Origin of the sequence: Phyllobacterium chamaecytisi (assembly GCF_020164455.1) — a bacterium.
Lineage (GTDB): Bacteria > Pseudomonadota > Alphaproteobacteria > Rhizobiales > Rhizobiaceae > Phyllobacterium > Phyllobacterium chamaecytisi.
Window position 1 is genome coordinate 172,340 of record NZ_JAIQWW010000004.1, and the last position, 112,957, is coordinate 285,296.

112 protein-coding genes and 2 tRNA genes (2 of these 114 cut by a window edge) are annotated in these 112,957 nt (G+C 56.9%); 47 read left to right on the forward strand and 67 right to left on the reverse strand.

Translation table 11 applies throughout. From position 1 onward, the window contains the following. A protein-coding gene (locus tag LB462_RS08185; RefSeq protein WP_224506795.1) for a hypothetical protein crosses the window boundary here: on the forward strand, window positions 1–502 show its 3' portion. Its footprint begins 224 nt before the window's first position; the window shows 502 of its 726 coding nt (coding positions 225–726); its start codon lies beyond the left edge, outside the window; its stop codon occupies window positions 500–502. Between the two features lie 30 nt (window positions 503–532). Here the strand turns inward: LB462_RS08185 and LB462_RS08190 are convergent, their stop codons facing one another. From LB462_RS08190 to LB462_RS08220, 7 genes are all read right to left on the reverse strand, one after another. Further along, window positions 533–739: a DUF3126 family protein gene (locus LB462_RS08190; RefSeq protein ID WP_099999261.1), complete on the reverse strand. Its 207-nt coding sequence runs from the start codon at window positions 737–739 to the stop codon at window positions 533–535. 108 nt (window positions 740–847) lie between these two features. Continuing rightward, window positions 848–1,672 carry a serine O-acetyltransferase gene (gene cysE / locus LB462_RS08195; RefSeq protein ID WP_224506797.1) on the reverse strand — a complete coding sequence of 275 codons (825 nt, stop codon included), beginning with the start codon at window positions 1,670–1,672 and terminating at the stop codon, window positions 848–850. A 160-nt stretch (window positions 1,673–1,832) separates the two neighbouring features. Next, window positions 1,833–2,120 (reverse strand): HigA family addiction module antitoxin, encoded by a 288-nt coding sequence (locus tag LB462_RS08200; RefSeq protein ID WP_224506799.1) that lies wholly within the window; start codon window positions 2,118–2,120, stop codon window positions 1,833–1,835. 14 nt (window positions 2,121–2,134) lie between these two features. After that, window positions 2,135–2,413, reverse strand: coding sequence for a type II toxin-antitoxin system RelE/ParE family toxin (locus LB462_RS08205; RefSeq protein WP_224506800.1), 279 nt, complete (start codon window positions 2,411–2,413; stop codon window positions 2,135–2,137). Window positions 2,414–2,447: 34 nt separating this feature from the next. Further along, window positions 2,448–3,203 (reverse strand): alpha/beta fold hydrolase, encoded by a 756-nt coding sequence (locus tag LB462_RS08210; RefSeq protein ID WP_224506802.1) that lies wholly within the window; start codon window positions 3,201–3,203, stop codon window positions 2,448–2,450. Between the two features lie 11 nt (window positions 3,204–3,214). After that, window positions 3,215–3,700, reverse strand: coding sequence for a DUF192 domain-containing protein (locus tag LB462_RS08215; protein ID WP_224506804.1), 486 nt, complete (start codon window positions 3,698–3,700; stop codon window positions 3,215–3,217). A gap of 153 nt (window positions 3,701–3,853) precedes the next feature. Then, a complete protein-coding gene (locus tag LB462_RS08220) occupies window positions 3,854–4,435 on the reverse strand; it encodes a cold-shock protein (protein ID WP_224506806.1) in 582 nt (193 codons plus the stop codon). Between the two features lie 268 nt (window positions 4,436–4,703). Here LB462_RS08220 and LB462_RS08225 point away from each other — a divergent pair, with 268 nt between their 5' ends. After that, on the forward strand, window positions 4,704–5,144 hold the full coding sequence (locus LB462_RS08225; RefSeq protein ID WP_112531313.1) for a VOC family protein: 441 nt from the start codon (window positions 4,704–4,706) through the stop codon (window positions 5,142–5,144). Window positions 5,145–5,271: 127 nt separating this feature from the next. Next, window positions 5,272–6,804 carry an acyl-CoA carboxylase subunit beta gene (locus LB462_RS08230; RefSeq protein WP_224506808.1) on the forward strand — a complete coding sequence of 511 codons (1,533 nt, stop codon included), beginning with the start codon at window positions 5,272–5,274 and terminating at the stop codon, window positions 6,802–6,804. A gap of 539 nt (window positions 6,805–7,343) precedes the next feature. Here the strand turns inward: LB462_RS08230 and LB462_RS08235 are convergent. Together LB462_RS08235 and LB462_RS08240 are read right to left on the reverse strand one after the other, a co-directional pair. Beyond that, window positions 7,344–8,150: an alpha/beta fold hydrolase gene (locus LB462_RS08235; protein WP_224506810.1), complete on the reverse strand. Its 807-nt coding sequence runs from the start codon at window positions 8,148–8,150 to the stop codon at window positions 7,344–7,346. Between the two features lie 16 nt (window positions 8,151–8,166). Further along, window positions 8,167–9,372, reverse strand: coding sequence for an N-acetylmuramoyl-L-alanine amidase (locus LB462_RS08240; protein ID WP_370637098.1), 1,206 nt, complete (start codon window positions 9,370–9,372; stop codon window positions 8,167–8,169). A 706-nt stretch (window positions 9,373–10,078) separates the two neighbouring features. Here LB462_RS08240 and LB462_RS08245 point away from each other — a divergent pair. The 9 genes from LB462_RS08245 to LB462_RS08285 all read left to right on the forward strand — a co-directional run bounded on the left by LB462_RS08245 (window position 10,079) and on the right by LB462_RS08285 (window position 19,325). Further along, window positions 10,079–12,988 carry an Rne/Rng family ribonuclease gene (locus LB462_RS08245; protein ID WP_224506813.1) on the forward strand — a complete coding sequence of 970 codons (2,910 nt, stop codon included), beginning with the start codon at window positions 10,079–10,081 and terminating at the stop codon, window positions 12,986–12,988. 192 nt (window positions 12,989–13,180) lie between these two features. Further along, the gene (locus LB462_RS08250) at window positions 13,181–14,545 is read left to right on the forward strand and encodes a M48 family metalloprotease (protein WP_370637090.1); all 1,365 of its coding nucleotides are present in this window, start codon (window positions 13,181–13,183) and stop codon (window positions 14,543–14,545) included. Window positions 14,546–14,593: 48 nt separating this feature from the next. After that, the gene (locus LB462_RS08255) at window positions 14,594–15,391 is read left to right on the forward strand and encodes a DsbA family protein (protein ID WP_224506817.1); all 798 of its coding nucleotides are present in this window, start codon (window positions 14,594–14,596) and stop codon (window positions 15,389–15,391) included. Window positions 15,392–15,575: 184 nt separating this feature from the next. After that, a complete protein-coding gene (locus LB462_RS08260; RefSeq protein ID WP_224506819.1) occupies window positions 15,576–15,773 on the forward strand; it encodes a hypothetical protein in 198 nt (65 codons plus the stop codon). A 13-nt stretch (window positions 15,774–15,786) separates the two neighbouring features. After that, window positions 15,787–16,230, forward strand: a complete 444-nt coding sequence (aroQ, locus tag LB462_RS08265; RefSeq protein WP_224506821.1) for a type II 3-dehydroquinate dehydratase — start codon at window positions 15,787–15,789, stop codon at window positions 16,228–16,230. 36 nt (window positions 16,231–16,266) lie between these two features. Then, window positions 16,267–16,734: an acetyl-CoA carboxylase biotin carboxyl carrier protein gene (accB, locus tag LB462_RS08270; protein ID WP_224506823.1), complete on the forward strand. Its 468-nt coding sequence runs from the start codon at window positions 16,267–16,269 to the stop codon at window positions 16,732–16,734. Window positions 16,735–16,744: 10 nt separating this feature from the next. Beyond that, window positions 16,745–18,106 (forward strand): acetyl-CoA carboxylase biotin carboxylase subunit, encoded by a 1,362-nt coding sequence (accC, locus tag LB462_RS08275; protein ID WP_224507114.1) that lies wholly within the window; start codon window positions 16,745–16,747, stop codon window positions 18,104–18,106. A gap of 48 nt (window positions 18,107–18,154) precedes the next feature. Continuing rightward, the gene (aat, locus tag LB462_RS08280) at window positions 18,155–18,724 is read left to right on the forward strand and encodes a leucyl/phenylalanyl-tRNA--protein transferase (RefSeq protein WP_224507116.1); all 570 of its coding nucleotides are present in this window, start codon (window positions 18,155–18,157) and stop codon (window positions 18,722–18,724) included. A 187-nt stretch (window positions 18,725–18,911) separates the two neighbouring features. Further along, window positions 18,912–19,325 (forward strand): VOC family protein, encoded by a 414-nt coding sequence (locus tag LB462_RS08285; RefSeq protein ID WP_112531301.1) that lies wholly within the window; start codon window positions 18,912–18,914, stop codon window positions 19,323–19,325. A gap of 22 nt (window positions 19,326–19,347) precedes the next feature. Here LB462_RS08285 and LB462_RS08290 read toward each other — a convergent pair whose 3' ends face one another. From LB462_RS08290 to gatB, 5 genes are all read right to left on the reverse strand, one after another. Further along, on the reverse strand, window positions 19,348–19,794 hold the full coding sequence (locus LB462_RS08290) for a DUF2155 domain-containing protein (protein WP_224506825.1): 447 nt from the start codon (window positions 19,792–19,794) through the stop codon (window positions 19,348–19,350). A gap of 81 nt (window positions 19,795–19,875) precedes the next feature. Then, complete coding sequence (locus LB462_RS08295) at window positions 19,876–20,274, reverse strand: NADH:ubiquinone oxidoreductase subunit NDUFA12 (protein WP_112531299.1); 399 nt, start codon at window positions 20,272–20,274, stop codon at window positions 19,876–19,878. A gap of 72 nt (window positions 20,275–20,346) precedes the next feature. Next, window positions 20,347–20,829 (reverse strand): GNAT family N-acetyltransferase, encoded by a 483-nt coding sequence (locus LB462_RS08300; RefSeq protein ID WP_370637091.1) that lies wholly within the window; start codon window positions 20,827–20,829, stop codon window positions 20,347–20,349. Next, entirely contained in the window at window positions 20,826–21,335 is a 510-nt protein-coding gene (locus LB462_RS08305; protein ID WP_224506826.1) for a GNAT family N-acetyltransferase, read from the reverse strand. Before LB462_RS08305 ends, LB462_RS08300 begins: the two co-directional genes overlap by 4 nt. After that, window positions 21,336–22,838 (reverse strand): Asp-tRNA(Asn)/Glu-tRNA(Gln) amidotransferase subunit GatB, encoded by a 1,503-nt coding sequence (gene gatB, locus LB462_RS08310; RefSeq protein ID WP_224506829.1) that lies wholly within the window; start codon window positions 22,836–22,838, stop codon window positions 21,336–21,338. 308 nt (window positions 22,839–23,146) lie between these two features. Between gatB and LB462_RS08315 the strand changes: the two genes are divergently transcribed. From LB462_RS08315 to LB462_RS08335, 5 genes are all read left to right on the forward strand, one after another. Beyond that, window positions 23,147–23,824 carry a FadR/GntR family transcriptional regulator gene (locus tag LB462_RS08315; RefSeq protein ID WP_224506830.1) on the forward strand — a complete coding sequence of 226 codons (678 nt, stop codon included), beginning with the start codon at window positions 23,147–23,149 and terminating at the stop codon, window positions 23,822–23,824. Next, a complete protein-coding gene (locus tag LB462_RS08320) occupies window positions 23,821–25,107 on the forward strand; it encodes a CynX/NimT family MFS transporter (protein WP_224506832.1) in 1,287 nt (428 codons plus the stop codon). The genes LB462_RS08315 and LB462_RS08320 overlap by 4 nt, the downstream gene beginning before the upstream one ends. A gap of 78 nt (window positions 25,108–25,185) precedes the next feature. Continuing rightward, window positions 25,186–27,129: an elongation factor G gene (locus LB462_RS08325; protein ID WP_224506834.1), complete on the forward strand. Its 1,944-nt coding sequence runs from the start codon at window positions 25,186–25,188 to the stop codon at window positions 27,127–27,129. Between the two features lie 266 nt (window positions 27,130–27,395). Further along, window positions 27,396–27,953: an ankyrin repeat domain-containing protein gene (locus LB462_RS08330; protein WP_224506836.1), complete on the forward strand. Its 558-nt coding sequence runs from the start codon at window positions 27,396–27,398 to the stop codon at window positions 27,951–27,953. Between the two features lie 46 nt (window positions 27,954–27,999). Continuing rightward, window positions 28,000–28,524 (forward strand): YHS domain-containing (seleno)protein, encoded by a 525-nt coding sequence (locus LB462_RS08335; RefSeq protein ID WP_224506838.1) that lies wholly within the window; start codon window positions 28,000–28,002, stop codon window positions 28,522–28,524. 8 nt (window positions 28,525–28,532) lie between these two features. Here the strand turns inward: LB462_RS08335 and LB462_RS08340 are convergent, their stop codons facing one another. From LB462_RS08340 to LB462_RS08350, 4 genes are all read right to left on the reverse strand, one after another. Beyond that, window positions 28,533–30,746 carry an adenylate/guanylate cyclase domain-containing protein gene (locus tag LB462_RS08340; RefSeq protein WP_224506839.1) on the reverse strand — a complete coding sequence of 738 codons (2,214 nt, stop codon included), beginning with the start codon at window positions 30,744–30,746 and terminating at the stop codon, window positions 28,533–28,535. Window positions 30,747–30,912: 166 nt separating this feature from the next. Beyond that, window positions 30,913–33,624 carry a class I SAM-dependent DNA methyltransferase gene (locus LB462_RS08345; RefSeq protein WP_370637099.1) on the reverse strand — a complete coding sequence of 904 codons (2,712 nt, stop codon included), beginning with the start codon at window positions 33,622–33,624 and terminating at the stop codon, window positions 30,913–30,915. 109 nt (window positions 33,625–33,733) lie between these two features. Continuing rightward, window positions 33,734–34,348, reverse strand: coding sequence for a type IIL restriction-modification enzyme MmeI (locus LB462_RS31405; RefSeq protein ID WP_370637092.1), 615 nt, complete (start codon window positions 34,346–34,348; stop codon window positions 33,734–33,736). A 78-nt stretch (window positions 34,349–34,426) separates the two neighbouring features. Further along, a complete protein-coding gene (locus tag LB462_RS08350; protein WP_224506841.1) occupies window positions 34,427–35,047 on the reverse strand; it encodes a TetR/AcrR family transcriptional regulator in 621 nt (206 codons plus the stop codon). A gap of 237 nt (window positions 35,048–35,284) precedes the next feature. Between LB462_RS08350 and LB462_RS08355 the strand changes: the two genes are divergently transcribed. From LB462_RS08355 to LB462_RS08365, 3 genes are all read left to right on the forward strand, one after another. Continuing rightward, the gene (locus tag LB462_RS08355) at window positions 35,285–36,130 is read left to right on the forward strand and encodes an NmrA family NAD(P)-binding protein (protein ID WP_224506842.1); all 846 of its coding nucleotides are present in this window, start codon (window positions 35,285–35,287) and stop codon (window positions 36,128–36,130) included. After that, window positions 36,127–36,615 (forward strand): anthrone oxygenase family protein, encoded by a 489-nt coding sequence (locus LB462_RS08360; RefSeq protein ID WP_224506844.1) that lies wholly within the window; start codon window positions 36,127–36,129, stop codon window positions 36,613–36,615. Before LB462_RS08355 ends, LB462_RS08360 begins: the two co-directional genes overlap by 4 nt. Before the next feature lie 85 nt (window positions 36,616–36,700). After that, on the forward strand, window positions 36,701–37,345 hold the full coding sequence (locus LB462_RS08365) for an FMN-binding negative transcriptional regulator (protein ID WP_224506846.1): 645 nt from the start codon (window positions 36,701–36,703) through the stop codon (window positions 37,343–37,345). Between the two features lie 7 nt (window positions 37,346–37,352). On the opposite strand, the gene LB462_RS08370 is transcribed toward LB462_RS08365, so the two are convergent. The 3 genes from LB462_RS08370 to LB462_RS08380 all read right to left on the reverse strand — a co-directional run bounded on the left by LB462_RS08370 (window position 37,353) and on the right by LB462_RS08380 (window position 42,435). After that, complete coding sequence (locus tag LB462_RS08370) at window positions 37,353–38,651, reverse strand: epoxide hydrolase family protein (RefSeq protein WP_224506848.1); 1,299 nt, start codon at window positions 38,649–38,651, stop codon at window positions 37,353–37,355. Window positions 38,652–38,677: 26 nt separating this feature from the next. Next, window positions 38,678–39,865, reverse strand: a complete 1,188-nt coding sequence (locus LB462_RS08375; protein ID WP_224506850.1) for a M14 family metallopeptidase — start codon at window positions 39,863–39,865, stop codon at window positions 38,678–38,680. 413 nt (window positions 39,866–40,278) lie between these two features. Further along, window positions 40,279–42,435 (reverse strand): KAP family P-loop NTPase fold protein, encoded by a 2,157-nt coding sequence (locus tag LB462_RS08380; protein WP_224506852.1) that lies wholly within the window; start codon window positions 42,433–42,435, stop codon window positions 40,279–40,281. 254 nt (window positions 42,436–42,689) lie between these two features. Here LB462_RS08380 and LB462_RS08385 point away from each other — a divergent pair, with 254 nt between their 5' ends. Next, window positions 42,690–43,466 (forward strand): bestrophin-like domain, encoded by a 777-nt coding sequence (locus LB462_RS08385; RefSeq protein ID WP_224506853.1) that lies wholly within the window; start codon window positions 42,690–42,692, stop codon window positions 43,464–43,466. Window positions 43,467–43,490: 24 nt separating this feature from the next. On the opposite strand, the gene LB462_RS08390 is transcribed toward LB462_RS08385, so the two are convergent. The 8 genes from LB462_RS08390 to LB462_RS08425 all read right to left on the reverse strand — a co-directional run bounded on the left by LB462_RS08390 (window position 43,491) and on the right by LB462_RS08425 (window position 52,474). Beyond that, window positions 43,491–43,691 (reverse strand): hypothetical protein, encoded by a 201-nt coding sequence (locus tag LB462_RS08390; protein WP_224506856.1) that lies wholly within the window; start codon window positions 43,689–43,691, stop codon window positions 43,491–43,493. Between the two features lie 279 nt (window positions 43,692–43,970). Next, window positions 43,971–45,215: a Y-family DNA polymerase gene (locus LB462_RS08395; RefSeq protein WP_224506857.1), complete on the reverse strand. Its 1,245-nt coding sequence runs from the start codon at window positions 45,213–45,215 to the stop codon at window positions 43,971–43,973. Window positions 45,216–45,373: 158 nt separating this feature from the next. After that, window positions 45,374–47,164 carry a single-stranded-DNA-specific exonuclease RecJ gene (gene recJ, locus LB462_RS08400; RefSeq protein WP_224506860.1) on the reverse strand — a complete coding sequence of 597 codons (1,791 nt, stop codon included), beginning with the start codon at window positions 47,162–47,164 and terminating at the stop codon, window positions 45,374–45,376. Between the two features lie 76 nt (window positions 47,165–47,240). Next, on the reverse strand, window positions 47,241–47,849 hold the full coding sequence (locus tag LB462_RS08405; RefSeq protein WP_224506861.1) for a hypothetical protein: 609 nt from the start codon (window positions 47,847–47,849) through the stop codon (window positions 47,241–47,243). 150 nt (window positions 47,850–47,999) lie between these two features. Further along, complete coding sequence (glpX, locus tag LB462_RS08410; RefSeq protein ID WP_224506863.1) at window positions 48,000–48,989, reverse strand: class II fructose-bisphosphatase; 990 nt, start codon at window positions 48,987–48,989, stop codon at window positions 48,000–48,002. 177 nt (window positions 48,990–49,166) lie between these two features. Beyond that, a complete protein-coding gene (locus LB462_RS08415) occupies window positions 49,167–50,483 on the reverse strand; it encodes a homoserine dehydrogenase (RefSeq protein WP_224506865.1) in 1,317 nt (438 codons plus the stop codon). 71 nt (window positions 50,484–50,554) lie between these two features. After that, a complete protein-coding gene (locus LB462_RS08420; RefSeq protein ID WP_224506867.1) occupies window positions 50,555–51,772 on the reverse strand; it encodes an LL-diaminopimelate aminotransferase in 1,218 nt (405 codons plus the stop codon). Between the two features lie 342 nt (window positions 51,773–52,114). Further along, on the reverse strand, window positions 52,115–52,474 hold the full coding sequence (locus LB462_RS08425; protein WP_224506869.1) for a hypothetical protein: 360 nt from the start codon (window positions 52,472–52,474) through the stop codon (window positions 52,115–52,117). A gap of 118 nt (window positions 52,475–52,592) precedes the next feature. Between LB462_RS08425 and phaC the strand changes: the two genes are divergently transcribed. From phaC to LB462_RS08440, 3 genes are all read left to right on the forward strand, one after another. After that, window positions 52,593–54,413, forward strand: a complete 1,821-nt coding sequence (gene phaC, locus LB462_RS08430; protein WP_224506871.1) for a class I poly(R)-hydroxyalkanoic acid synthase — start codon at window positions 52,593–52,595, stop codon at window positions 54,411–54,413. 249 nt (window positions 54,414–54,662) lie between these two features. Continuing rightward, the gene (locus LB462_RS08435; protein WP_224506874.1) at window positions 54,663–55,976 is read left to right on the forward strand and encodes a YcbK family protein; all 1,314 of its coding nucleotides are present in this window, start codon (window positions 54,663–54,665) and stop codon (window positions 55,974–55,976) included. A gap of 147 nt (window positions 55,977–56,123) precedes the next feature. Beyond that, window positions 56,124–56,198, forward strand: a tRNA-Glu gene (locus LB462_RS08440). Window positions 56,199–56,317: 119 nt separating this feature from the next. Here LB462_RS08440 and LB462_RS08445 read toward each other — a convergent pair. Beyond that, a complete protein-coding gene (locus tag LB462_RS08445) occupies window positions 56,318–56,497 on the reverse strand; it encodes a hypothetical protein (protein WP_112530434.1) in 180 nt (59 codons plus the stop codon). A gap of 303 nt (window positions 56,498–56,800) precedes the next feature. Between LB462_RS08445 and sfsA the strand changes: the two genes are divergently transcribed. The 4 genes from sfsA to LB462_RS08465 all read left to right on the forward strand — a co-directional run bounded on the left by sfsA (window position 56,801) and on the right by LB462_RS08465 (window position 59,971). Further along, window positions 56,801–57,502, forward strand: a complete 702-nt coding sequence (sfsA, locus tag LB462_RS08450) for a DNA/RNA nuclease SfsA (protein WP_224506875.1) — start codon at window positions 56,801–56,803, stop codon at window positions 57,500–57,502. A 17-nt stretch (window positions 57,503–57,519) separates the two neighbouring features. After that, entirely contained in the window at window positions 57,520–58,350 is an 831-nt protein-coding gene (map, locus tag LB462_RS08455) for a type I methionyl aminopeptidase (RefSeq protein ID WP_224506877.1), read from the forward strand. Between the two features lie 12 nt (window positions 58,351–58,362). Continuing rightward, a complete protein-coding gene (gene radC / locus LB462_RS08460) occupies window positions 58,363–59,166 on the forward strand; it encodes a RadC family protein (protein WP_224506879.1) in 804 nt (267 codons plus the stop codon). 85 nt (window positions 59,167–59,251) lie between these two features. After that, window positions 59,252–59,971, forward strand: a complete 720-nt coding sequence (locus LB462_RS08465; protein ID WP_224506881.1) for a 3-keto-5-aminohexanoate cleavage protein — start codon at window positions 59,252–59,254, stop codon at window positions 59,969–59,971. Window positions 59,972–59,980: 9 nt separating this feature from the next. Here LB462_RS08465 and LB462_RS08470 read toward each other — a convergent pair whose 3' ends face one another. Together LB462_RS08470 and tig are read right to left on the reverse strand one after the other, a co-directional pair. Further along, entirely contained in the window at window positions 59,981–60,625 is a 645-nt protein-coding gene (locus tag LB462_RS08470) for an HD domain-containing protein (protein WP_224506883.1), read from the reverse strand. 115 nt (window positions 60,626–60,740) lie between these two features. Beyond that, a complete protein-coding gene (gene tig, locus LB462_RS08475) occupies window positions 60,741–62,165 on the reverse strand; it encodes a trigger factor (RefSeq protein ID WP_224506886.1) in 1,425 nt (474 codons plus the stop codon). Here tig and LB462_RS08480 point away from each other — a divergent pair. The 6 genes from LB462_RS08480 (at window position 62,164) to LB462_RS08505 (ending at window position 69,945) form a co-directional block, all read left to right on the forward strand. After that, a complete protein-coding gene (locus LB462_RS08480; RefSeq protein WP_224506887.1) occupies window positions 62,164–62,556 on the forward strand; it encodes a hypothetical protein in 393 nt (130 codons plus the stop codon). The genes tig and LB462_RS08480 overlap by 2 nt on opposite strands. A gap of 152 nt (window positions 62,557–62,708) precedes the next feature. Next, complete coding sequence (locus LB462_RS08485) at window positions 62,709–63,890, forward strand: efflux RND transporter periplasmic adaptor subunit (protein ID WP_224506889.1); 1,182 nt, start codon at window positions 62,709–62,711, stop codon at window positions 63,888–63,890. Further along, window positions 63,887–67,054: an efflux RND transporter permease subunit gene (locus tag LB462_RS08490; protein WP_224506891.1), complete on the forward strand. Its 3,168-nt coding sequence runs from the start codon at window positions 63,887–63,889 to the stop codon at window positions 67,052–67,054. Before LB462_RS08485 ends, LB462_RS08490 begins: the two co-directional genes overlap by 4 nt. A gap of 463 nt (window positions 67,055–67,517) precedes the next feature. Continuing rightward, entirely contained in the window at window positions 67,518–67,940 is a 423-nt protein-coding gene (locus LB462_RS08495) for a hypothetical protein (protein ID WP_224506893.1), read from the forward strand. Between the two features lie 3 nt (window positions 67,941–67,943). Beyond that, complete coding sequence (locus LB462_RS08500; RefSeq protein ID WP_224506895.1) at window positions 67,944–69,173, forward strand: HlyD family secretion protein; 1,230 nt, start codon at window positions 67,944–67,946, stop codon at window positions 69,171–69,173. A gap of 94 nt (window positions 69,174–69,267) precedes the next feature. Then, a complete protein-coding gene (locus tag LB462_RS08505; RefSeq protein ID WP_224506898.1) occupies window positions 69,268–69,945 on the forward strand; it encodes a dihydrofolate reductase family protein in 678 nt (225 codons plus the stop codon). Here the strand turns inward: LB462_RS08505 and LB462_RS08510 are convergent. The 4 genes from LB462_RS08510 to kduI all read right to left on the reverse strand — a co-directional run bounded on the left by LB462_RS08510 (window position 69,908) and on the right by kduI (window position 72,378). After that, window positions 69,908–70,192 (reverse strand): hypothetical protein, encoded by a 285-nt coding sequence (locus LB462_RS08510; protein ID WP_224506900.1) that lies wholly within the window; start codon window positions 70,190–70,192, stop codon window positions 69,908–69,910. The genes LB462_RS08505 and LB462_RS08510 overlap by 38 nt on opposite strands. Window positions 70,193–70,441: 249 nt before the next feature. Then, complete coding sequence (locus tag LB462_RS08515) at window positions 70,442–70,771, reverse strand: cupin domain-containing protein (protein WP_224506902.1); 330 nt, start codon at window positions 70,769–70,771, stop codon at window positions 70,442–70,444. 12 nt (window positions 70,772–70,783) lie between these two features. Then, window positions 70,784–71,539: a 2-dehydro-3-deoxy-D-gluconate 5-dehydrogenase KduD gene (gene kduD, locus LB462_RS08520; RefSeq protein ID WP_224506904.1), complete on the reverse strand. Its 756-nt coding sequence runs from the start codon at window positions 71,537–71,539 to the stop codon at window positions 70,784–70,786. Continuing rightward, on the reverse strand, window positions 71,536–72,378 hold the full coding sequence (kduI, locus tag LB462_RS08525; RefSeq protein WP_224507121.1) for a 5-dehydro-4-deoxy-D-glucuronate isomerase: 843 nt from the start codon (window positions 72,376–72,378) through the stop codon (window positions 71,536–71,538). Before kduI ends, kduD begins: the two co-directional genes overlap by 4 nt. A gap of 158 nt (window positions 72,379–72,536) precedes the next feature. Here kduI and LB462_RS08530 point away from each other — a divergent pair, with 158 nt between their 5' ends. Then, on the forward strand, window positions 72,537–73,238 hold the full coding sequence (locus LB462_RS08530) for a GntR family transcriptional regulator (RefSeq protein ID WP_224506906.1): 702 nt from the start codon (window positions 72,537–72,539) through the stop codon (window positions 73,236–73,238). Between the two features lie 56 nt (window positions 73,239–73,294). Here the strand turns inward: LB462_RS08530 and LB462_RS08535 are convergent, their stop codons facing one another. From LB462_RS08535 to LB462_RS08555, 5 genes are all read right to left on the reverse strand, one after another. Then, complete coding sequence (locus tag LB462_RS08535) at window positions 73,295–74,278, reverse strand: methyltransferase (protein WP_224506908.1); 984 nt, start codon at window positions 74,276–74,278, stop codon at window positions 73,295–73,297. Window positions 74,279–74,390: 112 nt separating this feature from the next. Then, complete coding sequence (locus LB462_RS08540; protein WP_224506910.1) at window positions 74,391–75,902, reverse strand: cyclic nucleotide-binding domain-containing protein; 1,512 nt, start codon at window positions 75,900–75,902, stop codon at window positions 74,391–74,393. Between the two features lie 357 nt (window positions 75,903–76,259). Next, window positions 76,260–76,342 (reverse strand) — tRNA-Leu (locus LB462_RS08545). Window positions 76,343–76,455: 113 nt separating this feature from the next. Further along, window positions 76,456–77,031: a GDYXXLXY domain-containing protein gene (locus LB462_RS08550; protein WP_224506912.1), complete on the reverse strand. Its 576-nt coding sequence runs from the start codon at window positions 77,029–77,031 to the stop codon at window positions 76,456–76,458. After that, on the reverse strand, window positions 77,028–78,155 hold the full coding sequence (locus LB462_RS08555; protein WP_224506914.1) for a DUF2157 domain-containing protein: 1,128 nt from the start codon (window positions 78,153–78,155) through the stop codon (window positions 77,028–77,030). Before LB462_RS08555 ends, LB462_RS08550 begins: the two co-directional genes overlap by 4 nt. A gap of 10 nt (window positions 78,156–78,165) precedes the next feature. On the opposite strand from LB462_RS08555, the gene LB462_RS08560 reads away from it, so the two are divergent. After that, on the forward strand, window positions 78,166–78,309 hold the full coding sequence (locus LB462_RS08560; protein WP_224506917.1) for a hypothetical protein: 144 nt from the start codon (window positions 78,166–78,168) through the stop codon (window positions 78,307–78,309). Window positions 78,310–78,409: 100 nt separating this feature from the next. Continuing rightward, the gene (locus LB462_RS08565; RefSeq protein ID WP_100001090.1) at window positions 78,410–78,556 is read left to right on the forward strand and encodes a DUF1127 domain-containing protein; all 147 of its coding nucleotides are present in this window, start codon (window positions 78,410–78,412) and stop codon (window positions 78,554–78,556) included. Between the two features lie 139 nt (window positions 78,557–78,695). Here the strand turns inward: LB462_RS08565 and LB462_RS08570 are convergent, their stop codons facing one another. Further along, window positions 78,696–79,250 (reverse strand): hypothetical protein, encoded by a 555-nt coding sequence (locus LB462_RS08570; RefSeq protein ID WP_224506919.1) that lies wholly within the window; start codon window positions 79,248–79,250, stop codon window positions 78,696–78,698. Between the two features lie 91 nt (window positions 79,251–79,341). On the opposite strand from LB462_RS08570, the gene LB462_RS08575 reads away from it, so the two are divergent. From LB462_RS08575 to LB462_RS08600, 6 genes are all read left to right on the forward strand, one after another. After that, on the forward strand, window positions 79,342–79,806 hold the full coding sequence (locus LB462_RS08575) for a DUF1801 domain-containing protein (protein WP_224506921.1): 465 nt from the start codon (window positions 79,342–79,344) through the stop codon (window positions 79,804–79,806). Window positions 79,807–79,857: 51 nt separating this feature from the next. Then, complete coding sequence (locus LB462_RS08580) at window positions 79,858–80,268, forward strand: DUF1801 domain-containing protein (protein ID WP_224506924.1); 411 nt, start codon at window positions 79,858–79,860, stop codon at window positions 80,266–80,268. 109 nt (window positions 80,269–80,377) lie between these two features. Further along, entirely contained in the window at window positions 80,378–81,325 is a 948-nt protein-coding gene (locus tag LB462_RS08585; protein ID WP_224506926.1) for an aldo/keto reductase, read from the forward strand. A gap of 87 nt (window positions 81,326–81,412) precedes the next feature. Next, entirely contained in the window at window positions 81,413–82,822 is a 1,410-nt protein-coding gene (trmFO, locus tag LB462_RS08590) for a methylenetetrahydrofolate--tRNA-(uracil(54)-C(5))-methyltransferase (FADH(2)-oxidizing) TrmFO (RefSeq protein ID WP_224506928.1), read from the forward strand. A gap of 77 nt (window positions 82,823–82,899) precedes the next feature. After that, window positions 82,900–83,142, forward strand: a complete 243-nt coding sequence (locus LB462_RS08595) for a type II toxin-antitoxin system Phd/YefM family antitoxin (protein WP_224506930.1) — start codon at window positions 82,900–82,902, stop codon at window positions 83,140–83,142. Beyond that, window positions 83,142–83,564, forward strand: a complete 423-nt coding sequence (locus LB462_RS08600) for a type II toxin-antitoxin system VapC family toxin (protein WP_224506932.1) — start codon at window positions 83,142–83,144, stop codon at window positions 83,562–83,564. The genes LB462_RS08595 and LB462_RS08600 overlap by 1 nt, the downstream gene beginning before the upstream one ends. Before the next feature lie 5 nt (window positions 83,565–83,569). On the opposite strand, the gene LB462_RS08605 is transcribed toward LB462_RS08600, so the two are convergent. From LB462_RS08605 to yajC, 4 genes are all read right to left on the reverse strand, one after another. Next, on the reverse strand, window positions 83,570–84,409 hold the full coding sequence (locus LB462_RS08605) for a phytoene/squalene synthase family protein (protein WP_224506935.1): 840 nt from the start codon (window positions 84,407–84,409) through the stop codon (window positions 83,570–83,572). A gap of 27 nt (window positions 84,410–84,436) precedes the next feature. Continuing rightward, window positions 84,437–84,826, reverse strand: coding sequence for an Mth938-like domain-containing protein (locus LB462_RS08610; protein WP_224506937.1), 390 nt, complete (start codon window positions 84,824–84,826; stop codon window positions 84,437–84,439). Between the two features lie 4 nt (window positions 84,827–84,830). Then, a complete protein-coding gene (secD, locus tag LB462_RS08615; protein ID WP_224506939.1) occupies window positions 84,831–87,098 on the reverse strand; it encodes a protein translocase subunit SecD in 2,268 nt (755 codons plus the stop codon). Window positions 87,099–87,162: 64 nt separating this feature from the next. Next, window positions 87,163–87,504 carry a preprotein translocase subunit YajC gene (gene yajC / locus LB462_RS08620; protein ID WP_106716339.1) on the reverse strand — a complete coding sequence of 114 codons (342 nt, stop codon included), beginning with the start codon at window positions 87,502–87,504 and terminating at the stop codon, window positions 87,163–87,165. A gap of 161 nt (window positions 87,505–87,665) precedes the next feature. On the opposite strand from yajC, the gene LB462_RS08625 reads away from it, so the two are divergent. Next, a complete protein-coding gene (locus LB462_RS08625; protein WP_112530426.1) occupies window positions 87,666–88,529 on the forward strand; it encodes an ATP-binding protein in 864 nt (287 codons plus the stop codon). Window positions 88,530–88,545: 16 nt separating this feature from the next. Here the strand turns inward: LB462_RS08625 and LB462_RS08630 are convergent, their stop codons facing one another. From LB462_RS08630 to LB462_RS08710, 17 genes are all read right to left on the reverse strand, one after another. Continuing rightward, window positions 88,546–88,875 (reverse strand): type II toxin-antitoxin system HicB family antitoxin, encoded by a 330-nt coding sequence (locus tag LB462_RS08630; protein WP_224506941.1) that lies wholly within the window; start codon window positions 88,873–88,875, stop codon window positions 88,546–88,548. Next, window positions 88,872–89,126 carry a type II toxin-antitoxin system HicA family toxin gene (locus LB462_RS08635; RefSeq protein WP_224506943.1) on the reverse strand — a complete coding sequence of 85 codons (255 nt, stop codon included), beginning with the start codon at window positions 89,124–89,126 and terminating at the stop codon, window positions 88,872–88,874. Before LB462_RS08635 ends, LB462_RS08630 begins: the two co-directional genes overlap by 4 nt. A 114-nt stretch (window positions 89,127–89,240) precedes the next feature. Next, window positions 89,241–90,554: a peptidoglycan DD-metalloendopeptidase family protein gene (locus tag LB462_RS08640; RefSeq protein WP_224506945.1), complete on the reverse strand. Its 1,314-nt coding sequence runs from the start codon at window positions 90,552–90,554 to the stop codon at window positions 89,241–89,243. A gap of 116 nt (window positions 90,555–90,670) precedes the next feature. Continuing rightward, the gene (locus LB462_RS08645) at window positions 90,671–91,324 is read right to left on the reverse strand and encodes a protein-L-isoaspartate(D-aspartate) O-methyltransferase (RefSeq protein ID WP_224506947.1); all 654 of its coding nucleotides are present in this window, start codon (window positions 91,322–91,324) and stop codon (window positions 90,671–90,673) included. Then, on the reverse strand, window positions 91,321–92,079 hold the full coding sequence (surE, locus tag LB462_RS08650; RefSeq protein ID WP_224506948.1) for a 5'/3'-nucleotidase SurE: 759 nt from the start codon (window positions 92,077–92,079) through the stop codon (window positions 91,321–91,323). The genes LB462_RS08645 and surE overlap by 4 nt, the downstream gene beginning before the upstream one ends. Before the next feature lie 15 nt (window positions 92,080–92,094). Next, entirely contained in the window at window positions 92,095–93,378 is a 1,284-nt protein-coding gene (gene serS / locus LB462_RS08655) for a serine--tRNA ligase (RefSeq protein WP_224506950.1), read from the reverse strand. Between the two features lie 66 nt (window positions 93,379–93,444). Next, on the reverse strand, window positions 93,445–94,224 hold the full coding sequence (gene tatC, locus LB462_RS08660; RefSeq protein WP_370637100.1) for a twin-arginine translocase subunit TatC: 780 nt from the start codon (window positions 94,222–94,224) through the stop codon (window positions 93,445–93,447). A 41-nt stretch (window positions 94,225–94,265) separates the two neighbouring features. Further along, window positions 94,266–94,907 (reverse strand): Sec-independent protein translocase protein TatB, encoded by a 642-nt coding sequence (tatB, locus tag LB462_RS08665; RefSeq protein WP_224506955.1) that lies wholly within the window; start codon window positions 94,905–94,907, stop codon window positions 94,266–94,268. Window positions 94,908–94,969: 62 nt separating this feature from the next. Beyond that, window positions 94,970–95,197 carry a twin-arginine translocase TatA/TatE family subunit gene (locus tag LB462_RS08670; RefSeq protein ID WP_112530313.1) on the reverse strand — a complete coding sequence of 76 codons (228 nt, stop codon included), beginning with the start codon at window positions 95,195–95,197 and terminating at the stop codon, window positions 94,970–94,972. A 171-nt stretch (window positions 95,198–95,368) separates the two neighbouring features. Continuing rightward, window positions 95,369–96,091, reverse strand: a complete 723-nt coding sequence (scpB, locus tag LB462_RS08675; protein WP_224506956.1) for an SMC-Scp complex subunit ScpB — start codon at window positions 96,089–96,091, stop codon at window positions 95,369–95,371. Continuing rightward, window positions 96,084–96,890, reverse strand: a complete 807-nt coding sequence (locus LB462_RS08680; protein WP_224507122.1) for a segregation and condensation protein A — start codon at window positions 96,888–96,890, stop codon at window positions 96,084–96,086. Before LB462_RS08680 ends, scpB begins: the two co-directional genes overlap by 8 nt. 55 nt (window positions 96,891–96,945) lie before the next feature. Then, complete coding sequence (nagZ, locus tag LB462_RS08685; RefSeq protein ID WP_114428968.1) at window positions 96,946–97,965, reverse strand: beta-N-acetylhexosaminidase; 1,020 nt, start codon at window positions 97,963–97,965, stop codon at window positions 96,946–96,948. Between the two features lie 69 nt (window positions 97,966–98,034). Continuing rightward, on the reverse strand, window positions 98,035–98,454 hold the full coding sequence (locus tag LB462_RS08690; RefSeq protein ID WP_224506958.1) for a DUF2442 domain-containing protein: 420 nt from the start codon (window positions 98,452–98,454) through the stop codon (window positions 98,035–98,037). Beyond that, window positions 98,438–98,686, reverse strand: a complete 249-nt coding sequence (locus tag LB462_RS08695) for a DUF4160 domain-containing protein (protein ID WP_224506960.1) — start codon at window positions 98,684–98,686, stop codon at window positions 98,438–98,440. The genes LB462_RS08690 and LB462_RS08695 overlap by 17 nt, the downstream gene beginning before the upstream one ends. A 164-nt stretch (window positions 98,687–98,850) precedes the next feature. Continuing rightward, window positions 98,851–101,415, reverse strand: coding sequence for an SPOR domain-containing protein (locus tag LB462_RS08700; RefSeq protein WP_224506962.1), 2,565 nt, complete (start codon window positions 101,413–101,415; stop codon window positions 98,851–98,853). Window positions 101,416–101,525: 110 nt separating this feature from the next. Continuing rightward, the gene (gene argS / locus LB462_RS08705) at window positions 101,526–103,283 is read right to left on the reverse strand and encodes an arginine--tRNA ligase (protein WP_224506964.1); all 1,758 of its coding nucleotides are present in this window, start codon (window positions 103,281–103,283) and stop codon (window positions 101,526–101,528) included. A gap of 200 nt (window positions 103,284–103,483) precedes the next feature. Next, window positions 103,484–104,692, reverse strand: a complete 1,209-nt coding sequence (locus tag LB462_RS08710; protein WP_224507124.1) for a deoxyguanosinetriphosphate triphosphohydrolase — start codon at window positions 104,690–104,692, stop codon at window positions 103,484–103,486. A gap of 157 nt (window positions 104,693–104,849) precedes the next feature. Here LB462_RS08710 and erpA point away from each other — a divergent pair, with 157 nt between their 5' ends. Both erpA and xth read left to right on the forward strand, forming a co-directional pair. Beyond that, on the forward strand, window positions 104,850–105,185 hold the full coding sequence (gene erpA, locus LB462_RS08715) for an iron-sulfur cluster insertion protein ErpA (RefSeq protein ID WP_370637093.1): 336 nt from the start codon (window positions 104,850–104,852) through the stop codon (window positions 105,183–105,185). A 37-nt stretch (window positions 105,186–105,222) separates the two neighbouring features. Next, complete coding sequence (xth, locus tag LB462_RS08720; RefSeq protein ID WP_114428962.1) at window positions 105,223–106,002, forward strand: exodeoxyribonuclease III; 780 nt, start codon at window positions 105,223–105,225, stop codon at window positions 106,000–106,002. Between the two features lie 77 nt (window positions 106,003–106,079). Here the strand turns inward: xth and LB462_RS08725 are convergent, their stop codons facing one another. The 3 genes from LB462_RS08725 to LB462_RS08735 all read right to left on the reverse strand — a co-directional run bounded on the left by LB462_RS08725 (window position 106,080) and on the right by LB462_RS08735 (window position 111,864). Further along, a complete protein-coding gene (locus tag LB462_RS08725; RefSeq protein ID WP_370637094.1) occupies window positions 106,080–106,874 on the reverse strand; it encodes a tetratricopeptide repeat protein in 795 nt (264 codons plus the stop codon). Window positions 106,875–107,410: 536 nt separating this feature from the next. Further along, the gene (locus LB462_RS08730) at window positions 107,411–108,691 is read right to left on the reverse strand and encodes an OmpP1/FadL family transporter (RefSeq protein ID WP_224506966.1); all 1,281 of its coding nucleotides are present in this window, start codon (window positions 108,689–108,691) and stop codon (window positions 107,411–107,413) included. A gap of 386 nt (window positions 108,692–109,077) precedes the next feature. Further along, on the reverse strand, window positions 109,078–111,864 hold the full coding sequence (locus LB462_RS08735; RefSeq protein ID WP_224506968.1) for a valine--tRNA ligase: 2,787 nt from the start codon (window positions 111,862–111,864) through the stop codon (window positions 109,078–109,080). 183 nt (window positions 111,865–112,047) lie between these two features. Between LB462_RS08735 and LB462_RS08740 the strand changes: the two genes are divergently transcribed. Next, entirely contained in the window at window positions 112,048–112,389 is a 342-nt protein-coding gene (locus tag LB462_RS08740; protein WP_224506970.1) for a hypothetical protein, read from the forward strand. Window positions 112,390–112,411: 22 nt separating this feature from the next. Here LB462_RS08740 and LB462_RS31755 read toward each other — a convergent pair whose 3' ends face one another. Continuing rightward, window positions 112,412–112,957 carry the 3' portion of a PopZ family protein gene (locus LB462_RS31755; protein WP_224506972.1) on the reverse strand. 222 nt of this gene lie beyond the right edge of the window, so the window shows 546 of its 768 coding nt (coding positions 223–768); its start codon lies off the right edge, out of view — the gene reads right to left on this strand; the stop codon is at window positions 112,412–112,414.

A 112,957-nucleotide genomic window follows, 5' to 3' on the forward strand; every position in this document is an offset into this window, starting at 1 on the left:
CGACAGGCAGCGACGAAACGGAGATGCCGAACGCGTCGATCTATACCTGCATTGGCCGGATATGGTCGGATACCAGCCGGCGTTCCTGTCGGATTTCAACGGTGCGGGGCCGGAAAAGCGGCTGCTATTCCTGACCTTTGAGCCGCGCGCTACCTCGCAGGATATGTCAGGGCGATACGGTCCGATCTATAGCACGCTGACCGAGGGCCCCGGCTCGAGGGGTCCGGCTGGACTGACGATACAGAAGTTTCGAGCCGACAGCGGCTTTGTAAATGAAGAGTTGATGGTTTCGACGGAACAGGCAGGACAGGTGCCATTCGTTGCCCGCTGTCTTGACGAGGAAACCACGGAAAGCAACCTTGCATCGTGCCAGCGGGATATATTCCTTGGTGAGGATTTGCAGCTAACCTACCGCTTTCCAAGGGAAATACTTGGAGACTGGCAAAAGCTGGATCAGCAAATACGAACATTTGCCGAAGCCCATCTAAAAGGGCAGAAGTGACGCTAGCTCAGCGTCACTCGATCATAAGACTCAGAGATCCATCTCGAGGATCGCCATCGAGAAATTGTAGGAGAGTTCACCCTCGTCCTCATCCTTGTAGATCAAACCAAGAAACTCGTCGCCGAGATAGAGTTCGGCGGAATCATCCTTACGTGGACGAGCCTTTACAGTGAGTTCCGTATTTCTGAATGTCCGCTTGAAATAGCTGTCGAGTTTCTTCAGTTCTTCGGGTTTCACGGAGGTCTCCTGTCATATGAAATTCAGGCGCTTTTGGCATGCGAGAGTCGCCCCTGTAAAGGGTTGATTGCGACTGCCTTGGAGCGCGGAGACCTGTAACGCCGCGATTCAGTCGAAATTTGTAACCAACTGGTCCATGGCGCGCGAAGGCTCGGCACAGCCTGTCTCACCCACAATACGAGCGGGAACGCCGGCTACCGTGACATTATGCGGAACAGGTTTTAGCACGACTGAGCCTGAGGCTACTTTCGAGCAGTGGCCAATTTCAATGTTACCGAGAATATTGGCGCCGGCGCCGATGAGAACGCCATGACGGATCTTTGGATGCCGGTCGCCGGTTTCCTTGCCTGTACCGCCAAGCGTGACGCCCTGAAGGATCGAGACATTGTCTTCGATGACCGCCGTCATGCCGACGACAATGCCGGTGGCGTGGTCGAAGAACACTCCCTGTCCCATGGGAACCTGCGGGTGGATATCGGTCTGGAAAACCGAGGAGGAACGGCTTTGCAGGTAGAGCGCAAAATCTCTCCGCCCTTCCTTCCATAGCCAATGGGCAAGCCGATGGGTCTGGATTGCCTGGAAACCCTTGAAATAAAGCACGGGTTCCATGAAACGGTCACAGGCCGGGTCACGATCATAAACGGCCTGGATATCGACGCGCAGTATCTGCGACCAGGACGGGGTTGCCTCAACCATCGCCGTAAAGGTCTGGCGCAGCAATTCCGATTCCACGTCCGGGTGGTCGAGCCGCTGCGAAATCCGATGAATGACCGCTTCTTCAAGCGATTGATGGTTGAGAATTGTCGTATAGAGGAACGTCGCCAAAAGCGGTTCGTTACGGATAGCCTCGTCGGCTTCGGCGCGGATTGCGAGCCAGATCGGGTCCATCTGCTTGACCGATCCGGTCATCTTTATCGGACTGCTTGCGGACATTTCCTACTCCAGGCATTCGGCCAATAATATTTCTCAAACAACGAGCATAAGGCAAAATTAGTTGCTTGACACGTTGATTTCCAGATCGATCGCGCAAGAAATTTTGAACCTGCGATTGATTTGGCTGATGTCAGACCTGTTATTTCAAGATTGCCATAGCTTATGCGGCCTTGTCCTGCAAGGAACGAACGGGCGGCTGCTCGTGTTCCATCGCACGTGCCAGATCGTAATTTGCCTGCAGAGTTATCCAAAATCGTGCTGTACTGACACCCGCTCGTTCCAATCGGATTGCGAGATCTGGACTGATGGCTGCACGGCCGTTGAGTACCCGAGACAGAGCAACACGCGACATACTCAGCCGCTCAGCTGCCTCTGTTACCTGAAGTCCGAGCGGCGAAAGCACGTCTTCGCGCAAAAGTTCGCCCGGATGCGGTGGGGATTTCATCATCGTTATAACTCCCTTCAGTGGTAGTCGAGATAGTCGACCATCTCGACGTCAGCACCTACAAATCGAAACGTCACGCGCCAATTGCCGTTCACCCATATTGACCAATGACCTTTGAGCGCGCCTTTCAATGGATGCAGTTTGAACGACGGCAGATTCAATTCATCGGGTCTGGAGGCAGCGTCAACAGCCGCCAGGATGCGGGCAATCTTGGACGCATGTGCGACCTGAATTCCTCGCACAGAGCCTGAACGATAAAAAATCTCGAGGCCTTTGTGCCGGAATCCAATGATCATCAGACAATGTATCGCGTATCGCTACACGATGCAATTAAATCTTGTGGCGTTTGAGAAAATCCAGAACCGCCTGCTTGAACACCTTGTCGCCAACCGCGAGCATATGGTCCCGGCCAGGAATATCGATCGCCTCACCATAGGGCATTAGCGCCGCAAGATCCTGCGGGTTTCCGCCAATATCGTCTTTGGTGCCGACAGCGACGAGCGTTGGCTGAGTAATCCGGGCCATGTTTTCTGCGCTGATTTCTTCTTTGGAGGTGATAACGCAGGCAGCCAACGCGATTTTGTCGCTCTTGGTCTTATCGGCAAACATCCGGAACATTTTTCCGCGCGGATGCGTAATCGCCTCCGGATCGGCGGACATAAGCGCTTCAGCGATAGGCGACCAGTCTCCGGCACCTTCGACCATGCCGATGCCAAGACCGCCGAAAACAAGATCATGTACGCGCGCGGGATGTTCGAGCGCAAGGAACGCACTGATGCGCGCGCCCATGGAATAACCCATGACATGCGCCGCCGGAATACCGAGATGATCGAGCAGCGCGGCTGCGTCGCCCGCCATAAGCGTCGGCGTATAGACAGTCTTGTCGTGCGGCTTGTCCGATTGGCCGTGACCGCGATTGTCAATTGCGATGGCGCGGTACCCGGCAGACGTCAGTGTTTGCATCCAGCCGGGTTGAACCCAATTGTAGAGGGAGGACGAGGCAAAGCCATGGATGAGCAAGACCGGCTCGCCCTCGCCCTCATCCAGATAAGCAAGCTTCAATCCGTCATTGTCGAAAAACTGCATTGTTGGATCCGTTAGTGCGCAATCGCCTCTATAGCGGGATGCCGCACCTTGTCGCCAATTGTCAAGCCGAGACGCTTCGCGGTGCCGGCTTTGACCTCGACAACGAAACGCACCGGGCCGCCCGACGAAATGATCGAGCGTGAGAATGGCACCGCATTTTCGCGAATGGCGGAAATACGGCCATTATCGTCCAGAAAGAGCATGTCTAGCGCGGAGGGCGTGTTCTCCATCCACATGGTTACAAGACGGGTGTCGTCGAAAACAAACAGCATGGCGCTGTTGTCTTTCAGATCAGTGCGGAACATCAAACCGCGTTCGCGCTCCTCGTCGTTATCGGCAATTTCTACCTGGAACGGAATGTCGCCCTTGGCGCTATTGATCATCAGCGCCGTGTGGTCGATGGGAAGATGCATAGGCGTCTGATCGAGCGCCAGAGCAGGAATCGCTGAAACCAGCAGAAAAACAACGACGGCGAAAACTGATTTCAGGCGATACATCGATTGCTCCAGGGTGCGTTGAGATTCGCGATCATGACGAGGCGAAAACGGTGATTTTCGAGAACCGGAGCGGAGCGTACTTGAAGTACGTGAGCACCGGAAGCACAGAAAAGTGCCGTTTGCAGACGGTCATGGCGTGAATATCAACATACCCTAGTGCGAAGACGGCAGCTGGGTGCCAATGTCGGGATGAATTTCCGAGGCCATCAGGCCCTTCTCGCCGTGGCCGAAGCGGATCAAGACAACCTGACCTGGACGCAATTCGGTCAAACCGAAATGCCGAAGCGTTTCCATGTGAATGAAAATATCCTCGGTCCCCTCGCCGCGGGTAAGGAAGCCGAAGCCCTTCGTGCGGTTGAACCACTTGACCAGGACACGCTCAAGCCCGCTCGAGGGTGTTACCGTCACATGCGTGCGGACGGGTGGCATTTCGGTCGGATGAACGGCGGTCGCGTTGTCCATGGATTTGACGCGGAAGCATTGCATGCCGCGCTCGCCCTGCTTGACTTCGCAAACGACACGGGCTCCTTCCAGAGCCGTCTGGAAGCCGTCCCGGCGCAGGCAGGTAACATGGAGAAGGATGTCAGGTAGATCAGAATTGTCGGGAACGATGAACCCGTATCCCTTGGCCACGTCAAACCATTTTATCGCGCCCGAAACTTCGATAAGGTCCAAACTGTCGCTTACGCCTTCGTCGGCGGGGGACGGCTGGGCTGATACTGTTCGGTCAGACATGAAGCGAAGCCCCTCCTCTCCAGCGAGGTACTGATTCTCTGCTTGAAGAATAACACCTGTCCAACGCCGAAGAGCAAGTATCATCTGCATGTTTTGTTGAAAACCACACGCGAAACGCGTGTTTATCCTCAACGATGTTGCTCTCGGCTACATCACAAGTTTGTGGAGCTAAACAGGAAGTGTTACGAAAACTGGACGGCGTTCAATCCGTGCAACATTGCCGGTTGCCGCCGACTTTCAACCCCATGAAAGAAATCAAAGGCAAAAGATGCGCTATCTTCACACAATGGTCCGTGTCCGGGACATCGATGAGTCCCTGGACTTCTATTGCAATAAATTTGGCTTGGAAGAGGTTCGCCGCACCGAAAATGAGAAGGGACGCTTTACCCTGATCTTTCTCGCGGCGTCGGAAGACAAGGCAAGATCGGCCGCGGAACGGGCTCCTGAGCTCGAATTGACCTATAATTGGGACCCGGAGGAATATACCGGCGGGCGCAATTTCGGACACCTTGCCTATGTCGTCGACAATATCTACGAGACTTGCCAAAACCTGGCGGACAAAGGCGTCGTGATCAACCGGCCGCCACGTGATGGCAACATGGCCTTCATCCGCTCGCCGGACGGCATTTCGATCGAGCTTATCCAGAAAGGCCCCGCGCTACCGCAACAGGAGCCTTGGCTGTCGATGCCGAACACTGGCACCTGGTAAAACCTTAGCCCACGAATACAACTTAAACGCGTACCCGCGCACCGCTTGCGGCGCTCGGGTACGCCAGACAAATTCCTTCCCCGCGCCGCCCTCTCCTGTTATCAAACGACAAAACGAGGAGGACGCCATGAAGGATGTGCTGATCGAGCTTGAGCGCCGCAGGAACATTGCGCGCGAAGGCGGCGGCAAGGTGCGAATTGAGGCGCAGCATAAGCGCGGCAAGCTCACAGCACGCGAGCGCATCGACATTTTTCTCGACGAAGGTTCATTCGAGGAGTTCGACATGTTCGTCGAACACCGCTCGACCGATTTCGGCATGGAAGATACGAAATTTGCAGGCGATGGCGTCGTCACCGGATGGGGCACTATCAATGGCCGCACGGTTTTCGTCTTTGCCAAGGATTTTACGGTTTTCGGCGGATCGCTTTCCGAAGCACATGCGGAGAAGGTTCAAAAAATCCAGGACATGGCGCTGCGCAATCGTGCCCCTGTCGTAGGGCTCTACGACGCCGGCGGCGCCCGTATTCAGGAAGGCGTGGCAGCTCTCGGCGGCTATGCGGAGATTTTCCAGCGCAACGTGCTCGCCTCCGGCGTCATCCCGCAAATCTCCGTCATCATGGGGCCTTGCGCTGGCGGCGACGTCTACTCGCCTGCCATGACCGACTTCATCTTCATGGTGCGCGACACGTCCTATATGTTCGTCACCGGCCCCGACGTCGTGAAGACTGTTACCAATGAAACGGTAACGGCGGAGCAGCTCGGAGGCGCATCGATCCACACGACCAAGTCCTCGATTGCCGACGGCGCTTACGACAATGATGTTGCAGCGCTACTGCAGATGCGCCGCCTGATCGACTTCCTGCCTGCGTCCAATACCGCCGAAATTCCCGCGGTCGAGTGCTATCAGTCGATTGACGAAATGGATTACTCATTGGATCGGCTGGTGCCGGACAATGCCAACAAGCCCTACGATATCAAGGAGCTGATTCGTAAAACCGTCGATGAAGCCGATTTCTTCGAAATCCAGGAGAATTTTGCTAGAAACATCGTTGTCGGGTTTGGCCGCATTGAAGGCAGCACTGTCGGCATCGTCGGCAACCAGCCTATGGTTCTTGCGGGCGTTCTCGACAGTGACGCCTCCCGCAAGGCAGCGCGCTTCGTCCGCTTCTGCGATTGTTTCAATATCCCGATCGTGACCTTTGTCGACGTTCCAGGTTTTCTTCCGGGGACAGCACAGGAATATGGCGGCTTGATCAAGCACGGCGCCAAGCTGCTCTTTGCCTATGCTGAGGCAACCGTGCCAAAGATCACCCTTATCACCCGCAAAGCCTATGGCGGCGCCTATGACGTCATGGCGTCAAAGCATTTGCGCGGCGATATTAACTACGCATGGCCATCGGCCCAAATCGCCGTGATGGGTGCCAAGGGGGCGGTCGAAATCATTTATCGCAAGGATATTGGCGACGCAGAAAAGATCGCAGCGCATACGAAGCGCTACGAGGATCGTTTTCTTTCGCCATTTGTCGCTGCAGAGCGGGGTTATGTTGATGAGGTCATCATGCCCCATTCAACCCGCAAGCGGATTTCAAGGGCGCTTCGCATGTTACGCAACAAGGATCTCGAAAATCCTTGGAAGAAGCACGATAATATTCCGCTCTGACAGTATGTTATGATCTGAATTGGACTATGGTTTCAGCGACGGAAGCTGAAACCACCATTGGATTCCCGCAAAATCTGGGAAATCGTGCGCTTGTCGCAAGGCTCGCTTAACTTCTTGGTCGCCTTGACGATCGTCTTGACAGTGGCCACTTGTGCCATCTTCAATACATTTGTTTCATTTGCTGATGATGTGTCTTTGGTTATTGTTATCATTCTTCGAACACCCTCCATTAAAGCCGCTCTTTACGCGAGCAATCCTTACCGCAATCGGATTTATATTCCGTTGCACTGCACACTATGTACGAGAACTAAACCGATTTAACAAATCACTATTTGTATCGGATTTTGACTTCTATTTGAATGAAACCAATGGATTGGTAAAAGGTTCCTTCACCAGTGCATAAAATAGCTATTCGTTTCAAATCGTCATGCTGCAGCGCAATACTTATGTTCCCGTATGTAAAAAACTTTGCGTAAATTACGCAAACGGCAACTAGCTGCCGCGGTCTGGTTGAGCCATAACGCGAGCACTCTCGTTCTTCAGGCTAGAACCTTGTCGAGGAAAGCCCGCATTACGCTGTTGAATTGCTCTGGTCTTTGCAGCGGTGCGAAATGGCTCACGCCAGGCAAGAGGAACAACTCCGCCCCCGGAATACTCCCGGCGAGATATTTGGCGTGTTCGAGCCTGATAAACTCATCATGCTCGCTTTGTACGATCGCGACAGGTGTATGGATGTCAGCCAAATCGCTCGCAGTATAGTTGGGCTCGGTTTTCATCATCAGGCCAACCGCATCGACAAACGCCATGAATTGGTCCGGCGTGGCCGACAGCTCGGCGTAGTCCTTGGCGTGACGGCTGAAACATCGGTCGATGACCGGGCTGGGTATGATTTCCTTTGTGCCGCTGGGATCCATGTTGCAAGCAAAGAAGAATACACCAGCAATTCGTGCAGGAGCTTGCATGGCCAGGACAAGGGCTATGCACGCGCCGTCGCTCCAGCCCACGACGGCCGCCTTTTCAAGGTGCAGTGCATCCATCACGGCTAGAACATCGGACGCCATCAACTCATAGGTAAACGGCCGCAAATCGCGCGTGCTGCGCCCATGACCCCGGCTGTCAATGAGTATAACGCGACGGCCCGAGCCGACCACCATTGGAACTTGATAACCCCAATTGCCGCTATGGCCGAGGCCACCGTGCAGCAGGATTACGGGCGAACCGGCGCCGTATGTGGCGAACCAGATCCGCGCGCCATCGTGATCCACGTAACCTTGATCGCTAGTGACTGGCAAGGGCGCGGCACCATGCGCTACGAAATCCTCAAGGTCGTCGTCGTTCGGCAGCATTTAAACAAAGCCCGCCCTAGTTCAGCGCTCCGGCCGTCTTCATGTTGGCAAATTCGCCGACAGCCGAGGCAAGCCTCTCCGCAACATGGCTTCGCCACACTGGATCAAGCATGAGCTTTTCGTCTTCAGCGTTAGAAAGATAGCCAATCTCGACCAGAACAGACGGCACATCCGGCGCACGCAGCACCTGAAATCCTGCGAAACGATGCGGGTTGTTGATCATGTTGACGTCTTTTTTGAGTGACTTCACCACAGTCTTGGCAAAGCTCAAGGAGAACGTGTGGGTTTCACGCCGCGTCAGGTCCATGAGAATATCGGCGATCTCCGGTGTCTCGTTATCGTAGGCGATGCCCGCCACCGCATCGGAACGGTTTTCACGATCGGCCATGGCACGCGATTCCGCGTCCGACGCCTTGTCCGAAACGGTATAGACAGTAGCGCCACGTATATTGCCGCGGTTGATCGTATCAGCATGAATGGAAATGAAGAGGTTTGCCTCGTATTGGCGGGCGATACGAACCCGTTCGGTCAGCCGCAGGAAAGTGTCGTCACTGCGGGTCATCTCCACGCGCAGACCTGGCAGCTTGGCAAGCTCGTCGCGTAATTGCTGGGCAAACATCAAGGTGACGTTCTTTTCCATAATGCCGCTTGCACTTTCCGCGCCACTGTCGATACCGCCGTGACCAGGATCGATGACGATAGTAAACGGTTTCGGCCCCTTGCTTGCCTCATCTGGCGCCGCGGCCGCGAGCCGGTCGCCCTTTGGAGCGGCATTCGTTGAAGCAGTGGTCGCATTTTGTGTCTTCAATGCTTCCGCAAATGCACGGTCCGACGAAGCGACGAAATCCGCCACCAGCCGGTAACCAGGACTATTGTCATTCTTGATGACGTTGAGCTGCTCGACCACAAAGGGCCCCTTGAGTGTAAAGATGAGGCGCGAACGCTGATCGTCGATCAATCCGTAGCGTACATCTGTTATCAGCCCGCGCGGCTCCACAGATTTCTTGTCAAAGGCAAAAACCGCTTTGGGAATGTCGATTGCCAGCCGGTGCGGCTGATCGAGCAGCATTGTCGATACATCAGGCTCGCGGTCGAAGTTGATGACGACACGCGTGCGCAGCTCGTCTCCGGCGGCTTGATAAGTCAATGCGGCCAGCTCACCTGCTGCATGAGAAGGCTTGCCTGCCTGCACAAAGACAAGAAGGCCAAATACGGCAGCCATGAATATCCGACAGATCACGCTCATCTCGCTTGGCCCGCCGATGGACGGGCTTCCCCTCTCCATCGTTGTATCAGACATGGCTCACATTGGAACCCTGCCAGGAACACACTATGTATAAACAATAGGTAGGGAAGCATGGTTAATATTATCTTATGGAATGCCATGTGTGTAATGCGCGGATGACACGATTATGAAGAACCCCTTGTCATAATGCGGCGCACCTCCTAAAAGCAAAGGTGGGTTACTTTTCTGCCGTCCAGAATCGAGCTCTTTGATGTCACGGTAAATGACCGGCTGACAATGAAGACAGGGACATGGAGCGGCATCGGCGAATTCGCTGTGGGTGACCAAAAAAGAATTTAGCGCGAGCCGACAGGGATTGTCGGCAACGCTTTTTGTGAACGGCAGATCGCGCAGCCAAGGCGCATCGAGCCAGCCCTTTCGGGGGTATTAACAGTGTCGGCACAGCTGAGAAGCGTGCCATTCGTAGAGGTCGTTTCGTCAGGAACAGGAATGTTTATTACAGACGTGAATATAACCGGCTTGCAAGCCGCGGCTGCCCGAGGGCAACTCCGCGTGTCGCCGTGTCTGTCTGTTTCTGCGAACTTTAATATATCCGGCAAATGTGAAGATGCGGCGCCAGAAACCTTGCAGGTTTCCTGGCTGTCTCGCGTTGGCAGCGTTTCGGCCGGGGAGAAGAAGTATAATGTCGGACAAAATGCTAATAGACGCCTCCCACCAGGAGGAAACACGGGTTGTCGTGGTTCGCGGCAATCGAATTGAAGAATTTGACTTTGAATCTGAACACAAGAAACAAATCAAAGGCAATATCTATCTGGCGCGGGTGACGCGTGTAGAACCCTCCCTTCAAGCTGCATTCGTTGAGTATGGCGGTAATCGCCATGGCTTTCTCGCTTTCAGCGAAATTCATCCTGATTATTACCAGATCCCGGTCGCCGACCGGCAGGCTCTGATCGATGCCGAGGCGGAAGCTGCAAGCCAGGATGAAGATCACGAGGAGAACGCCAGCGAACAGCGTAGCCGTGATCGCAACGATCGCGGTACACGCAATCGCCGTCGCGGGCGCCGCGGTCCACGGCAGGAAGACGACGCACCCAAGCTCGACGCTTCCGACGAAGACGTCGCCACTTCCGATGACGAGGGCGAAACCTCCGCACAGGCCGCTTCGCACGAATCAAGCGACGACGACTCCACACCGGAAGGCGGTAGCCAAACGATGGCCGCCGCCATTGAAGCGGATGTAATTTCGGAAGCCGTCAATACCGGCGCTGCGGACGAAGCTACAGCAAGCGATGATGAAAGGCCGGCATCTGATGACGCCGGCGAAAGTAATTCGAGAAGGTCGCGCAACCGCTCGAACGAGGACAAAGACGAGGTCCACGACGAACTCGATGAAGTCGAATCGGTTGGCGCCGAAGATGCAATGGAAGAAGTTCCGACGCATCAGCGGTTCCAGCGCCGTCAGTACAATATTCAGGACGTCATCAAGCGCCGGCAGATCCTGCTCGTTCAGGTCGTCAAGGAAGAACGCGGCAACAAGGGTGCAGCCCTTACAACCTATCTTTCGCTCGCCGGCCGGTATTCTGTTTTGATGCCGAACACCGCACGTGGTGGCGGTATTTCGCGCAAGATCACCAGCATCCAGGATCGCAAGCGCCTGAAGGACATCGTCAAGGATCTTGAAGTGCCGAAAGGCATGGGCGTGATCCTGCGCACCGCTGGTGCCATGCGCACCAAGCCGGAAGTCAAGCGCGACTACGAATATCTGATGCGGCTGTGGGAGAATGTCCGCAGCCTCACACTTGCATCATCTGCACCGACTCTCGTTTATGAGGAAGGCAGCCTGATCAAGCGTTCGATCCGCGATCTTTACAACAAGGACATCACCGAGATCGCCGTTGCCGGTGAAGAAGGCTATCGCGAGGCCAAGGACTTCATGCGCATGCTCATGCCGAGCCACGCGAAAGTCGTTCAGCCCTACCGCGAACTGACGCCGATCTTCGCGCGCAACGGCATCGAGGCACAGCTCGATCGCATGCTGCAGCCGCAAGTGACGTTGAAATCCGGCGGCTATATCATTATCAACCAGACCGAAGCGCTGGTTGCGATAGACGTCAACTCCGGACGCTCGACACGCGAACATTCCATTGAAGACACTGCGTTGCAGACAAATCTTGAAGCAGCGGATGAAATCGCGCGCCAGCTGCGTCTGCGCGATCTTGCCGGCCTGATTGTCATCGACTTCATCGATATGGAAGAAAACCGCAACAACCGGGCGGTCGAAAAGCGGATGAAGGATTGTCTGAAGGATGATCGCGCCCGCATCCAGGTCGGCCGCATCTCCCATTTCGGCCTGCTTGAAATGTCGCGTCAGCGCATCCGCGCCAGCGTTCTGGAATCAACGACCCAGGTTTGCGCCGTTTGCGGTGGCACTGGACATGTACGCTCCGCCTCCTCCGTAGCCCTGCACGTCATGCGTTCGATCGAGGAATATCTGCTGCGTCATTCGCAGAACAACATCATTGTTCGCACGACTGTCGCTACCGCGCTCTATGTCCTCAACCACAAGCGTCAGAACCTCGCCGATCTCGAAACACGTTTCGGCCTGACCATCAGCATTGAAGCCGATGACAGCGTTGGCGCCCAGCACTTCGCCATCGACAAGGGCTCGATAGCCCTTGGCCCGATCGTTCCGCTGACAGAGACGCCAACTCTAGGCATCGCCGATGATTTCGACGAAAGCGATCCGGTCATCGAAGATACGGATGATGACGGCGCCGAGGTGCAGACCAGCGAGACCGCACGGAGCGCCGACAATGACGATGCATCGCGCAAACGCAAGCGCAAGCGGCGGCGGCGCGGTGGTCGCGATCGTCAGGAATCGGCAGGTGCCGAGCATGGCCAGCAGGTCATCAGCGATGACGATGACGCCGACCAGCCAGCGATCGAAGGCGAAGATGCGGCTGCAACCAAAGCGCGCGAGGAAGAAAACGAACGGCGCAAGAAGCGCCGGCGGGGACGTCGCGGCGGGCGCAAGAACAAGCGCTTCGACGATGGCGACGATGCGGAAAATCGCGTAACCGCCAAGACGGTACCGGATGCCGAGCCTGTGTTCGTGTCGATCCCGTTGCCCGACTTCTCCAAGCCGAAGACGATTGAAGCGATCGCAGAAGCCGCTTCGGTACCAGTGACGGCTGAGGTGCTTGCTGCCCAAGAACCTGTGGCAATCGAAGAAATCCTTGCAAAGAAGCCGGCAAAACGCAGATCACGCTCCAAGGCGGCAATCGAAGCAGCCGAGATCGCCGTTGCTGAAGTTCTAGCCGAAGCGGAACCCGAAGCCGCTGCAAAGCCGAAGCGCGCCCCGCGTAAATCGGCGAAAAAGGCCGATGCGCCCGTTGTAACTGAGACCTCCGAGCCAACGGCCGTTGTTGAACCGGTAGAGGCAAAGGTTGAGCCCGCAGTAGAATCTACACCGGCACCAGCGCCCAAAGTGGTTGAAGTCAGCACGCCTGTCGTCACATCAACAGGCAAAGAGAAGAAGTCCGAAAGCGAACCTGCCAAAAAGGGCTGGTGGCAGAAAAAAGGCTTCTTTTGAAAAGCGTTGAACTTTAGAAAGTGATTTTGAAAAACCGGCCCGCGTGCCGGTTTTTCTTTGTTGAGCTTATGGTTGGCAGCTAACTGACTTTTCACAATTCAAGGAGTTCTAATAAGCTCACTTTCCTTCAAACATCGATTTCGGTACGAATAAGGTATGGTAGCATTTCAAATGACTGGTTTATTTCGACCAATGGCAAATTTTGTACGTGGTGCGATTGCTGCAGGGGCGGCAAGCGCGCTGTGCTTGGCACAAACCGCCATTGCGACTGCCCAATCATCATCCGTACCCATTGTTCGCGATGCCGAAATCGAGGCGCTGGTCACCGACTATGCCACCCCGATCATCAAAACCGCAGGTCTTTCCAGAAACGCGATCAGAATCGTTCTGGTCAACAACAACAGCTTCAATGCCTTTGTCGATGGCAGGCGTATTTTTATCAATACAGGTGCCCTGCTCCAGGCCCAGACGCCCAATGAAATCATCGGCGTTCTCGCGCATGAAACGGGTCACCTTGCTGGCGGTCACGAATTCAAGCTGCGCGAGCAACTCGCCGCTGCCAAGACTATGGCCGTTGTTACAAGCCTGCTCGGCATCGGCGCCATCGTCGGTGGCGCCGCTGGTGGAGCAAGCGGCCTATCGAAAGCCGGTATGGGCGTCGCCATGGGTGGTCCCGAAGCCGCCATGCGCAACCTGCTCAACTATCAACGCTCCGAAGAAATGGCCGCGGACCGTTCAGCCATCACCTATCTCGCAAGCACGGGACAATCAGCCAAGGGAATGCTCACGACGTTCGAACGCTTCTCCAATGCACTCGCATTGACGGGAACCAGCGTCGACCCCTACCGCATCAGCCATCCGATGCCCCGGGAACGTATCGCAAACCTTGAAGTTCTCGCTCACGCCAGTCCCTATTATGACAGGCTCGATAGTCCGGCGTTGCAGCAACGTCATGACATGATGCGAGGAAAGATTGCGGCCTATACTGGCGGTGGTGCAAGTGTATTGCAGACCTTCCGCAAGGATCCGCGCAATATCGGTGCGCGCTACGGCGATGCCATTGCAACCTATCTTAACGGCTCCTCGCAGTCCGCGCTTTCAAAGATCGACGTGTTGATCAAGGAACAACCAAAGAACCCCTATTTCCAGGAGATCAGAGGCGAGATCCTGTTGAAGCAGAACAAGGCGAGCGACGCGGCAAAAGCCTTTCAGAAGGCAAATGCGCTCGATCCGCGCAAATCCAGTTTGATCCGCATGAGCTATGGGCGGGCTCTCATGCTGTCGGGTACGCCAGATAACGTCAAGGCGTCCATAAAGGAAATCAAGGCTGGAATTGCCAGCGATCGCGAATATCCGTCAGGTTATGGCTATTTAGCCCAAGCGTATGCCCAGACGGGCGACATGGTCAGGTCCGATCTCGCCAGTGCAGAACAGAAATATTATTCAGGCAAGATCCAGGACGCACAAATCTTTGCCATTCGTGCACAGCGCGGCTTGAAAAACGGCACGCCCGAGTGGATACAGGCTCAAGATATCATCAATGCAAAGCGCAAGTGAGACGCGGCAACACGCGTTCCGACAGAATTTGAAAAAGGACAGTTCATCATGACAAAAGTCGCCCTGATCGGTGCCGCCGCCGGCATTGTTGGCGTTGCCGCCCTCGCCCTTGGCTATCAGGCCGGCCGGTCTGATGTCGTTGTCGCCAGTGCTGCGCCGGAGATGTCGTCAACCACCGCGTCCACGACTGACAGAGCTGAAATCGAAGGGATTGTGCGGAATTATCTGATCAATAATCCCGAGGTCATGATCGAGGTCCAGACCGCTCTCAATGCCAAGCAGGAAGCCGCGCAGAAGGAAGCTTCGACAGAGGTCATCAGCCAAAACCGGGATAAGATCTTCCAATCGCCGATGGATGCGGTTTTCGGCAATCCGAAAGGCGATGTCACAATCGTTGAATTCTTCGACTATAATTGCGGCTATTGCAAAAAAGCCTTGCCGGACATGGATGCCCTCCTGAAAAGCGATCCGAACCTTCGTTTCGTGATGAAAGAATTCCCGATCCTTGGCGCGGATTCAACGCGCGCACATATCGTCGCCAAGGCGTTCAAAGCGCTCATGCCGGACAAATATCTCGAGTTCCACCGTGATCTCCTCGGTGGCGAAGGACGCGCAACCGAAGCCTCGGCGATGGCCATTGCGGTCAAGTTGGGCGCAAACGAAGCCCAAATGCGGGAGAAAATGCTCTCTCCCGAAGTCACAAAGGCTTTCAACGAAAACTTCGAGCTGGCAAACAGCCTGAGCATTACCGGAACGCCGTCCTATGTCGTGGGCAATGAAGTCGTGCCCGGCGCACTTGGTGCGGATGTCCTTGCTGAAAAGATCAGCCATATTCGCAACAAATAGCCTGAATATTTACTTTTGCTTGGCAAAACCCTTTGTGGACAAGCAATAAGGGTGCTTTGCGGGCTTTTCGCTTGCCGATAAGCCGTCTATATGGGACCACCAATTGCGAGAGCGAGATAAGGTTATATTGATGTGTTCTGCCGGAGGGAATTCGTGGACAAGGTCAAGGGATTTGGCGAGGCCGATGTTTTTGCATCGGACGATGCCGAAGCCCGAAGGATTTGGCCCGAATTCACCCGGCCCTTCGGGTTTCCGGCTGGCGCACACCCACTTTGTCAGGCGGCTTCGTCCGATGAACCACATCGGCCTCGCCACCTTCCGCGTGGATTGTCTCGCCATCCGCAAAACAGAACGCCATCAATATAGCCTTGTCTCGCTCTAACCACGCGGTAATCATGAAACAGCAGATCTTTATCCTCAACGGCCCGAACCTGAATATGCTTGGTAAGCGTGAGCCGGGAATATACGGCGCCGCGACCTTGAGCGATATCGAGGTTCTGTGCCGTGCCGAAGGCGAAAATCTGGGCGTCGACATCGTATTTCGCCAGTCCAATCACGAAGGTGATCTGGTCAGCTGGATTCAGGAGGCAGGCGAGCAAAAGGCATTGGTTTTGATCAATCCTGCCGCCTACACGCATACATCCATCGCATTGCATGATGCCATCCGCGCTGCCGCCGTCACGCTGGTGGAGGTTCATCTTTCCAACATTCACGCGCGCGAGTCATTTCGCCATCACTCCTACGTTTCCCCTTTGGCTAAAGGGGTGATATGTGGCTTCGGGGTCGATGGCTACGTGATGGGCCTGCGCGCACTCGTCAAGCTGGCAGCGTCGCAATAGCGGACCGCCAAACAGGTATAAGGGGCTTGAAAAAGCATGGCTAACAGAACCACCGGGATCGATAAGGTCATGATCCGCGATCTCGCGGAAATCCTGAACGAGACCGACCTCACGGATATTGAGATCGAGCAGGGCGACCTTCGCATTCGCGTATCGCGGCAGATAACGATGCAGGCCGCAGCCCCGGTCTATGCCCAAGCCCCGATGGGCGCGGCTCCCGCTCCGGCGGCAACGGTCATTCCGGTCGCGTCTGCTGTCGCTGATCCCTCGAAGAATGCCGTCCCTTCGCCGATGGTCGGAACCGTGTATCTTTCCCCCGCGCCTGGTGCCCGCGCCTTTATCGAGGTCGGAACACAGGTCAAGGAAGGCCAGACGCTTCTGATCATCGAAGCCATGAAAACGATGAACCAGATACCGTCTCCACGTTCTGGTACGGTTACCGCCATCCTCGTCACAGACAGCCAGCCCGTCGAATATGGTGAGTTTCTGGTTGTGATCGAGTAGCGAGAGCATGATGTTTCAGAAAATACTCATAGCCAATCGCGGCGAGATTGCCCTGCGCGTCCTGCGCGCCTGCAAGGAGCTCGGCATCCAGACCGTTGCGGTCCACTCGACAGCCGACGCCGACGCCATGCACGTGCGGCTTGCCGACGAAAGTGTTTGCATCGGCCCACCTCCTTCCCGCGATAGCTATCTGAATATCCATCAGATTGTTGCTGCGTGCGAAATCACCGGCGCCGATGCGATCCATCCAGGTTACGGTTTTCTGTCGGAGAACGCCAAGTTCGCCGAGATCCTCGAAGCGCACAACATTACCTTCATCGGTCCGACTGCCGCGCATATCCGCATCATGGGCGACAAGATCGAGGCCAAGCGCACCGCGAAACGGCTCGGCATTCCGGTCGTTCCGGGTTCCGAAGGCGGCGTGACCGACGATAAGGAAGCGGCGCGCATCTGTGCGGAAATCGGTTACCCGGTCATCATCAAGGCTTCGGCAGGCGGCGGTGGCCGCGGCATGAAGGTCGCGATGAACGAAGAGGAGCTCTCGGTCGCCCTGTCAACCGCCCGCACCGAGGCGGGTGCAGCCTTTGGCGACGATGCCGTCTACATCGAAAAATACCTCCAGCAGCCGCGCCATATCGAAGTTCAGGTCATGGGCGATGGCTTTGGCAAGGCCGTCCATCTCGGTGAGCGCGACTGCTCGCTGCAGCGCCGGCATCAGAAGGTCTGGGAAGAAGCCAACTCGCCTGCCCTCAATTCCGATGAGCGTGAGCGCATCGGCATGATCTGCGCCAATGCCATGGCCGATATGGGTTATCGCGGCGCCGGCACCATCGAGTTCCTTTACGAGAATGGCGAGTTTTATTTCATCGAAATGAATACCCGCCTCCAGGTCGAACATCCTGTAACTGAGGCGATAACCGGCATCGATCTTGTGCACGAGCAGATCCGCGTTGCCTCCGGCGGTGGACTATCGGTAACGCAGGAGGATATTCGCTTCTCCGGTCATGCCATCGAATGCCGCATCAATGCGGAAGATCCGCGGACGTTTACGCCGTCACCGGGTACGATTACCCACTGGCATACGCCGGGGGGCCTTGGCATTCGCGTCGATTCAGGCGTCTATACGGGCTACAAGATTCCGCCCTATTATGACAGCCTCATCGGTAAGCTCATCGTTCACGGCCGTAACCGCGTCGAATGCATGATGCGCTTGCGCCGGGCGCTCGACGAGTTCGTTGTCGACGGTATCAAGACGACGCTGCCGCTGTTTCAGGATCTGATCAACAATCCTGACATTGCCAATGGCGATTATGATATCCATTGGCTGGAACATTATCTGGCTGGTGACGCAGCAGACGCTGCAGAAGAATAAGGCATGACGGGTAAGAACCCGCAAGAAGCATTCAGAATAGACCCCGAATTGTTGCTGCGCGCCTATGCAACCGGGGTTTTTCCCATGGCCGAAGAGGCGGACAATCCGGAAATTTTCTGGGTACGTCCGGAAAAGCGCGGCGTCCTCCCCTTCGAGAATTTCCACGTTTCGCGCAGCCTGCGCAAGACAGTGCGCCAAGGCCGTTTCGACATTCGCTACGATACCGATTTCGCGGGCGTTATTGCCGGTTGTGCCAGCGGCAGCGGCGAACGCGCCCGCACATGGATCAATCGCCCGATCCGCGAAGCCTATGGCAAGCTGTTCGACCTTGGCTATTGCCACACCGTCGAAGCCTGGCGCGACGGAAACCTTGCTGGCGGCCTCTACGGGATCGCACTGGGATCGGCATTTTTCGGCGAAAGCATGTTCTCACGCGAACGCGATGCGTCGAAAGTCTGCCTCGTCCATCTGGTCAGCCATCTGATCGGAAAAAATTTTACGCTGCTCGACACCCAGTTCACCACCAATCATCTGGAAACCTTCGGCGCAGTCGAGGTCCCCCGGCGCCAATACCAGAAGATGCTGGAAAATGCCTTGGCGCAGCCAGCCGAATTCTAGGGTGTGTTGTTATTCGCACCATGACGGTCTGCAAACGGCACTTTTCTGCGATCCGGTGCTCCGTCGCGTATCCAGTTGTATTGTTGGAACCCGACCAACGTTCAAAACATTCCTGAGAAGAATGTCGGGGAGCTGCAATTCCGTTCGTCCTTGAGACGGAACAACCCAAGCCACAAGGAGAACTATCGTGAGACTCAATGCTTATTTGAACTTCGACGGTCAATGTGAGGAAGCCTTCAAATTTTACGAGAAAGTGCTGGGCGGAAAGATCGAGTTCATGGTCCGCTATGACGAGATGCCCGAAGGCAACACGTCGGCGCCGGAACTGGCCAAAAATATCATGCATGTCAGCATGAAAGTCGGGGATACGATGCTGATGGGATCAGATGCACCGCCGCCTTATTTTCAGAAGGCACAGGGCATGACCGTGAGCATCAACACGGATAAACCTGATGAAGCAGACCGTGTGTTTGCCGAACTCTCTGAAGGCGCTACCAGCATCATGATGCCGATCGGAGAAACATCCTGGGCCACACGGTTTGCCATGTTCGTCGACCGTTATGGCACACCCTGGATGATCAACTGCTCGAAGCCAATGTAGGCTATCAGCTTTGGTGAACTAATTAATTCTGGGTTCCGCCCGTCTGGGCGGCATCCGGGGCTGGAACGTCCGACTTCTGTTTGCAAGCCTTTAGCCACACATCGTACACCGGGTGCTCGACCGCATTGAGGCCGGGGCTATCGGCAAACATCCAGCCAGAAAAAATCTTGCGGATTTTGCGGTCCAGCGTGATCTCATCGACTTCGACGAACGTATCTGTCTTCGGCTTCTCCGTATCGGGACGCGTGTAGCAGACATGCGGCGTCAATTGCAGCGCACCGAATTGCACCGTCTCGTTGATGTAGACGTCGAAGGTGGTGATTCGTCCGGTGATCTTGTCGAGGCCGGAAAAGACGGCAATCGGATTTGAAATCTTCTCGGTCGATTGGGCCGATGCACCGGAGACAGCACTGCATAGACCAGCAGTGATCAGCCCGACGGCAAGAGAGCGAAATTTCCGACTGATCATGTCATTTCCGGTTAAGCGCGCACAAGAGGATTTCGATTCCAGCCTGTCGATAAAGAGCAAATGTGGCAGAAGAAGACCCGACTAGGCGCCCGGTGTCCAGGCATCGTAATCGCCGGTCACGGTCGGCCGGTTATCGCCATGCGCAATCGAACCCTGCGGTCGATAGGCAGCGGCGGAACCGGTGAGATTCGCCTGATGATTCTTTTCCCAAGGATACGGCTTATAGTTTTCCTGCGACGGCGCAGTGTCAACCCTGTGGTGTATCCAGCCGTGCCAGCCGGCAGGAATAGCCGAAGCTTCCGCATAGCCGTTGTAGATTACCCAGCGTCGCTTGCGCCCTTCCGAATCGAAGGTGCCCTCGTAATAGACGTTGCCGAACTGATCTTCGCCAACTTTCGTGCCTTTGCGCCATGTGAAGAAGCGGGTACCGAGTGTCGGTCCATTCCACCACGTGAAAAACTGGGTCATGAAGGTCTTCATAGCAATCCTGCTTGGAATGTTGCCATTAGCAACTCATGGGTTTATGGCCGTATCATTGCCCGATAGCAAGGGTCAAGTTGACGCTGGAGCCAAGCGCATTTTGAATCCCGCGTGGCTCTTCTCGAAACCAAGCCGCTCGTAAAAACGGTGCGCATCCTGGCGCTTGGCGTTTGATGTCAGCTGCACCAGTGCAATGTCACGCTCACGCGCAACATCAAGGCAATGCTGGATCAACTTCGCGCCAATTCCCTTGCCGCGCATGTCGACTCGTGTTTGCACCGCTTCGATAGCCATTCTTTTGGTGCCACGACCTGTGAGCGACGTAACGAAGGTCACTTGTGCGGTGGCAACCACCTCATCCTTGAGAACGCCGACGAAGAGCAGATCGTTTGGACTGGCTTCGATCGTGGCAAAGGCACTTTCGTAAAGTGGCAACGCCTCCGAATCGGTTGTATCGCCGTGACCACCGATCGGATCATCGGCAAACAGCGCAATCAGCGCTCGCAGGTCATCGATCATTGCCTGCCGGAACGTCACATCAATTTCGGCTGTCACGGTGCGAGCTCAAATCCAGTCAGGGATTTCTCCAGCACCACTACTGAGATACCGGAATTCGGCTCACCCCAGTTTTCGATCCGGTTGTTGGTACGCTCGAATCCCCTGCTTTCATAAAAGCTCAGAGCCCTATGATTCGATTCGATAACTTCGAGCTGCAGCGCGTAGACACCGGGAAAGGCACTCTCCATTTCCGCCAGCAGCAACGAACCCACACCCTTCTTCTGATGTTCCGGATGCACATAGAGCTGGTTGAGGATCGAAAGCTTGTGATCCTTCTGCGACGCGTAGGCCATTCCCATGATATCGGCGCCATCATCGGCGATGATGAATTCCGAATAGGGTTTTGCCAATTGCTTCTTCAACGCATCGAGCGAATGATAGCGATCAGTGATCGCCTTCACTTTTTCGACGCCGTAAACATCGTCATAGGTCGCGTGCCAGGTCAGGGCGAGCATGTCGCGCACCGCATCCAGATCTTCCTTCGTTGCGCTGCGAACCCACATCTATTCGGTTATCCCGAGTTTTGCCTTGACCATGTCGCTGAGAACCTGAGGATTGGCCTTGCCGCCTGTCGATTTCATCACCTGTCCGACGAACCAGCCGGCAAGGCTTGGCTTTGCTTTGGCCTGCTCAACCTTGTCGGGATTGGCGGCGATGACATCATCGATGGCTTTTTCGATCGCGCCGGTGTCCGTGACCTGCTTCATGCCCCGGCTTTCCACGAGTTCGCGGGGATCGCCACCTTCGTTCCAGACGATCTCGAAAAGATCCTTGGCGATCTTGCCGGAAATCGTGCCTTCCTTGATCAAATCGATCACGGCGCCGAGTTGTTCCGGCGACACAGGCGATTCCTCTATGCCTTTGCCGGCCTTGTTCAAGGCCCCGAGCAGATCATTGATCACCCAGTTGGCAGAAAGCTTGCCATCGCGGCCCTTGGCAACAGCTTCGTAGTAATCGGCAATGGCTTTTTCCGTCACCAAAATAGATGCGTCATAGACGGAAAGCCCCAGCTCCGAGACGAGGCGTGCCTTCTTGTCGTCCGGCAGTTCCGGCAGGTCAGCCTTCAGCTCTTCGACATAGGACTGCTCGAATTCGAGCGGCAGGAGATCTGGATCAGGAAAATAGCGATAGTCATGCGCCTCTTCCTTGGAGCGCATCGAACGTGTCTCGCCCTTTACCGGATCGAAGAGTCGTGTTTCCTGATCGATGGACCCGCCGTCTTCAAGGACGGCAATTTGGCGGCGCGCCTCATATTCAATGGCCTGACCAACAAAGCGGATCGAGTTTACGTTTTTGATCTCGCAGCGTGTGCCGAATTCACCGCCGGGCTTGCGCACCGAGACGTTGACGTCGGCACGCATCGAGCCCTCATCCATATTGCCGTCGCATGTGCCGAGGTAGCGTACGATTGTCCGCAGCTTGGTGAGGTACGCCTTCGCTTCATCGGAGGAGCGCATGTCCGGCTTGGAGACGATCTCCATCAGCGCCACGCCGGATCGGTTCAGATCCACGTAGGACATCGTCGGATTCTGGTCGTGCAGTGATTTGCCGGCATCCTGTTCCAGATGCAGACGCTCGATGCCGATTTCGATGTCCTCGAACTCGCCCTTTTTATCTGGGCCGACCGAGATGATCATCTTGCCTTCGCCGACGATAGGCTGCTTGAACTGGGATATCTGGTAACCCTGCGGCAGGTCGGGATAGAAATAGTTCTTGCGGTCGAAAACCGACTTCAGATTGATCTGCGCCTTGAGGCCAAGCCCTGTACGGATTGCCTGACGCACGCACCATTCGTTGATCACCGGCAGCATCCCCGGCATGGCGGCATCGACCAGCGAAACATTCTCGTTGGGCTCGGCGCCAAAAGTGGTCGATGCACCGGAAAACAATTTCGAGTTGGAGGTGACCTGCGCATGAACTTCCATGCCGACGACGATCTCCCAATCGCCTGTGGCACCTGAAACAAAACGCTTGGGTTCCGGCGTACGCGTATCAACGAGAGTCATGCTGGTGTGTAATTCCTGGCTAAAATTGTCTGCGAGACCCATTGAAAATTTAGCCTGATGAGACAGCTGATGTGGTTTTCGAGAACCGGAGCGCAGTGGACATTTTCGTCCATGAGCACCGGAAGCGCAGAAAATCGCGTCAGATGTCCATCAGGATGGATTTGCAATAGGTCTCGCCATACTGGCTAGTGCAAACTGCCCAATGAGGCAAGTCTTTCGCGCCTTAGGCAGTGATATGTCGTTCGGTTGACAAAGCCAAACGTCAAGATTATTCATTAAGTCATCAGATGACTTTAGGAATTATCCTCATGCAGCCCGCCGTGCGTACCAATCTTGCAGACACCGCGATTCAGAATATTCGCGCTGAAATCACCACCAGCCGCTGGCAGATAGGAGAGCGCATCCCGAATGAAGCGACGCTTGCCGACATGCTGGGCGTCAGTCGCGGCACCGTGCGGGAAGCCGTTCGCGTCCTCGTTTCTCAGGGCATCCTTGAAACCAGACAGGGCTCAGGCACTTACGTCCGCTCGGCGATCGACGCGGAGGACAGTCTGCTCCGAATCCGGCGAACCGGGCTTCGCGATCAGGTCGAGACGCGTTGTGCGCTCGAAGTAGAGGCCGCGCGCCTTGCGGCAACGCGACATACACCGGAGGTCGTCGCAGAACTTCGGCAAATGCTTGGCGATCGCGGCGAGTACAACCCCGCCGATCATGATCGCTATGTCGAACAGGACCTTGCATTTCACAAGGCGGTTGTTGCCGCTTCCGGAAACAGCGCACTCATCGAGGTCTACGAGTTCTTCTCGACTTCGACCCAGGAAATCATCAAGGCCACGGTAACCGGCGAACTCCCTGAACCCGATATGGCTGCCCATTCCGCCATCATCGATGCCATCGCCTCGGGCGATCCGGAGAAAGCAACTCTCACCACCCGGGCTTTCATGGCTCCCATTCTTCTTGAACTCGATCGGCTTCTCGCATCATGAACCAGCATATATCCCACAGCTCCGGACCACAGGATATCGCCAGCGAGCAATTGATCGATGCCGAAGCCGACAGCGTTCCACAGCCCAGGCCTCCGGTTTTTGCAAGCCGTGCCGCACAGATCGTCACGGGGTTGAGCCTCGTCCTCATCGCCTTCAATCTCCGTCCGGTCTTTTCCAGCGCTTCTGCGCTCTTGCCGGAGATCATTGAACAGACGGGGCTGTCCTCTTTCGGCGCCGGCGTTCTGACAACCCTGCCCGTCGTCTGCCTTGGCGTCTTCGCCCCGCTCGCGCCAAGGCTGGCACAGCGCATCGGCGCCGAACGCACGCTGCTTGCCGTGCTGCTGCTTCTTGCATTGGGCACCGCGTTGCGCGGCTTCGGCTCGCTGCCATTGCTGTTCTTCGGGACTGCCCTTGCCGGTTCCTGTATTGCCGTCGGCAACGTTCTGCTTCCGGGCCTTGTGAAACGCGACTTCGCCTCGAGAACCGGCATGATGACCGGCCTTTATACCATGGCGCTCTGTGCAGGAGCAGCCAGCGCAGCCGGTTTCACTCTGCCCTTGCAGCGCGTGCTCGGCGGCTCCTGGTCCCTGGCGCTTGGTGCATGGGCGCTGCCGGCCATAATTGTCGCGGTGATCTGGTTCCCGCATGCATTCTTCAGGAAAGTCCGCACAAAACATGCCGGCTTCAGGGTTGAAGGTCTCTGGCGCGATCGACTTGCCTGGAAGGTCACCCTGTTCATGGGGCTGCAATCGGCCTTGGCTTACTGCGTTTTCGGCTGGCTATCGCCGATCCTGCGCGAGCGCGGGCTCGACGGCGTTACAGCGGGCGTCGTGGTATCCGTGTCGGTCATGGCGCAGGTTTTTGCCTGCCTCCTCGTTCCGTCGATCGCAGTGCGCTGCAGGGACCAGCGCCTCCTCAATGTAGCGCTCGTTACGCTGGCGGTCACCGGCCTGCTCGGTTTTCTGTTCGCACCCTTGTCAACGGTCTGGGTGTGGGCTTTCGTCCAAGGGCTTGGTCAAGGCGGACTGATTGCCATAGCCATGACCATTATTGTTTTGCGATCACCGAATGCACACGTGGCGTCGCATCTTTCCGGCATGGCACAATGCATCGGCTATATGCTTGCCGCGACCGGTCCGCTTCTGGTCGGGCTTATTCACAGCCTCACCGGGAGTTTCGCCGCCACAGCTGTGCTATTCGTCCTTCTCGGGCTTGGAGCGGCCCTGTTCGGTTGGGGCGCCGGGCGATCGACCCACGTTGGCGCGAAAACAATCGAGCTTTGATAGTGCCACCCTAGCGCTTTGCGCCAGTCTGGGGCATCCTAGCACTGGAGTTTGTTGTTCGTGGCAGGGAGGAACGCCATGCGCTGCTTTACGGTACTCGGTCCCTCGCAGGCCGGGAAATCCACGCTCGTGGAAAAACTGGCCGCACTGGAAGGTGCATCGAAAAAATCCATCTCTCCATACGGATTGGGCCTGACGGAATTCGAGTTCGGGAACGAAGCATGGTGTGCGCTGGATGCGCCTGGATCGGGTGAGGCCCTGGCCCACGCCCAGCATGCGCTTTTAGCCAGTGATGCCTGCATCTTGTGTGTGTCGCCAAACCCCGAGGAAGCTGTTCTTGCGGCTCCCTACCTGCGGGCGATCGAAGCTTCGGGAACACCGTGCATCGTGTTCGTGAACCGGATGGACGAACCAAGGGGGCGGCTCAGAGACGTCATAGCCTCGCTCCAGGACTTTGCCAGCCACACTTTGCTCCTGCGGCAGATCCCCATCCGCGAAGGCGACAAGATCGTCGGCAGTTGCGACCTCATTTCGGAGCGTGCCTGGCGCTACCGCGAGGGCCAGACATCCGCACTGGTCGAGATACCCACTGATGTTGTGGAACGCGAACACGAAGCGCGTGCCGAACTTCTCGAACATCTCTCCGAATTCGACGACTGGCTGCTGGAGGAACTCATCGAAGACCGCGAACCGGCCAGCGATGCTATCTATGCCATCTCGTCGCGCGTTCTGCGGGAAAACAGGATCATCCCCGTTCTCGTCGGCGCCGCAAGCCATAGCAACGGCATAATGCGCCTGATGAAGGCGCTGCGCCACGAAGCGCCGCAATACGATGCTCTTCGCGCGCGCCTTGCAGCGGCCACCAACATCAAAGAGGCGGCGTTGGTCGGCGTGAGCTTTCACGCCTACCACCGCCAGAACGTCGGCAAGACAGTGCTTGTCCGTGCTCTCAGTGATGGCCTCAAGCAAGGGTCCCTGCTTGCCGGCTCCCGTTTGGGACCAGTGCAGGATTCTGGAACCGGCAAACCCGTTTCAGTGGCGATACTCCCCGGCGACGTTTTCGCCACTGTCAAATCGGACCACCTGCCTGTTCCATCGCTGCTGACACCCGATGCAGCCGTCGCATCGCCGGCATGGACAACGCCGCCTACCCCCATGCTGGAACGCATATTGGTACCCGACAGCGAACGGGACGAAACCAAGCTCTCCGAAACGCTGGCAAAGCTCGCAGAGACCGATCACGGCCTCAAGGTCATGCAGGAGGAAGGGACCGGCGCCCAACTGATTTGCGTTCAGGGACCGGTGCATTTGCGTGATCTCTGCAAGACCCTGGCGGAAGTCTTTCATGTCAACGTAACCGACCGCCAACCGAGCCCGGTTTATCGCGAGACGATCTCGAAAACATCGGATGTTCACTACCGCCATCGCAAACAGACCGGCGGTGCCGGACAATTCGCCGATGTGAAGCTGAGCATCCACCCAAATGAACGCGGCGAAGGCTTCAGCTTCGGTGAAACGGTCAAAGGTGGTGCTGTTCCGCGCAATTTCATTCCCGCAGTCGAGGCCGGAGCTCGCGAAGCGATGGAGAAAGGCCCACTGGGTCTTAGAGTCATCGATGTCGGCGTAACGCTGACCGACGGCCAGCACCATTCCGTGGATAGTTCCGAATTCGCATTCCGGGCCGCGGGCAAAATGGGGGTGCGGGACGCGCTGGCCCAGGCATCCGCCGTGCTCATGCAGCCAATCTTCCGTGTGGAGATCCACATTCCTTCCATTTACTCCGGCAGTCTTGTGCCGATCGTCTCCGCCTTCAAGGGCCAGGTCCTGGGCTTCGACCGCGATGAAAGCGCCAAGGGATGGGATGTTTTCCGCGCGCTCATTCCCGGCAGTGCACTCGACGAACTGGCGCGCTCGCTGCGCTCCGCGACACAGGGCATCGGCACATTTTCGAAGAACTTCGATCATTTCGAAGAACTTTATGGGAAAGAGGCCGATGCGATCATCAGCGCGCACGCAGGCTGAATGCCGGGATGTGTCGAGATTCACGATCATGACGAGGCGAAAACGGTGGTTTTCGAGAAGCGGAGCGGAGCGTACTTATGGTACGTGAGCACCGGATCGGAGAAAAATGCCGTTTGCAGACCGTCATGGCGTGAATATCACACATCCTAATCCCTACGGGTTAATTCCGGTCCAAGGCCCAATGTGATACTTTCCCGCGTTCCGCTCATGGATGCTGAGACGGGGGACGTTCGGTGAACTTTTTTTGCGTTGCATTTATCGGAGGAATGTTGGGGGTCTCGTCCGCGCTGGCGGGGCCGCTGCATGACGCCGCCAAAAATGGCGATGTCGCAACCGTTAAACAATTGCTGGATCAGGGTGCCGACATTGCGCAACCGGATGATGCCGGCGAGCCGGTTCTGCTTATTGCATCGCTTGCCGGAAAGCGGGACGTGGTGGCTATTTTGCTTGAACGCGGCTCGAACATCGAAATTCGCAACAAAGGCGGGCTGACGGCTTTGCACGCTGCTGCCTATAGCGGAAATCTCGATACGGTAAAGTTGCTGGTTGCGAAGGGTGCAGCAATCAATGACGAAAAGAACTTCTATCACATGACACCTCTGCACGCTGCGGCCGAAGAAGGCCATGCCGATGTGGTCGCATTTCTATTGACCAACAAGGCTGAAGTCGAACCAAAAGAACGCAACGGTTATACGCCACTCACCCAGGCTGGATGGCGGGAACATTGGGATGCGGCTGCCCTGCTGATGAAGGCGGGCGCTGAATGCCAGAAGGCCGATCTGGTCGGCCAATGGCTTTTTACCGAGTGCACCAAGCGCAAATGACGGCTGGTCGCCGGTAACACCGCACCGGGATAAGGGAGAAACTGAAATGCTGGAACACCGCTTGAAACGCAAGTTTCAAATTGCTGCATCTATGGCTGCGGCCGTGATGCTGCTCTCGTTCACGCCGCCTGCCGGGGCCGAAGAACTCGTCAACACCGGCTATTTCGGCGACGTGGCAATCAAGGGCTATGACCCGGTCGCCTATTTCACGCAGAACCAGGCTGTCCAGGGCTCCGACAAGTACTCATACCGCTGGCTTGGCGCTACATGGCAGTTTGCCAGCGCAGAAAATAGAGACCTCTTCATCGCAGAACCTGCAAAATATGCTCCGCAATATGGCGGCTATTGCGCAGACGGCGTTTCGTTCGGGACGGTCACGACCAATGTCGACCCGAAAGCCTGGCGGATCATCGAAGGCAAACTGTACATAAGCTATGATCCGGGAGCCGCGGATGGGTTTGAAAAGAACCCGACCAAGCTCACCGACTCGCGCAAGCACTGGTCGGATGTGGAGCACACGCTCGTTGCAGAGAAGTTGCAGACGGATTGGCAGAAGGCCCCCGCGAACTGACAGGTACCTCAAGGGGTAATGGAAAAATACATCAAGGCGCGCGGCGTGACATGAACATATTTCGCGTCGCGCTGCTCCGGCGCCGTATTGCGGTAAACATAGCCGCAGACCATCCGATCCAGGAAATAGCCCCCGAACCGCTCGCATAGGCGATTGCCGCGAACTTCGATCAAGCCGGTTATATTCGTGTTGGCGCTGCGGTATGCGGTGTTTCCGGCCGTGTCGAAATACTGGATGAACTCGGTGCCGTTCTTGTGCTTGCCCGTCCAGGTCTTGTCGTTGACCATCGCCCTCAATTCCGCCTCACCGACCTGGTCGGCTGGATTGGCTTCAAAGCCGAACGGCCACTCGGGCACCCCGGCAGCGCGCAGCCCGTTCAGATGATGGCGCAGATCGTCTTCCCGCCAATAATCATAGAGATAGCCGTAATAGGTCAGATTGGTGTCTGGAAACAGTTCCAGCAATTTTCCCGTTTCCCGGGATGCAAGTGTCCGGTCGCCACGATCCACATAGGCGGCAGCAAGATATTCACGTGCGGGCTCCGCCTTGGGAAGAGCATCGCGCGCGGTCTCCATCAGGGGAACCGCCCGTTCGCTGTCGCGCGCCGTGTAAAAAACAATACCAGCAAGCAACTGAAGGCTTGGCGGTGGTGTGGGATCGAGCCGCAACGCCTTTTCCATCTCGGTCATCGCCTGCGCGTGGCTGCCGGTCTGTGCCAGGATAAGGGCAAGATTGCCGACAATCTCCGCGTCGTTCGGCTGTGCCGCAACCGCCCTGTTGGCGGAATCCCTCGCCTCTGTCTCGCGCCCGTCGACCAGCTGCAGAAGCGCGAGCACCGTATGCGCACGAGCGTTATTTGGATCCAGCTTCAGGGCCTGACCCGCTGCGTCGTAGGCGATCTTTCGCGCCACCGCAGCCGACCAGAGATAGTTGTAATCGTTGCGCCAGACATCCACTGCCACGCGGGCGATGCCTGCATGGGCATTGGCGAAATTTGGATCGAGATCGAGTGCCTTCTGGTAGTATGACAAGGTTCGCCGGTAAGTATCGACGTCGCTGTAATAAAAGCCCTCCTGTTCCGCTCGAAGATAATAGTCATAGGCCTCGAGATTCTCGGTCGGTATGCGCGCCAGCTGGTCACGCTCGCCTTCGCTCAGCTTGACTTCAAGCGCAGAAATGATCTTGCCGATGACATCGTCCTGAACCGCGAAAAGGTCGGCATATTGGCGATCATATCGCTCAGCCCACAAAGAAAGACCGGTAAGCGCATCGATCAGCTTGACGTTGATCCGCAGCCGGGAATCTGCACGCTGCAAGGTCCCCTCAAGAACGTAATGAACGCCGAGTTCCGCCGCCACATCCTGAATCTTTCCGGCCGTATCATGGATGGCGAAAACCGAATGACGGGCGATCACGAACAGGCCAGAGACCTTTGAGAGCTCGGTGATGAGATCGTCTGTCAGTCCCGCCGCAAGGTGGTCATGATCCGTGTCGCCGCTCACATTGATGAAAGGCAGGACAGCCACCGAAGGCTTGTCCGGCAGCGGATAGGCAAATCGCTCGACTAGTGACGCAGGCTGGAACAACTGCGCAGGTCTCCACCACAGCAATCCTGCGCCGAGCAACGTCAAAACAAGGACTGCGACGGCTGGCACGCGCCATCGGCGCAAGCGTCTGCGGGCGCCGACTGTCTTGCCCGCTCCGGCAGGGTCGAGCACGACGCGATATACCCGGATCGGCTCGGCGATGTTTTTGACCATCTGCTCACCGAGCGACACATAGCCAATCGGGAGCTTCGATTTCACCTGATCATAGGTCGTTCCGGAAATCGCAATGCCGCCAGGTTCCGCGAGCGTCTGTATCCGGTCGGCAATATTGACGCCGTCGCCGTGAATATCCTCGCCCTCGACCATGATGTCCCCGAGATTGACACCAATGCGAAAAACCAGACGCTTTTCCTTTGGCACGGCAGCATTGCGCTCAGCCTTTTCGCGCTGCACCTCGACCGCACAACGCAATGCGGCGACCACGCTTTGGAACTCGACCAGCAGGCCGTCACCCATTGTCTTGACCAGCCGCCCATTATACTCGGCGATGTTCGGCTCGAGGACTTCGCTGAGGTCATCCTGAAAACGGGCGCGCGTTCCCTCCTCGTCGATCTGGCTCAAATGGCTGTAACCGACGACATCAGCAATCAAAACGGCTGCAAGACGGCGCTCCATGCCCGGCCCCCGAGAGCAATTCCAGGAAAAGTGTGAAGCGGTTTTTCCGTCCGGAATTGCGTAAAAACAAGGAGCACGACGGCTCCCGCCATATCTTATAGCAGGTCAGGTAGCGATACCATTGCGCCGGCAAGGGTTCCTGCCATCTCACGAGAAGCGCAAAATCTCACGCAGCACGGCGATAGGAGAATGTCTTGCCGCCATCGGTTGTTGAGATCAGCCCCATCCGGTACAGCGAGATGAGCACGCTCGAAACCGCCGGACGCGCTTTCTGCCCCTGTTTGAAACCAGCGGCGATACGCGTGGCATCCAGTTCACCGCCACTCTCGATCAACGCATTCATGACAAGAGCCGTCTGCGCGATGTCGTCGGCAGGGAATGCAGGCTTTGCACCGGATTTCACGATGGCGGCTTCAGGTCCGAAATCAGCCTCGATCTGCTTGGCCTTTTCTTTCTCCGAACCGAAGCGCGGTATCTGGTAGTCTGGGCGCAACCAGCGCACCAGCCCTCGCTTTTCTTCCCTAACGCGCTCCTTGTTCAGCGCAACGAGACGAGAAAGCACTTCTTCCTCCGGCAAATCGACCGGCCAGCCATACGCCTCGGCGACAGCCACATCGAGCCGCTCGTGCAATTCCTTCAGAATCAACACCAACCCATCATCGAAGATACGGCGCTCCTTGGCATCGAGATCGGCGGGTTTGGTACCTGCCCTCAAGCGTTCCAGCACGTTGTAAAGGCCGGTCAGCGTGAGGTGTTCGTGTTCAGCCAGAACGCGTTTGCGATGGGCGTCGAGTTCTTCGGCAACGGCGCCGATGGCGGATATCTGCGCTTCGTTTGCATCGGGAAATGGGAAGGGGTCGAACCCTTTCGACTTAGTGTATATCGGACGATCCTCAAGTGTTCCGCCGGTAGCTAACGCCCAATTTACATGGATCAACGAGGACAATACTCCAATTGCAAACCCGGTTGAAAGTCCAAAACAGATCAGCCGGTTGTCTGGAAGAATCTTGGTGTCGAGAAATTGAAAAACTCGGTGTTTGGCCGTTTCAACAGTGGCAATATAGCGCGAAAGATTGGACAGGGCCGGTCGCAGATCCTTGCGAGGTTCCCCAAAAATCCACCAGCTATCGCGGTAACTCTCCCGATTATTCCAGTCACGGCCCACTTTCTTTTCTTTGCCATCCACGATTTCGATCTTCTCTTTAACTTCAAGCTTGACGTGCTGATAAACCTCCGGAAAACGATTGCGCACTTGCTCGGCTGTTAAACCAAAAAGATCGATCGCCATGACACCGCGTGGCCTATCCATGAGATCTCGGCCATTTCGGTAAATGCGGACATGGTCTTCCAAACCCTCCCGCCTCCCAAGACCCAGATGTTCAGCCTCAGGCAATGAAATGATAAACCCAGAGCCGTGGAGCTTCATGCCCGGCGAGCAAATACCAAAATTTGACGTCAGTTCGACGGCCGCCGTCACGTCCGCACCAACCGTCAAATCCGAGTTGATCTTACCGCGCTTCTCGGCAAACAAGATCACCGGGCCATCAGTATCTACCCCTTCTTCCGCAGTGACCTCCATTAGCAGTCCATCGAACTTGCCAGTCTCGACCACAGTCATGGCAATGCGGACGGCAGCACTATCTCTCGTCACCTTGGTCCACGGGTGGTCTGGAATAGCCATGACCAGCGATAGCGGCTTCTTGGCATTGAGATGCGGTTCCATCACCCGACGCTGGAATACCTGACTGATGGAGTTGGTGGTCACGTAGCCAAAACGCTCAAGCCCCGAACCCTTCCGCAACAGAATCTCCGCTGAGCGATCCCACCAGTACATGACGAAATCGGCGCTTTCATTCATATGCTTGTGGGCCTTCCACAGCGCTTCGGCGTAAGCGCTGCCCATGCGGGCGCGCATATCCTTGCCTCCAACGAAAGGCGGGTTGCCGACGATATAATCCGCCTTGGGCCAGTCCGGGCGGCGCGGGTTCGGATAGGTCTCCTTGCCGTCCACAAAACGCGGCAGCGGATATCCATCCCATTTCAGAACCGCATCCATGCACTGGATATTGTGAAACGCGCGCAGGATCGGCTCCGATGGTGCCGCCCCCTTGGTGCGGAAATGCCACTGCAGATGGCCGATCCACAGTACGAGTTCCGCTATCGCCGCCGCTCGCGGGTTAAGCTCCATGCCAAGGAACTGATGCGGGTCGACCGTGTGGCTCGAAAGTTTCAGCACATCCTGTCCGCCAAGATCGGCGAGAGCTTCCAGCACTTCGCCCTCCAGCCGCTTCATCAGCTCCAGCGAGACATAGAGGAAATTGCCGGTGCCGCAGGCAGGGTCCAGCACACGCGTTTCGCATAAGCGGTTATGGAATTCCTGTACGGTTTTTACCGCCGCATCATTGCGGCCTTCCGCATTCTGCCGCTCGGCAGTGGAAAGCACCTGTCCCCATTCGGCGCGCAACGGATCGATGATGGTCGCAATCACCAGCCGCTCGACATAGGCCCGCGGCGTATAATGCGCTCCGAGGCGGCGGCGGTCAGTTGGGTCAAGAGCCTGTTCGAGAAAGGTGCCGAAGATCGCTGGCTCGACATCCTTCCAATCATAGGTGGCAGCCGCCGCAAGCTCGCCGATTTCTTCCTTGGCGAGTTTCAGCGCCCGCCGGTTTTTAAAAAACTCGCCGTTGAACTTCTTCACCTTTACGCGAATTCCAGCCGCAAACTCCCCCTCATCCATTGCCTTCCACAAATCCTCCATCATCCCGGAGAAGATTTCAGGCTTTTGCGCACAATCCTTGAGAAGCTCCTTGAAGCTATCTTTGGGCAGGAGTTCCACATCCTCGGCAAACATGGTGAACAATACTCGCATCAGGAACATCGCCACTTCTTCAGTTGCGTGTCCCGCCTCCTCCAGCGCCTTTGAAACCTTGGCAATGCGCGTCGCAATCTCGCGCGTAACCTTGGCCGCATGACGCGACGGATCAAGCTCAAGCGGCGCTGTCCAGATTGCTTTCAGCCGCTCGCGCACATCCTTGTCGCGCAAGTCTTCCAGGTAGATGCGGAAGGGATCGCCGGTCCGGAAACTGGTCGTAAGCTTTTCCGTCGCGGCGGAAATTTGCATAGACCTCGATGCAATGGCCGACATCGCAGATGAGCACGAAGGGTGGCGGTTCATGCGAGGCCGGCAGAAGGCGGACATAGTTCTCCGCTTGGCTCCGCGCATTCAGCATCAGCACATCCCAAGCCCGGTTCGCGCTTCTGCGTCCAAGTGGAGCCGTTTCAAATCCGGGAAGTTTTGGCGCCGCCGGTTCATCCGCGAGCTTCTTGTCGCCGGAATAGCGGCTTTGTTTGGCTTCGAGGATGAAACAATCACGTTTGTAGAGGTCGATCCGTTTATTCGAGGCAGCGCCGTCGCGCCCTGCCTCCCGGACCACCCGTTCGAAGACATAATCATTGGTTTCACTGATAGCTGAGGCTGGTTGTGGACGCGGTACCTCCAGAACATCGCAAAGCTCACTCAGAAACATCGCATAATTGGCCCGCTCCTGCCCGCCTTCCAGCCCCTGCCACTTCTTTAGGAACGCGTCGACTGCTTCTGACACCCTGATTCTACCCCATTCGCCCCACTGCGATACTAAGACTGTATGACCACCACGTAAGTCAATGTGCCCGCCGGCATCTCACCCCTCCATCATCTCGCGCAGCACCATGTGCTTGAAATGCTCGACCAGCGCGTCACCCTCCTCGCGCTCAACCGAGATCGCAAGGCGCATCGTTGCCTCGCCGAGCTGCATGATCAGAAAGCTCGACGCCTCCAGTTCGTCGCGGTCCGCCTTGGGGTCGACCCGCGCCCGCGCCGCCGCCAGCACCGCGCCATTGATGCGGCTGTCGGCAAGACTGATATCGCGCAGCGCCTTGTCAGCCTGCGTTCCCGACCAGATGTCGCGCATCACCGGCTCGGCGAGGAACATCGCGTAGTAGACATCGATCAATTCGCCGAACGCCAGCCGCAAACCTTGCTTGCCCTGCACATCCTGCAGGCCTTCCGAGATACATTGCTGGCCAAGCACATTGTAGCGCTCCGCCAGCGTGCGGATGATCGCACCCTTGTCGGGAAAGTACTGGTAGAGTGAACCGATCGAAATCCCCGCCATCTCCGCCACGTCGCTCATGCGCATGGCATCGCTGCCGCTCTTCTCGATGAGCGTCGAGGCGCAACTCAGTATCCGCTCCACCCGCTCGCGGCTGCGTTTTTGTGTCGGCTCGCGCCGTACGCCCTCGATTGGCCCAATCTCATTCATGAGTATTCCTCATATTTTGCTTGACTCCTATAATATGAGGATTTATCACATTTGCAAATATGAGACTTGCTCATGTTTAAGAGCCCGTTTAGAAAGTCGCTGCGGCGAGACATATGACGTGGTTTTCGAGAACCGGAGCGCAGCGTACGTAAAGTACGTGAGAACCGGAAGCGCAGAAAACCGCGGCAGATGACCGCCGCAGTAGAGTTTCAAGACGGGATCCAAGAGGAGATGAAAATGACCACCTTCCGCACCTCGAAATTCCCCGTTCTGATCATCGGCGGCACCGGCAAGACCGGCCGCCGCGTCGCCGAACGTCTGACCGCACAGGGTGTTCCCGTGCGTATCGGTTCGCGCAATGCCAGCCCCGCCTTCGATTGGGAGAACCCCGAAACCTGGGCACCCGCCCTCGAATGCGTCTCGGCCGCCTACATCACCTATTATCCCGACCTCGCCGCGCCGGGCGCTGCCGAAGCCATAGGCGATCTCGCCCGCCTCGCTGTCGCCAAGGGCGTCAAGCGTCTCGTCCTCCTCTCCGGCCGCGGCGAGCCCGAAGCCCAGCACGCCGAGCAGATGCTGCAAGCCTCCGGCGCCGATTGGACCATTGTCCGCGCCAGCTGGTTCATGCAGAACTTCAGCGAAAGCATGCTGCTCGGCTCGATCCTCGCCGGCGAGATGGCGCTGCCGGTCAGCACGGTGCGCGAACCCTTCATCCATGCCGATGACATCGCCGATATCGTCACCGCCGCACTCACCGATGATCGCCATATCGGCCAACTCTATGAGGTCACCGGCCCACGCGCCCTGACCTTCGCCGAAGCCACGGCCGAGATTGCCAAGGCCACCGGGCGCCCTATAAATTACGCCACCATCAGCCCGGAAGAATTCATGCAAGGTCTCGCGCAGGAACAGGTGCCCGCCGATATCGCCGCGCTCGTCAATGAGCTCTTCACCGTGGTGCTCGACGGGCGCAACGAATATTTGACCGACGGCGTCCAGCAGGCGCTCGGCCGCGCGCCGCGCGATTTCACCGCGTATGCCAGCGAAGCCACCGCAACCGGCATCTGGGAGGGCGCGCGATGATCGCCCTCATCCCGCTCCTCACCCTCCTTGCCACGCTTGGCAGCGGTCTGATGGCCGGCCTGTTCTTCGCCTTCTCCAGCTTCATCATGACGGCGCTGGCAAAACTGCCGCCCGAACAGGGCATCGCCGCCATGAATTCGATCAACGTGACGATCCTCAATGCCACGTTCAGCCTCGCCTTCTTCGGCACGGCCGTGCTTTGCCTTGGGCTCGGCATCGCCGGCGTCCTGCGCTGGGCGGAGCCGGGCTCGGCATGGCTGCTTGCCGGCAGCCTGCTCTATCTTGCCGGTGTGATCGTCATCACCATGGTGTTCAACGTCCCGCTCAATGATGCGCTCGCCGCCGTCTCGCCAGCGAGCCCGGAAGGCGCCGCCCTGTGGACCCGCTATCTCGCCGAGTGGCTGCCGTGGAACCATGTGCGCACCTTCGCCAATATCGGTGCGCTCATCGCCTTCATCATCGCCTATGGCAGGCAGGCCGCGTGAAACCCTGCACAAGGCGCCTCACCCCGCCTTGTACCAAGCCTGGTCCTGATGCACACTCCGGAGCAAGAATACCAAGGAGCATCCCATGTACCAGCCGCCGCATTTCCGCGAGGAGAGGCTCGAAATCCAGCACGCGCTCATCAAGGAGCATCCACTTGGCCTGTTGATCAACAGCGGCGAAGACGGCCCGAACGCCAATGCCATTCCCTTCCTGCTCAATGCAGAGGCGTCGCCGAAGGGCACGCTCTTCGCCCATGTCGCCCGCGCCAACCCGCAATGGCGCCAGCTTGCGAGTGACGGCCGCGTGCTCATCGTCTTTCAAGGCCCGCAGACCTATGTGACGCCCTCCTGGTATGCGACCAAGCAGGAAACCGGCAAGGTCGTGCCCACATGGAATTATGCCATCGTGCAGGTGCGCGGCATGGCGAAAATCATCGAGGATCGCGACTGGCTGCGGACCCACGTCTCCGCCCTCACCGCCCGCAACGAAGCGCCGCGGGCCGCGCCATGGGCAGTGAACGACGCGCCGGAAACCTATATCGACTCGCAGCTAAAAGGTATTGTCGGCATCGAGATCGAGATCGCCGAGATCGAAGGCAAGTGGAAGGTCAGCCAGAACCGCCCCGAGAACGACCGCACGGGCGTCGCGGACGGGCTCGAAGCCGATCAGCCTACGACGGAGGCGCGCGCCATGGCCGAGTTGGTCCGGGCTGGTGGTACGAAGTCCTGATTGCTTGCTACTGGCGCAGCGATTTGAACGCAGCTCGCAGCTCTGCGCTGAAAAGCTCCGGCTGTTCCCACGCGGCGAAGTGACCGCCCTTGTCGACCTCGTGGAAGTAGATCAGGTTGCGATAGGCGCGCCGGGCCCAGGTCTCGGGGGCGCGATAGTTTTCGAAAGGAAATACCGTGATCGCCACCGGCAGCGCTATTTCGGAGGTCATCTCGCCGGCCGACAGCGCGGGACTGCGTCCACCGCCATATTCCCAGTAGAGCCGGCCCGAGGAGGTCGCGCTGTTCGTCAGCCAGTACAGCGTGACGTCGTCCAGCACTTCGTCGACAGATTTTTCGGGATCGTCGTTGCTGTATGTCCATCTGGAAAAGCCTGGATGCCCGAGCATCCATGCGGCGAGGCCGGCTGGCGAGTCCGTGATGGCATAGCCGACCGTCTGCGGCCGCGTGCCCATCATCGTCGCATAGGACCTGTTCCCCATTTTGCCGGCCGCGGCAAGCGCGTCGAATGTCTCGCGTTCCTTCTCGGTCAATCCCTCAGGCGCAGGCCCGCCGACAGCAAGCACTGCCGCGATCTCGGGTGGTACGATCGCCGGCAAGTTGATGTGGATGCCGAGCAGACCTTCCGGAGCCTGGCGCGCCATCGCGCTCGAGACCGGGGAGCCCCAGTCGCCGCCCTGTGCAACGTAGCGCGTGTAGCCGAGGCGCTTCATCAGTTCCGCCCAGATTTTCGCGGTCCGGTCGGGACCCCAACCGGTGTCCGTCGGCTTGCCGGAAAAGCCATAGCCGGGCATCGACGGAATGATCACATCGAACGCATCCTCGGGCTGCCCGCCATGGGCGGTTGGATTCGTCAGCGGATCGATGATCTTGAGCTGTTCGAACACGGATCCCGGCCAGCCATGGGTGATGATCACAGGCAGGGCGTTCGGATGCTTCGAGCGAACGTGAATGAAGTAAATATCGATCCCGTCGATCCTGGTGGTGAACTGCGGCAGGGCATTCACCCTTGCTTCCACCTTGCGCCAGTCGTAGTCGCTACCCCAATATTCGACCAGCGGCTTGAGCTTCGCGAGCTGTATGCCCTGGGATTGATCGGTCACCGTCTCCGGGTCGGGCCAGCGCGTCTCCTGGATCCGGCGTTTGAGCTGGGTAAGCTCCTCCTCGGGCACATGGATAGTGAACGGCCTTATCGATGTATCTTCGGCTGCCTGTGCATTTGCCTCGAGCACGGGCGGCGCACTGCCAATGCCGATAGCAAAGAACCACAGCGTGACTGCCACAAGCGTCTTGATAAGTCTTGTCATCTGCATTCCCCCTTTTGATCGGTGAACTACTCGGGATAAGACTCGACACCCTCCGGCGGCGCCTTGTGGTACAGGATAAATGTCAAGGGGTTGCCGGGCTCGCACGATACATCGCTGCGCAGGCCCGCCACCTCTCCAGCCACGCTTGTGGTGTACTCCGCAACCACTTCGCCGAAGCTGTTGCGCTGGATGGCTACCTTCTGTCCCGCTTCGACCTTGTCGTTGAGCTTGACCAGATGCTCGACGAACCCGCCCTCCGTTGCCAGAATCGGAAACGCGCTGTTGCCGACAAAGACACCCGCGTCCTTGCCGGTGCGTCCCATAGGCCCGGCAAGGATGCCATGATGCTTGAGAACGTTCATCGTGCCTTCCACGAACTGGGCGATCATTTCGAGGTCGAGGACACGCGCAGCGCCGACCTCCGGGCAGAAGGACGGAATGCCCGCGTCGATAAACGCATTATGCAGGACGCCGGGATAGGTGTGATTGTCGAAAATCTGCCCGACGGGATAAAGGTCCACGATTGCCTTGATCTCGGGCACATCCATGCTGGCAATATTGAATGCGGAGACCTCGAAACCGGTTGTCCCGGTGTGGAAGTCGATCGCGACGTCGGCGTTGGGCCGGAAAAGCCGGTTGAACAGCAGCCCGGCGTGCCGGCTGGTCGCGGTGGCACCGTTCTCGTTTCCGGGCCACACCCGGTTCATGTCGACGAGATCGGGCCCCCTGCCCGAATTGGGCCACCTGCGCTGCATGGCTTCGATGGCCGGGCCAGACACGTCCGTGACCGCCATCACCGTGCCGGACATCTGCGCCGGATCGAGTTGGTTCATCACGGTGTGGACCGTATGCACGGAACTCATCTCGTCGCCATGCACGCCGCTGACCAGAACGACGCGCTTGCCCGGCTTTGCGCCCCTGGCGACAATCACAGACGCATACCGCTGCTGGCCCGTGGGCATCTGCACACCCTGAAAATACAAAAAATGCTTCTGGCCGGGCTCGAGGTCATTGACGTCGAGCGTACTGACGACCTTCTTCCCCTGCACCACATCACCGGTATAGACGGTTGCCTGCGGCGCAGCCGGTGCCGCCGTGTCCTGGGCGTTCGCAGCGCCAGCGTTGACGGCGAGGGCAGCCGACGCGCCGACCGTGGCAATGGATGCGATCATGAAGTCGCGGCGATCGAGGCCTTCTTTAGGCTTGTCCGACATGATGGGAGGTCCTTTGTGATTTGAAAAGCTGGGTTAGAAGCATCGGCATGCACATCGGTCACAAAATCCCCGGCGACACGCCTGAACGTTTTCATGCAAATCCTCGACCGAAGCACAGACAGCTACCAAATTAGCCGTGACCGTTTCTTGTAGCGCTCATCCTCGCCGGTTCAGCTGCGGCGCTGCTATGCATGACAGACGGGGCCCGCAAAATGCCTGAGACAATTGAACCCGCGTCAGGAGAAAACGGCAAGTACGTAACTGTTAAGTTGCGGTAGTTGCGATAAGATCAACGGCAAATGGAGGATGGGCTTGAGGCCGAGCTGGATACGGTGGAGGCAGGGGCGATGGCCAGGGTTGGCTATGAATGATAGGGCGTTTCATTCGTACGAGGACAGAAGAAACATAGGATATTATACTCGTTCAACGCGATTTTTTTGGTCCCACGCATCCAAGAAAATCGCCACTGTTTCCAGGGAACATTTGTCCAATGCATTCTCCTTTCGGATGCGCTCCAAGCCTGCGCGAAAGGTTACTGGATCGAGTATATCTATATCGCGTTTAATTTGTACAATTGTTGAGGCCATGGAAACGCGATCACCCAAGCCACCAAAACCTCCGATCCCCATGGACCATGACCGGCTACTCATTGAACCTGCCAATGCGACAAGTGCGTTATCGTTCTCAAGTTGCCCGTCAGTCCAAGATCGGACTTCTGCCGCGTTATCGTCGCAAAAATCTCTCCAACGGTAGAGAATAAACAGCAAGTCCTTGTGTTGAATTAATTCTCCATTCCCGGCCGCCGTACGGATCGCATCAAGAGCCTTTGTCTTTAGAGATGCAAGTGCCTCCTCTGTGACGAGACAGTCCTCTTCTCTTATTGTTACCCCGTCAGTTGGCCGGTAATCACTTATCGCCGACGAGACAAAATCAACTAACCAGCCCAAAGATGCAGTTCTCAGTGCAGATAGATAAACGTCAGTGCGCTCTAAGATTGTAAAACGTTTCTCCGTCAACCGACGAATTAGCCAATGAAATTGCATCGTAGCATTTGCGAGTTCACCAAAGCCCGTTCCTGCATCCTTTTTGAGATCAATCTCGTCATGTACCTCGAAAAGTGCCTGCAACATTAGTTCAACTTTCGACGTGTCGACCCGGCGCGCATGTGTCGTTAGTTCGTCAAGATATATCGGAACCATCGATTTATCACCTCTGCGAGCAGTCAGGGCAGCGCGTTTGAATGTATCTTTTATGAATTTAGTATCGTCTGCATTCTGAATTAAATTATTGATCTGGCTTGAAGATAGCGCCTCTTCACTGAGTGACAGTCGGAAATAAGTATCGAAGTGTGTGTCGACACAAATGCGGCGTTCCATATCCCATTGACTGGCCCAATCGCCGCTATAGCCGACGGCCTCAAGTCTGGGGAAAATCCGCTGTAAAGCAATCTGCACTGTCTCACGCCGACTATCTGGAACGTTTTGAAGAAGCTTAGCAAAGCGAGTTTCGTCCCGATGATCAGGGTCGTCTTGTTGTCGAGTCCCACATATGTTTTGTTTCTCAAGGCGTATTACTTTGAACATACCGGGCTCATAAAGACGTAGCGTTTCTAGTGCTATGAAATCAGCCAGATCCACCTCATCGGCAATAGCGGGCCACGTGACACTGATGGCATTCTGAAATCGAGCAATGTGTCGCGGCGTTGTCATGTATGGTGCGACAACATCATAAAAAACGTTCATAAACCGGCGAAGCTGTGACTCCTGGGGTGCGCCGCAGACTTCTTGAACAGAGGCAAGGACGGCTTGGTTGAGATCGACCTGAAGTGGGGCCGGCAAATCGAAACCAGCTTGAATAATTTTCTCAAGAAAATGGGGGCCTTCAGACGGATATCTCTCCTGAACTGCTTTATCCGCGAGCTCCCTGTCGAAAACGAGCAGATAAATCAAGTTGGGGAGATGTCCGACTGACTTTAGCAGGCGAAACACAGCCAAGGCCTCTTCCGGACTCAAACGATCAATATCGTCAATAATTATCAAGAAGCGGCGATTTTCCTCTTCTAGTATTTTGGCAAGTTTTCGGAAAGTCGTCTCGACTGTTTCGCCTTTCGGGAAAAACGTAGCGAGAAAATTAGAGGTGCCAGGTATCAATGACGCAGCCCAAGCTTGCCCGCTCGCTAAGGACACAGCTTGACCGATGACGGGTCCTGCCTGGAGTACGCGCTGCGTAATGTTAGGAATGAGGTTCTTGACCTTATCTCCTAAACTATTCTTTAGCACCGTGTGCAGATTTTGAAGAAAGGCAAGGGCTAATGCCTCATCTCCTCTATACCACCAACATTTGAAGTCTGTTATGACAAGCTTATCATTTTGATTTTCCTTCAGTTTTCTGCGAATGAGATTTACCGCGCTGCTTTTGCCCGCGCCCCATGGACCGTTAAGCGCAATGGTCGTGCCGATAGGCTTCTCAATATTTAATATACTTTTGGCGATCGCTTCTGCAAATGGCGTTATTCCGTAACGATCGTCGTCGGGATTTTCGATAGGGCTATCGTTGAAGTAGTTTGACATGAATGAAGACTCAAATTTGATCTGATGCAGTTATAAACTACTTTTCGCGAATGGCTCGCCCAAAGTAAATATTCGATGACCAACGCCCCTGAATCCTTATCCCGGATTATCCGTATAGTGTGCCCTCCTAATCCTTCCAGTAGCGTTTCCGCCAAAACCCCGTACATTGCTCCCCGGGGAATACCATCGGTTGTATCGGTTCGTTGCGTTTGCGCCTTTCAACGCGCGCGACCAACCTCTGGCGGGAGACACGCATGGTGTTGGGGATTTTTATCGGTGCCATATTCGTCGGCGGAACGATTGCGCTGACCCTCGCCTGCTATTTCCTCATGCGGTGGATGAGTGGCAATGAGCACGAGAACCATGAAAGGGATCTGGCAAGTTCCGTCGTCTTCCGTGTCTCCGCCCTGCATGGGCTGATCCTTGCGCTGGTTTTTGCGCAGGAAATGTTCAGCTACCAGCAGCTCCGGCTTCAGACCGCCACCGAGGCCAATGCCATCGCCGACATCTATTTCGACGCCGGGCGCTATGGCGACACCGAGAAGGTGAAGATCCAGAAGGAGCTTTCCGATTATATCCGCGTCGTCATCGACAAGGAGTGGCGTGGGCTCGGCGAGACCAACCGGCTTTCGCCCGAAGCCTGGACACAGTGGGATGAAGCCTATCGCGCGATCCTCGATCTGGTGCCGACAAATCCGCGCCAGCAAAGCCTGCGCAACCACATGCTCGACCGGATTTACCTTGTCTCGGAAAGCCGCACCAAGCGCGAGAGCACAGTTGCCGATGCCCTCAGCGGCATATTCTGGTTCGCCGCCATTTCCGGGATGATCTTCATCGCGCTGGCCTATTATTCCTATCCGCCGACGCGCCGCAATGTCGTGCTGATCTCACTGTTCGGCGCCTATACCGGCGTTATCCTGTTTCTCATCTACGCCTTCTCCAACCCCTACATGCAGCCGGCGGAGCTCAGCCCCGGTCCGTTCCTGCGGCTGCAGGAACAGATCGCGGCCTTGCCGCCGCCGGCGGGTTGAGCCCTCGCCGCATCGCACATGATGTCAGTGCCGGTTGTGGGTCTGGTCGCGCGTCCTGTTGCTGCTGCGAAGCGTGCAATCATAATAGCCGGATGCGCAGGACCGGGCCGGGTTCATGAAATAGTCCTCCACACGGGTCTGCCAGCTGTTGCGCGAGCTCGTGCTATTGCAGCCGGCAAGCATGGATAAGGCCACAAGGGCGGCAGCCAGTTTCACGATACCCATATCTGTCTCCTCTTGTGCGGATTCGGACCTGCACCCGCTTTAGCATGGTGGCCGCGCTTTGACATCCGCTTTGCGGCGGTCCGACTGGGTTATCTCTCCCCTTGTGGGAGAGAAAGGATTTTCCTGGATTTAGCCTCTTTGCTAAATCCTTGGAAAAATCCAAGTGAGGGGGTATTAAGATGATTGGAAATCCCCTCTCTGGCGATTTCTAGCACTTAGCAAGTGCTAAGATGCTGAAATCGCTTTCTCCCCCACAAGGGGGGAGATAAGGCGCCGCTATCAAAAATCCTCCGGTTCCGGTATGCGCCCGAATGCGATCTTGGAACCGATATAATTGCCCGGGCCGTTGTTCGGGCCAAGGTTGAGCGCCTTCGACCCATGCCGCACGCGTATCTTGTCGAGCACGTCCGAGACGCGTTCCCACTGGCCGCGCTGCCTCACACTCGCGCCGGTGTCGAACAGGTCGCGGCTGGCCTCCTCCTCGGCCGACAGGTCATGCAGCACCACCGTGACCGAGCTGATATTGCGCATCTCACCCGCCGCAATCATTCTCGCATGTAACTCATTGAGACAATTCAGGAAAGTATGATCGTCGCGCGCCGGGCGGAACTGGCCTTCCAGCGTCACGCGGCTGTCGCGCCTGACGCCGACCGTATAGCTCATCGCCCCGGCGCGGTAATGCGAGCGGCGCAGACGGCGGGCGGCGCTCAAGCTGAGCAGCCTTGCGCATTGCAGCACCTTTTCCGGCGCACGCCAGTCCGGCGGCAGGTTGCGGCCATGGCCGAACATGCGCTTGATCGTCTCCGGCCTTTCCACCGCGTAGCCATGCAGCGCCGCAACGAAGCGCTCGCCTTCGACGCTGTTCCAGATGGCGCGGGCGTGCTTCGGCGCGAGGTCCCACAACCCCCTGATGTCGCTGACCCCCGCCTCGCCGAGGCGCGCCGTCATGCCTTTGGAGATGCCCGGCAGGTCGCGCAGTTCCAGATCGAACAGGCGCCCCGGCAAATCCGCATGGTCGAGCAGCACGAAGCCGTCCGGCTTGTCCATTTCCGCCGCGATCTTGGCCAGAAGCTCGTTGACGGAAATGCCGATCGAACAGGTGAGGATCGGGCCGATCTCATCATGCAAGGCGCGCTTGATCCGCACCGCCAGCCCCGGCGCGTCGCGAGCTTCCGATTGCAGGAGGCTGCAAGCGACCTCGTCGATGGAGCGGACGGCGGCGATCGGCACGCAGCGCTCGATCGTCTCAAGGATGCGATTATGCAACTTTACGTATATGTCCGGTCGTGCCTCGATGAAGACGATGTCCGGACATTTCTGCTTTGCCTCGGCAACGCTCGTCCCCGTCTTGATGCCGAACGGTTTCGCCTGCCGGCTGGCGGCGATGACACTCGTATGAGGCGAGTCCAGCGGCACCACTGCAACCGGGCGTCCTTGCAGCGCCGGATTGAGCTGTTGCTCGGCGCTGGCAAAGAAGCTGTCGAAATCCAGATAAAGCTTTTCGGTGTGGGTCGGTTTACGCATGGTTACAAGTTCTCAGCTGAGAACAAAACTAGAACATGGATCGCAAAAAAATGGAACAGGAATCTGCGGGAAATGAGGATAAGTCTCGCCGATTCTTATGCAAGAATCGTCGATTCTCACGCAAGAATAATTGGAACTCACACAAGAATTTCGTGATCTCACACGGCTTTTGCGGCGTCGAGGATGCGAAACTGCGTCGTGGTCGAGCCGTTCCAGTGATTGAGCGCAAGGTTCCCCGCCACATGCAGCGACTGACCTAACTGCTTGAAAAGAAAGTCTCCGAGCGCACTTCCAACCGCCCGAAACGCTATCGCGTTGATGCGTTTGCCGTCCGCACCTTCCAGCGTCGCCTTGACATGGCTCGTTCCGACCGTCCTTGCATCAACCAGCCTGTGATGCGGCAAAACCAGCACGGGTTGGGGGTGTCCGGAGCCAAAGGGACCCGCCCTCTCCATGGTCTCGTAGAGCGGCACGGTCGCCCCGGCAGCGCTCAGCGCGCCATCGATGGCAAGCGACGCGTTGCCACGCAATTGGCCGACCATTTCGCCGGCGCTTTCCTCGAAAAACGCCCGTAAAGCCGCCATTTTACTGCGTTCCACGGTGATTCCGGCCGCCATCGCATGACCACCGCCTTTGACCAAGAGCCCCTGTTCGACGGCGTTTCGCACCAGTTTTCCAAGGTCGAAACCGTTGATCGACCGGCCCGAACCGCTCCCCGTCCCATTGGCGTTGAACGCGATCGCGAAGGCCGGTCGCCGCGTCCGCTCTTTCAGCCGTGCCGCGATCAGCCCCACGATCCCGGGGTGCCAGTCATCGCTGGCGGTGACCAGAACCGCCGGTCCGGACCCAGCGGAGAGCTCGACCATCGCCTCGGCCTCTGCCTGTTCCAGCATGATGGTTTCCATCGCCTGGCGCTCCTGGTTCAGGCGGTCGAGTTCCTCGGCAATACGCATCGCTTCGTTCGGATCGTCGAGCGTCAGCAGCCTTGCACCCAGCCCGGCATCACCGATCCTCCCGCCTGCATTTATCCGGGGACCCACTAAGTATGCGAAATGAAAGGCATTTAGCGGCTCGCCAATGCGCGACACCCGTGCCAGCGCCGCGAGGCCAGCATTCTGCTGGGCACGCGCAACGAGTATGCCTTTGACCACGAAAGCGCGGTTGAGCTCCTTCAGCGGCACCACATCGCACACCGTGGCAAGCGCCACGAGATCAAGCAGCGACAAAAGATCCGGGCCGAGAACGCCGAGGTTGACGTGCTGCTCGCGCAGCACCCGCAACGTCTGCACCAGTGTCAGGAAAACCACCCCAGCAGCGCAAAGATGGCCCTGCCCCGACAAATCGTCCTCGCGATTGGGATTGACCACCGCATGGGCCGCGGCGGGTAGTTCGCCGCCAACCTGATGGTGATCGAGCACCACCACATCGGCACCGGCGTCCTTGGCCGCCGTGATTGCCGCCGCACTGTTGGTGCCGCAATCCACGGTGACGATCAGCGACGCCTGCTCCGCCAGTTCCTGCATGGCGGCGGGATTGGGGCCGTAACCTTCGAAAATCCGGTCCGGGATGTAAATCCGGTTGGCAATGCCATAATGGGTGAGAAAACGCGACAGGATCGCCGAAGAACAGGCGCCATCCACGTCATAATCACCAAAAATCGCGATTTTCTCACGGGCTGCGATCGCTCTGGCGATGCGCTCGGCGGCCTTGTTCATGTCGGTCAGCGAAGCAGGATCAGGCATGAGGCTCTTGATCGTCGGCTCCATGAAGGCAACCGCCTCATCCAACCCGACGCCCCGGCCCGCCAAAACCCGCGTCACCAAGTCCGGAAAACCGTGGTTTTGCGCCATCGCCAGCGCGATATTGGCTTCGCGTTGCCCCAGCCGGTCGATCCATTTCAGACCGGTTGCCGATTGTTCAACGCCGAGGAAAAGCCGTTCAGGAACCATCGCTCCGGTTAATCACTCGGCGGCAATGAATGCAATGCTTCGAAAGGCCTATCCAATGGCTTTTACTGCTTCTTACTCAGTTCCCGGGTGGCAGCGCGAGGGAGCTCACGGTGGAGGCGACAGACGACGCGAAGTCCGTAAGCTGGCGGTCGACGAGTTCCTTGGAACTCAGCCTGTAGTTTATCACGGGTTGGATAAGCAGATAGCGGCCAAGAACACCCGTAGCGCAGACCAAAAAATCATCCTTTTTCTGCGGATCGTCGGAACTGACACAGGCCATGGCCCGGTTGCCATAGCTAACGTTCGTCCGCTGCGCAATCTGGCCGGGTTGGGTGCTATGATATTGAAAAGCCTGATCGAGAAGGCTGCGCACCACGGGATCGTCCGGTCCGTCCCTGACCGGATAGATACCAGGCACATTGCTGGCCCTTACACCATTGATCGATACGATGGCACGCGCATCCAGCCCGCCATATTCGATTGTCGCACTGAAATTCTGTGGATCGCTGGTGCGGCTGATTACGGTGAACGGGCCGGATGTGTCAGGCAGACTGATCAGAATATCCCCAGAACGATAACCTTGAATAAGGTCAGGATCGGCTTCCTGTGCATAGAGTGTCGAGAACTGTGTCGAGCCCACGGCCATCAACAACGCGCAACCGGCTATTCTGTGCTGGATATTCATGGTTGTCCCGCCCGAATGAATTCCTCTCAGAGCAAAATAGCAAAAATACTGTCGTTCCAATAGGGTACAGAGACATTTGTCAGTAAACAGGCTTAAAATAAAACTGCCGGCTCTTTCGAACCGGCAGTCGAGGCGGTCGGAACGGTGTTCCTACTGGAACTTCGCCATATCCTGATGCTTCGCCTTGATTTCGCGGACCGTCTGCGAATGGGAACGCATGACCACGGTGTGGGTCTGAATGTAATCCCGGGCGAATTTCACACCGGACAACATATTGCCGTCGGTAACACCCGTTGCGGCAAACAGCACGTCACCCTTGGCCATCTCTTCCATTGTGTAGATCTTCTTGGGGTCGCTGATGCCCATCTTGGCGGCTCGGGCGATCTTGTCATCGCTGTTCAACTGCAGGCGCCCCTGCATCTGACCACCGATGCAACGCAAGGCAGCAGCCGCAAGCACGCCCTCCGGCGCACCACCGATGCCGATATAGATATCGATGCCGGTTTCATCAGGGTCTGTCGTGTGGATGACGCCGGCCACGTCGCCATCGCCGATCAGGCGGATGGCGGCACCGGTCGCGCGCACTTCCTCGATCAGCCTCGCATGACGCGGCCGGTCCATGATGCACGCTGTGATTTCATTGACCGGCACGCCCTTGGCCTTGGCTACAGCCATGATGTTCTCGATGGCAGGCGCGTCGAGATTGATGATACCGGCGGGATAGCCGGGTCCGACAGCGATCTTTTCCATATAAACATCGGGTGCGTAGAGAAGATTACCCTTTTCGGCAATGGCAATAACAGCGAGCGAGTTGGGCAGGTTCTTGGCGCAGATTGTCGTGCCTTCCAGTGGATCGAGCGCGATATCGACTTCCGGTCCATTGCGCGTACCGACTTCCTCGCCAATGTAGAGCATCGGCGCTTCGTCACGTTCGCCCTCGCCGATTACAACTGTACCTGCGATTGGCAGGCGATTAAGTTCCTGGCGCATCGCATCAACGGCAGCCTGATCCGCCGCCATCTCGTCGCCACGTCCGCGCAGACGGGCTGCAGCAACAGCCGCCCGCTCGGTTACGCGCACGAGTTCGAGCGTCAAAATGCGGTCGAGACCCGCTTCATTCTGGTCGTTGGTTTTCAGCATAGTAATCCCTGCGTTGGTGTGGACATGCCGCATTCCGGATGAATACGGCCTTCCATAGCATTGCTATGCAAACCTTTTGTCAAAGTCGAAACGCAGCGGCAAGACCTGCGTGACAAGAAAACGGCATTGCCGAAAAAGCTAATCGATTAAACGCTGTAGCCGAAGTTTCTGTCAGGTTCAGCCCGCCCGCTCAATGCGGATCATCTGCGGTTTGTCGGTCGCATGCCCGTCTTTGACGATACCTTCCAGCGCCTTTTTCACCGCAGCCTCGGTCGTCTCATGCGTCACGAGAATAACTGTTTTCGTCGCTTCCGGCTGGTCGGTGGCGCTCTGCCGCTGAACGATCGATTCCAGCGAAATGTCATTGTCGGCCATGCGTTTGGCGATGGCGGCGAACACACCGGCCCGGTCGTGCACGGTCAGGCGGATAAAGTAACCGCCCTCATGCGCACGCATCTTGGCCCGTTTGTACGGCGCGAGCGCCTTGGCCGGCGTTCCAAACACGGGCCCATGCTGGAAGCCAGGCCGGCTTTTCGCGATATCGGCGAGGTCACCGATGACGGCGGACGCCGTTGCCGCACCGCCTGCCCCAGGACCCGATAGAAGCAATTCGCCCAGGAGATCGGTCTCGATCGCGACCGCATTGGTGACGCCGTGCACCTGCGCGATGACCGATTCGACCGGCACCATCGTTGGATGCACGCGTTGTTCGATACCACTCTCGGTCTTGAGCGCCACGCCCAAAAGCTTGATGCGATAGCCGAGTTCGTCGGCCGCCTTGATATCGGCCAGCGAGATATTGCTGATACCTTCGAGATAGATATCGTCGGCCGCAATTTGCGTACCGAAAGCAAGACTGGTCAGGATCGCAAGCTTGTGTGCGGTGTCGTTGCCTTCGATGTCGAACGTCGGATCAGCTTCCGCATAGCCGAGGCGCTGCGCATCGGCCAGGCAATCCTCGAAGGAAATGCCCTCGTCCCACATTCTCGTCAGGATATAATTGCAGGTGCCGTTCATGATGCCGTAGACGCGCGAAACCGTGTTGCCGGTCAGGGATTCGCGTAAGGCCTTGATCACCGGGATACCACCGGCGACCGCCGCTTCGAAATTCAGGAGAACACCTTTGTCCTCGGCAATTTTCGCAAGCGAAACGCCGTGCTTGGCAAGGAGGGCCTTGTTGGCGGTGACGACGTGCCGACCGGATCGCAATGCGGCTTCAACCGAGGCACGCGCTGGTCCTTCATCGCCGCCAATGAGCTCAATAAAGACATCGATATTGTTGGACTTGGCCAATGCAACCGGATCATCGAACCAAGTTGCGGACGAGAAATCGACGCCGCGATCGCGCTTTGGATCGCGCGCCGATACGGCGGTGACGATGATTTCCTTGCCGCACTGGCGAGTGAGCATTTCACCCTTGTCACGCAATATTTTCAAAACCGAGGCACCAACAGTACCCAGTCCGGCGATTCCCACGCGCAGCGCTTCACTCATTATTCAATTCCCTGAATTTTCATTGAGACGGCGCCGAGAGGCGCCGCGAATTTCAGTGCCGGCAACGCCGCTCAGCGATGCGCATTCAACGAAATGACGTTATGCAATTTCTCTTCCGCGGTTGAAAGAAACCGCTTGAGATTGCGGGCGGCCTGACGAATGCGATGCTCATTTTCAACAAGCGCGACGCGGATATAATCATCGCCATGCTCACCGAAGCCGATGCCAGGCGCGACCGCGACGTCCGCGTGTTCGATCAGCAGCTTGGAGAACTCCAGCGAACCGAGGCTGCGGAACTTTTCCGGGATAGGTGCCCAGGCGAACATGGTCGCAGCTGGTGCGGGTATATCCCAGCCAGCACGGCCAAAGCTCTCCACCAGCACATCACGGCGATGCTTGTAGATGTTGCGCACCTCCGCAATATCGGAGCCATCACCATTGAGGGCAGCGGCGGCAGCAACCTGGATAGGCGTAAACGCGCCATAGTCGAGATAGGATTTGACACGCGTCAGCGCCGAAATCAGCCGCTCGTTGCCCACCGCAAATCCCATGCGCCATCCGGGCATGGAGAAAGTCTTGGACATGGAGGTGAATTCAACCGCGACATCAATCGCGCCGGGAACCTGCAAGATGGAGGGAGGTGGCGCACCGTCGAAATAGATTTCCGAGTAAGCCAGATCCGACAGAATGATGATTTCATTCTTGCGGGCAAACGCCACCACATCCTTGTAGAAATCCAGCGACGCAACATGCGCGGTCGGATTGGACGGATAGTTGAGAATCAGCGCCAAAGGTTTCGGAATGGAATGGCGGACACCGCGCTCCAATGCCGGAATGAATTGGTCATCGGGCAGTGCCGGGATCGAGCGGACGACACCGCCCGACATGATGAAGCCGAAAGCATGAATGGGATAGGTCGGGTCCGGGCAAAGCACCACATCGCCGGGAGCGGTGATGGCCTGCGCCATATTGGCAAAGCCCTCCTTCGAGCCCAACGTCGCAACGACCTGCGTGTCGGGATTGAGCTTAACGCCGAACCGGCGGTCGTAATAGGCGGCCTGCGCGCGGCGCAAACCCGGGATGCCCTTTGACGACGAATAACGATGCGTGCGCGGATCCTGGACAGCCTCACACAGCTTGTCGACGATACTCTGCGGTGTCGGCAGATCCGGATTGCCCATGCCGAGATCGATAATGTCCGCACCCGCCGCTCGCGCGCTTGCCTTCAGGCGATTGACCTGTTCGAAAACGTAAGGTGGCAGGCGGCGAACTTTATGAAATTCTTCCATAGGGTTGGGTCCGGTTAAAAGGGTTCGTTATGGGCGTGCGCTATACACCGAAACAGCACGGGGGTCGAGCAATCATTGCGGGTATCTGGAAGGATAGCTCAGGTTTTGGGGGCGTGGATTTGCCGGATGGCAATGCTGCTGTGCGTGGTTCGACAAGCTCACCATGAGGGAAGTGGGTTGATTACACGGAGTGAAATTCTGCAACCGCGGCGATTGTGGTTGCAACTCTCTACCTTCCTCATGGTGAGCTTGTCGAACCACGCACAGCAGCATTGCCATCTAGACAAGAAGGTGGCTGCCAAACTTATCCGCGATTCGATCGAGTTTTGGCGGGCCGCAAGATCACTGAGGTGTCGAGGACGACTTCCCTTCAATCTCCTTCAGATCAGCTTCCTGCTGTTTTTTCAGGAGTTGCATCTCGGCTTGCCTGCGGGCGGCGACAGCGGGATCCGAGGACGGGCCGGCTTGTCCAGCCTTGGCGACGGAAAGCCTTGATCGCAGCGCATCCTTTTCTTCCGGAGTGAACTGCGTGGTCTCGCCTTTCGGATCAGGTGTAAAATGGGGATAGGCACCGGTATTTACCGGCCCGGTCAGGGGCGAATTGGACATGGGCGCCGGGGGCGGACTGGCGCAGGCACCGAGGCCGGCAATGAGGATGGCGCCAACAGAGAAGCGCATAATGTTTTTGACCGAAATGTTCATTATGTGTCCTGACTGCGAAAAACGATTTCATCATTGCCGTAACAATTGCACGTTAGAGGGATAGCACCGATTTATGATATGATGTCAATATCGCGCATCGACGGGAGGAAGCGACTATATGGATAATCAAGGCGATAAGAGCGGCAAGACCCCGAACCTTGATAATTATGTCGTCAAGGATCCGGAAGCCTTTGCGCGCAATGTCGCCCATATGATCGAGCAGGCCGGGAAAGCGGCTTCCGCCTGGGTCGAACCGCGCGAAAAAGGCCTGAAGCGTGACACGCTCGCCGACCCCGTCACGGACGTGGTGAAGACACTTTCAAAAGTTTCGGAATATTGGCTTTCCGAGCCGGCCCGGGCCCTTGAAGCGCAGACCAAACTTTTTTCCAGTTATATGGTGATCTGGTCGAATTCCATTCGCCGCATGAGTGGTGAAGAGGTTGAGGACATTGTCACGCCCGACAAGGGTGACAAGCGTTTCGCCGATGAAGACTGGGGCAAGAATGCCTTTTTCGATTTTCTCAAGCAGGCCTATCTTGTTACTGCGCGTTGGGCGGGGGATCTTGTCGAAAACGCCGAAGGACTTGACGATCATACGCGGCACAAGGCGGCATTTTACGTCAAGCAAATCACAACGGCGGCATCGCCGAGCAACTTTCTTCTGACCAATCCGGAGCTTTACAAGGAAACCGTCGCCAGCAATGGCGAAAATCTGGTTCGCGGCATGAAGATGCTGGCCGAAGACATTGTGGCCGGAGGCGGCGACCTTCGCCTGCGTCAGTCAGACCTTACGAAATTTGCACTCGGCGACAATGTTGCAACCACTCCAGGCAAGGTTATCGCCCGCAGTGAAGTGGCGGAAATCATTCAGTATGAGCCAGCCACAAAGGACGTATTCAAGCGCCCTCTCCTGATTTGCCCGCCATGGATCAACAAATTCTACATTCTCGATCTGAACCCCGAGAAATCCTTCATCAAATGGGCGGTGGAGCACGGCCATACCGTGTTCGTGATTTCATGGGTCAATCCCGACCACCGCCACGCCATGAAGGACTGGACAGCCTATATCAATGAAGGCCTGCGTTTTGGGCTCGATACGGTCGAGAAAGCCACGGGCGAAAAAGCCGTGAATGCCATCGGCTACTGTGTTGGCGGAACGCTCTTGAGCGCTGCCCTCGCCCTCTTTGCCAAAGAAGGCGAAGAGCGAATCAAGAGCGCCACGCTCTTTACGACGCAGGTGGATTTCACCCATGCTGGCGATCTCAAGGTCTTCGTTGACGAAGATCAAATCCGGGCGCTGGAAAAGGCAATGTCGGCGGAAGGCTATCTGGACGGAACGCGAATGGCGACGGCGTTCAACATGCTCCGCTCCGGCGACCTGATATGGCCCTATGTCGTCAACAACTATATGCGCGGGCGTGATCCCGTGCCGTTCGATCTGCTTTACTGGAACGCCGATGCCACAAGGATGAGCGCGGCGAACCATTCCTATTACTTGCGCAATTGCTATCTCGACAACAATCTGGTTCGCGGCATGATGAAGCTCGCTGGAGAGAACCTCTCGCTCGCCGATGTCAAAATCCCGATCTACAATCTCGCGGCCAAGGAAGATCATATCGCCCCCGCACTTTCCGTGTTCACGGGCTGCCGTTATTTCGGCGGGGATATCACCTATGTCATGTCGGGCTCGGGTCACATAGCAGGCGTCGTCAATCCACCCGCCAAGAACAAGTATCAATATTGGACGGGCGGCAAGCCCGTCGGCGCATTCGATGAATGGCTGGCAAAGGCGAAAGAACATCCCGGTTCCTGGTGGAATCATTGGGAGAAATGGATCGAAGCGCAGGACGGAGCACGCGTTCCCGCACGCAAACCAGGTGAAAATCATATGGAAATTCTTGCCGAAGCGCCCGGAACATATGTACGCGTGCGTGTTTAAATCGTTCGATTTGTGACCGTGGAAAACCCTAAAGAACACGCAACGACAATGGCGAGAAAGTGGCCAATCACGTTTTCGCCTCATTCTACCTATACTTGAAGCCTTGTGCAGATGATAAAAGTTCATTAACTCTGGCGACTCTCTGCCGGTGTTATTTGCACTTCAATAGAACTTCGCGAGCTTTCTGCTCTTATAAAAGCGGACCGGACTGAACACTACACGGCCGGAAAAGACGAGACGGGGGAATCGTTGAAATTACTGCCAGCTTCAGTTTATGCCCTTCGGGCGAGTACGGTTGCATGCGTCATTGTGCTTTCCGCCATGGCGGCTACATCGTGTACCTCGACGGTCTCAAGCCCCGGAGCAACTGCTGCCCTGGCTCCCTCCAGCGATGCCACAACACACACAACTGAGAGCGCAATGCCGTCCGGCGGCACCCAAGCGATAACCCCCGAAGCACTGGCTCTGGCCGGAAGCACTGAGCCAAATGCTCTTCAGGCCATAAATCAAACCGCCAAACCTGCGAATGGTAAGGCGTTGCCGGTAACGACCACTGCAGAAGCCCAGAAAGGCTCAGAACAGCAAACCGCGGCCACAGCCACTCCCACACAGCCCCCCGTCAAAACATCACTTTTTGGTTCGAGCACTCCTGCCAGCACAGAAGAGACACAGGTTGCAAGCGCCGCAACCGCTGCAGCGCCCGTCAAGACATCGCTGTTTGGCAATCCGATGCGGGGCGAAGGCGACGTTCAGCCCAAAAAATCACCGCAGCAAGCTGCCGAGGCTCCGGCACCTGACGCAGCTGACAAGTCCGCAGCCAAGGCTGATGACGCTCCTGCATCCCCGGAGCAAGGCATTGCGCCTGAAACGACGCGTCCAGCGACGGCAGCAAAGAACAATGGCGCGCTAATGCGGCTGTTCTCCAATAATCTGTCGAAGCCGGCCGGAAAGCGCCTGGTCGCCGTTATCGAACCGAAGTCGCAACCCAAACTGCGCGCAGTCGATACGTCGTCCCATGCAGCATCGCCGCTCCCCGCCGCCAGCTCCTTTGCCGGCCAGACACAATATGTATCATCCTCACTACCCGGCGTGCGGCCCAATGCGGGCATCCAGATCATGCAGCGCGACAGTCTATATGACGATGACGATGTTGAAGCCGCAGCAGCTCCTGTGATTCTTGCCTCGGCCGCGGGCCTCGCACGTCTCGCGCCGAACGGTCTCAAGGTTCAGCGCGAAAACGTTCAGGTTGCCTGCCTTAAGCCGCAGCTCGTTGGTATGCTGAAAACAATCGAACGCAGATACGGCAAGTCGGTAATTGTGACGTCGGGCTATCGCAGCCCGCCCTATAACCGGCTTGTCAACGGCGCGAAGGCATCACTGCACATGTCTTGCGCTGCAGCAGACATACAAATTCCCGGGGTTTCCAAGTGGGAATTGGCCAATTTTGCCCGCTCGATGCCCGGACGCGGCGGTGTTGGTACCTATTGTCACACCGAATCAGTTCACGTCGATATTGGACCAACGCGGGATTGGAACTGGCGCTGTTCCCGCAGGGCCGGCTGAGTTGTCAGCACAAAATGCTGTCCCCCTTAGCGTGGCACAGCACCAATGCTAGTTGACGGACGGCATAAACTTCACTTTTTCGAAAAAAGAACGCTTTATGGGCTTGCGGCGCAAAAACTGTTTCACTATAAGCCGCTTAACCGAGCGGCGCCCATCGTCTAGCGGTTAGGACGGCGCCCTTTCACGGCGCAAACAGGGGTTCGATTCCCCTTGGGCGTACCAGGTTTTCTCTCGAAAATTCAATTGCTTGCCTGCAAGAGCTTTCATCTTGGGATGTTTGCCTGCAACAGAAAACGGCCAACTCCGGGTGAGCTGGCCGTCTGGTGTTGTCTTGCTGCAGCCTAGTTGGCAGGCGCTGGTTTTGCGGGATCCGGGGCGGGTGTGGCTGGTGCCGGAGCAGGTGCTGCGGGTTCAGATGTCGTCGCGGGCGGCGTGGTATTGCCTTCAGATGGCTTGTTGTCACAGGCTGTCAAACCAAGTGCAGCGAGAGCAACAAACGGTAGGAAAAACTTGAGTTTCATCACGTCTCCTCCTGGTGAGTTTCGTCCCTTTGCGTAGCATGTGACACTCTTGCTGATTAGAACAGCCCGGTTCTTTCAAGCTTTGTCACCGCCTGTTAGACAAAGTTATGAGACCCGAATCGGCAGCTGACCTATTATCTTGGTACTGCCACATTGATTTGCGGCAGCAGGGTCCAGTTAGACCTCCAAGCTGGCCCGATTCTCCCACCCCAGAGCAAACTCAACCTGCCTTTTAGAGGCAGGTTTTTTTATACGCTGTGCCAGGATGTTGTCGCGGTCCATCATGTCGGCTAAATCCTTCGTATGATATTTGCTTCCCCTCTCGTCACCGGCCGGCTGGTTCAACGTTACAAGCGTTTTCTCGCTGACATTATTCTGGACGACGGCAATCCGATCACCAGTTCGGTTCCCAATACCGGCTCCATGCTGGGCCTGACGGACCCGGGCATCAGGGTGTGGCTGTCGGTTTCGAACGGGTTGAAACGCAAATATCCCCACACTTTGCAGCTGGTTGAAGCGCAAGGCATCATGGTTGGCATCAATACGGGCCTGCCAAACCGCATTGCTGAAGAAGCGATCCTGTCGGGTCTCCTGCCCTCATTGAGCGGCTATGCGGAGTTCAGACGCGAGCAAAAATACGGCTCGAATTCGCGGATCGATATACTTTTGCGCGACCCAAATCGTCCTGACGCCTATGTCGAGGTCAAGAACGTGCATTTTTCAAGGTCGGCCGGACTTGCAGAATTTCCCGATTCTCCAACCGCACGAGGCGCAAAACATCTGGATGAGCTTGGCACTATGGTTGAAAACGGTCATCGTGGTATCATGCTCTATGTCATCCAGCGCGGAGACTGCGAACATTTGAAAATTTGCGGCGATCTCGATCCTGTTTATGCAGCAGCCTTCGAACGGGCGATGCGGCGCGGGGTTGAAGCTTACGCAGTAAAATGCCACATCACACCCACGGGTATCACTGCTATTAGCACAATGCCAATTATCGATTGACGCCAACCGGAACGAATATGGTTACCTATCTCGACGCACAGAGCGCGCCCTTGAAAAATACCGGGCAGATCAGGCTTCACGGCCCGGAAGGGTTTGAGGCCATGCGCAAGGCCTGCCTGTTGACCGCACGCTGCCTGGATGAGCTCGCGTCTATCGTTGCGCCGGGTGTCACGACCAACACCATCGATCGTTTTGTCTTCGAGTTTGGTTCGGATCATGGCGCTCTGCCAGCCACGCTCAATTATCGCGGTTATACGAAGTCCAGCTGTACCTCGATCAATCACGTGGTCTGCCACGGTATCCCCGACGACAAGCCGCTGCGAGAAGGCGATATCGTCAATATCGACGTGACCTATATCCTTGACGGCTGGCATGGCGATTCCAGCCGCATGTACCCGGTTGGCGAAATCAAGCGCGCGGCCGAGCGCCTGATGGAAGTCACGCATGAGAGCCTGATGCGCGGCATTGCCGCCGTGCGTCCCGGCGCGCGTACCGGCGCTATCGGCGCAGCCATACAGACCTACGCGGAATCAGAACGTTGCTCGGTCGTGCGGGATTTCTGCGGCCATGGTGTCGGCCGGCTTTTCCACGACGCGCCGAACATTCTGCATTACGGCACGCCGAATGAAGGCGTCGAACTGCGCGAGGGCATGATCTTCACCATCGAGCCGATGATTAATCTCGGCCGTCCGCATGTGAAAGTGCTCGCCGATGGCTGGACAGCCGTTACGCGCGATCGCTCGCTTACCGCGCAATATGAGCATACGGTCGGTGTCACCAAGGACGGCTGCGAGGTTTTCACCCTGTCTCCTGCCGGCCTGTTCGCGCCGGGATTGAAACTCGAATAGGATGGTAGCTCAATGAGCGAAGAAAAGCCGGAACAGACTTTCTTCTTCAACGAGCCCTCCGCAAAACTCTCTCCCAAACAACCACCCGTTGCAGCCGATAGCGTCGTCCGCAACGCGGAGCAGAAGAGCGATCCTGAAGAGGAACTTCCGCATTATCATGGGCATCGCGAGCGGGTAAGACAGCGGTTTCAAAAAGTCGGGCATGCGGGATTTGCCGACTACGAGATGCTGGAAATATTGCTGTACCGCTCGATCAGGCAAGGCGATACGAAGCCGTTGGCCAAGGCCCTCCTGGCTCGCTTCGGATCACTGGCCGAGGTCCTTGGCGCTCCAGAACATCTTTTGCGCGAAGTGAAGGGGTGCGGTCCGGCCGTGACCTTCGACCTCAAGCTCGTCGCCGCACTGACCCACCGTGTGATCCGCAGCGACATTCGCGAAAAGACAGTGTTGAGCTCATGGAGCAAGGTCATGGATTATTGCGTCGCGGCGATGGCATATGAGTCGCGCGAACAATTTCGCATCCTGTTTTTGGACAAGAAAAATGCTTTGATCGCCGATGAAGTGCAACAGGTCGGGACGGTGGACCATACGCCAGTCTATCCGCGCGAGGTCATTGCGCGGGCACTGCAACTCGCTGCGAGTGGCATTATCCTCGCGCACAACCACCCTTCCGGTGACCCTACCCCCTCAAAAGCCGATATCGAAATGACGAGGACGATCGCCAATATCGGTGCACAAATGGGTATTGTCGTGCATGATCACATCATCATCGGCAAGAACGGCCATGCCAGCCTGAAGGGCCTCAAACTTTTCTGACGCAACCGCAAACGCGATCAAAATGTGCGGTCAGTATGAATTCCGCTATGATAAATCCCGTCGAGACCTCATCGGAGTGCAAATCATGCTGCAAGCCTGTTTGAACGGCGGACGAACCCGCGACTTTCATCCTGCGGTCCCTTTTACCGCGGCAGAACTCGCCCATGATGCGGCGCAAAGTGTTGCTGCTGGCGCACGGGAACTTCATGTACACCCACGCGGTGCGGATGGTGCTGAGAGCCTTGAGCCCGATGATGTAGCTCAGGCAATTCTGGCAATCCGTACCAGCGTCCCCGGTGTTCCCGTTGGACTATCCACCCACTGGCGCATTCCGCCCGGAGGCAAGGCCCGGCAAAGGCCGATTGAGCAATGGACCGTGCTGCCGGATTACGTTTCCATCAACCTCATTGAGGAGGACGCAGCGGAAATGATCTCGCTCGTCCTGGGTAAAGGCATGGGCATCGAAGCCGGCCTGTGGTCGGTGAGCGACGCGGAACGCTTTATTGCTTTATCCACCGCCCCTAGATGCCTGCGCGTGTTGATCGAAATCAATGAACAGGACGCCGAGGAAGGTCTCTCCGTCGCAACCGGCATCATATCCGTTCTCGAGCACGCCGATTTTGCGCTTCCAATTCTGTTGCATGGCGATGAAGCCAGTGTATGGCCGATGTTCACAGAAGCGATGGCGCGCGGCTATGACAGCCGCATTGGCCTTGAGGACGGCAGGCTACTGCCATCAGGCAAGATGGCCACCGACAATGCCGATATCGTCCATGCCGCCATGATGATGCAAAATCCCGCTTGATCAGATGGCTTAAATTTCTTCGAGAAATTCGTCAAAGAACCGGCGAAGCCGTTGCTGCCGCGCTTGCGCAATTTTGGCACCCGTTTCGGTATTGAAGCCCGCCACCAATTTGAAAAGTTTGGTCTGGAAATGGTCCAGCGCAAAACGCTTGTCGTCAAAGCCACAGTCAAGCGCTTGCGGATCCTCCGGATCGTAGAGACCGCTACTCATTCTGCCGGCAATGTAAAAGCATCGCGCCACGCCAACCATGCCAATTGCATCGAGCCTGTCCGCGTCCTGTACGATTTTCGCTTCCAGCGTCGTCGGCTTTATACCGGCCGAGAAACTGTGCGCCTCAATAGCATGTGCTGCGGCCGCCACCTGCGACGAAGGCCAACCAAGATCAACAAGCACGCCGGACGCTTTTTCCGCGGCAAATCTTGAAGCCTGCGCACGAAACGGCGAGTTCTTCTCAACCGAAACGCAGTCGTGCAGAAGCGTCGCCGCCACCAATATTTGCTGATTGCCTCCTTCCACAGCCTGAATTGCCTGGGTGTTTTTCCACACGCGCAAAAGATGTGAAAAATCATGCGAGCCATCGCTTGAGCCATCAAGCGTGTGGGGCAAAAGACGCTCGGCAAGAGTTTGGTACGGCGCAAACGCGGTAATGGTCATCTGGTGCGATCCGGGAATCAAATGAAGACGTTCGCGTATCATGCATGAACGCTGCGCTATCCGGACATAAAAAAGGCCGCTTGAAGCGGCCTTTTTTGGATGCTGTGGAGAGGGCTTATGCCTCGTCGTCTGTCTTCTTCTTCGCGGCCTTTTTCGGCGCCGCCTTCTTGGCAGGCTTCTTGGCTTCATCCGACTTGGCGTCAGCCTCGTCATCGGCCATCAACGCTTCCTTGGTCACCTTCTTGTCGGTGACGTTGATGTTCGACAAAAGATGGTCGACCACCTTTTCCTCGAAGAGCGGAGCGCGGAGATTGTTGACCGCTTCCGGAGTCTTGCGGAAGAATTCATAGATCTGCTGTTCCTGACCGGGATACTGGCGAACCTGATCATAGACGGCACGCTGCAGCTCGTCTTCGGTCACTTCGATACCGGCCTTGTTGCCGATTTCCGAAAGAACGAGACCGAGACGAACGCGGCGTTCAGCCAGCTTGCGGTACTCGTCGCGAGCCTCTTCTTCCGTCGTGTCTTCGTCTTCGAAGGTCTTGCCGGCTTCCTGCAGGTCGTGGCCGATCTGTGCCCAGATGTTGTTGAACTCGGCATTGACCAGACGTTCTGGCGACTCGAACTGATATTCGCTGTCGAGCGCGTCAAGTATCTGGCGCTTCACCTTTTGACGAGTGAACTTGCCGTACTGGCTTTCGATCTGCTCGCGTATGACCTGACGCAGGCGATCGGCGCTTTCGATGCCAAGCTTCTTGGCAGTCTCGTCATTGATTTCGAGTTCGCCCGGCTTGGCAACTTCCTTGACGGTTACGTCGAAGGTTGCATCCTTGCCTGCAAGATGGGCTGCCTGGTATTCAGCCGGGAACGTGACCTTGATCTGCTTTTCATCGCCCGCCTTGGTGCCGATCAACTGATCTTCGAAGCCCGGGATGAACTGGCCGGAACCGAGAACCAGCGTCGCATCGCTGTCCGCGCCACCATCGAAAGGAACGTCGTCGACCTTGCCGAGGTAGTCCATCGTGATGCGGTCGCCGCTTTCAGCTTTGCCCTTCTTCGTTTCGAAGGTCTGGGCAGAGCTCGCTACGCGCTTGACCTGCTCTTCGACTTCCTCATCGGAGACATCGACGACTTCGCGCGTGACATTGATCTTGGAGGTATCCTTGATCTCGATGGCAGGCAGAACTTCATAATTCAATGAGAATTCGAAATCGGCCTGACCGCTCAATACCTTGTCAGCTTCCTTCTCGTCTTCGGTCATGACGACCTCAGGCTGGGTAGCCGACTTTTCATTGCGTTCAGCAAGGATCGTGCGTGAAGAATCGCTCAAAATCTCATTGACGACTTCAGCCATGAATGACTTGCCGTACATCTTGCGCAGGTGCGCCATAGGCACTTTACCTGGACGGAAACCATTGATGCGCGCTTTTGCGCTGGCGCCTTGTAGGCGTTCGGAAAGCTTTGCTTCCAGATCCTTGGCCGGAACAACGACCTTGATCTCGCGCTTCAGCCCTTCATTGAGCGTTTCAGTAACCTGCATGTCCAAACCTTCACTTTTTAACATTCGTCCCGCCGTCACCGGCTCTTTCGCCAAATTGCGGGAGAAAAACTCATGCCGTCGTGGCTTCTGGTTCGGATGGAGTGAGCCACGCTCTACCATCCGCGTTGATTTTATTGGTTTATTTCTAACTCAACTTCGTTTTGTAGCATTGATCGTACCACACAATCCGGCACAAAGTTACGGAAGAAACAGTACCCTTACCGACTGGTCGCTCCCTTTACTTGCCTTACGTATAAAAATCAATGGTAGAGCCTTTGCGGGGGATGAAATTGCTTGTCACCAGCCCATTGCCACCCGCGATTGCAGGGTGACAACGAAATCGAACTGTGCAAATCTGCCCGCACGGGGTTTTGAAACAGATCGATTATGACCACGCCTTGTCCGAAAGTCGTCGTATTAGAAGCTCTGTGAACTGACTTGCAATATTAGATTGATCGTCCGCGGAAACCTGTCTTCGAGCCATTCAATCGATTGAGCAGATTGGCATTTTTCCCCGTACCACACGCTGGAAGTCTCATTGCCATGGAGGCCTATCCCTTGTCACGCGCGTTGTTTACAGCCTTAAAATTTGGTTTTACCGCCGCTACCTTGTCGGCATCGGCAGCCCTCGCCCAGGAAGCCGCGGCTCCACCTCCTCCCCCGACTGTGACGGTTGCAAAGCCGGTCGTGCGCGACGTGGTTGACAGCGATGAGTTTATCGGACGATTTGAAGCCGTCGATCAGGTTGCCGTCCGTTCGCGCATCGATGGATATCTCGATACAGTTCACTTCACCGATGGCGCATTGGTAAAGAAAGGCGATCCGCTCTTCACGATTGACCAGCGGCCCTATATCACTGCCCTGGCGCAGGCACAATCATCGCTCGAAGTTGCCAAGACAACGCTGACTTACGCTGAAGCACAGTACAAGCGGACGGAATCGCTCACCGGCAGCGGCACGCTGTCCGTATCGACGCTCGATGACCAGCGGCGCGCTTTCCTTGCGGGGCAAGCCAGTGTGGCCGGCGCTCAGGCGGCTGTCGATAACGCTCAGCTCAATCTTGTATATACGCAGATCACTGCGCCGCAGGACGGCCGCATCGATCGCCGGCTGATTTCGGTCGGCAATCTGGTCAATGCCAATGACACAGTCCTGACCACGATCGTCTCGCTTGACCCGATCGATTTCTACTTCGACGTCGATGAGCGCAACCTGCTCAACTATGCGCGGACGGCGCGCGAGCGTGGTAGCAATTTGCAGGAAGGCGGTGGCGGTCTCGACGTCACGGTCAAACTCACAGACTCCAACGAACCGCCGGTCAAGGGCAAACTCGACTTTGCTGAAAATCGGCTCGATGATGCGACAGGCACAATGCGGGTTCGCGCTCGCTTCGCCAATCCCAAATTCATTCTCCAGCCGGGGCTTTTCGGCCGCGTCGAAGTGGCCGCCTCGAACACCTATAAGGGAATTTTGGTCCCTGACGAAGCTGTCGGCTCGGACCAGAATGAACGCGTTGTCTTTGTCGTCGCTGAGGACGGCACTGTCACGAGCAAACCCGTTCGCCCAGGTCCCAAGCTTTATGGCTACCGCGTCATTCGCGAGGGGCTGACAGGTGATGAGACAATCGTCATCAATGGGTTGATGCGCGTTCGTCCCGGCGGCAAGGTTAAACCCGAACTCGTCCAGCTTCCGCCAGAGGCGAAGACGGCGGAGGCCAGTCAATGAGATTTGCGCATTTCTTCATCGATCGGCCGATCTTTGCATCTGTCCTTTCGATCGTGCTGCTGCTTGTCGGCAGCATTGCCTATACGCAGCTCCCCGTCGCCCAATATCCAGAAATCGCTCCGCCGACCATCGTGGTGCGCACGTCGTATCCGGGCGCCGATGCGGAAACCATTGCGAATACTGTAGCCACCCCGATCGAGCAGCAGATCAACGGCGTCGAGGACATGCTTTACATGTCATCCTATTCGACAGCCGACGGCTCGATGTCGCTGACCATCACCTTCAAGCTCGGTACCGATCTCGACAAGGCACAGGTCCTTGTGCAGAACCGCGTCGCGATCGCTGTGCCTCAGCTGCCGGAAGACGTCCAGCGCAACGGCATAACCACGACGAAAAGCTCGCCTGACCTGATGATGGTCGTGCACGTGCTTTCGCCGGATAACCGCTATGACCAGCTCTACGCGTCGAACTATGCCAACACCCGCATCCGCGATGTGCTGCTGCGGCTCGACGGCGTCGGCGACATCACCATTTTCGGTGAGCGTCAATATTCGATGCGCGTCTGGCTCGATCCGCAGAAACTGGCCGCCTATAGCATGACGTCGGGCGATGTCGTGCAGGCATTGCGCGACCAGAATGTTCAGGTCAATGGCGGCGCCATCGGCGGACCACCAACATCTGGCACAAACGCCTTTCAGTATACTGTCACGATGCAGGGCCGGTTCGAAGATGCAAGGCAATTTCGCTATGTGATCGTCAAGACCGGCGCAGACGGCCGCCTGGTCCAGTTGCAGGATGTTGCCCGCATTGAACTTGGTGCGAAAGACTATGTGACCAACAGCTATCTCGATGGCAGTCCCGCCGTGGCGCTCGGTATTTTCAGCCGGCCCGGCACCAATGCGCTGGCAGCTGCGGCGACCATCAAATCCACAATGCAGGAGCTTGCCAAGGATTTCCCCCCAGGGCTCAAATACGACATCGTCTATGATCCGACGGAATTCATCGCTGAGTCGATCAACGATGTTTACACGACGATCTTCGAAGCTGTGATTCTCGTCGCACTTGTCGTGCTTGTCTTCCTGCAATCGTGGCGTACCGCCATCATTCCTATCGTTGCCATCCCGGTCTCGTTGATCGGCACGTTCGCCATTCTTCTGGCATTCGGCTTTTCGCTGAATATGCTGACCCTGTTCGGTCTTGTTCTGGCCATCGGTATCGTCGTCGATGATGCGATTGTCGTCGTGGAAAACGTGGAACGAAACCTGGCATCTGGCATGACGCCAAAGCAGGCGTCGCATACCACCATGGATGAAGTGGGCACCGCTGTTATCGCCATCTCGCTGGTGCTGATTGCAGTGTTCGTACCAACGGCTTTCATTCCCGGCATTTCCGGCCAGTTCTACCTGCAGTTTGCCGTAACGATTTCTGCGGCAACAGCTATTTCGGCTCTCAACTCGCTGACGCTCTCGCCCGCCCTGGCAGCAATTGTCCTGCGTCCACACGATCACGCGGTTTCCAACAATCCGCTCGCGCGTTTCGGGCGAAGCCTCGCCAACGGCTTCAACAGAGGCTTCGATAGAATGGCATCGGGCTATTCCTGGATCGTAAGGCACCTTGTGGGATCAACGATCGGCCTTCTTGCCTCGCTTCTCGTGTTCGTCGGACTCCTTGGAGCCACATGGTACATGTCGAATCTGGTACCGCGCGGCTTCATTCCCCAGATGGATCAGGGCTATGCCATCGTCGTTATCCAGCTGCCGGACGGAGCCTCCCTCGCCCGCACAGATGCGGTGGTCCAAGAGGCCTCGAAGATCATCCGTGGCATCCCCGGCGTCAGAAACTCCGTCGCCTTCGCCGGCTTCAGTGGCGCGACCTTCACGAATGCTTCGAATGCCGGCGTCGTTTTCGCGCCGTTCCAGCCGTTTGACGAGCGGATCAAGAATGGCCAGTCGGCGACTTCGATCATTGGCCAGATCTATGGAAGTCTGCAGAGCATTCAGGAAGCTTTCATCATCGCGGTGCCGCCGCCATCGATTCGCGGTGTCGGCAACGCCGGTGGTTTCAAGATGCAGCTCCTCGATCGCGACAGTTCCGACATGCGCCGCGTTCTGGGTCTGGCCCAACAGATGATGGGAGAAGCCAACCAGACACCTGGTCTGACCGGCGTCTATACGACGTTCTCCGCCTCGAGCCCGCAATATTTCCTTGAGATCGATCGCGACAAGGCTCGGGCATTGAACGTGCCCATTCCGAACATCTTTGAGGCGCTATCGATCAATCTCGGCACGTCTTATGTGAACGATTTCAACGCTTACGGCCGTGTTTATCAAGTACGCGCGCAGGCCGATCAGCAATTCCGCGTGGATCGGGCGGACATTCTCGCGCTGAAGGTTCGCTCGGCGACTGGCGCGCTCGTCCCGCTGGGTACACTTGTCGAAATCAGGGATACAACCGGACCATCGCTCGTGCAGCGGTACAACATGTACGTGTCGGTTCCGCTCCAGGGCAATTCTGCTCCCGGAGTTTCTACCGGTACAGGTCTCGACAAGATGGAAGAGCTTGCGGCGAAGACCTTGCCACCCGGCACAACCTTCAACTGGACCGAGCTTGCATTGCAAGAGAGAAGCACCGGGAATACGGCGATACTGATTTTTGGTCTTTCCGTTGTTTTCGTCTTTCTTGCGCTGGCCGCCCAATATGAAAGCTGGGTCCTGCCGCTGGCGATCATCCTGATCGTACCATTGGCCGTGCTGGCGGCGCTCATCGGCGTGCACCTGCGAGGTATGGACAACAATATCCTGACGCAGATTGGGCTCGTCGTCCTGATTGGCCTGGCGGCGAAGAACGCGATTCTCATTGTTGAATTCGCCCGACAACACCAGGAGGAAGGTGCCACGCCGGTCGAAGCTGCCATCGAGGCCAGCCGGCTGCGCCTGCGTCCGATCCTGATGACCGCCTTCGCCTTCATCTTCGGCGTTGTACCACTGATGATCGCACAGGGACCAGGTGCCGAAATGCGCCAGTCGCTCGGTACGGCGGTGTTTTCGGGCATGCTCGGCGTTACGTTCTTCGGCCTGTTCCTGACACCGGTGTTCTACGTCGCACTCCGATCTTTCGGCCGCAAACGTAAAGTGGTGGCGGAAGAAGCCCCCGCCGCCCACTAGCAAAATAGCGCGAGGCTTTTCAGCCTCGCGCCGCTCAACAGCTGCTCCCAACAGCTACGCCCTCTAGAGCCTCGTGCGATAATATTGATGCGTTCTGCCGGAGGGAATTCGCGGACAAGGTCAAGGGGTTTGGTGAGGCCGATGTTTATCCATCGGACGAAGCCGAAGCCCGATGGATTTGGCCCGAATTCACCCGGCCCTTCGGGTTTCCGGCGGGCGGCCAACCACTTTGTCAGGCGGCGTCGGACGATGGAAAGGCATCGGCCTCGCCACCTTCCGCGTGGATTGTCTCGCCATCCGTGAAACAGAACTGCACCAATATTGTCGCACGAGGCTCTATAGTTACTGTTACGTACTTTCTTCGAAATTCGTCAACATGCATGCTGCGCTTGCACGGACAGTATTTTGGCCGCGTGGGATGATGGTCGATCGCGACCATAGAGCACTGAGGGGAATGGGATAAATGGCCGACGCAATACACCCGGCAGCGATAGAACATCTGCCGGTTTTTATCACCGCCCCCGGTCAAACCGACTGGCTGTTCAGCGGGGTTGTCGTGTTCCTGTTGGCAATGATCCTCATCGTCGGCAATTTCTATTTCCGACTGCATGCCCTGCCGGAGCAAATGGCGCATCGGGGGAAAAAGGTGCAAATGGAGATTGTGGCCGTCCTGGCGCTCATTTCCCTGTTTACCCACAACCATATCTTCTGGATCGCCGGCCTGTTGCTGGCATTGATTGATTTTCCGGATTTCTCCTCGCCGATGATTTCAATTGCACAGTCGCTCGAGAAACTCTCCGGACGCGCTAGAACCGGCGAGGATGAGGCAATCGTCTCCCCGCCTGAACCGGAGCCGAAATCTGACACCGCAGGCGGGGGTATCTGAGTCATGTTTGAGCTACTTCTCTGTTCAATGCTCACAGTCTTTCCGGACTACCTTTTCCGCCGCTATGGACAGGGAAGGCGTCTCGGCAGGGAGATTACTCTTTATACGGTGTGGTATGAGCTGCGCTGGGGCATAACTGCGTGCCTTTTGCTGACTGTTTCGTTGATTACCGTCATTTTTTATTTTCATCCTTCGACGACGAACGTCACCGCGATATTCCGGACAGTCACCATTCTCCCCGAAACCACCGGCCGTGTCGCCGAAGTATTCGTCGGGATCAATACAAAGGTAGAAGCCGGAGCACCGCTCTTCCGGCTCGACAGTTCGGAACAGGAAGCCGCGCACGAAACGGCACAACGCCAAATCGATGAGACCGTTGCCCAGACCGCGGTGGCGCAAACGGAACTGGCGGGGGCGGATGGGCTCATTCAGCAGGCGCAAGGCGCATACCAGCAGGCTCTGGATGAACTCGCCACCAGGCAAGAGCTTTTGCGGCGCAGGGCGGACGTCTCGGTTCGGGAGGTGGAGCGATTGCAAATCACGGCTGACACCCGAAAGGGAGCGCTCGACGCCGCTATCGCCAACAAGCGGACAATAGAGACAAAACTTTCAACGCTGCTGCCCGCCCAGAAGGCGAGTGCAGAAGCGGCCCTTAAGCAGGCACAGGTGGAGCTGGATAAAACCGTGGTTCGGGCCGGTGTGGCCGGAACGGTCCAACAGTTTACATTGCGGCCCGGCGACGTTGTAAACACCATGATCCGCCCCGCCGGGATCCTCGTCCCCCAGGAGGCTGGACGCGTGGCGCTGATTGCCGGTTTTGGTCAGATCGAGGCGCAGGTGATGAAAAAAGGCATGATTGCCGAAGCAACATGTATCGGGAAGCCCTTTACGATCATTCCAATGGTAGTGACCGAAGTTCAGGATGTGATTGCGGCGGGACAGCTTCGGCCGACGGACCAGCTGATCGATGTGCAGCAACTTGCACGGCCAGGCACGCTCACGGTCTTCCTCGAAGCGCTTTATCCGGGGCAACTGGCGGGAATTCCGCCGGGCAGCAGCTGTATCGCAAACGCGTATACCAACAACCACGACGCGCTTGCAGCGAAGGATATCGGCACGGGGAGATGGATGTTCCTGCACATGGTCGACACAGTCGCGATCGTGCACGCCATGATCCTTCGAATGCAGGCACTGATGCTGCCCGTCCAGACCTTGGTATTGGGTGGCCACTAGAGCGATTTTTTCTCAACGAATGTCGGGATCGGAGGCCTCGACACGTCCTTTGCCGGACAACAGGCGAGAATGAAGCCCGCCTGAAGGAGGAAAAATGAGAGAGCTGATTTTGTTCATGCACATATCCCTGGACGGCTACGTTGCTGCCGCTGAAAAGACCTCACAGCCAACTACCAACGGCGATAGTGAATCTGAGGATGATGGCACGGTCGATGATCAAGGCATTATGGACACGGTAGTGCCCAAACTGACTAGCGGCTCCGACACACTGCTGCTCGGGCGGCTCGTGGCAGACGAACTGCTCGGCTATTGGCTGACTGCGGAAACCAAATATCCAGATCTATCGAGCGGCTACCGTGCCTATGCCCGCTGGGCAACAGACGCACGCAAGGCAGTCATTTCAAACACCGAGGAGCGGCTGCCTTGGGAGAACAGCGAGCTGCTGCTGGTAAAGAATGATGAAGACATGGTGCGGACCGTTTCGGCGCTCAAGCGGCAGCCTGGCAAGAACATTGTATTCCATGGCGGCGTGAGGACAGCGCAAAACCTGGCGCGGCTCAATCTGATCGATGAATATCAGCTCGTCGTAGAACCGGAGGCGCTGGGCGATGGCAAACCACTTTTCAGAAACCTGACAGACAAGCTCAAGCTAAACCTCGTCGAAGCAACGGCGTTAAAAGCCGGGGACGTTTTTCTGAGGTATCGGCCAGCAACTGTCACAAAAGCCTTGCGGGCTATTGCTTATAGCCCTTTGCCTGCATGCATGCATTGACAAGATTGGCCTGTTCCTTAGCCCTGGCAGAACTGTCAGTGGCTAGGGCGGCGGTTGAACCGGCAGCCTGATATTTGCATTCCGCCATATCCTTGTTCGCGGGTGTGACAGGTTCTTCGCTATGGACCCACTTCTTCTCGGAAGAAGCGCATGCCGCGAGCACCATCATTGGAATGACAAACAGTAAAATCCGGCTCTTGGAGAGATTTTTGGAAGTATTGGATGAATCTGAAACCGCGTTGAACATCGTGAGAATCCTCTATTTAATTTGCCTAGTGACCAAAGTCAGGCATAAATCTGTTCTGAATGCTCCCCATGAAAAGCAAGACTGTACCAAGGCGGCAAACTACATTGCATTTGGTGCCTGACACAACCCCGGTTGCGATATTTGACGGGAGAAGCCCGATCGCATCAAGGAAACTGATCCAGGTGCCCACTAACATCCGTACCCGACGGTGCCGGGCGCCCAGTGAGTGAAGAAGCGGTTTCGGACGCCTTACAGAAAATCGTCCCGTCTCGGCGTGAACGTGTCAATCAGCAAACCGTCCTGAAGCGCCACAACGCCGTGAACGAGATTAGGGGCGACGATGAAGCTGCTGCCGGTGGGCAGCGTCGTGGTCACGCCATCAACGGTCACCTCGAAGGCACCCTTCGCCACATAGCTCACCTGGGTATGCGGATGGGAATGGAGCGCGCCGATCGCGCCTTTGTCGAAGCTGAAGGCGACGAGCATCATTTCCGGACGATGCGAAAGGACAGCGCGGCGATTGCCGGGCGAGGTTTCCGTCCAGGCCAAGTCGTCAGGCAATGTGTAGTGACCGGACATTGATATCTCCTTTTATCGTGCCAGCCATCCGCCGTCGACGGGAAGGATCGTGCCGTGCACATAGTCCGACGCGTGGGATGCAAGGAAGACGGCCGCTCCAGCCATATCGTCCGCCTGCGCCCAACGTCCGGCCGGGATGCGTTTCAGGATATCGGCATTGCGTTCGGCATCCGCCCGCAGCGCCGCGGTGTTGTTGGTCTCGACATAGCCAGGGGCAATGGCGTTGACGTTGATACCATGGGCAGCCCACTCGTTTGCCATCAGCCGCGTCAGGCCTGCAAGGCCGCTCTTTGCCGCCGTATAGGATGCAACACGAATCCCGCCCTGGAACGACAGGAGCGAGGCGATGTTGATGATCTTGGCAGACCTCTTCTCCGTCATCGCCATCCTGGCGAAGGACTGGCAGAGAAAGAACGCCGATTTCAGATTGGTGTCCATGACGGCATCCCAGTCCTCCTCGGTAAAATCGATCGTATCGGCCCGGCGGATGATCCCGGCATTATTGACCAGAATATCCGGGCGCTTTCGAATGGCCGCTGCTCGCTCGACGGCAGCGCGCACCTCGTCCATCCTGGAGAGATCGGCCAGAAGAGGATGAAACGACCGGCCGCCGGCTGTCACGAGGGCTGCGGTTTCTTCCATCGGCGAGCGTCCGACGCCGATGATGTCGGCGCCGGCACCTGCGAGACCGACGGCAATCGCCTGGCCGATGCCCGTATTGGCACCGGTGACGATGGCGCATCGGCCGGAAAGATCGAACGGGTTCATCTCAGACTTTCCATCGGGACCTTGTCCATATCGGTGAAGCTCATGTTATCGCCGGCCATCGCCCAGATGAAGGAGTATCGCCCGGTGCCGGCACCGGAGTGGATGGACCACCCCGGCGACAGCACCGCATCATGGCTTTTCAGTACGAGATGCCGTGTTTCGTGCGGTTCACCCATGAAATGGAAGACACGAGTCGCCTCCTCCATGCCGAAGTAGAGATAGACCTCCATGCGCCGGTCATGCACATGGGCGGGCATGGTGTTCCAGACGGAGCCGGGCTCAAATGTCGTCAGACCGACCAGAAGCTGGCAGCTTTCACAAACATCCGGATGCACATATTGGTTGATCGTGCGGGCATTGGCTTCCTCAGTCGAGCCCGTGCGCACCTTCTTGGCCATGTCGAGCTTGATCAGAACGGTCGGACAGGCGCGATGTGCCGGCGCACTAAGGAGATAGAATTCGGCCGGATTTGCCGGATCGTCGCTGCGGAACGACAACGTACCCTGCCCCATGCCGACATAGAGCGCATCCTGGAAGCCGAGCGGATAGTCGACGCCGCCGACAATGACCGTGCCCTTGCCACCGATGTTGAGAATGGCAGCCTCGCGGCGTTCAAGGAACTGGCTGGTCCCGGTTTCCTTGACCTGGTCGATCACGAGGTCTTGCCCCGCCGGGACGATACCGCCGATAATCATCCGGTCGAGATGGCTATAGGTGAGATTGATCTGGCCTTTCGAAAAAAGCCCCTCAATCAGGAAGTCCTTACGCAGGCCTTTCGTGTCACGCCTGGCAGCGTCTTCTGGGCCAACGACCTGGCGCACGTTTACGGAAATTGTCACAGCATTTGCCTCTTGGCGTTTGATGGAAGGGTTAGGTGTGAGGACGACATATTCGGTGAGTTGGCTGATGCTGGTGTCTGCCTTGTTCACATCGAACACCTTGTGCTGTCGCCGAATTGTATGGTACTGTATGGTGGCTAAAAACAAATGTCAACGAGATGACGGTAGCGAAAAGCATGAACCTTGAGACATTGAAGATCGAGACGGGGGAAACGACCGCCGCGCAGGTGGAACGGGATTTGCGCGAGGCGATCATCCGTCTCGATCTCGCGCCCGGTTCACGCCTGTCCGAACAGGAGATCGCGTCCCGTCTCGGCGTTTCCCGCCAGCCGGTCCGCGAGGCGTTGATCGCCCTTGGAAAATCCAAGCTCGTCGAAATCCGCCCCAATCGCGGAACCGTCGTGGTCCGCATCTCGGCGCGCCAGATGATGGAGGCCCGCTTCGTGCGCGAGGCGATCGAGGTTGCCGTTGTTCGGCGGGCCAGCGAAAGCTTCGATACGTGGACACGGCGAAAGATCGACAGCATCCTCGAGCGCCAGCGAATGGCAATGACCGAACACGATCATAATGCTTTTCGCCGGGAGGACGAGCAGTTTCATATCGCGATAGCAGAAGGTGCCGGCTGCGGCCTCGCCTGGAACGCGATTTCAGACATCAAGGCGCATATGGATCGGGTTTGCAATCTGCAGCTCCGCAACCCGGCCTCTATGAAAAACCTTATCGAGCAGCACGAGAAGATCGTCACCGCCATCGACGCCCGAAACGCCGATGCTGCAGCCGATGCCATGAGAGTGCATCTGAACGGCATTCTGAATGATCTACCACAGATCGAATCTGACAATCGTGAGCTGTTCGAATAGCGATGTGCAGTGCTGCGTATGAATACCTAAATCTTACACACGGCTGCCAGCCACGATCAGCCCGTGAGGCGCGCGCGAAACAACGTGCAGCCGTCCGTCAGGCGCGACCTGGAGATATCCCGGAATCCAGCCTCGGTCATCCACGCGCGATACTGACCTTCGGTGTACGATTCGCCGTGGCGATAGAGGTTCAAGAATGTGAGATTCAAAAAGACACCCTCAGGCGGGCCGAGGCGGTCATCATCGACGACGCCCCACCCCGCAATTGCGATCTCGCCCCCTGGTGTGAGGCAACGCGCGGCGTTCAGGATCGAACTACGCGCTTGGTCCGGCGGTAGGACCTGGACTACAGCCTTGAGGATCGCCAGATCGTGCCGACCGATCGATGGTGCGACAGTTATGTCTCCCTCTTCGACAACCACGTCGTCGGCACCGTATTCTGACAGGATAGCTGGCGCGACGGCTGCGACCGTTGGGAGTTCCATCAGCGTCGCCGCAATCTGCGGCCGCCCCTCGCGAAGTCCGACGAGAATGGTCCCGGCGCCCCCGCCGATGTCGATCACCGAACCGATCGCCGATAGGTCCATCTCCCGGGCCAGATGTCGGCCGAAAATCACCCCGCCCGGTGCGAGCATGCGGCTGAAGGCCACCGCGGCCTCAGGCCCCGCTTCGGAAAAGTCGTGCAGCGCAGCCGGCCGGCTCTGTCGCAGCGACTCTGCGGTCAGCAGGTCGGCTCCCCAGAGCTCGCGCAGGAGCGCATGATCGCCACCACGATAGGTCGGCTTGGACGCGTCGAGGAAGGCCAAGGCTTCGGCTCCGTTGCGAAATTGACCGTCCTTGACTTCGAGGAGACCGATGCTGGCGAGCGCGTAGAGGAGCCGCGACAGACGGTCGGGCTCGATTTTGAGTGCGGCCCCAAGCGTGTCAGCAGTCATAGCGCTGCCACCGAGCCGAGTGAAGATGCCAAGGTCCAGCCCGGCCCGAAGCGCCAAGGCGGGGGGAACCGCTGCGATCAGGTTGTCGATCCGATCAGAATCCACCACGTCACATCCCCTTCCGCGATCTGGTTACTCGAGCGCCCACGTCAGTTTGGTTGCAACACATCCTGATGCTGGTGTTCGTTCTTCGAAAATGCCGGCAAGGATTTTAGCACTACTCAGTTCTCTCGACATGAGAGATCTCAAATAAATGCCTGATCTTTTTAACCAGTCCGGGCATGGCATGGATGCCGGCAATCTCAGTACTGTTCTCGAACAAATGCTTTTCTGCCTGTGCTCGTCTGCACAAAATGAGGCTGAGTTCATCGACGAGACTTGGCCTGTCATGGAGCAGCGGCGCCAAGGTCGATTTCTCGATTTCATAAACAACTGTAGAGGCGAGCGCACGCACCGTGCCCGGCTCCCCCGCGCCAGCCAGAAGGCTGGCCTCGCCGAAATAATCGCCCGGCGCCAGTTTGGCGAGTTGAAGCTGCCTGTGGCCTTCTTCGCGTGTGACGGCCAGAACCCCGCTTCGAACGATCACCAGCGACTTCATCTCACTGCCCTGCTCAGCAATCACATCCGATTTACGGAAGGTTCGACGCGACATGGATTTGGCAAGAACTTCCTTTTCGTCGTCGGTGAGCGTTTTGAAAAGTGGGAGGGCGTCGAGGAGTCGCATTTGGCTGGAGCGGTTGCTCGTGGCAGGTTCCGTCTTTGCGCCAGATGCTGGTTGAACGACGGGTGTTGCCAAGGGCATGCCCGCCGCCAGACTGTGGCGATAGACCAGATCGAATATTTCGTTCTGGGCAGTCCCGGCCAGAGCGATATCCGCAACCCGGAACGACAGCTCCAGCTCGACTGCTGAGCCGTCCAGCGATTTTATCTGGATGCTCGGTTCCGGCACGTTCAATATCGTCGTTGAACTCAAAAGGACAGCGCGCATAATATCCACGATGGCCCCCGGGGCCGTCGTTGCCGCGAAGCGCACGGTAAGGCTGACGCCGTGGCTGCGATCGGGGTTGCTTACGTTGATAAGCCTTGCCTTTGCCAAGTCGCTATTGGGGACAATGACGAGGTCGTTTTTGGCGTTCAGCAGGTGCGTTGCCCGCCAATTGGTTTCAACTACCCTGCCCTCGGTGCCGTCGCCGAGAATGATCAGATCTCCAATAACATAGGGCCTACCGAGATTGAGGGCGATGCCCGAAAAGACATCGCTCAGGGTACTTTGCAGTGCCAGGCCAAGAATAATGGCAAGCACACCGGATGTCGCGATCAGTGTGCCCACCGGCAGGCTGAAGACGTTGGCAACGACTGAGAGAACCGCTCCAAGATAGATAATGCCGACGACCAGATCCTGGATAAGCCTCCCCTCCCGCGGACGCCTTTCAAAGATCAAGAACACGCGCGCAAAACCGACAAGCGCCCAGGCGGCGTTGATCCACCAGATCACCTTTGCAATGCCGATGAAAACTTGCTGGACAGCCGAGGCTGTAGCTGGTCCCGCCTCGTAGGGAACGATGCCGTGATAAAGCAGCAGGGTGGTCAGGACGATAAAGAACGTTACCTGAAAAATAAGGTGCAATCGCGGATTGTTGCGCAGCGCCACCCGCGAGACGAAAGCCCCGACTGCCGCCAGGGTCCCTGCCTGAATGATCGGATCGGTGATCAGCTCAAAAAATGTCATCTGCCTTCGACGCTAGAACGCTTTGCTGCGGCTCACAAGTTGGTTCTTGCAGGGATGAAACGATCACGTCAGCCAACCTCCCGTTCCATGCTGGCTCGACCACGTGCAAATGTGAACTTTCATTCAGAGGGCAGTGCCAATATCTGCTCGAAATTATGCGCTGACACTGGCGGCGATGGTCTCTAGATCCCTCACGCTTCGTCGAGCAAGCGTGTGTCTACTGGTGCCGTTTGAACGTGTTTGGTTAGAATCAGACTTGCCGCGCTTGAATCTTCTCTGAAATCTAGGGTGGATCGAAGGGGGGTCGAACTCGATGGTCGCAAAAACATAACAAAAACAATAGCATATGGAAAATTGTGGTGCGGATAGAGGGACTCGAACCCCCACGGTCTCCCGCCAGAACCTAAATCTGGTGCGTCTACCAATTTCGCCATATCCGCAGATGAAGCATAAGCCTCAAGCGCCGGTCCCTATATCACCCTCTCTTCACGCGTCAAAGGAAAAAGCCCGGCTTCCGGCAGAATATATTTTTGGCAACGTCCAGTTGCCGAACTCAGTAAATCGGCTCTTCGTAAAGCACGGTGCCATTGTCTTTCAATGCGCGGATCTGCGCATCTCCCGCGCTCGATACGGCGACTACCGCCTCGATCTTTCGTTCCTGTTGCTGAGCTTCGATCGCCCGTCCCTGACCTTCCGGCACATAGTAGCGCTCGATGCCATAGGTGACGCGGAGAGGGCTATAAGCCGCCGCATTGGCAAAGCTGGACGTGCGGCCACGCAGCTGCACTTCGCCAGACGGCACGTCCTTGCGCTCCTGCCATGAGGCGCCAGCGAAGGTCCACACGCCGCCGTCGCCCTCTTTCACAGTTACATAGACATCGGCAGGTCCATCGGTTGCGGGAATCGTTCCGCTGATCTTCCCGGCCTCGATATTGGAGATGGCATAGCGAAGCGTGACATAGTCGCCGCGCAAAAAATCGTGCGGATCGACGGGTTCGCTTTGCAATGTGATGTCGGTGCCATCGCGCAGAATCGAAACGTGCTGCTGGACCATGGCGTAGAGCACACCGGACTGCATAAGCGCCACTGCAGCACCAAGCCAGAGGATGCGATTGATCTTTATTGTCATGCGGTTGTCTGCCTTTTTGGATTCCTTTTCTGAAGACGTCGCTCCATACGGATGACAAAGGCGGCGAGAAGCAGAACCAGCACACCGGCGCTCAGGAAGAAGCTCGCGGTCCCGATCATCGTGCCGATAGTCTCGAAAGCCAGGTAGAGAACTTCCAGCGAGAAGACCGTATAGGCAATCCACCGCACCGCCAGATTACGGTGGCCCGAAAGCACGAGACCCGCGATCGAGCAGCCAAGGATCGCAAATCCGATCAGGACCTGACCGGGAATCGCTTCATCGGCAAATTCATTGCTGGCGATATCGAACTGGAAGAACAACAGCGCCACGAGCACCATGAAGAAGCCATAGGCGCCCAGGGGCTCTGTCCAGCCGGTCATCCGGTCCAGGAGGCCCGGACGCACGGCGTCCATCATGAAGCATATGGCACCGATCAGCCCCGCCACCCACAAGACCATGACCTCGTTGAGATCGATTCGGACGACAAGCACGTAGGTGATGAGCAACAGGGCGATGAGATGCTGTGCGGCCCTGCCCTTCGTGTACCAGATTAGCCCTGCACTGATGAAAAGCAGGACCGGCACCAGCCAGACATAGTTGAAAGGCTCGCCCGTGGACCGGTCGAGCGAAGTGAACAGATAAACGCCTGTAATGGCGACGCCCGCCGAGACAAGCACGGGCGAGCGCAGGAACAATGCCGCAACCATGGTGCCGGCGACCCAGAGGAGCACTGCATCCGATACATCGCCCGACAGGTGGTACATTTGGCCAATCAATGCAATTCCGGCACCAAACGTGATCGCGGCGATCAGGTACAGCGCCTGACCGAAGCGCCTGTCGCCTAGACTTTCCCGCCACGCGCCGCCAACATAACCGAGCCAAAGCACCGATATGATCAGGCCAACGCGAAACAGCCGGGGCATCGCCCCCCAATTCGCCGCGACGAGCGAGATGATCGCCGCACCGAGAAGAACCGCACCGAGCACCGCGAGAATGCCTCCAAGGCCAAAGCCGGAGCGGTGATCGTCGAGGTCTTTGCGAAGTCGTTCGGCGACGATCTCATCGATCACCCCGTCCCGCTGCCAGCGCGCGATATGTTTCCTCAATCCAATGGTGAGTGCCACGGATGCTCCCTTGAGTCTTGCCGTTGTGAAGGTAACGCGACTGGCTGCAAAAACGCAATTGCGCTGCGATGCGCAAATTCAACTCAAAACCGCCTCTGGTGCGCCGCAACAATTAACGCGAATTAATGTTGCAATGCAGCAATTGCATAGCTGACCTGCAAACTTGGCTCTGCAACTTCGGGACGTCATCCACTATCTTCCACTCAACGATCAAGAGTGATCAATCAAACAAAAAACCGAAGTGGTGAAATGAAATGAACCTTATCCGCTCTTACAGCAACTGGCGCCGTTATCGTGACACGGTTTCCGAGCTGAACCGTCTGTCGACCCGCGAACTCAGCGATCTGGGCATTGCCCGTTCGGACATCCCGTTCGTCGCCAAGAAGTCTGCAGTACGCTAATCGAATACAAGAATATCGCCGGGCTTTATCCTCCTCCCAAAGTTCCCGCGATCGAAGACCAGCACTCCTCCTCCCGGCTGGTCTTTACAAAACGACACCCACCGCACCTCCTCCCGCGGTGGGTGTTGTTGTTTCTGGGCTATCGCACGCCCCCGTACCCCCGGCGGTGCCATTCCGACAAAAGCATCACATCAGGCGGTCCGCCTCCCGGTTCATACCAGGAGTCGACGGCCCACGACGTTCCAGAGCCATCCTTGAGAACGGCGGTAAAATGCGGATAGCGGCCGTCGACGAAACTTCCGCGCGAATCTCTCCTTGCGACACGATGATGGTGCAATAGTCCAGCGCCTTGCAGGTAGCGGAGAAAATGGTCCGTATTGGTCGACTCATCGACACAATCCATCTGACCTCTCTCGCGACCCTTACCGAAATCCATCTTTGGCCGATCGACGGCCCCGATAACAGCTACGCTGCGCTGCTCGAATACTTGCACCGCACGGCGAACCGCAGCGCGTTCGGCCGCCGGCGAAACACGTCCTCCCGCCATGATGGAAGCAATCCGTGAGCGATCTGCCGGCGTCAATGTCACCGGCGTTTGAAAGGTACAGCCATAACCGTTGCAGACGCGGAAACTTTGCGCCTCGGCATGCCCGCACAAGGCGGCGAACAGAAAGAGCAGTAAACACCGGAGCATGATACGCATTGTGCGACTGTAACGGGACCTGTTCTTGAAACCTACAGGATTCGCTGTTTATGGTTGCCGTACCAAAAGCGGAGGAATCAACATGAAAACAAGAGAGAGCGAAAATTCTTCCTTGCTTGCCAAAAGCAAGAGCGCCGCGGCACCCACGCAGCCGGTCCTCCTCTCAGGCGGCAATCCTCAGATCGCAAAAGGCTACGGCGACGCCCCGGTGCAGGCCTACATCGCGGCCATGCCTACCTGGAAAAGCGACGTCGGGCGCCGGCTCGACACGCTTATCGTGCGCACCGTCCCCGGCGTGCACAAGGCGGTCAAGTGGAACTCGCCCTTCTATGGGTTAGAGGAGAAGACCTGGTTCCTCAGCCTTCATTGCTTCACGAAGTACGTCAAGGTCACTTTCTTTCGTGGCAGATCGCTTAATCCTGTCCCGTCCGGCGAGTCCAAGCACAAGGAAGTGCGGTATCTCAATATTTATGAAGGCCAGCTCGATGAAGCGCAGTTCGTCGACTGGGTGAAACAGGCCAGCCGACTGCCCGGCGAAAAAATGTGAGCAGAAAGTCGCTAGCTACATGCATGACACCACCAAAGGGAGGCGATACCGATGAAGAAGAGCGACTTGAAGGACGGAGAAGGAGGGCACTCTCCGTCTCAGCTGATAGATGCGAGAATCAAGGAGCTGAGCGATTGGCGGGGCAAGACACTCTCCCATATCCGCGCGCTCATCAAACAGGCCGACCCTGACGTGGTCGAGGAATGGAAGTGGAGAGGCGTTCCGGTTTGGTCTCACGACGGCATAATCTGCACCGGTGAGACCTATAAGAGCGTGGTGAAGCTAACTTTCGCCAAGGGCGCTTCGCTCGAAGATCCTTCCGGACTATTCAACTCCAGCCTTGAAGGCAACACCAGGCGCGCTATCGACTTGCACGAGGCTGACGAAATCGATGAAGACGCATTCAAGGCGCTCATCCGCGCCGCAATAGCGTTGAACAAGTCAAAGACCCGTAAGGCCTAATTTGATGTTCATCGCTCCTCGCCTCATAGTGATTTCCACAACGCTGGAAACATGCTCCAAACGGGCCTACAGTTTGCGTAACTAGCTTTAATCTCCCGGAGTAAAAAATATGGAAAAACGTCGTCTTGGCCGCAAAGGCCTGTCCATTGCGCCATTGGTTTTGGGCGGTAACGTCTTCGGCTGGACGGCCGACAAAAAGACCTCCTTCGATCTGCTTGACCGTTTTGTCGATGCGGGTTTCAACGCGATCGACACGGCGGATGGCTATTCTCGCTGGGTGCCCGGACATGAAGGCGGCGAGTCCGAAACGATCATCGGGGAGTGGGTCAAATCCCGCAATGCGCGGGACAAGGTCGTTATCATTACCAAAGTCGGCTCCGACATGGGTCAGGGCAAGAAAGACTTGTCTGCGGCCTATATCGCCAAGGCAGTCGAGGCATCGCTAAAGCGGCTGCAGATCGATGCAATCGATCTTTACCTGTCGCACTGGCCCGATCCCGATACATCCTATGAGGAGACACTCGGCGCCTACCAGAAGCTGCTGAGAGAGGGAAAGATCAAATCAATCGGCGCTTCCAATCTTGAGGCGGATCAGCTTCGGGCAGCGATCGATGTCTCGGAAACAAAAGACCTGCCGCGTTACAATGTGCTGCAGCCCGGCTACAATCTCTACGATCGTAGCGAGTTCGAAGGCAAGTTGCGCGACCTCTGCGTCTCCGAGAATATCGGCGTCATCACGTATTTCGGGCTCGCCAGGGGCTTTCTTTCTGGCAAATATCGCAGCGAAACCGACTTGGGTAAAAGCCAGCGCGGCGACGGCATCAAGCAGTATCTCAACCCTCGCGGTTACCGCATTCTCGCTGCGCTGGACAAGGTATCGGCCAAGCACAACGCCAAGCCGGCCGAAGTCGCGATTGCGTGGATCATCCAGCGCAAGGGCGTCACGGCACCGATTGCCAGCGCCACCTCCCTCGAACAGCTGGAGAGCCTCATTCGGGCCGCAGCACTGAAGCTCGACAGCGGCGACGTGGCGGAACTCGACCAAGCCAGCGCCTGATCCATCCCGATTATCAAAGCCGCCGCTCAGTTAAGTTGCGGCGGCTTTTGCATTGAAGCGCGGCACCAAAAAGTCTATTGGAAGCGCATGTCACACAAACCAGTTCATATCGTTGGCGGCGGTCTCGCCGGTTCCGAAGCATCATGGCAGCTTGCCGAGGCGGGTATTCCCGTGATCCTGCACGAGATGCGCCCGGTCCGCGGCACGGATGCGCACAAGACGCAGGATCTGGCCGAGCTCGTCTGTTCCAATTCTTTCCGCTCCGATGACGCCGAAACCAATGCGGTCGGCGTATTGCATGCGGAGATGCGCCTCGCCAATTCGCTGATCATGGCTTCTGCCGATGCGAACCAGGTGCCGGCCGGCAGTGCGCTCGCTGTCGATCGTGACGGCTTTGCCGAGGCCGTCACCGCCCGCATTGAAGCGCATCCCCTGATCACCATCGAGCGCGAGGAAATCACCGGTCTGCCACCTGCTGATTGGGACAAGGTCATCATCGCCACCGGCCCGCTGACAGCGCCATCGCTTGCCGAAGCGATCGGCAACGAAACCGGCGCCGACGCCCTCGCCTTTTTCGACGCTATTGCGCCAATCGTGCATTTCGATTCCATCGATATGGATATCTGCTGGTTCCAGTCTCGCTATGATAAGGTTGGACCGGGCGGCAATGGCAAGGACTACATCAACTGCCCGATGACCAAGGAGCAGTACGAGGCGTTCATTCAAGCGCTTGTCACAGGCGACAAGACCGAGTTCAAGGAATGGGAAGGCACGCCTTATTTCGACGGCTGCCTGCCGATTGAGGTAATGGCCGAGCGCGGACCGGAAACCTTGCGCCATGGCCCGATGAAGCCGATGGGCCTGACCAATGCACACAATCCCGCTGTCAAAGCCTATGCAGTGGTTCAGCTACGCCAGGACAATGCCCTCGGGACGCTCTACAACATGGTCGGATTCCAGACCAAGTTGAAATATGGCGCCCAGACCGACATCTTCAGAATGATCCCGGGGCTGGAGAACGCTGAGTTCGCACGGCTTGGCGGGCTGCACCGCAACACGTATCTGAATTCGCCGCTTCTACTCGATCCGACCCTGCAGCTTAAAACGCGGCCGGGCCTGCGTTTTGCCGGCCAGATCACCGGGTGCGAGGGCTATGTCGAATCCGCCGCCATCGGTCTGCTGGCGGGCCGGTTTACCGCGGCTGAAAGGCTTGGCCAAGCCTATACGCCTCCGCCTCTGACGACGGCTTTCGGCGCGCTCCTCGGCCATATCACCGGCGGGCATCTCGTGACCGATGAAGAACCGGGCAAGCGCTCATTCCAGCCGATGAATGTCAATTACGGCCTGTTTCCGCCAATGGAGACGCCGAAGATAGAAGGCAAGCGTCTGCGCGGCAAGGAGAAGTCGAATGCCAAGAAGCGTGCCATGAGCGCGCGTGCGCTGGCTGACTGCCGTAAATGGCTCGGCCTGCCGGCAATTGCAGAAGCGGCGGAATAGTCAGTGAATCGCCGGTTGAAATCGCAGTGTGTGCGTGCCATATGTATATGACCAGTTAATTGGTCATGAGGCCCAAGATGCGTAGTATAAATCTGGCTGACGCCAAGGCACACCTCAGCGAGCTTGTAACGCAAGCCGAAGACGGAGAAACAGTGCAGATTTTGCGCCGCGGCAAGCCGGTGGCGCAACTGACCGCGGTCAAACAACCACGACAGCCTATTGATATCACTCTCCTGCGTAGCTTGACCAAAGACATGTCGTTTCAAAACGAGAGTGCGGGCGATTTTGTTCGTCATATGCGCGACACTGATCGCTACTGATGCTCTACATTGACACGTGCGTTTTGGTTGCTGCCCTGACGTCAGAGGCAAACACCATGCGTATGCAGGATTGGCTGTCGAACCAAGTGCCGGAGGAGTTGACCATAAGCCACCTGACAACCACAGAGTTTTCGTCTGCACTCGCGCTGAAGCTGAGAACACAGCAGCTCGAGATTAGGGAACGTAACGAGGCGCTTGCAACATTTGACCGCCTTGTGACAGATTCTTTCAACACAATCGCCATTACGAGCAGCCACTTTCGTATGGCGGCGCGTTTAGCCGATCAACACTTGCTGGGTCTCCGTACCGGCGACGCTTTGCATCTTGCAATTGCCGTTGAACATAGGGCAACAGTGTGCACTCTCGATCGGCGATTAGCAGAGGCCGGTGAAACTCTCGGCGCAAAAACAAAACTGTTATAGCCCGCTCAGGATCGCGTTGAGGCCCTGAACATCGCCCATTGGCGGCGGAACGGCGAGATGTCGGCAATTTCTGTGGCGGCATTGAAACCGCTGGCCTTCAGCTTCCTCAGATATATCGGAGTAATCGCCGCTGGCAGATAGGCCGGTCGAAGTATCGTCGGCAACGTCTTCACAGCGCTTTCGAATTTTGCGAAATGATCCCCGGCAAGCGCGATCATCGCATCGATCGCACGTGTGACCGCTGATTGATCAGAGCCGTCCAGCAACACCATCCCGCTACAGCCAACCGCCGCCAGAATATCGGCCGGGATGTATATCTGGCCGCGGCGGCGATGCAATGGCAACAGACGCAGAAGGCCGGTGATCGCCTGGGCGACGCCGGCATGGCCCGCCACGTGGGCGTATTCAGGCGCTTTTGCGGCATCCAGGATCAAGGAGGCGAGTTGGATCAGCGCCGAAGCTGTCTCTCCGCAATACCCCTCCAGATCGTTGCGGCTTGGCATCGGGTCATTGTAGAGGTCGAATATCCGTGCCTCACAATAATTGTCAAAGGCAGCGCGCGACAGATCATAGGTTTTGATCGTACCCAAAAGCGCAGCGGCGACGGGATTCCCCGACGCTTCACCAAGCTCCGTTCCATTGATGAGATCGCGCCACCATTGCAACCGGATTTCACCTGGCAACGGGTCATGAATCAGATCACGAATGCGGGCAATTTCGTTGTTAAAAGCAAAAAGCGCCGCCAATGCCCCGCGCTTGTCCTCCGGTGCATAGAGCACGGAAAGATAGCGGTCCGGATCAGCAGTTCGCAACAATTGCAGGCAGTGGGTTTCATTGGCGTTCATAGGCGTGAGATATAGGCGCGCGTTGGATTAATCCACTGCAATCAATGCTGCGGCCACTGCGCGATCCTCCGCCAGCAACACATTGTAGGTCCGCACTGCTGCACCCGTGCTCATCGGATCGGACGATATACGGTGCTTGCGCAATTCGTCGCGCAGTTCTTGCGGCAGCCGCCGCAAGTCGGTCCCCATCCCCACCAGCAAAATTTCGATATCGTCAGCTTGTTCAAGCACAAGCGAGAAATCGGCGATCGTCAGGAGCGGCAGCGTTTTCGGCTCCCAGCCATGAATGCCGGATGGGAGACAGAGTATGGAGCCGCGATGCGACATGTCCGCGAAGCGAAAGCCGCCATTGCCATAGGCATCGATGGGTGCACGCCCAGGAAAGTGCGCATCCCGAATTTCAATGCCTCTGACCAATTAACTACGCTCCACTCTGGCCGGACACCGCCGAAGGTCCGTTGTCCGCGACATCCCTGCCCTTGAGGCCAAACAGCATCAGCAAGGGGCCGGCAACGAAAATCGACGAGTAGGTTGCGACGACAATGCCGACACCGAGGACCAGCGCGAATGATTTCACGTCATCTCCACCATAGAGATAGAGAACGATCAACGCCAGAAACGTTGCAAGCGATGTCAGAATCGTGCGCGACAGGGTCTGGTTGATCGATGCATCGAGAAGCGCCGACAGCGACATGCTGTTGCCGTATCGTCGCAAATTCTCGCGCACGCGGTCGTAAATGACGACCGTATCATTCAGCGAGTAGCCGACAATAGCCAGCAAGGCGGCGATACTCCAGAGGTTGAATTCCATCTGGAAGACGATGAACATACCGAGCAGTAGCAGTACGTCGTGGATTGTTGCGAGAATGGCGCCAAGTGCGAAATGCCATTCGAAGCGCAACCACACATAGACGAAGATCACGGCCAATGAGAGCCCGACAGCGAGCATTCCGGCATGTGACAGTTCACTCGATACGGACGGGCCGATGACGTCAATGCGGCGGAAATCGAAGTCGTCCTGCAATTCACCCCGGATTTTGACACCGACAGTTTGCTCGGCATCCTCGCCCTCACCCTGGCTACCCACGGTAATCAGGGCGCGATCATCCGATTTGAATGGTTCGATCTTGATGTCACCAATATTCAGATCTTCCAATCGGCTATACACATCATCGAGATCGATCGCACCCTCGTGCGATTGAATCTCGACCATCGTGCCGCCCTTGAAATCGATACCGAAATTCATGCCGACAATGGCGAAAAGCACGATAGCCGCAATGCTCGACAGCGCCGAAAAGCCAAGTGTCAGAAAACGCAGCTTCATGAACGGGATTTTCGTATCATTTGGAACGAGCTTCAGGAGTGCGCCCGGAACTTCCTTGGGACGCGCCCATTGAACCCAAACGGATACCAGCCAGCGCGTCAGCGTGAAGGTCGTGAACAGCGTCGTGACGATGCCGATGGTAACGGTCAGCGCGAAACCGTGCACCGGCCCGGAGCCCAGAATGAAAAGCACGAGTGCCGCGATCAGCGTGGTGACATTGGCATCGACGATCGTTGCAAGGGCCCGTGAAAATCCCGAATCGATAGCCTGGATAACGGAAAAGCCCGCGCGCCTGTCCTCGCGAATACGCTCATAGATCAGCACGTTGGAATCGACCGCCATGCCAATGGTAAGCACGATACCGGCAACACCCGCGAGCGTCAGCGGCGCGCCGAAGAGCGTCAGCACTGCCAGTATCAGGATCACATTGACGACAAGGGCAATGTTGGCGATGACACCGAGAAGGCCATAGGTCAAAAGCATGAAAACGATGACGAGAACTGCGCCGATGAGAGCAGCGATCTTGCCAGAAGCTACCGCAGCCGCTCCGAGATCGGTGCCGATCGTTCTCTCTTCGAGCACGGTGACACTCGCTGGCAGCGCGCCTGCCCGCATCACAAGCGCGAGGTTACTTGCGCCCGAAAGGTCGAAATTGCCGGAAATCTGACCTGTATTCCCGGGTATTTCCTCACTGATGACCGGGGCTGAAAGCACCTGGTTGTCGAGAACGATAGCGAAGGATTTGCCGACATTCGCCTTGGTAGCTTTCGAGAACCGGTCAGCGCCAATGCTGTCCAGTCTGAAGGTGATCACAGGCTCTTGGGTGGTCGTATCGATTCCGGCCTGCGCATCGACGAAATTCTTGTTTGAGACAAGCGGTTCTTTCTTGACCAGATAGGCAACAGGCGGATCGTCGAACGAATACACCACCTCATCGCCTTCCGGCGGCGTGCCGTCGATCGCCTGCTGAACGGGTACAGAATCGTCGACCATCTGGAAATGCAGTTCGCCGGTGAGGCTCAAGATGTCCTTGAGCAGTTGCGAGTCGTAAAGCCCGGGGACTTCGACAAGCACACGGCCATTCCGCTGGCCCTCGACATTAGGATTGGTGTAGCCGAGCTCACTGAGACGGCGCGTAAGGATCGCAATCGTTGCGTCGGTGTCCGGCAGATGGTCCTTGTCGACCTGCAGGCGTAGCCGCGAACCACCTTCGAGGTCGAGACCCAGCGCCAGCTGCTTCTTCGGCAGCCAGTCCGGCAAGGTTACCAATTGGTCCTGTGTGAAGAGATTTGGCAGCGCGAGGATAACACCCGCAAGCACAACGGCCCAGATGAGTGCAGTCTTCCAGCGGCTAAAATAAAGCATACGGTCGCAAACCTTGGAGCCTAGAATCAGAAGGGCGGCTCAACGACCGCCCCCTCACTATGCCTTATTTCTTGTTGTCGGCAACCGGCTCGCCCTTGACCCGGACGTCGGCTACCATTCCCCGCAGGACGCGGGCCTTGACGCCATCGCCGATTTCGACATCCAGCTCGCCGGTATCTTCATAGACCTTGGTGACCTTGGCAATGAAACCACCACCGGTAATGATCGTATCGCCGCGACGGATATTCTTCAGCTGCTCCTCGCGCTTCTTGGCAGCGGTACGCTGTGGGCGAATGATCAAGAAGTACATGATCACGAAGATCAGAATGAACGGCAAGATGCTCATCAGCATTTCCGGCGCGCCGCCGACACCCGTTGCCTGTGCATATGCGGGAGTTACGAACATTGAGACAACCTCCAGAGAAAACCAGATTTGAAAGAACTTGAGCCAGCGCAATACAATGTTTGGGGCGTCAAAAGCAACCGTACAAAACTGTGTGTCCTGCTTTTCGAATTATCTTCAACATGATAGTCGCATATATGCATGAAAATGAAGGCTCGATGAGTATGTCCGATGAATTGTTGACAGATAAACTTGACCGGCTGATTGCGGTGCTGGAGCGCATGGCACCGCCAAAAGCTCAACCGGTCGACCTCGATGTGGCGGATTGCTTCGTTTGGAATCCGGACAAGCTCACCTTTGACCCGGTCAGTAAGGTCAACCGCGTGGACATTTCCTTGATCCGCGGCGTCGACAATGTCCGCGATATCCTCTTCGACAATACGAAACGTTTTGCCGATGGTTTGCAGGCAAACAATGTGCTGCTATGGGGTGCGCGCGGCATGGGCAAGTCATCGCTGGTCAAGGCGGTGCATGCCTCTGTCAACGCTGCTGCACCGACCGGCGGCCACCCGCTCAAACTTGTGGAAATCCACCGCGAAGATATCGACAGCCTTCCCGCGCTGATGGCGGCCATCAAGGACACGGATTACCGGTTCATCCTGTTTTGCGACGACCTGTCCTTCGATCACGACGACACATCATACAAATCATTGAAGGCAGCACTGGAAGGCGGCGTCGAAGGCCGGCCGGACAATGTCATCTTCTACGCCACATCGAACCGGCGTCATCTTCTGCCCCGCGACATGATCGAAAACGAACGTTCGACCGCGATTAATCCATCGGAAGCGGTTGAAGAAAAAGTGTCGCTTTCGGACCGCTTCGGCCTTTGGCTGGGTTTCCACAAATGCAGCCAGGACGACTATCTTTCGATGATCGATGGCTATGCGGCGCATTTCCACCTGCCGATGAAGCAACCGGAATTGCATGCGCAGGCGCTTGAGTGGTCCACGACACGCGGGGCACGGTCCGGTCGTGTCGCCTGGCAATTTATCCAGGATCTTGCCGGACGTCTCGGCAAGAAACTGTAAGACGCCCGCCAGGTATTCAGCCAGCCGCCTTATCCAACGCTTCTTCAGCCCATTGGTTGAGGCTCTTGCCGGCACGCTCTGCAGCGAGCGCTGCCCGGCGATGAATTTCAGGCTTTACTCGAAACATCATTTTTCCCGAGTATGGTTTTTGCGGCTGCTTGCCGATTTTGGTGCATGTCTCGATATAGTCATCGACAGCTTCGTGAAATGCCACTTTCAAGTCCACCACCGTATCGGCATGAAAACCGACACCGTCGCTGATATCGGCAATCTTCCCGAAGAAAATTTCATCCTCATCATCGTATTCGATGCGCGCGGTATAATCTTTGTAATGCATGACGTTCATGGTCTTATTCCAATTCTCTCCAGAAAGGCTCGAGCCGCACGCACCTGGTAACGCTTTGCTTCCTTGGAGGGATGAGGCCTGTGAAAGCTTTCCACCTCTCCGTCTATTTCAAACTTCACACGCGAGCCATTGCCCTCGATCGTCCGCGCCCCAACGCCAAGCAGTAAACTTTCGATGTCTGACCATGCAATGGAACCCGAAACCGGATCAGCGAAAACGGCGACCAAGGTTCGCCGATGCTTGCTATTCATGGAATTGGCCTTTTCAAATATAATATTTGCTAGCACAAAATGCTAGCATAATTGTCAGTTAAAAATGAAAAGCCCGCACCTTTCGGCGCGGGCTTCAATCAATCTGCTTATCAATCAGGATTCGAGATATTTCGTCGGGTCAACCGGCGTCGAGTTCTTGCGAACCTCGAAGTGAAGCATCGGCGTCGTTGCGTTGCCGGTCATGCCCGATACTCCAAGCTGATCGCCCCGCTTGACCTTCTGGCCGCGCTGAACATCGAGCTTGCTCGCATTGCCATATACGGTCACAAGGCCGTTGTCGTGGCGCACCAGCACCGTGTTGCCGAATTCCTTGAGGCCATCGCCGGAGTAGATGACCACGCCGTTTTCAGCAGCCTTGATCGGCGTACCTTCAGGCACGGAGATGTTGATCCCGTCGCTGCCTTTGCCGTAGTTGGCGACAACCCGGCCGCGAACCGGCCAGCGCATCCCCGAGACGCCGGTAGCCGACGGCGCTGCGGCAACATCCTTGTCCTTATCCGCGTTCTCGATCACCTTCTCGCTGGCCTGTGGCGGCGTATAAGGCTTGGCCGAAGTATCGGCTTGCGGAGCCGCGGCAGCCTGCGTCGCGGCACTTGCGACCACCTTCGGCTGTTCTGCAGGCGGTGTCGAAGCTGTCTTGACCTGATCGACCGTTCCGCCCTTCGGCTTCATGGTGTTGGCGACATTCTGCGCGAGCGCGGAGTTGGATGGTGGAATGATGAGCGCCTGGCCAACACGGACAGTGCCATCCTTCATGTTGTTCGCCTGCTTGATCGCTTCGACATTGCTGCCCGTCTTGCGCGAGATTGCATGCAGGGTGTCACCGCTCTGGACTGTATAAGAGCCCTGGCTGGTTGGCTTTGCGGCAGTGGTCGCGGCAGCTACCTGCTTGGTCGCCTGCGGTGTCTGTGTGACGGCGACGTTGTTCGAATGCACCGGAGCCGCCTTTACAGGCATCTTTGCTTCACGGCCATCCGGAGTTTTCAGCGTACCCGAAGCCGACCCCAACGGTGCGGCCTGCATTGGCTGCACTGAGGCCGTCTGCTGCTGACGAAGTGGAGCCGCGCTGGCAACAGGAGCGAGAGCCGGGCGCGTTGGCTGCGAGGAGACTGGCGGCAGCGCCGAAGTGCTTGCAGCCCCGACGGGCGGCAGGCTGCTGCGCTGAACACCCCCGCCACTGCTGACAGAAGCGGTCTGCGTTGAATCGACGGGAGGTGTATAAGGTTGTGGCGTGTTGTTGGACGCTTGCATGACTGATCGTTGATTGTCGCTATAGCCGGAACTGAAATCCGCGCTGGTGAAACGCTGCACGCCAGAGCTGCAGCCTGCCGCGATACCGGCAATCGAGAGAATGGCGGCATTCAGAGCCAGCCGCCGTGACGCTTTGTCTAGTGTACTCAAACGCATCGCATATCCCGCCCGTACTCAATACAAGAATATTGGACTCATTAGATCGCGTTAATGTTACTCGACCGTTAAAGAGCGAATAAAATTTGTAAAAAATTCACCAAACTCGTAAAGGGTCAGAGCGCCGAGGCGACACCTTCCATCAGGGGCAATAGGCGCACCGACATCAAATCGTGGCGCTCAAAACGGCTGCCAATTTTCGACAGCCGCGCAATTACTTGCCTGCCATCGAGCGGCCCGATCGGTGCGATCATCACGCCGTTTGACGACAGGAGATCGACGAACTGGCGCGGCATGCTTTCGAAAGCGCCCCAGACGATGATACGGTCGAACGGACCGTCGTGCACGAGGCCATGCCTGCCGTCCGCATGCTTGACGAAGGTATTCTCGATTTTCAGCGCCTGGAGCCGCTGATGCGCCAGTTCAACCAGCGTGCGATAGCGCTCCAGCGACAAAACACGCCCGGCTAGTCGAGCCATCACGGCCGCCGTAAAGCCAGAACCGGTGCCAATTTCCAGCACACGGTGCGTAGGCTCAAGATCGAGGGAATTAATCAACTGCGCCTGCAGATCGAGCGCTTCGATGAACTCACCGCATTCGATCGGCAGCGTCCCGACGCCGTAGGCAAGGTTGCCGAGATTACCGTTGATAAAGGCCACGCGCGGTGTCGCCTCAAAGGCGCTGATCAGACGTTGATCCGACAGGCCCAAGGCGCGCATACGCAGTACGAAAGCCGCAAATCCTTCGCGTTCAGACATCGCAACCTTCATGCAATGGCACTCGCAAGGGTTGCGAGCGTGTCATGCGCGGTCAGGTCGAGCTGCAGCGGTGTGACCGAAATGAAGTTCTTGGCGAGTGCGGCCACATCGCTGTTTTCAGCCGGCACATCCTTGCCGCGGCCATAGCGCAGCCAGTAATAGGGCAAACCCCGTCCATCATGGCGCTCTTCTATGGTCAGACCATGCGAAAGCTTGCCCTGCGCCGTAACCCGGGTTCCGGCGATCTCAGCCGCGTTGCAACTCGGGAAGTTGATATTGATGAGAACGGTCTTTGGCAGTTCGACATCAAGCACCTTTTTCAGGATCGCGGGCGCCCTCTCCTCCACGACCTCCCATGGCAGCACGCGTGCGCCGCCATCGAGATTGTATTCCTGCGACAAGGCAATGGACTTGATGCCGAGCAGCGTGCCCTCGATAGCGCCGGCGACGGTCCCCGAATAGGTGACGTCATCCGCCATGTTCGAGCCGGAATTGACACCGGAAAGGATCAGATCGGGTGCATCCGGCATCAGGTGCTTGACGCCCATGATGACGCAATCGGTCGGTGTGCCGCGCACGGCAAAATGCCGGTCATCGATTTTGCGCAGACGCAACGGGTTGGACAGCGTCAGCGAATGCGCCAGACCACTCTGGTCCGTTTCCGGTGCAACCACCCAGATGTCGTCCGAGAGCTGGCGGGCAATGCGTTCAAGCACGCTCAGACCTTCCGCATGAATACCATCATCGTTGGTCAGAAGAATGCGCATTTGCCCCAGTCCCTCTTATGCTGCTTTTTCGATCCGCTTCAGTCCACCCATATAGGGTACAAGGGCTTCAGGAATTGTTACGCTGCCGTCCTCATTCTGATAATTTTCGACAACGGCAATCAGCGCACGTCCCACAGCGGTGCCCGAACCGTTCAGCGTATGCACGAAACGCGTCGACTTCTCGCCTTCCGGCCGGTAGCGGGCATTCATGCGGCGTGCCTGGAAATCACCGCATACCGAGCAGCTGGAGATCTCGCGATACGCCTTCTGCCCCGGCAACCAGACTTCCAGGTCATATGTTTTCTGCGCGCCAAAACCCATATCGCCGGTGCACAGCGTCATGGTGCGGAACGATAGGTCAAGCCGCTTTAAAACTTCCTCGGCACACGACGTCATCCGCTCATGTTCCTCGAGGGAATGCTCCGCATCGGTGATCGATACCAGTTCCACCTTCATGAACTGGTGCTGGCGCAGCATGCCGCGTGTGTCCCGCCCGGCCGAACCCGCTTCCGAACGGAAGCACGCCGTCAACGCCGTCATGCGGATCGGCAGATCGCGAATATCAAGGATCTCTTCACGCACAAGATTGGTCAGCGGTACCTCGGCGGTCGGGATCAGATAGCGGCCGTCCGTGGTCCGGAACAGATCTTCGGCGAACTTCGGCAGCTGGCCCGTGCCGTAGAGCACTTCGTCATTGACCAGCAGGGGCGGACTGACTTCAGTATAGCCGTGTTCGGTCGTGTGCAGATCGAGCATGAACTGGCCAAGCGCACGCTCCAGCCGCGCCAGCTGACTTTTCAGGACCGTGAAGCGGCTGCCTGAAAGCTTGGCGGCCCGCTCGAAATCCATGTAGCCGAGTTTTTCGCCGATCTCGAAATGCTCTTTCGGCTCGAACGAAAAATTCTTGAGGTGTCCGACGCGGCGCGTTTCGACATTGCTGGCCTCGTCCTTGCCGACCGGAACGTCAGCAAGCGGTATGTTGGGAAGCACCGACAATGCATCGTTCAGCGCTCGATCGAGCTGGCGCTCTTCCTCTTCCGCTGATGTCAGGAACAGCTTGATCTCCGCAACTTCGGCCTTGAGACGGTCGGCGGTTGCCTGATCCTTGGCACCCATCGCCTTGCCGATCTCTTTCGAGGCGGCGTTGCGGCGTTCCTGTGCCTCCTGCAATTTGGCGATGTGCTGGCGGCGCTTTTCGTCGAGCTCGATCAAACGGGACGATGCCGGCTCGTTGCCCCGTTTGGCCAGAGCTGCGTCAAGCGCTTGCGGATTCTCTCGGATCCATTTGATATCGAGCATGGGAATAAAGCCGTATTCGAGTGAGCAAAGAAATTTGGGCGTAAAGGCCCGGCGAAACGATGACCGTCAGGACGAGACTTCGCTGGACTCTGATTTTGCTTCAGCCTCGGTTGCCGCACGCTTCTTCTCGACCAGACGCGCCATCCAGATCGAAACCTCGTAGAGAAGGATCGTCGGGAGCGCAAGACCGATCTGGCTGATCGGATCGGGCGGCGTGATAACGGCGGCAACGATAAACGCAATGATGATGGCGTATTTGCGCTTCGACCTCAGCCCCTCGTAGCCGACAAGACCGACACGCGCCAGGAGGGTCGTCACAACCGGGAGCTGAAACACCAGCCCGAACGCGAAAATCAGCGTCATGATAAGGCTGAGATATTCGGAAACCTTCGGCAACAGCGAAATCTGGACTTCACCTGCTCCGCCGGTCTGCTGCATGGCCAGGAAGAACCACATGACCATCGGCGTGAAGAAGAAATATACCAGCGCGCCGCCCATAAGAAAAAGGATCGGCGATGCAATCAGGAATGGCAGAAACGCCATTCTCTCATTGCGGTAAAGGCCGGGCGCTACGAACTTGTAGATTTGCGATGCGATGACTGGGAACGCGATGACGATACCGCCGAACATGGCGACCTTCACCTGCGTGAAAAAGAATTCCTGCGGGGCCGTATAGATGAGTTGCGCCTTGGCGGGATCGAACCCCGCCCACAAGATCGCCCACTGATACGGGATGACCAAAAGGTTGAACAACTGCTTGCCGAAATGAAAGCATACGAGGAACGCCAGGAAGAACGCCAGAAGTGCCCAGATCAGGCGCCGGCGCAGCTCGATCAGGTGCTCCATCAATGGGGCCGAGCTTTTATCGATTTCGTCGTCAGCGCTGCTCAACTCTTTGTCCCCGTGTCGACAGCCTTGGCCTTCGGCTTCGCTGTTCTTTTGGCAGGTGTTTTGGTCGGTGCAGCCGTTGCAACTTCTGCGGCAGGGGCAGCGCTCTTCTTAGGCGCAGCCTTCGAAGCGTCTGCGGCTTTCTTGGCTGGCGCTCCCCGCTTGGCTTTGGTTTCAGCGGCAGCCGCAACCGGTTTCTGTCTCGACCTTGCGGGCTTCTTTATCACTGGTTCGGCGGCAGGTGTGGCCGAAGCGGCCAAGGGTTCCATCACCTGCGGTTGCAACTGGGTTGCCCCCGGCGCGGCTGGATCAGGCACGGCGACATTGTCCTTTGCCGTTACTGTCGCATCCTTCAGCGTGGAACGGATCTCTTCACCGATCGTACGCACAGGATCGAATACCTTGCGAATGTCGTTTCGAGGATCGAGACTCTTGGCGTCATTGATAATTTCACGAACGTCATCGAGCTCGGCCTCTTTCAAGGCCTCGTCAAACTGCTTGCGGAACTCGCCGGCAGTTGCCCGAAACTTTGCGGTTGCCTTGCCGAAGGCACGCAGCATCTTCGGCAAATCCTTCGGTCCGACCACCACGATCATGACGATCACGATCACCAGGATTTCCGACCAACCAACTTCAAACATTCATCATGCTCCAGCCACGACGCGGCCACACAGCCGCGCGCAGGACAAGATTATCCTTGGATTCAAGACTTTGTGGTCTTTTCCTTGACTGAATTCACCGGCTGGCTTGTCTGATTATCAATCGTTTTCGAATTGTCGGCAGTGTCAGCAGTGTCGTCACTCATGCCGCTCTTGAAATTCTTGATACCCTTGGCAACGTCACCCATGAGTTCCGGGATCTTGCCGCGACCGAAAAGAAGAAGCACGACCGCAAGCACGATAAGCCAGTGCCAGATTGAAAAACTACCCATTTGATCCTCACATTCACCCAACAGTTTGGGCTGATCTATGTCTTTTCCCCGTGCTTTTCAAACACAAGTCTCTTCTGCTCTTTCACATTCATGTAAACGCAGCGCAAGTCCGAAGTGAACTCTGCGTCACGAATTTTGATGTTGGCAAGCGATTATAACAGAAAGCTTGTCTCAATCATGTTCGATACGGGGCGTCAAAAGACCGAGTTCCTCGAGGTCGATGTCCGTCAGTGGATCTTCATCTTCGGTCAGTTCATCCGGATCATTGACCGGGATCGGGATGGAAAAGTTGGTTGGCATACGCGTCGAAAGCAGACCTGCACCGCGCAATTCGTCAATCCCCGGCAGATCGCGCACTTCCTGCAGGCCGAAATGATCGAGGAATGAAGCCGTGGTGCCATAGGTGATAGGACGGCCGGGTGTCCGGCGGCGACCGCGAAACTTGATCCAGCCCGTTTCCATCAGCACATCGAGTGTGCCCTTCGAAGTCTCGACGCCACGAATGTCTTCAAGTTCCGCGCGTGTCACCGGCTGATGATAGGCGATGATTGCAAGGACCTCGAGGGCTGCACGCGACAGCTTCTTTTGTTGAACGGCCTCCCGGTTCATCAGGAAAGCGAGATCGGCAGCCGTACGGAATGCCCATGCGCCGCCTGTCTGCCGCAGATTGATACCGCGCTTTGAATAGATCTCCTGCAGTTCGCCAAGCAGCGCAGCCACGTCGACACCGGATGGCAGACGCTCACGCAGGGCCTTTTCCGTTACCGGCTCTGCCGATGCGAACAATATGGCCTCGGCCATACGCAGCGCATCGGAAAGCGAAACCGCAGAGTTCCAGTTGCCGGCCGGCAAGTCGACCTCGTCATCGTCGATGTTATGAATGCTGTCAGCCATTTGCCACATCCTTCAGCGGCTCGGTCTGCTTATCAAGCCTGTTGCGCAGATAGATCGGGTTGAACGCGCCGGTCTGGCGGATTTCCAGATGCCCTTCCCGGACCATTTCCAGGCTGGCAGCAAAAGAGCTGGCCATGGCGGTCGCCCGCTCCGTCGGCGAAAAGATAAATTCCATCAGGTAATGATCGAGCGCTGTCCAGTCCTTCATCTCACCCACAAGCCGCATCAGGATCTCGCGCGCATCCTTCAGCGACCAGACCGTACGCCGCGCGATCTGCACACGCGAAGTGGCCCGCTTTTGCCGCTGTGAAGCGTAGGCGGTCAAAAGCTCGTAGAGCGTCGCCGCATAGGCGTTGGTTTGATCGACAATCACAGCCTCCGGCATGCCCCGGGAAAAGACATCGCGGCCGAGCCGGTTGCGGTTAATGAGCTTCGTTGCCGCGTCGCGCATTGCTTCCAGCCGCTTTAGCCGGAACTGCAGCGTTGCAGCCAATTCCTCGCCGCTTTCACCTTCGTCACCGGGCGCCTTGGGAATCAGCAGCTTGGATTTAAGGTAGGTAAGCCACGCCGCCATGACCAGATAATCGGCGGCAAGCTCAAGCCGCAATGCCTGCGCCTGCCGGATGAAGATCAAATACTGCTCGACCAGCGCAAGCACGGAAATGCGGGCGAGATCGACACGCTGGTTACGAGCGAGATGCAGCAACAGATCAAGTGGGCCTTCGAACCCCTTGATATCAATGACAAGCGACGGCTCGCTGGCAGCGCGATCGACCTGACTTTCCCACAGCGCTTCCATGGGTGCCGTGTCGTTGCCATTTATCTTTTGCTCGCTCGCCAAATTTCTCTCGCTTCTATGCCACCGCCTCGAAAGTACGCTGGAATTCTTCCCGGAGTTCTTCCTCGTTGGAAGTATCCGGTTCTTTTCGATATTCGATTGCCCGCTGCGCCCGCTCGAACGCCTTGCCCTCGAGCTCCGGTGTGCAAGCCGCAACGGCTTTCATTTGATCCATGATACCGTGGCAATGAAGCACGATATCAAGCCCCGCCGCAAAGATTGCTTTGGTCCGGTCGAAATAATCCCCAGAAAGTGCATTCATGGAGACATCGTCGCTCATCAGCAGCCCGTCGAAACCTATATAGTCCCGGATGATCTCCTCTACCACCTTGCCCGATGTCGTCGCCGGGTTCTTTGGATCAACGGCCGAAAAGATCACATGCGCACTCATCGCCATCGGCAGGTCAGCCAAAGCCCGGAACGGCGCGAAATCATGTTCGGCAAGCTCCTCAAGCGGCGTCGCGACCGTCGGCAATTCGTGATGCGTGTCGGCAAAGGCTCGGCCGTGCCCCGGTATGTGCTTGATCACTGGCAGCATGCCGCCCGCAAGCAAGCCATCCGCGGCGGCTCGGCCCATGGCCGTCACGATCTCCGGATGCTTGCCATAGGCGCGGGTGCCGATAACGTCATTGGCGCCTTCGACGGGGACATCGAGCACCGGCAGGCAATCGACATTGATACCGAGCTTGAGAAGATCAAATGCATGCAGGCGCGACAGGAGCCAGGCTGAGCGCAATCCGAGCTCCTCATTTTCCCGGAAAAGCGCGCCGAGCTGCGACCCTGAGGGATAATCCGGCACGAGCGGCGGCCGTAGTCGTTGCACGCGCCCGCCTTCCTGGTCAATCAGCACCAGTGCGTCGTCGCGGTCCACCAGATCACGCAAATGCGCACACAAATCCTCAATCTGTGCCGGCTCGCTGATATTGCGGGCAAAAAGAATAAAACCCCACGGCCGCTCATCGCGAAAGAATGCGATTTCGTCTGGGGTCAGTTTCAAACCGGTCGTCCCGGCAATCCATGCTTTTGATTCGCTCATAGCGGGAGTCTACTTGAAATCGATGCTGTGGCACAGGTTTCGCTGAACGTTTGCAAAGGCTTCCCCAGATCAGCCGCTGGCCGTTTTTCGCGGACGTCCACCCTTTGCACCATTCGCCCTGGCTGCTGCCGATTTCGCGGGTGAAACGGCCTTTCCCGCCGCGCGAGCAAGTTCCCGGGTCATCCAGGCCCGTGTACCGAAGATGCCTGACACAAGAGCAGGCACATACAGATCAACGTCCAGCTTTGGCCAGTGCAAGTTCAGGCCGGCCCCATCGACCCGGATATCAGCGAGGTCCTCATCACTCGCATTCTGTAAATCCTGCACGAAATGGAAGGGAAATGCATAGCTGCATCCATTTATCAGATCTAACACCACGCGCCGGGTTACACTGTCATATTGAGCCAGCGACGCCCGAGGTTCCATCATAAGTGTTTCTTGTCCCCTGGCATTTGCCAGATCGAACTGCGCATCAGTCAAGCCTGCCATGGATACGCTCCCATTCCTGTTTGAATATGTCACGGAGCTCGCAAACCTCCGCCATCAACCGCTTCATGTCGGACCGCTTGATGCCGATACTGTAAATCAATTCGGGGGCACCGCCCAAACCATCGAGATTGATCTTCGCTTGGCCCGTCCCGGTAACATGGATATGTGCTGGTTCGTGGTCGACGGTGTAGATCACAAAACGAAAACCGTAAGCACGGTGGATAACAACCATAAAAAATATAATCCCATCTGTTGGGTTTTACAATCGACATAATGACAAATTCTATAAGGTTAAAAGCGAATAATATTTTGATTAAATTATCAGCCGATTGAACTAGCACAACAAAAAAAGGCTCCGCCAATGGCGGAGCCTTTTCAATGAGATGCGTGAGGTTTTTACTGCGTAACGAAGCAGCTGCCGCCTGCAGTCTTGTATTTCGCGCACAAGGCGTTCGCATCGCTCTTGGAGCCAGCCGGAATGCGAACACGGAAGAATGTGCCTTTGCCGGCAATCTCGGCCTGCTTGATATCGACACCGCGGCCGCCGATCACACCCGCATATTTTTGGGAGAGCGAAGCGTATGTCTTCTGCGCGCCCTCGACATTCGGTTGCGAGGCAATCTGGATGAGATAGCTCCCCGCTGCCGGAGCGGCGGAGGCGACCTGCTGAGCAGCTGCATTCTTTGGCGGAACGCGATCGACAATGTCGATCGGTTGATCTGCCGGACGCGATTCGACCACCGGAATATTCTTCGGCGTAACGGAAGCAACCGTTTCGGGAGTGATTTTCTTGGTCGCAACGGGCTTCGGAGGCAACTTGCCAGCAGCCGGAGCCGGTTTTGCCGCTGCAGTTGCAGCTGGTGCTTCGGGTGCAGGTGCAGCAGTCTGTGCAGGCACAGCTGCCGGGGCGTCCTGCATCAATGCGCCAATTTCGTCGTCGCCAGTTGTTGCCGGCGCCGCGGATGCATTTGCATCGAGCGGAGCTGCGGGACGGTCAGCCGGGGCAGCGGCAGGGCCGGCACTCACCGGATCAGCCGGTTCTGGAATGGAGGCGACCATCGTGCCATCCGGTTTGACGACCATAGTCTGCACCTTGCGCGGTGCAATCGCACTGTTGCGTTCCGCCGGTGCAGCGTCGGCAGTATCGTCTGCGGTGGCAGGATCAACACGCGCCTCCACCTTGTCGCCCGCTGCAGGACCATCGGTGGGTGGCGCATCGGTGGCGAGCATATCCGTAACGGACGCGCCTCCATCCTCATCGGCTGGAAGATCGATAGGATCCTCCCGTGTTGTTACGAGCTGATCCTGCTTCGGTGCTTCCGGAGCAGCCGTCGCGCTCTTGTCGTAAACCGCCTTGTCCTGATTTGGCACAACGGCCGTGCTGGCGGTTTCGGGCTGAACCTTGATCGGCGTCTTGTCTGCCATGATGACCACAGGTTCGCCGTTCGAACCGCCAGTCCATTTATAGGCGACGGCACCGGCAACCGCGAGCAAAACAACAGCCGCTGCCACGCCGGGAACAAACAGGTTACTGCGGCGACGCGCAGGTGTTTCCTTTTGCCCATAGGGCGTTGCGGCTATATCGACATTGTCTTGGCGAGGATCATAGCCAAAATCCAGATCCTCTTCCGGACCATAGGCAGGCGTTGCCCGGCTTTGTTGTGAGCTCGCAGCGCCCATAGCTGCAGCGCCGGCTGCTACTGCATAGCCTGCCGGATTGTATTTGTTCTGGTCTGCCTCGTTCCCGAATACATCTGCGAAAATGTCGGCGTATCGGTCTTTCTCGGGCTCCTGCGGGGCAGGATCCTCCGCTGCGACATAGGCGCCGCGCGAATCGTCGGCTTCGATCGAACCGAATACCTCGGCAAATTCATTATCAAGCTCGTTCAGCCCATTGTGTTGCGGAACGTCGTCCTCATAGTTCACGGCCGGAAGATCGAGCGACTCGGTATAATCAACGCGATTTTCTGTAACCGCCACCGTATCGACATCGGGTGCTGCAGTAATTGCTGACGCAGCGCGATCGAGCTCGTCGGCATAATCGCTGAGCTCATGAACCTCGGGCAATCGCGGTGCGCTGGCAACAGGCATGGCAACAGGCACTTCAATCTGTTCACGAACCGGCGTCGAGGATTGTTCCAGGTTTTGATAAAGCGGGAAAACCGGGGCTGCTTCTGCAACCGGTTCGCTATCCTCGTCTTGATCCGCCGTTACGTCGAAATCATCGAGCGCCGCCATCAATTCGTCGGTATCGAAATCCTCGATCTCCGAATCCTGAACCTGCTCTTCTTCCGCAGCTTCGTAAGCTACAGGCTCTGGCTCGGGAACCTGGTGGGTGACTGTTTCCGATGCATGCGATGGCTGCTGGTATGATGTTGTCCGGCTGATCGACGGGGCAATCTCTGTTCGCCCCGGAACCTGCGTCTGCGATCCATAGCCCCATGAAGCATTTGCCGAACGCTGCACGGCTGGCTGCGCCGATCCTGCAAGCAAGGTTTCAAGCTCATCCTCGAGACTGAGTGATGGTGTTGCGAGCACGGGGCGCTCTTCGTAATGGGAAATGGCAACACCAACACCCTCGCCCGCTTCGCTGTCCACGTAAACCGGGTCCGGCTCGTAGTCGGCGTAATCCGGTTCTTCATAGGCGGCTACGGATTCGGCAGCGGCTTCGTGAGCGTGAGGTGGTTCCGCAGCCAACTCGCGCTCGATGGATTCCTGAAAATCCTGAGCGGCAAGGTGATCATCGTGGGCATCATTGTCAGCGGACTGAGGCGCGGCTGGTTCATCAAAGCCCCCCATCAGCTCGCGTTCGAGGTCCATAGCAAAATCATCGTTGGATCCAGTAGTCCGCCCTTCCTCTTCAACCGTTCCCATGATACGGGAAAGTTCCATCAGAGGGTCGTTATTACCTGATCGCGAATCATCCTGCCGGTGAGAACGCTGAATATTGTTGTCCGCCATGGCGTTAATCCTGTACTCTCAACTGTGCGACGTCCGAAAACGTCACGCATTGGCCTTACCAGCGCAATGTGGGCAAAAGTTGACAGGATTGCTACGCTTTTCCGCGTATATTAACGCATTTCAGTCGGGGCGTCCGCACCTATTATTGACAATCCGGACGTCAAGACCTTCGAAACAACCTGCACCAGCCCTAGCCTGGCTTGGGACAAGTCTGGATCGTTAACCTTAATAAAACGTAAGTCCGGGTTTTCGGTTCCCTTATTCCACTGCGTATGCAGCGAACTTGCAAGGTCGTAAAGGTAGAAAGCGAGCCTGTGCGGCTCCTGATGCAAAGCCGCTGTTTCGATCAGCCGCGGGTATTCCGCGAGCTTGCGGATGAGCGCGATTTCGCTCTCATCCGTCAGCAAACCGAAGTGTTGTGCACTCGCCGCCAACTGGATTTCGCCGATCCCCAGCTGTTCGATCGCCTGCCGGAAAACCGAATGGCATCTGGCCGAAGCATACTGAACGTAGAAGACGGGATTGTCCTTGGAATGTTCGGTGACTTTGGCGAAGTCGAAATCGAGCGGAGCGTCGTTCTTCCGGTACAGCATCATGAACCGCACAGGATCCCGGCCTACTTCTTCCACCACATCGCGCAAGGTTACGAACTCGCCCGACCGTTTCGACATCCGCACGGGTTCGCCGTTCCGATAGAGCTTGACGAGTTGGCAGATCAGCACAGTCAGCTTCGCCGTCCCGCCGGAAACAGCCCTCGCCAAAGATTCCAGCCGCTTGACGTAACCACCGTGATCCGCGCCGAGCACATAGATCATCTCGTCGAAGTGCCGGTCGTACTTGTCCTTGAAATAGGCAACGTCAGCCGCGAAATAGGTGAACTGGCCGTCCGACTTGACCAGTGGCCGGTCAATATCATCGCCAACATCGGTCGACCGGAACAGCGTTTGCTCCCGGTCTTCCCAATCTTCCGGCAATTGGCCCTTGGGCGGCGGCAGTTTGCCCTTGTACACATGCCCCTTCAGCGTCAGGTCGTTGATAGCAGACCGGATCAGCTTGGCATTGTTGGCATGCAGCGTCCGCTCGGAGAAGAACACGTCATGATGGACATTGAGCGAGGCGAGATCGTCGCGGATCATCACCATCATCGCATCGATCGTCCGGTCCTTGACGATAGCCAGAGCTTCGTCCTCCGGCATCTCCAGGAGCTTCGTGCCATAATCGGCGGCGAGCGCCTGCCCCACGGGCACGAGATAATCGCCAGGATAGAGCCCTGCAGGAATATCGCCGATCTGTTCGCCGAGCGCCTCGCGATACCGCAACGTCACAGAGCTTGCCAGCACATCGATCTGCGCGCCGGCATCATTGATGTAATATTCCTTGGCAACGTTATAACCCGCAAACTTGAGCAGGTTGGCCAGAGCGTCGCCGACCACCGCACCCCGGCAATGACCGACATGCATGGGGCCCGTCGGATTGGCCGATACATATTCGACATTGACCCGGTGGCCGTAACCGAGCTTTGACCGGCCATAGTCGAGCCCAGCGCCCAGCATTACGGCAAGTTGCCGGTGCCAATAGGTATCCTTGAGCCGCAGATTGATGAAACCGGGACCCGCCACATCGACAGAGCCGACGTCTGGATCATTCTTCAGCGCATCTCCAATTCTGACCGCAAGTTCGCGCGGGTTTTGGCCAACCGCCTTGGAGAGCACCATCGCAGCATTCGTCGCGATATCGCCATGGCTGGGATCGCGCGGCGGTTCGACACCCACGCGCGTCAGATCCACCGCAGCACCATCTGTGGTTTTTAAATCAAGCGCTTGCAGGGCGTTCTTAATCCGCGCGTCGAAATCGGCGAAGATGTTCATGACGTCATACTCATTCGGGGTTCATAGAAAAATCAACGGCTGTTGGCCGAATTGCGTTAGAGACCTTTGAAAATTCAGCTTGATGAGACAGGTGGTGTGATTTTCGAGAACCGGAGCGCAGTGGACATTTTCGTCCATGAGCACCGGAAGCGCAGAAAGTCGCATCAGATGTCCATCAGGGTGGATTTGCAAACGCGTCTCTAGGCCAATTCGGGCGTATGGTCAAACAACCGTCCGTGTTCCCGCACAGCATATGTATCGGTCATCCCTGCCAAAAAATCCGCTACCAGCCTTGCGCGCGCAGCCAAGCCGCCCTCTTTCTCGCTCTCGCGCCAGCCCTCGGGCATACACTGAGCGTCTGCAAGATAGGCATCAAACAACTCTCTCACAATTCTGTCAGCGGATTTGCGCACGCGCACCACGCTCTCGTGGAAATAGAGGTTCTTGTACAAAAACGCCTTGAGCATCTTCTCCTGCTCGCGCAGCGGCGCTGAAAATCCAACGATCGTTCGCCCGGCACCGTGAATGTCGTCGACTGTCTGCGGCTTGACCGTTTCGAGATTGGCCTGCGCCGCACGTATCACGTCTTCGACCATGATCGTGATCTGCCTCCGGACAATCTCATGCGACGTACGTACATCATCGAGAGTTGGATATTTCTGCCGGACGGCGCGCAGGATATCGCCAATTATCGGCACGGCTTCGAGTGCATCGAGCGTGAGCAGCCCTGAGCGTAACCCATCATCGATGTCATGGGCGTTATAGGCGATATCGTCGGCAATTGCCGCACATTGCGCTTCCAGCGAGGCAAAGCGTGCAAGTTCGAGATCATGCTGCGCGTTATATTCGAAGATTGCAGCGGGCACCGGGTGCTTCAGCCCGTTGCCAAGAGCATCGGTCAGCGGACCATTGTGCTTGACCAGTCCCTCCAGCGTTTCCCAGGTCAGGTTCAGCCCATCAAACTCGGCATAACGCTTTTCGAGATTGGTTACGATGCGCAGGGATTGCGCGTTGTGATCGAAACCGCCGAAGTCGCGCATCTTGTCGTTGAGCGCATCCTCACCCGTATGACCGAACGGCGTGTGGCCGAAATCATGCACCAGGGCGATTGCTTCGGCGAGATCCTCGTCGAGCCGCATGGAACGCGCGAGCGCCCGGGCGATCTGCGCCACTTCGATCGTATGTGTCAGCCGCGTGCGATAATGATCGCCCTCGTGTGCGATGAAAACCTGCGTCTTGTGCTTCAGCCGCCGGAACGCCGTTGAATGGATGATACGGTCGCGATCACGTTGAAACACCGTGCGCGTCGGGCTTTCGCTTTCGGGCACAAGCCGTCCACGGCTTTTCTCGGGATCACTGGCGTATGGTGCCCTCTCCCTGTAACCGAAACCGATACCCTGCATGGACATGTTGAAATATGTGCCTTCCCATCTTCCGACTGCTGACAACGTTGACTTCACAGTCGCCAATTCTTAGCTATGGTGTATGATGAACGGCAAGGCGTGACATTACAATGTCAATGCTTTGTTGAGCGTGGCGGAGCAATCCGCGAAGGAACCGTAAAGAATGACCGAATTGCTAAGTGTTTCCGTCTCCGATGCCGCTGCCAAGCGCATCTCAGCGATTCTGCAGTCAGATCCGGAAAAGACCGCCTTGCGCATTTCCGTCGAGGGCGGCGGCTGCTCGGGTTTTTCCTATAAGTACGATCTGGTTGACGCGCAGGATGCCGATGACATCGTCATCGAAAAACTCGGCGCCAAGGTGCTGATCGATCAGATTTCCCTGCCCTATATTGGCGGCTCGGAGATTGATTTCGTCGACGATCTGATGGGCCAGTCGTTCCAGATCCGCAATCCAAACGCGACCTCTTCCTGTGGTTGCGGGACAAGCTTCTCCGTCTGACATCACCTTGCCGCCGTTGCAACCAGAGCGCAAATCCATGAAAATCGTTACCTGGAACATAAACGGCGTCAAAGCCCGCATCGAGGTGCTGACGACATGGCTGCAGGAGTCCAATCCGGACATTGTCTGCCTGCAGGAAATCAAATCCGTCGATGAAGGTTTTCCGCGCTTCGAACTGGAAGCGTTGGGCTATCATGTCGAGACGAACGGCCAGAAAGGCTTCAATGGCGTTGCCATTTTGTCGAAGCAGTCCCCCGACGAGGTTAATCGCGGTCTTCCCGGCGATGACGCCGATGATCATGCGCGCTTCATAGAAGCCGTATTCTCCACCGAAAAAGGCCCGCTGCGCGTTGTTTCGCTCTATCTGCCCAACGGCAACCCCATCAACACCGAGAAATTTCCATACAAGATCGGCTGGATGGCGCGGCTGGAGCGTTGGGCCGAAGAGCGGCTGGCCCTTGAGGAGCCACTTATTCTGGCTGGCGACTACAATGTCATCCCCGAGCCGATCGACGCAAAGGTCCCGGAAGCCTGGGTCAATGATGCCCTGTTCCAGCCGGCGACACGCCAATCTTTCCGACGGCTCGAAAACCTGGGCTTCACCGATGCAGTTCGCAGCGTTACCGACAAAGGTGACGTCTATACATTCTGGGATTATCAGGCGGGTGCCTGGCAGAAGAACAACGGCATTCGCATCGATCACCTGATGTTATCGCCGGAAGCCGCGAACATGCTCGAATCCGCTAGCATCGAAAAACATGTCCGCGCCTGGGAAAAACCGTCGGATCATGTGCCGGTCGCGATTTCAATAGCCTGATACGCAACGAATTTATGACGATTTGGCTTAGACCTTCGGCGAATTGGCAGGTCTTGCTGGCACGCAGCTAATTCGGTTCAAAAGTCGCCGGTCTTGATGATATCCTCGGCCAGCACCATAGCGGTGCGCCGATCGGCCTCGTCGGATATGGAAAATGCCTGTTCCTGCACATCGCGGATCCAGGCTTTGTCCTGCTTGTTGGCGTGTTCGAGAGCCGCAGTCATCATCGCGAGGCCGCGCACGGTCTTGCCTGCTTGAAACAGCAGATTGCCGAGCATGGCCTGCGCACCCGCATTGCCTTTTTGCGCCGAAAGCCGGAACCAGCGTGCAGCCTGGTTGGGGCTGGCTTGTCCGCCCTCGCCTTTCATCAGCATCTTGCCGAGCTCGAATTGCGCGTCGGAATCGCCGAAATTCGATGCTGCCTGCAGATAAAGATCGCGCGCCGCACTTGGGTTGGAATTGATGGGCGAATTCGGGATGCCACGTTTGACATAACCTGCCAGCGCGACCAGCGCATCGGCGACATAGCTTTCGTTCTCCGTGCCCTGATCGGCGCCTTCATGGACGACCTGCTCGAACATCTTGTAGGCTTCGTAGTCATCTTCTTTGACGCCGTCGCCTTCCGCATACATGCGCGCAAGTTTCCAGTTGGCGCCCTGATGTCCCTTTTCAGCAGCAAAACGTAGTGCTTTGACTGCCTCATCCTTGTGGCCGTTCTTATAGGCGGAGAAACCAAACTTGAAGAGTGCGAACGGGCTGGAGTCTTCCTTCACCTCATTTTGCGTATCGAAGGCGAAACAAGGCATGGTCATAGCGCTCATCAAAAGGCCAAACCCGACAATTGGACCAAAAAAACGATCAGCGATGAGCATGACTATAGTCTTCCTTTGCCCTCACCGTGAGTGTCGCAGCGTTACCGCGCGCCATACGAACGGTTCGAGCCCAAATCCCGCCAGCGCGCGTCATCGCGTCAGCCAGCAACGGGAGGGCCAAATCTCGCATGTCATTCCAGCGAACATTTGACCGCTTTCCGGCAATAGTAGGGCCAGAACAAAAGAAAACACTTGTGTCGAAAGCATACGATTGGCGCGATGACGCAACAATCGTGGAAGGGCCGTGTATCAACTTACGGCTCGAAGTTTTTGCCCATGAAACAAGTATCGTGTCCATCATTTCCCCAAGCGGAACATCTGTACCGTTACTCGATGGTACCAACCACCAAAGGTTGCCGCCCTTTCGAGTTGCTCCGGGTTTGTGGCGCAAAATGGGCAAATTCTGTCCTCTCCAGAGCCTGGACGATCATCGCGCCACAGTGTTGCTGAATCGTCACAAAATTTGATCACCCGAAGCAGGCGGGTATGAAAAAGCCCGGCGCTTGGCCGGGCTTTTTCGATTTTCGCAATTTGGCTTAGAACTTGATTTTGCCTGCGAGAGACAATGCGCCGACGAAATCATCACCGAAATCATAGGTCACGTCGTTGCCGCAGCCGCCGGTCTTTGGGCAAGCCGTCGGGCCATAGGAACCAGCTGCCAGCATGCCAACAGCGCCGCCTAAACGAAGCTCAACATTTTTGTTGGGTGCGTAAGACACGCCACCGGAAAGCAGATATGTATCGGTCTGGGTGGTCAAACCGGTCGACGTGCCGCGATCCCAGCTAAGCTGCGCCGATCCACTCCACTTGTCGTTGAATTTGTGGCCGATACCGGCAGCGACCGTCCAGCCATCCTGGAACATAAGATCGAGCGTCGTCAGCAGAACTGGCGATGTCGGGCCGCAACTCACAATGCCCTTGGTCGAAGTCGGGCAGAACGAGACCACATTAAGAACGCTCCAGTCTACCCATTTGACCGAGCCGAATGCCAGCCAGTCAGGTGCGATACCCGTCTGGAGTTTGAATTCTAACGACTGTGGCATGGTAGCCGTGCCGTAGACGTCCGTAATCTTGTTGGCAAATGGATTTGTCGGCAGCGGTGGCAGTCCGGTCAGGTCGACGGTACCATTGATCTGGCCAAGATCGATCTCGGCATTGTAGATCAAGCTTGCACGGAAGGCGATTTCCGGAATTTCGTATGCAGCACCAATGCGCCAGCCCCAGCCATCCGCGTCGAGGTCAAGCTTGCCTTGACCATCGAATAATGCCGCCGCCGGTCCGAACGCTGCCGGGCCCACGACCAGACGGTTCTTGTAGCCTGAAACTTCCTGGTAGGATACGCCACCAATCGCACGGAGCTGACCCTTGCCAACATCAAACTTGTACGAACACGTCAGTCCGTAATCATCGCTCCTGATGTCAGTCTCGATGTTCTGGTTTGCACCAACCCAGTCCGCACCGGGATTGGTATGGACACCCCAAGGCTGGCTGTAGGAGGCAAGGCAATCCGCGTCGGGCGTGAGGCCAACCTTTGCGCCGAAGCGCGGAACCGTATAGCTCGGGGTCTCGTGTGTCGACGTGGAGCCGCCACCGATACCGTTTGCTCCCAGACCATCGGCCGGGTTTGTGTCAACGGCGTTCTTGATCTTGCGATCCGGCATGACATAGATAATGCCGGCTTCAGTAGCAAAGCGCTCCTGATCGAAAAGTAGATCCCAATTGTAGCCGCTGCGCTCCAGCCCCCCGGCCTGTGCTGCAGAAGCCACGCTTGTCAGAAGCAACGCTCCACCCAAAATCGTTGAAATAGCCCTAGACATTAAGTCCCTCCCCGAAGCCTTAAAAACTTCCTGATCCCCACACAGTTCAGGAAAATTGTTACCAATACGTAATACCTAACAAATCGCGGCGCGCACGCAATCGCCAGAAAATCACCGGTTTCGCGAATCGAACGCTCCAAAATCGGAAATTGCCGCAAAATCGCGAGCACGAGACGAAAATTTCGCGAATTTCACGCTAATCCGAAATGATTAGCGGCCAAATCGATGGATTTTGGGCCGAAAAACGCCCTTGTTGCTCAAATGCAACGGCGTCCAAAAATGACGGAATTGGGGCTTTTACCCGACCGAAATGGGGAAGTTACCCTTCACTGGCGCAGTAAAAACCCGTTGGACGCGCGCCGGATTCGCTCCGGCGCGCCAGGCACCTAGCCTGCTTCGCGAACCCTGCGGATGGCCGTTTCGATCTTCTCGGCAGCAGCCTGAAGTTCTAACAACCGTTCGCGTTCCGCTTCGACAATTTCCGGTTTGGCATTAGCAACGAATTTCTCGTTGCCAAGCTTTTTGCTGATCTTGTCGCTCTCATCGGCGATCTTGCCGGATTCCTTGGTCAGGCGCGCGATTTCCGCATCGACGTCGATCAAGCTGCCAAGCGGCAACGAAGCCGTTGCCTCTCCGATAACGAATTGCGCCGAGCCCTTTGGCGCATCGTCCGCAAGGGTAATCGTCTCGACGCGTGCGCGCCATTTGATCGAGGCGTCGTGGCGCTGCAAGCGTTCCTTCGTAACGTCATTGGCGCCGATAATGACGAGCGGCGCAACCGCCGATGCCGGAACATTCATCTCCGCGCGCACCGAACGGATACCGGTGACCAGATCGATCAGCCAGTTGATGTCCGCTGCCGCCTCGGCGTCGACGAAATCCGGATTCGGCCAGCCTGCGTGGCACAGCAACGTCTCACGGCTCTTGCCCTCACCCGCCGTGAGCGCCCAGAGCTCTTCGGTCATGAACGGCATGAACGGGTGCAGCAGCTTGTAAATCTCGTCGAGCACATGGGCCGCGCAGGCCTGCGCCTCCGCCTTGGCTTCCGCATCCTCGCCGTTGAACACCGGCTTCAAAAGCTCGATGTACCAGTCGCAGAACTGGTTCCAGACAAAGCGATACGCTGCACTTGCCGCCTCGTTGAACCGGTAACTGGCAATACCGTCCGTGACATCGCGCACAGCGTTGGTGAGTTCGGTCAGGATCCAGCGATTGACATTGAGCTTGGCATTTTCCGGACGGAATGAGGGATCACGGGCAACGCCGTTCATTTCGGCAAAGCGTGTCGAATTCCACAGCTTGGTGCCGAAGTTGCGGTAACCGGCAATGCGGCTCGGGTCGAGCTTAACATCGCGCCCCTGCGCCGCCATGATGGCAAGCGTGAAGCGCAGCGCATCTGCACCATACTCGTCGATCAGTTCCAGCGGATCGATGACGTTGCCTTTCGACTTCGACATCTTGGCGCCGTTCTTGTCGCGAACCAGCGCGTGCATATAGACGGTGTGGAACGGCTCCTCCTCCATGAAATGCAGGCCCATCATCATCATCCGGGCTACCCAGAAGAAGATGATGTCAAAACCGCTGACGAGAACGCTTGTCGGATAGTAGGTAGCAAGCTCAGGCGTTTTGTCCGGCCAGCCCAGCGTCGAGAAAGGCCAGAGTGCCGAAGAAAACCAGGTGTCGAGCACATCCTCGTCACGCGTCAGGATTTCACCGGGCTTGAGGTTTTCCAGAAGGTTCTGGACATGGGCCTTCATCGGCCCTTCATGCGCCAGATAATGCTGGACCGCTGCGCTCAGCGCTTCTTCTTCCGTGCGTTCCACGAACACCTGTCCATCGGGTCCATACCAGGCCGGAATTTGATGACCCCACCAGAGCTGGCGCGAAATGGCCCAGGGCTGGATGTTTTCCATCCACTCGAAATAGGTTTTTTCCCAGTTTTTGGGCACGAAGTTGGTACGGCCTTCGCGCACGCTGGCAATCGCCGGCTTGGCAAGCTCGCCCGCATTCACATACCACTGATCGGTAAGATAGGGTTCGATCGGCACATCGCCGCGGTCCCCGTGAGGAACCGCGTGCGTATGATCCTCAACTTTTTCCAGATAGCCGCGCTCGTCCATCATGGCGACGATCAGCTTGCGCGCTGCAAACCGGTCTTTGCCATCAAGCGCATGAACCAGTTGGTCGAGAAGACTCGATTTCTCAAGGTCTTCGAAAAACTCATTGTTTTCCTTGAGGAAAATGGAGGCATCCGTGTGCAGTATATTGATCTGGCGCAAATCGTTGCGCTTGCCGACTTCGAAGTCGTTGAAATCATGCGCCGGCGTTATCTTGACCGCGCCGGAACCCGCTTCCGGATCGGCATATTCATCGGCAACGATCGGAATATGACGCCCGACCAGCGGCAGGACCACATTATTGCCGACCAGAGCATGATAGCGCTCGTCATCGGGATTAACCGCGACACCCGTATCGCCCAGCATGGTTTCGGGACGCGTCGTCGCGACCACGATGAAGGTATGCGGGTTTTCCGGGTCGAACGCCACGTTCTCGAGCGGATAACGGAAATGCCATAGATGGCCTTTGATTTCGCGCGACTCGACTTCGATGTCGGAAATCGCAGTCAGAAGCTTCGGATCCCAATTGACCAGTCGCTTGTCCTTGTAGATCAGGCCCTGCTTGTAGAGCGTGACGAAAACTTCGAGCACGGCTTTCGACAAACCTTCATCCATGGTGAAGCGTTCACGCGACCAATCGCACGATGCGCCAAGGCGCTTGAGCTGACCGGCAATGATGCCGCCGGACTCCGACTTCCATTCCCAGACCCGTTCGACGAACTTTTCCCGGCCCATTTCCCGGCGGCCCGGCTGTTGCCGCTCCATCAACTGCCGCTCGACAACCATCTGCGTCGCAATGCCGGCATGGTCCATGCCCGGCTGCCAAAGCACGTTCTTGCCGCGCATGCGCTCGAAACGCACCATTATATCCTGGATCGTGTTGTTGAGCGCGTGGCCCATATGCAGCGAACCTGTCACATTCGGCGGCGGTATGACGATAGAAAATGCCTCGGCGCCCGGCTTGGAACCGGCTCCGGCCTTGAAGGCGCCGGCCTCGTCCCAGCGTTTTGCGATTTCAGGCTCTACGGCCGCGGCATCATACGTCTTCTCAAGCATGCGAAAGTGTCCGTCATTTGCGGAAAGGGGATTGGCTACGGTGTAAACCCAATGGCCGGAGATAAGTCAATGCTGACGTGTCGTTAACCCAATCACACGGAAAGCGAGAGATTCAACTTTCGGACAATTGCCTTATTACAACCGCAACGATTACTTGGGCGAAATTCACCCGAGAGGTTTTTCATGAGAGTGCTAAATTCAATTCTACTGTTCGCGGCATCGCTGGCCATCACCGCCTGTACCTCGTCCGGTATGCGGAGCATGGATTACAAGAAGAACCTCTCGGATCCTGTCGCTAAAAGGACGCTGCTGGCACAATGCATCAGTGACTTCAATCGCCAATCGCAAAACAAGCGCGCAAACATGGCAGTTGTGATGCGCATATCGGAAAAAGATGCCCCATCCGTGTTTTGCAAACGTCTCGTTGATGGCATCGCCAGCGGCCGGATAACGACTTCTGACGTTGAGACCACCAACAGCCAGCATGTATCGCCCAAGGTGCTCAAAGTTATCCTGGGTCAGTAACCAGAGCACTGTCGCTAGCGAGCTACCGCCGCCCGCCGCGCGCCACGCGCTCGATCTCTTCGCGCACGAGGCGTTCGACCAGAGTCGGCAGATTGTTGTCGAGCCACTCCTGTAGCAGAGGCCGCATGAGTTCCTGCGCGATCTCGTCGAATGAGCGCCGCTGTTCGCTCCTGACCGCGAATGACAGATCATCAAATGCAGCGCTGACCTGGCGCTCGGCGGTCTCGGACAGGATCGGTTCGAGCGTGCGCTGCAGATCCAGAGACACTCCGTCATCTCCACTATCGATTGACGGTTCGATTGCAGGCGCCGGAGGCGAGGCCTCGTCTGATTCCGCGAAACCGATTTCGCTCGCAACCTCGACAGGTTCAGCGACGAACTCCTGTTCTGGCGTCGGCTCCGGGGTGGCTTCTGGCGCTAGAAAACCCTCCGGAATGTCTATGGCAGGCGTGACGGTATCTTCGACTGGTTTTGTCCGCGGTTCAGCCGGAGTAGTTGGTAGTTTCTGAATCTCTGTCACAGGTGCCGGGCGTCCCAGTGCCGTCTCATAGGACCGGGCTGCCGGCGA

What these genes read in the sequence shown, in the direction of transcription:
- LB462_RS08325 (WP_224506834.1), top strand. Translation starts at nt 25,186, where the DNA reads ATGCGCTGCTTTACGGTACTCGGTCCCTCGCAGGCCGGGAAATCCACG.
- LB462_RS08335 (WP_224506838.1), top strand. Translation starts at nt 28,000, where the DNA reads ATGCTGGAACACCGCTTGAAACGCAAGTTTCAAATTGCTGCATCTATG.
- LB462_RS08700 (WP_224506962.1), bottom strand. Translation starts at nt 101,415, where the DNA reads ATGGCGGACAACAATATTCAGCGTTCTCACCGGCAGGATGATTCGCGA.
- LB462_RS08355 (WP_224506842.1), top strand. Translation starts at nt 35,285, where the DNA reads ATGACCACCTTCCGCACCTCGAAATTCCCCGTTCTGATCATCGGCGGC.
- LB462_RS08425 (WP_224506869.1), bottom strand. Translation starts at nt 52,474, where the DNA reads ATGAACATTTCGGTCAAAAACATTATGCGCTTCTCTGTTGGCGCCATC.
- LB462_RS08500 (WP_224506895.1), top strand. Translation starts at nt 67,944, where the DNA reads ATGTTTGAGCTACTTCTCTGTTCAATGCTCACAGTCTTTCCGGACTAC.
- LB462_RS08375 (WP_224506850.1), bottom strand. Translation starts at nt 39,865, where the DNA reads ATGTCGGACAAGCCTAAAGAAGGCCTCGATCGCCGCGACTTCATGATC.
- nagZ (WP_114428968.1), bottom strand. Translation starts at nt 97,965, where the DNA reads ATGAGCGAATCAAAAGCATGGATTGCCGGGACGACCGGTTTGAAACTG.
- LB462_RS08585 (WP_224506926.1), top strand. Translation starts at nt 80,378, where the DNA reads ATGGAAAAACGTCGTCTTGGCCGCAAAGGCCTGTCCATTGCGCCATTG.
- LB462_RS08345 (WP_370637099.1), bottom strand. Translation starts at nt 33,624, where the DNA reads ATGTTCCTGATGCGAGTATTGTTCACCATGTTTGCCGAGGATGTGGAA.
- cysE (WP_224506797.1), bottom strand. Translation starts at nt 1,672, where the DNA reads ATGTCCGCAAGCAGTCCGATAAAGATGACCGGATCGGTCAAGCAGATG.
- LB462_RS08380 (WP_224506852.1), bottom strand. Translation starts at nt 42,435, where the DNA reads ATGTCAAACTACTTCAACGATAGCCCTATCGAAAATCCCGACGACGAT.
- LB462_RS08740 (WP_224506970.1), top strand. Translation starts at nt 112,048, where the DNA reads ATGAGAGTGCTAAATTCAATTCTACTGTTCGCGGCATCGCTGGCCATC.
- surE (WP_224506948.1), bottom strand. Translation starts at nt 92,079, where the DNA reads ATGCGCATTCTTCTGACCAACGATGATGGTATTCATGCGGAAGGTCTG.
- LB462_RS08600 (WP_224506932.1), top strand. Translation starts at nt 83,142, where the DNA reads ATGCTCTACATTGACACGTGCGTTTTGGTTGCTGCCCTGACGTCAGAG.
- map (WP_224506877.1), top strand. Translation starts at nt 57,520, where the DNA reads ATGGTTACCTATCTCGACGCACAGAGCGCGCCCTTGAAAAATACCGGG.
- LB462_RS08295 (WP_112531299.1), bottom strand. Translation starts at nt 20,274, where the DNA reads ATGAAGACCTTCATGACCCAGTTTTTCACGTGGTGGAATGGACCGACA.
- LB462_RS08255 (WP_224506817.1), top strand. Translation starts at nt 14,594, where the DNA reads ATGACAAAAGTCGCCCTGATCGGTGCCGCCGCCGGCATTGTTGGCGTT.
- recJ (WP_224506860.1), bottom strand. Translation starts at nt 47,164, where the DNA reads ATGGTTCCTGAACGGCTTTTCCTCGGCGTTGAACAATCGGCAACCGGT.
- LB462_RS08690 (WP_224506958.1), bottom strand. Translation starts at nt 98,454, where the DNA reads ATGGCAGGCTTGACTGATGCGCAGTTCGATCTGGCAAATGCCAGGGGA.
- LB462_RS08230 (WP_224506808.1), top strand. Translation starts at nt 5,272, where the DNA reads ATGAAGGATGTGCTGATCGAGCTTGAGCGCCGCAGGAACATTGCGCGC.
- LB462_RS08510 (WP_224506900.1), bottom strand. Translation starts at nt 70,192, where the DNA reads ATGTTCAACGCGGTTTCAGATTCATCCAATACTTCCAAAAATCTCTCC.
- accC (WP_224507114.1), top strand. Translation starts at nt 16,745, where the DNA reads ATGTTTCAGAAAATACTCATAGCCAATCGCGGCGAGATTGCCCTGCGC.
- LB462_RS08645 (WP_224506947.1), bottom strand. Translation starts at nt 91,324, where the DNA reads ATGAAGGTTGCGATGTCTGAACGCGAAGGATTTGCGGCTTTCGTACTG.
- secD (WP_224506939.1), bottom strand. Translation starts at nt 87,098, where the DNA reads ATGCTTTATTTTAGCCGCTGGAAGACTGCACTCATCTGGGCCGTTGTG.
- LB462_RS08350 (WP_224506841.1), bottom strand. Translation starts at nt 35,047, where the DNA reads ATGAATGAGATTGGGCCAATCGAGGGCGTACGGCGCGAGCCGACACAA.
- accB (WP_224506823.1), top strand. Translation starts at nt 16,267, where the DNA reads ATGGCTAACAGAACCACCGGGATCGATAAGGTCATGATCCGCGATCTC.
- LB462_RS08635 (WP_224506943.1), bottom strand. Translation starts at nt 89,126, where the DNA reads ATGAATAGCAAGCATCGGCGAACCTTGGTCGCCGTTTTCGCTGATCCG.
- LB462_RS08445 (WP_112530434.1), bottom strand. Translation starts at nt 56,497, where the DNA reads ATGAAACTCAAGTTTTTCCTACCGTTTGTTGCTCTCGCTGCACTTGGT.
- LB462_RS08605 (WP_224506935.1), bottom strand. Translation starts at nt 84,409, where the DNA reads ATGAACGCCAATGAAACCCACTGCCTGCAATTGTTGCGAACTGCTGAT.
- LB462_RS08570 (WP_224506919.1), bottom strand. Translation starts at nt 79,250, where the DNA reads ATGCTCCGGTGTTTACTGCTCTTTCTGTTCGCCGCCTTGTGCGGGCAT.
- serS (WP_224506950.1), bottom strand. Translation starts at nt 93,378, where the DNA reads ATGCTCGATATCAAATGGATCCGAGAGAATCCGCAAGCGCTTGACGCA.
- LB462_RS08365 (WP_224506846.1), top strand. Translation starts at nt 36,701, where the DNA reads ATGTACCAGCCGCCGCATTTCCGCGAGGAGAGGCTCGAAATCCAGCAC.
- LB462_RS08215 (WP_224506804.1), bottom strand. Translation starts at nt 3,700, where the DNA reads ATGTATCGCCTGAAATCAGTTTTCGCCGTCGTTGTTTTTCTGCTGGTT.
- LB462_RS08220 (WP_224506806.1), bottom strand. Translation starts at nt 4,435, where the DNA reads ATGTCTGACCGAACAGTATCAGCCCAGCCGTCCCCCGCCGACGAAGGC.
- LB462_RS08250 (WP_370637090.1), top strand. Translation starts at nt 13,181, where the DNA reads ATGGCAAATTTTGTACGTGGTGCGATTGCTGCAGGGGCGGCAAGCGCG.
- LB462_RS08305 (WP_224506826.1), bottom strand. Translation starts at nt 21,335, where the DNA reads ATGTGGGTTCGCAGCGCAACGAAGGAAGATCTGGATGCGGTGCGCGAC.
- LB462_RS08625 (WP_112530426.1), top strand. Translation starts at nt 87,666, where the DNA reads ATGTCCGATGAATTGTTGACAGATAAACTTGACCGGCTGATTGCGGTG.
- aroQ (WP_224506821.1), top strand. Translation starts at nt 15,787, where the DNA reads ATGAAACAGCAGATCTTTATCCTCAACGGCCCGAACCTGAATATGCTT.
- LB462_RS08530 (WP_224506906.1), top strand. Translation starts at nt 72,537, where the DNA reads ATGACGGTAGCGAAAAGCATGAACCTTGAGACATTGAAGATCGAGACG.
- erpA (WP_370637093.1), top strand. Translation starts at nt 104,850, where the DNA reads ATGACCGAATTGCTAAGTGTTTCCGTCTCCGATGCCGCTGCCAAGCGC.
- LB462_RS08245 (WP_224506813.1), top strand. Translation starts at nt 10,079, where the DNA reads ATGTCGGACAAAATGCTAATAGACGCCTCCCACCAGGAGGAAACACGG.
- gatB (WP_224506829.1), bottom strand. Translation starts at nt 22,838, where the DNA reads ATGACTCTCGTTGATACGCGTACGCCGGAACCCAAGCGTTTTGTTTCA.
- tig (WP_224506886.1), bottom strand. Translation starts at nt 62,165, where the DNA reads ATGCAGGTTACTGAAACGCTCAATGAAGGGCTGAAGCGCGAGATCAAG.
- LB462_RS08680 (WP_224507122.1), bottom strand. Translation starts at nt 96,890, where the DNA reads ATGGAAGCGCTGTGGGAAAGTCAGGTCGATCGCGCTGCCAGCGAGCCG.
- LB462_RS08395 (WP_224506857.1), bottom strand. Translation starts at nt 45,215, where the DNA reads ATGCGTAAACCGACCCACACCGAAAAGCTTTATCTGGATTTCGACAGC.
- LB462_RS08505 (WP_224506898.1), top strand. Translation starts at nt 69,268, where the DNA reads ATGAGAGAGCTGATTTTGTTCATGCACATATCCCTGGACGGCTACGTT.
- LB462_RS08360 (WP_224506844.1), top strand. Translation starts at nt 36,127, where the DNA reads ATGATCGCCCTCATCCCGCTCCTCACCCTCCTTGCCACGCTTGGCAGC.
- LB462_RS08260 (WP_224506819.1), top strand. Translation starts at nt 15,576, where the DNA reads ATGTTTTTGCATCGGACGATGCCGAAGCCCGAAGGATTTGGCCCGAAT.
- tatC (WP_370637100.1), bottom strand. Translation starts at nt 94,224, where the DNA reads ATGGAGCACCTGATCGAGCTGCGCCGGCGCCTGATCTGGGCACTTCTG.
- LB462_RS08205 (WP_224506800.1), bottom strand. Translation starts at nt 2,413, where the DNA reads ATGATCATTGGATTCCGGCACAAAGGCCTCGAGATTTTTTATCGTTCA.
- LB462_RS08480 (WP_224506887.1), top strand. Translation starts at nt 62,164, where the DNA reads ATGTCCAAACCTTCACTTTTTAACATTCGTCCCGCCGTCACCGGCTCT.
- LB462_RS08465 (WP_224506881.1), top strand. Translation starts at nt 59,252, where the DNA reads ATGCTGCAAGCCTGTTTGAACGGCGGACGAACCCGCGACTTTCATCCT.
- LB462_RS08495 (WP_224506893.1), top strand. Translation starts at nt 67,518, where the DNA reads ATGGCCGACGCAATACACCCGGCAGCGATAGAACATCTGCCGGTTTTT.
- LB462_RS08290 (WP_224506825.1), bottom strand. Translation starts at nt 19,794, where the DNA reads ATGATCAGTCGGAAATTTCGCTCTCTTGCCGTCGGGCTGATCACTGCT.
- scpB (WP_224506956.1), bottom strand. Translation starts at nt 96,091, where the DNA reads ATGGCTGACAGCATTCATAACATCGACGATGACGAGGTCGACTTGCCG.
- LB462_RS08390 (WP_224506856.1), bottom strand. Translation starts at nt 43,691, where the DNA reads ATGGGTATCGTGAAACTGGCTGCCGCCCTTGTGGCCTTATCCATGCTT.
- LB462_RS08415 (WP_224506865.1), bottom strand. Translation starts at nt 50,483, where the DNA reads ATGAGTGAAGCGCTGCGCGTGGGAATCGCCGGACTGGGTACTGTTGGT.
- LB462_RS08320 (WP_224506832.1), top strand. Translation starts at nt 23,821, where the DNA reads ATGAACCAGCATATATCCCACAGCTCCGGACCACAGGATATCGCCAGC.
- LB462_RS08225 (WP_112531313.1), top strand. Translation starts at nt 4,704, where the DNA reads ATGCGCTATCTTCACACAATGGTCCGTGTCCGGGACATCGATGAGTCC.
- LB462_RS08485 (WP_224506889.1), top strand. Translation starts at nt 62,709, where the DNA reads ATGGAGGCCTATCCCTTGTCACGCGCGTTGTTTACAGCCTTAAAATTT.
- LB462_RS08735 (WP_224506968.1), bottom strand. Translation starts at nt 111,864, where the DNA reads ATGCTTGAGAAGACGTATGATGCCGCGGCCGTAGAGCCTGAAATCGCA.
- LB462_RS08515 (WP_224506902.1), bottom strand. Translation starts at nt 70,771, where the DNA reads ATGTCCGGTCACTACACATTGCCTGACGACTTGGCCTGGACGGAAACC.
- LB462_RS08405 (WP_224506861.1), bottom strand. Translation starts at nt 47,849, where the DNA reads ATGAATATCCAGCACAGAATAGCCGGTTGCGCGTTGTTGATGGCCGTG.
- LB462_RS08385 (WP_224506853.1), top strand. Translation starts at nt 42,690, where the DNA reads ATGGTGTTGGGGATTTTTATCGGTGCCATATTCGTCGGCGGAACGATT.
- LB462_RS08235 (WP_224506810.1), bottom strand. Translation starts at nt 8,150, where the DNA reads ATGCTGCCGAACGACGACGACCTTGAGGATTTCGTAGCGCATGGTGCC.
- LB462_RS08210 (WP_224506802.1), bottom strand. Translation starts at nt 3,203, where the DNA reads ATGCAGTTTTTCGACAATGACGGATTGAAGCTTGCTTATCTGGATGAG.
- LB462_RS08330 (WP_224506836.1), top strand. Translation starts at nt 27,396, where the DNA reads ATGTTGGGGGTCTCGTCCGCGCTGGCGGGGCCGCTGCATGACGCCGCC.
- LB462_RS08730 (WP_224506966.1), bottom strand. Translation starts at nt 108,691, where the DNA reads ATGTCTAGGGCTATTTCAACGATTTTGGGTGGAGCGTTGCTTCTGACA.
- kduD (WP_224506904.1), bottom strand. Translation starts at nt 71,539, where the DNA reads ATGAACCCGTTCGATCTTTCCGGCCGATGCGCCATCGTCACCGGTGCC.
- LB462_RS08670 (WP_112530313.1), bottom strand. Translation starts at nt 95,197, where the DNA reads ATGGGTAGTTTTTCAATCTGGCACTGGCTTATCGTGCTTGCGGTCGTG.
- LB462_RS08540 (WP_224506910.1), bottom strand. Translation starts at nt 75,902, where the DNA reads ATGACATTTTTTGAGCTGATCACCGATCCGATCATTCAGGCAGGGACC.
- argS (WP_224506964.1), bottom strand. Translation starts at nt 103,283, where the DNA reads ATGAACATCTTCGCCGATTTCGACGCGCGGATTAAGAACGCCCTGCAA.
- LB462_RS08470 (WP_224506883.1), bottom strand. Translation starts at nt 60,625, where the DNA reads ATGACCATTACCGCGTTTGCGCCGTACCAAACTCTTGCCGAGCGTCTT.
- LB462_RS08580 (WP_224506924.1), top strand. Translation starts at nt 79,858, where the DNA reads ATGAAGAAGAGCGACTTGAAGGACGGAGAAGGAGGGCACTCTCCGTCT.
- LB462_RS08640 (WP_224506945.1), bottom strand. Translation starts at nt 90,554, where the DNA reads ATGCGTTTGAGTACACTAGACAAAGCGTCACGGCGGCTGGCTCTGAAT.
- LB462_RS08725 (WP_370637094.1), bottom strand. Translation starts at nt 106,874, where the DNA reads ATGCTCATCGCTGATCGTTTTTTTGGTCCAATTGTCGGGTTTGGCCTT.
- LB462_RS08315 (WP_224506830.1), top strand. Translation starts at nt 23,147, where the DNA reads ATGCAGCCCGCCGTGCGTACCAATCTTGCAGACACCGCGATTCAGAAT.
- LB462_RS08630 (WP_224506941.1), bottom strand. Translation starts at nt 88,875, where the DNA reads ATGAACGTCATGCATTACAAAGATTATACCGCGCGCATCGAATACGAT.
- LB462_RS08550 (WP_224506912.1), bottom strand. Translation starts at nt 77,031, where the DNA reads ATGACAATAAAGATCAATCGCATCCTCTGGCTTGGTGCTGCAGTGGCG.
- LB462_RS08200 (WP_224506799.1), bottom strand. Translation starts at nt 2,120, where the DNA reads ATGATGAAATCCCCACCGCATCCGGGCGAACTTTTGCGCGAAGACGTG.
- LB462_RS08595 (WP_224506930.1), top strand. Translation starts at nt 82,900, where the DNA reads ATGCGTAGTATAAATCTGGCTGACGCCAAGGCACACCTCAGCGAGCTT.
- LB462_RS08340 (WP_224506839.1), bottom strand. Translation starts at nt 30,746, where the DNA reads ATGGAGCGCCGTCTTGCAGCCGTTTTGATTGCTGATGTCGTCGGTTAC.
- LB462_RS08420 (WP_224506867.1), bottom strand. Translation starts at nt 51,772, where the DNA reads ATGGAAGAATTTCATAAAGTTCGCCGCCTGCCACCTTACGTTTTCGAA.
- LB462_RS08370 (WP_224506848.1), bottom strand. Translation starts at nt 38,651, where the DNA reads ATGACAAGACTTATCAAGACGCTTGTGGCAGTCACGCTGTGGTTCTTT.
- LB462_RS08490 (WP_224506891.1), top strand. Translation starts at nt 63,887, where the DNA reads ATGAGATTTGCGCATTTCTTCATCGATCGGCCGATCTTTGCATCTGTC.
- radC (WP_224506879.1), top strand. Translation starts at nt 58,363, where the DNA reads ATGAGCGAAGAAAAGCCGGAACAGACTTTCTTCTTCAACGAGCCCTCC.
- LB462_RS08695 (WP_224506960.1), bottom strand. Translation starts at nt 98,686, where the DNA reads ATGGTTGTTATCCACCGTGCTTACGGTTTTCGTTTTGTGATCTACACC.
- xth (WP_114428962.1), top strand. Translation starts at nt 105,223, where the DNA reads ATGAAAATCGTTACCTGGAACATAAACGGCGTCAAAGCCCGCATCGAG.
- LB462_RS08565 (WP_100001090.1), top strand. Translation starts at nt 78,410, where the DNA reads ATGAACCTTATCCGCTCTTACAGCAACTGGCGCCGTTATCGTGACACG.
- LB462_RS08575 (WP_224506921.1), top strand. Translation starts at nt 79,342, where the DNA reads ATGAAAACAAGAGAGAGCGAAAATTCTTCCTTGCTTGCCAAAAGCAAG.
- glpX (WP_224506863.1), bottom strand. Translation starts at nt 48,989, where the DNA reads ATGCTGAAAACCAACGACCAGAATGAAGCGGGTCTCGACCGCATTTTG.
- tatB (WP_224506955.1), bottom strand. Translation starts at nt 94,907, where the DNA reads ATGTTTGAAGTTGGTTGGTCGGAAATCCTGGTGATCGTGATCGTCATG.
- yajC (WP_106716339.1), bottom strand. Translation starts at nt 87,504, where the DNA reads ATGTTCGTAACTCCCGCATATGCACAGGCAACGGGTGTCGGCGGCGCG.
- trmFO (WP_224506928.1), top strand. Translation starts at nt 81,413, where the DNA reads ATGTCACACAAACCAGTTCATATCGTTGGCGGCGGTCTCGCCGGTTCC.
- sfsA (WP_224506875.1), top strand. Translation starts at nt 56,801, where the DNA reads ATGATATTTGCTTCCCCTCTCGTCACCGGCCGGCTGGTTCAACGTTAC.
- LB462_RS08240 (WP_370637098.1), bottom strand. Translation starts at nt 9,372, where the DNA reads ATGGCTGCCGTATTTGGCCTTCTTGTCTTTGTGCAGGCAGGCAAGCCT.
- LB462_RS08710 (WP_224507124.1), bottom strand. Translation starts at nt 104,692, where the DNA reads ATGTCCATGCAGGGTATCGGTTTCGGTTACAGGGAGAGGGCACCATAC.
- phaC (WP_224506871.1), top strand. Translation starts at nt 52,593, where the DNA reads ATGGATAATCAAGGCGATAAGAGCGGCAAGACCCCGAACCTTGATAAT.